Annotated in this window: 106 protein-coding genes, 9 tRNA genes, 1 other RNA gene and 1 pseudogene (2 of these 117 only partly in view); 48 read left to right on the forward strand and 69 right to left on the reverse strand. The window is 35.4% G+C overall.

The features are described from left to right. The 4 genes from AAHI99_RS06375 to AAHI99_RS06390 all read right to left on the reverse strand — a co-directional run. On the reverse strand, positions 1-189 hold the 5' end (the start) of the coding sequence (locus tag AAHI99_RS06375) for an NAD(P)H-dependent glycerol-3-phosphate dehydrogenase (protein ID WP_342227443.1). The gene continues 804 nt to the left of window position 1, outside the view; only the first 189 of its 993 coding nucleotides appear in the window; its start codon is at positions 187-189; its stop codon lies off the left edge, out of view. Positions 190-310: 121 nt separating this feature from the next. Further along, positions 311-1,141: an A24 family peptidase gene (locus AAHI99_RS06380; RefSeq protein ID WP_342227444.1), complete on the reverse strand. Its 831-nt coding sequence runs from the start codon at positions 1,139-1,141 to the stop codon at positions 311-313. Beyond that, positions 1,142-2,344: a type II secretion system F family protein gene (locus tag AAHI99_RS06385; RefSeq protein ID WP_342227445.1), complete on the reverse strand. Its 1,203-nt coding sequence runs from the start codon at positions 2,342-2,344 to the stop codon at positions 1,142-1,144. 7 nt (positions 2,345-2,351) lie between these two features. Next, a complete protein-coding gene (locus AAHI99_RS06390) occupies positions 2,352-4,046 on the reverse strand; it encodes a GspE/PulE family protein (protein WP_342227446.1) in 1,695 nt (564 codons plus the stop codon). A gap of 425 nt (positions 4,047-4,471) precedes the next feature. Between AAHI99_RS06390 and AAHI99_RS06395 the strand changes: the two genes are divergently transcribed. After that, positions 4,472-5,188: a 4'-phosphopantetheinyl transferase family protein gene (locus AAHI99_RS06395; RefSeq protein WP_342227447.1), complete on the forward strand. Its 717-nt coding sequence runs from the start codon at positions 4,472-4,474 to the stop codon at positions 5,186-5,188. 55 nt (positions 5,189-5,243) lie between these two features. Here AAHI99_RS06395 and AAHI99_RS06400 read toward each other — a convergent pair whose 3' ends face one another. Together AAHI99_RS06400 and AAHI99_RS06405 are read right to left on the reverse strand one after the other, a co-directional pair. Beyond that, complete coding sequence (locus tag AAHI99_RS06400; RefSeq protein WP_339050153.1) at positions 5,244-5,906, reverse strand: S24 family peptidase; 663 nt, start codon at positions 5,904-5,906, stop codon at positions 5,244-5,246. Between the two features lie 142 nt (positions 5,907-6,048). Next, on the reverse strand, positions 6,049-7,308 hold the full coding sequence (locus tag AAHI99_RS06405) for a 6-phosphofructokinase (protein ID WP_342227448.1): 1,260 nt from the start codon (positions 7,306-7,308) through the stop codon (positions 6,049-6,051). A 160-nt stretch (positions 7,309-7,468) separates the two neighbouring features. Between AAHI99_RS06405 and mpl the strand changes: the two genes are divergently transcribed. From mpl to ribH, 4 genes are read left to right on the forward strand one after another with little or no spacing between them, the layout of a single operon-like run. Then, complete coding sequence (gene mpl, locus AAHI99_RS06410) at positions 7,469-8,836, forward strand: UDP-N-acetylmuramate:L-alanyl-gamma-D-glutamyl-meso-diaminopimelate ligase (RefSeq protein ID WP_342227449.1); 1,368 nt, start codon at positions 7,469-7,471, stop codon at positions 8,834-8,836. After that, positions 8,829-9,911, forward strand: coding sequence for a bifunctional diaminohydroxyphosphoribosylaminopyrimidine deaminase/5-amino-6-(5-phosphoribosylamino)uracil reductase RibD (gene ribD / locus AAHI99_RS06415; protein WP_342227450.1), 1,083 nt, complete (start codon positions 8,829-8,831; stop codon positions 9,909-9,911). The genes mpl and ribD overlap by 8 nt, the downstream gene beginning before the upstream one ends. A gap of 45 nt (positions 9,912-9,956) precedes the next feature. After that, complete coding sequence (ribB, locus tag AAHI99_RS06420) at positions 9,957-11,177, forward strand: 3,4-dihydroxy-2-butanone-4-phosphate synthase (RefSeq protein WP_342227451.1); 1,221 nt, start codon at positions 9,957-9,959, stop codon at positions 11,175-11,177. A 15-nt stretch (positions 11,178-11,192) separates the two neighbouring features. Further along, positions 11,193-11,690, forward strand: a complete 498-nt coding sequence (gene ribH / locus AAHI99_RS06425) for a 6,7-dimethyl-8-ribityllumazine synthase (RefSeq protein WP_342227452.1) — start codon at positions 11,193-11,195, stop codon at positions 11,688-11,690. Between the two features lie 167 nt (positions 11,691-11,857). On the opposite strand, the gene AAHI99_RS06430 is transcribed toward ribH, so the two are convergent. The 6 genes from AAHI99_RS06430 to AAHI99_RS06455 form a co-directional block, all read right to left on the reverse strand. Beyond that, positions 11,858-12,601, reverse strand: a complete 744-nt coding sequence (locus AAHI99_RS06430) for a ferredoxin--NADP reductase (protein WP_342227453.1) — start codon at positions 12,599-12,601, stop codon at positions 11,858-11,860. 65 nt (positions 12,602-12,666) lie between these two features. Next, on the reverse strand, positions 12,667-14,370 hold the full coding sequence (locus tag AAHI99_RS06435) for an SGNH/GDSL hydrolase family protein (RefSeq protein WP_342227454.1): 1,704 nt from the start codon (positions 14,368-14,370) through the stop codon (positions 12,667-12,669). Positions 14,371-14,538: 168 nt separating this feature from the next. After that, a complete protein-coding gene (ribF, locus tag AAHI99_RS06440) occupies positions 14,539-15,480 on the reverse strand; it encodes a bifunctional riboflavin kinase/FAD synthetase (RefSeq protein ID WP_342227455.1) in 942 nt (313 codons plus the stop codon). Then, positions 15,477-17,009, reverse strand: a complete 1,533-nt coding sequence (gene murJ / locus AAHI99_RS06445; RefSeq protein WP_342227456.1) for a murein biosynthesis integral membrane protein MurJ — start codon at positions 17,007-17,009, stop codon at positions 15,477-15,479. The genes ribF and murJ overlap by 4 nt, the downstream gene beginning before the upstream one ends. Further along, positions 17,006-17,425, reverse strand: a complete 420-nt coding sequence (gene ruvX / locus AAHI99_RS06450) for a Holliday junction resolvase RuvX (protein ID WP_342227457.1) — start codon at positions 17,423-17,425, stop codon at positions 17,006-17,008. The genes murJ and ruvX overlap by 4 nt, the downstream gene beginning before the upstream one ends. After that, positions 17,418-18,041, reverse strand: a complete 624-nt coding sequence (locus tag AAHI99_RS06455) for a YqgE/AlgH family protein (protein WP_342227458.1) — start codon at positions 18,039-18,041, stop codon at positions 17,418-17,420. The genes ruvX and AAHI99_RS06455 overlap by 8 nt, the downstream gene beginning before the upstream one ends. Before the next feature lie 146 nt (positions 18,042-18,187). Between AAHI99_RS06455 and ispF the strand changes: the two genes are divergently transcribed. Then, on the forward strand, positions 18,188-18,673 hold the full coding sequence (ispF, locus tag AAHI99_RS06460; RefSeq protein ID WP_342227459.1) for a 2-C-methyl-D-erythritol 2,4-cyclodiphosphate synthase: 486 nt from the start codon (positions 18,188-18,190) through the stop codon (positions 18,671-18,673). A 13-nt stretch (positions 18,674-18,686) separates the two neighbouring features. Here ispF and AAHI99_RS06465 read toward each other — a convergent pair. Then, positions 18,687-18,773, reverse strand: a tRNA-Leu gene (locus tag AAHI99_RS06465). Between the two features lie 214 nt (positions 18,774-18,987). Here AAHI99_RS06465 and AAHI99_RS06470 point away from each other — a divergent pair. The 5 genes from AAHI99_RS06470 (at position 18,988) to glmM (ending at position 25,807) form a co-directional block, all read left to right on the forward strand. Continuing rightward, positions 18,988-20,325, forward strand: coding sequence for an MFS transporter (locus AAHI99_RS06470; RefSeq protein WP_342227460.1), 1,338 nt, complete (start codon positions 18,988-18,990; stop codon positions 20,323-20,325). A gap of 35 nt (positions 20,326-20,360) precedes the next feature. Next, positions 20,361-21,674, forward strand: a complete 1,314-nt coding sequence (locus AAHI99_RS06475; RefSeq protein ID WP_342227461.1) for an MFS transporter — start codon at positions 20,361-20,363, stop codon at positions 21,672-21,674. Further along, positions 21,667-22,293, forward strand: coding sequence for a 23S rRNA (uridine(2552)-2'-O)-methyltransferase RlmE (gene rlmE / locus AAHI99_RS06480; RefSeq protein ID WP_342227462.1), 627 nt, complete (start codon positions 21,667-21,669; stop codon positions 22,291-22,293). The genes AAHI99_RS06475 and rlmE overlap by 8 nt, the downstream gene beginning before the upstream one ends. A gap of 215 nt (positions 22,294-22,508) precedes the next feature. Further along, a complete protein-coding gene (gene ftsH, locus AAHI99_RS06485; RefSeq protein WP_342227463.1) occupies positions 22,509-24,434 on the forward strand; it encodes an ATP-dependent zinc metalloprotease FtsH in 1,926 nt (641 codons plus the stop codon). Between the two features lie 26 nt (positions 24,435-24,460). Then, the gene (gene glmM, locus AAHI99_RS06490) at positions 24,461-25,807 is read left to right on the forward strand and encodes a phosphoglucosamine mutase (protein WP_342227464.1); all 1,347 of its coding nucleotides are present in this window, start codon (positions 24,461-24,463) and stop codon (positions 25,805-25,807) included. Between the two features lie 12 nt (positions 25,808-25,819). On the opposite strand, the gene glmS is transcribed toward glmM, so the two are convergent. Further along, complete coding sequence (gene glmS / locus AAHI99_RS06495; protein ID WP_342227465.1) at positions 25,820-27,652, reverse strand: glutamine--fructose-6-phosphate transaminase (isomerizing); 1,833 nt, start codon at positions 27,650-27,652, stop codon at positions 25,820-25,822. A gap of 169 nt (positions 27,653-27,821) precedes the next feature. On the opposite strand from glmS, the gene AAHI99_RS06500 reads away from it, so the two are divergent. After that, entirely contained in the window at positions 27,822-28,556 is a 735-nt protein-coding gene (locus AAHI99_RS06500; RefSeq protein ID WP_342227466.1) for a ComF family protein, read from the forward strand. A 34-nt stretch (positions 28,557-28,590) separates the two neighbouring features. Here the strand turns inward: AAHI99_RS06500 and AAHI99_RS06505 are convergent, their stop codons facing one another. From AAHI99_RS06505 to trxB, 4 genes are all read right to left on the reverse strand, one after another. Continuing rightward, complete coding sequence (locus AAHI99_RS06505) at positions 28,591-29,004, reverse strand: RNA-binding protein (RefSeq protein ID WP_339050188.1); 414 nt, start codon at positions 29,002-29,004, stop codon at positions 28,591-28,593. A gap of 156 nt (positions 29,005-29,160) precedes the next feature. Then, a complete protein-coding gene (locus tag AAHI99_RS06510; RefSeq protein WP_339050189.1) occupies positions 29,161-29,640 on the reverse strand; it encodes a Dps family protein in 480 nt (159 codons plus the stop codon). 100 nt (positions 29,641-29,740) lie between these two features. Then, on the reverse strand, positions 29,741-30,475 hold the full coding sequence (locus tag AAHI99_RS06515; protein WP_342227467.1) for a VacJ family lipoprotein: 735 nt from the start codon (positions 30,473-30,475) through the stop codon (positions 29,741-29,743). A 32-nt stretch (positions 30,476-30,507) separates the two neighbouring features. Further along, positions 30,508-31,464, reverse strand: coding sequence for a thioredoxin-disulfide reductase (gene trxB / locus AAHI99_RS06520; protein WP_342228371.1), 957 nt, complete (start codon positions 31,462-31,464; stop codon positions 30,508-30,510). Between the two features lie 156 nt (positions 31,465-31,620). Here trxB and AAHI99_RS06525 point away from each other — a divergent pair, with 156 nt between their 5' ends. Continuing rightward, positions 31,621-33,930 (forward strand): DNA translocase FtsK, encoded by a 2,310-nt coding sequence (locus tag AAHI99_RS06525; protein ID WP_342227468.1) that lies wholly within the window; start codon positions 31,621-31,623, stop codon positions 33,928-33,930. Positions 33,931-34,315: 385 nt separating this feature from the next. On the opposite strand, the gene AAHI99_RS06530 is transcribed toward AAHI99_RS06525, so the two are convergent. Both AAHI99_RS06530 and cysQ read right to left on the reverse strand, forming a co-directional pair. Next, positions 34,316-35,305, reverse strand: a complete 990-nt coding sequence (locus AAHI99_RS06530) for a malate dehydrogenase (RefSeq protein ID WP_342227469.1) — start codon at positions 35,303-35,305, stop codon at positions 34,316-34,318. 37 nt (positions 35,306-35,342) lie between these two features. After that, positions 35,343-36,128, reverse strand: a complete 786-nt coding sequence (gene cysQ / locus AAHI99_RS06535) for a 3'(2'),5'-bisphosphate nucleotidase CysQ (RefSeq protein ID WP_342227470.1) — start codon at positions 36,126-36,128, stop codon at positions 35,343-35,345. A 76-nt stretch (positions 36,129-36,204) separates the two neighbouring features. Here cysQ and ispD point away from each other — a divergent pair, with 76 nt between their 5' ends. Beyond that, positions 36,205-36,912 carry a 2-C-methyl-D-erythritol 4-phosphate cytidylyltransferase gene (ispD, locus tag AAHI99_RS06540; RefSeq protein WP_342227471.1) on the forward strand — a complete coding sequence of 236 codons (708 nt, stop codon included), beginning with the start codon at positions 36,205-36,207 and terminating at the stop codon, positions 36,910-36,912. Positions 36,913-36,934: 22 nt separating this feature from the next. Here the strand turns inward: ispD and AAHI99_RS06545 are convergent, their stop codons facing one another. The 10 genes from AAHI99_RS06545 to hemB form a co-directional block, all read right to left on the reverse strand. After that, positions 36,935-38,392 (reverse strand): peptidylprolyl isomerase, encoded by a 1,458-nt coding sequence (locus tag AAHI99_RS06545; RefSeq protein ID WP_342227472.1) that lies wholly within the window; start codon positions 38,390-38,392, stop codon positions 36,935-36,937. Positions 38,393-38,519: 127 nt separating this feature from the next. Beyond that, positions 38,520-38,596 (reverse strand) — tRNA-Asp (locus AAHI99_RS06550). Between the two features lie 12 nt (positions 38,597-38,608). Further along, positions 38,609-38,684 (reverse strand) — tRNA-Val (locus AAHI99_RS06555). A 42-nt stretch (positions 38,685-38,726) separates the two neighbouring features. Next, positions 38,727-39,005, reverse strand: coding sequence for an HU family DNA-binding protein (locus tag AAHI99_RS06560; RefSeq protein WP_342227473.1), 279 nt, complete (start codon positions 39,003-39,005; stop codon positions 38,727-38,729). A 234-nt stretch (positions 39,006-39,239) separates the two neighbouring features. Next, positions 39,240-41,729 carry an endopeptidase La gene (lon, locus tag AAHI99_RS06565; protein ID WP_425288715.1) on the reverse strand — a complete coding sequence of 830 codons (2,490 nt, stop codon included), beginning with the start codon at positions 41,727-41,729 and terminating at the stop codon, positions 39,240-39,242. 20 nt (positions 41,730-41,749) lie between these two features. After that, positions 41,750-43,069, reverse strand: coding sequence for an ATP-dependent Clp protease ATP-binding subunit ClpX (clpX, locus tag AAHI99_RS06570; RefSeq protein ID WP_342227474.1), 1,320 nt, complete (start codon positions 43,067-43,069; stop codon positions 41,750-41,752). Between the two features lie 78 nt (positions 43,070-43,147). After that, positions 43,148-43,813, reverse strand: a complete 666-nt coding sequence (gene clpP, locus AAHI99_RS06575; RefSeq protein ID WP_342227475.1) for an ATP-dependent Clp endopeptidase proteolytic subunit ClpP — start codon at positions 43,811-43,813, stop codon at positions 43,148-43,150. Between the two features lie 89 nt (positions 43,814-43,902). After that, positions 43,903-45,228 (reverse strand): trigger factor, encoded by a 1,326-nt coding sequence (gene tig / locus AAHI99_RS06580; RefSeq protein ID WP_342227476.1) that lies wholly within the window; start codon positions 45,226-45,228, stop codon positions 43,903-43,905. A gap of 43 nt (positions 45,229-45,271) precedes the next feature. Further along, positions 45,272-45,356, reverse strand: a tRNA-Leu gene (locus AAHI99_RS06585). Positions 45,357-45,396: 40 nt separating this feature from the next. Beyond that, positions 45,397-46,398 (reverse strand): porphobilinogen synthase, encoded by a 1,002-nt coding sequence (gene hemB / locus AAHI99_RS06590; RefSeq protein ID WP_342227477.1) that lies wholly within the window; start codon positions 46,396-46,398, stop codon positions 45,397-45,399. 174 nt (positions 46,399-46,572) lie between these two features. On the opposite strand from hemB, the gene rplM reads away from it, so the two are divergent. The 10 genes from rplM to AAHI99_RS06640 all read left to right on the forward strand — a co-directional run bounded on the left by rplM (position 46,573) and on the right by AAHI99_RS06640 (position 54,073). Further along, positions 46,573-47,010 carry a 50S ribosomal protein L13 gene (gene rplM / locus AAHI99_RS06595; protein ID WP_342227478.1) on the forward strand — a complete coding sequence of 146 codons (438 nt, stop codon included), beginning with the start codon at positions 46,573-46,575 and terminating at the stop codon, positions 47,008-47,010. Between the two features lie 3 nt (positions 47,011-47,013). Then, the gene (gene rpsI, locus AAHI99_RS06600; protein WP_342227479.1) at positions 47,014-47,448 is read left to right on the forward strand and encodes a 30S ribosomal protein S9; all 435 of its coding nucleotides are present in this window, start codon (positions 47,014-47,016) and stop codon (positions 47,446-47,448) included. A gap of 82 nt (positions 47,449-47,530) precedes the next feature. Beyond that, entirely contained in the window at positions 47,531-48,106 is a 576-nt protein-coding gene (gene petA / locus AAHI99_RS06605) for a ubiquinol-cytochrome c reductase iron-sulfur subunit (protein ID WP_342227480.1), read from the forward strand. Between the two features lie 93 nt (positions 48,107-48,199). After that, positions 48,200-49,441 (forward strand): cytochrome bc complex cytochrome b subunit, encoded by a 1,242-nt coding sequence (locus AAHI99_RS06610; protein ID WP_342227481.1) that lies wholly within the window; start codon positions 48,200-48,202, stop codon positions 49,439-49,441. Positions 49,442-49,476: 35 nt separating this feature from the next. Next, entirely contained in the window at positions 49,477-50,223 is a 747-nt protein-coding gene (locus tag AAHI99_RS06615) for a cytochrome c1 (protein ID WP_342227482.1), read from the forward strand. A gap of 37 nt (positions 50,224-50,260) precedes the next feature. After that, entirely contained in the window at positions 50,261-50,911 is a 651-nt protein-coding gene (locus tag AAHI99_RS06620; protein ID WP_342227483.1) for a glutathione S-transferase N-terminal domain-containing protein, read from the forward strand. A 1-nt stretch (position 50,912) separates the two neighbouring features. Then, positions 50,913-51,302: a ClpXP protease specificity-enhancing factor gene (locus AAHI99_RS06625; RefSeq protein ID WP_339050216.1), complete on the forward strand. Its 390-nt coding sequence runs from the start codon at positions 50,913-50,915 to the stop codon at positions 51,300-51,302. A 1-nt stretch (position 51,303) separates the two neighbouring features. Further along, complete coding sequence (locus AAHI99_RS06630; protein WP_342227484.1) at positions 51,304-51,753, forward strand: ATP-dependent zinc protease family protein; 450 nt, start codon at positions 51,304-51,306, stop codon at positions 51,751-51,753. Continuing rightward, entirely contained in the window at positions 51,750-52,631 is an 882-nt protein-coding gene (rimK, locus tag AAHI99_RS06635; protein WP_342227485.1) for a 30S ribosomal protein S6--L-glutamate ligase, read from the forward strand. The genes AAHI99_RS06630 and rimK overlap by 4 nt, the downstream gene beginning before the upstream one ends. A 143-nt stretch (positions 52,632-52,774) precedes the next feature. After that, the gene (locus tag AAHI99_RS06640; protein ID WP_342227486.1) at positions 52,775-54,073 is read left to right on the forward strand and encodes a replication-associated recombination protein A; all 1,299 of its coding nucleotides are present in this window, start codon (positions 52,775-52,777) and stop codon (positions 54,071-54,073) included. A 15-nt stretch (positions 54,074-54,088) separates the two neighbouring features. Here AAHI99_RS06640 and AAHI99_RS06645 read toward each other — a convergent pair whose 3' ends face one another. After that, positions 54,089-57,520, reverse strand: coding sequence for an acyl-[ACP]--phospholipid O-acyltransferase (locus tag AAHI99_RS06645; RefSeq protein WP_342227487.1), 3,432 nt, complete (start codon positions 57,518-57,520; stop codon positions 54,089-54,091). Positions 57,521-57,825: 305 nt separating this feature from the next. Between AAHI99_RS06645 and AAHI99_RS06650 the strand changes: the two genes are divergently transcribed. The 3 genes from AAHI99_RS06650 (at position 57,826) to AAHI99_RS06660 (ending at position 58,297) form a co-directional block, all read left to right on the forward strand. Beyond that, positions 57,826-57,902, forward strand: a tRNA-Pro gene (locus AAHI99_RS06650). Between the two features lie 215 nt (positions 57,903-58,117). Then, positions 58,118-58,194: transfer RNA gene (locus tag AAHI99_RS06655), tRNA-Arg, on the forward strand. A 27-nt stretch (positions 58,195-58,221) separates the two neighbouring features. Further along, a tRNA-His gene (locus AAHI99_RS06660) sits at positions 58,222-58,297 on the forward strand. A gap of 186 nt (positions 58,298-58,483) precedes the next feature. Here AAHI99_RS06660 and AAHI99_RS06665 read toward each other — a convergent pair. From AAHI99_RS06665 to AAHI99_RS06675, 3 genes and pseudogenes are all read right to left on the reverse strand, one after another. Continuing rightward, a pseudogene (locus AAHI99_RS06665) lies at positions 58,484-58,679 on the reverse strand (site-specific integrase); the annotation flags it as partial. A 281-nt stretch (positions 58,680-58,960) separates the two neighbouring features. Continuing rightward, the gene (locus AAHI99_RS06670; protein WP_342227488.1) at positions 58,961-59,638 is read right to left on the reverse strand and encodes a carboxymuconolactone decarboxylase family protein; all 678 of its coding nucleotides are present in this window, start codon (positions 59,636-59,638) and stop codon (positions 58,961-58,963) included. Between the two features lie 73 nt (positions 59,639-59,711). Beyond that, the gene (locus tag AAHI99_RS06675) at positions 59,712-60,683 is read right to left on the reverse strand and encodes a hypothetical protein (RefSeq protein ID WP_342227489.1); all 972 of its coding nucleotides are present in this window, start codon (positions 60,681-60,683) and stop codon (positions 59,712-59,714) included. Positions 60,684-61,255: 572 nt separating this feature from the next. Here AAHI99_RS06675 and AAHI99_RS06680 point away from each other — a divergent pair. Both AAHI99_RS06680 and AAHI99_RS06685 read left to right on the forward strand, forming a co-directional pair. Continuing rightward, positions 61,256-61,331: transfer RNA gene (locus tag AAHI99_RS06680), tRNA-Lys, on the forward strand. 148 nt (positions 61,332-61,479) lie between these two features. Next, complete coding sequence (locus tag AAHI99_RS06685; protein ID WP_342227490.1) at positions 61,480-61,629, forward strand: hypothetical protein; 150 nt, start codon at positions 61,480-61,482, stop codon at positions 61,627-61,629. Between the two features lie 325 nt (positions 61,630-61,954). Here AAHI99_RS06685 and AAHI99_RS06690 read toward each other — a convergent pair whose 3' ends face one another. The 3 genes from AAHI99_RS06690 to AAHI99_RS06700 all read right to left on the reverse strand — a co-directional run bounded on the left by AAHI99_RS06690 (position 61,955) and on the right by AAHI99_RS06700 (position 65,677). Beyond that, positions 61,955-62,344 (reverse strand): GtrA family protein, encoded by a 390-nt coding sequence (locus tag AAHI99_RS06690; protein ID WP_342227491.1) that lies wholly within the window; start codon positions 62,342-62,344, stop codon positions 61,955-61,957. Between the two features lie 252 nt (positions 62,345-62,596). Further along, entirely contained in the window at positions 62,597-63,796 is a 1,200-nt protein-coding gene (locus AAHI99_RS06695) for an MFS transporter (RefSeq protein WP_342227492.1), read from the reverse strand. A gap of 3 nt (positions 63,797-63,799) precedes the next feature. Next, complete coding sequence (locus AAHI99_RS06700) at positions 63,800-65,677, reverse strand: IucA/IucC family protein (protein WP_342227493.1); 1,878 nt, start codon at positions 65,675-65,677, stop codon at positions 63,800-63,802. Between the two features lie 169 nt (positions 65,678-65,846). Between AAHI99_RS06700 and AAHI99_RS06705 the strand changes: the two genes are divergently transcribed. Further along, entirely contained in the window at positions 65,847-66,584 is a 738-nt protein-coding gene (locus AAHI99_RS06705) for a YdcF family protein (RefSeq protein ID WP_342227494.1), read from the forward strand. Between the two features lie 27 nt (positions 66,585-66,611). Here the strand turns inward: AAHI99_RS06705 and AAHI99_RS06710 are convergent, their stop codons facing one another. Further along, the gene (locus AAHI99_RS06710) at positions 66,612-67,394 is read right to left on the reverse strand and encodes a type III pantothenate kinase (RefSeq protein WP_342227495.1); all 783 of its coding nucleotides are present in this window, start codon (positions 67,392-67,394) and stop codon (positions 66,612-66,614) included. Between the two features lie 51 nt (positions 67,395-67,445). Between AAHI99_RS06710 and hisC the strand changes: the two genes are divergently transcribed. From hisC to AAHI99_RS06725, 3 genes are all read left to right on the forward strand, one after another. Continuing rightward, complete coding sequence (hisC, locus tag AAHI99_RS06715; protein ID WP_342227496.1) at positions 67,446-68,507, forward strand: histidinol-phosphate transaminase; 1,062 nt, start codon at positions 67,446-67,448, stop codon at positions 68,505-68,507. Between the two features lie 79 nt (positions 68,508-68,586). Further along, a complete protein-coding gene (locus AAHI99_RS06720) occupies positions 68,587-69,141 on the forward strand; it encodes a class I SAM-dependent methyltransferase (protein WP_342227497.1) in 555 nt (184 codons plus the stop codon). After that, positions 69,138-69,920, forward strand: coding sequence for a class I SAM-dependent methyltransferase (locus tag AAHI99_RS06725; RefSeq protein ID WP_342227498.1), 783 nt, complete (start codon positions 69,138-69,140; stop codon positions 69,918-69,920). The genes AAHI99_RS06720 and AAHI99_RS06725 overlap by 4 nt, the downstream gene beginning before the upstream one ends. Here AAHI99_RS06725 and AAHI99_RS06730 read toward each other — a convergent pair. Then, positions 69,913-72,159 carry a hypothetical protein gene (locus tag AAHI99_RS06730; RefSeq protein ID WP_342227499.1) on the reverse strand — a complete coding sequence of 749 codons (2,247 nt, stop codon included), beginning with the start codon at positions 72,157-72,159 and terminating at the stop codon, positions 69,913-69,915. The two genes, AAHI99_RS06725 and AAHI99_RS06730, sit on opposite strands and share 8 nt — an antisense overlap. A 178-nt stretch (positions 72,160-72,337) precedes the next feature. Here AAHI99_RS06730 and AAHI99_RS06735 point away from each other — a divergent pair, with 178 nt between their 5' ends. Next, on the forward strand, positions 72,338-73,138 hold the full coding sequence (locus AAHI99_RS06735) for a Dam family site-specific DNA-(adenine-N6)-methyltransferase (protein WP_342227500.1): 801 nt from the start codon (positions 72,338-72,340) through the stop codon (positions 73,136-73,138). 50 nt (positions 73,139-73,188) lie between these two features. Here the strand turns inward: AAHI99_RS06735 and der are convergent, their stop codons facing one another. The 8 genes from der to AAHI99_RS06775 form a co-directional block, all read right to left on the reverse strand. After that, positions 73,189-74,556, reverse strand: coding sequence for a ribosome biogenesis GTPase Der (gene der / locus AAHI99_RS06740; RefSeq protein ID WP_342227501.1), 1,368 nt, complete (start codon positions 74,554-74,556; stop codon positions 73,189-73,191). Next, positions 74,529-75,686, reverse strand: coding sequence for an outer membrane protein assembly factor BamB (gene bamB, locus AAHI99_RS06745; RefSeq protein ID WP_342227502.1), 1,158 nt, complete (start codon positions 75,684-75,686; stop codon positions 74,529-74,531). Before bamB ends, der begins: the two co-directional genes overlap by 28 nt. Before the next feature lie 11 nt (positions 75,687-75,697). Beyond that, positions 75,698-76,327, reverse strand: a complete 630-nt coding sequence (locus AAHI99_RS06750) for a YfgM family protein (protein WP_342227503.1) — start codon at positions 76,325-76,327, stop codon at positions 75,698-75,700. Then, on the reverse strand, positions 76,320-77,606 hold the full coding sequence (gene hisS, locus AAHI99_RS06755; protein WP_342227504.1) for a histidine--tRNA ligase: 1,287 nt from the start codon (positions 77,604-77,606) through the stop codon (positions 76,320-76,322). Before hisS ends, AAHI99_RS06750 begins: the two co-directional genes overlap by 8 nt. Positions 77,607-77,608: 2 nt before the next feature. Continuing rightward, on the reverse strand, positions 77,609-78,406 hold the full coding sequence (gene pilW / locus AAHI99_RS06760; RefSeq protein WP_342227505.1) for a type IV pilus biogenesis/stability protein PilW: 798 nt from the start codon (positions 78,404-78,406) through the stop codon (positions 77,609-77,611). Positions 78,407-78,436: 30 nt separating this feature from the next. Next, on the reverse strand, positions 78,437-79,549 hold the full coding sequence (gene rlmN / locus AAHI99_RS06765) for a 23S rRNA (adenine(2503)-C(2))-methyltransferase RlmN (RefSeq protein ID WP_342227506.1): 1,113 nt from the start codon (positions 79,547-79,549) through the stop codon (positions 78,437-78,439). Further along, complete coding sequence (gene ndk / locus AAHI99_RS06770) at positions 79,549-79,983, reverse strand: nucleoside-diphosphate kinase (protein ID WP_342227507.1); 435 nt, start codon at positions 79,981-79,983, stop codon at positions 79,549-79,551. The genes rlmN and ndk overlap by 1 nt, the downstream gene beginning before the upstream one ends. 326 nt (positions 79,984-80,309) lie before the next feature. Beyond that, positions 80,310-81,110 (reverse strand): glycerophosphodiester phosphodiesterase, encoded by an 801-nt coding sequence (locus AAHI99_RS06775; RefSeq protein WP_342227508.1) that lies wholly within the window; start codon positions 81,108-81,110, stop codon positions 80,310-80,312. A 141-nt stretch (positions 81,111-81,251) separates the two neighbouring features. Between AAHI99_RS06775 and AAHI99_RS06780 the strand changes: the two genes are divergently transcribed. Then, positions 81,252-81,749: a hypothetical protein gene (locus AAHI99_RS06780; protein WP_342227509.1), complete on the forward strand. Its 498-nt coding sequence runs from the start codon at positions 81,252-81,254 to the stop codon at positions 81,747-81,749. A 132-nt stretch (positions 81,750-81,881) separates the two neighbouring features. On the opposite strand, the gene AAHI99_RS06785 is transcribed toward AAHI99_RS06780, so the two are convergent. Beyond that, positions 81,882-82,550, reverse strand: coding sequence for a hypothetical protein (locus AAHI99_RS06785; RefSeq protein ID WP_342227510.1), 669 nt, complete (start codon positions 82,548-82,550; stop codon positions 81,882-81,884). Positions 82,551-82,749: 199 nt separating this feature from the next. On the opposite strand from AAHI99_RS06785, the gene guaB reads away from it, so the two are divergent. The 3 genes from guaB to AAHI99_RS06800 all read left to right on the forward strand — a co-directional run bounded on the left by guaB (position 82,750) and on the right by AAHI99_RS06800 (position 87,150). Then, a complete protein-coding gene (guaB, locus tag AAHI99_RS06790) occupies positions 82,750-84,210 on the forward strand; it encodes an IMP dehydrogenase (RefSeq protein WP_425288716.1) in 1,461 nt (486 codons plus the stop codon). 90 nt (positions 84,211-84,300) lie between these two features. Next, positions 84,301-85,872, forward strand: a complete 1,572-nt coding sequence (gene guaA, locus AAHI99_RS06795; RefSeq protein ID WP_342227511.1) for a glutamine-hydrolyzing GMP synthase — start codon at positions 84,301-84,303, stop codon at positions 85,870-85,872. A 201-nt stretch (positions 85,873-86,073) separates the two neighbouring features. After that, positions 86,074-87,150, forward strand: coding sequence for an AI-2E family transporter (locus tag AAHI99_RS06800; protein ID WP_342227512.1), 1,077 nt, complete (start codon positions 86,074-86,076; stop codon positions 87,148-87,150). 41 nt (positions 87,151-87,191) lie between these two features. Here AAHI99_RS06800 and AAHI99_RS06805 read toward each other — a convergent pair whose 3' ends face one another. From AAHI99_RS06805 to smpB, 4 genes are all read right to left on the reverse strand, one after another. Beyond that, positions 87,192-87,656: a peroxiredoxin gene (locus AAHI99_RS06805; protein WP_342227513.1), complete on the reverse strand. Its 465-nt coding sequence runs from the start codon at positions 87,654-87,656 to the stop codon at positions 87,192-87,194. A 33-nt stretch (positions 87,657-87,689) separates the two neighbouring features. Further along, positions 87,690-88,205 carry a glycine cleavage system protein R gene (locus AAHI99_RS06810; protein WP_342227514.1) on the reverse strand — a complete coding sequence of 172 codons (516 nt, stop codon included), beginning with the start codon at positions 88,203-88,205 and terminating at the stop codon, positions 87,690-87,692. 194 nt (positions 88,206-88,399) lie between these two features. Next, positions 88,400-88,810: a transfer-messenger RNA gene (gene ssrA, locus AAHI99_RS06815) on the reverse strand. Positions 88,811-88,894: 84 nt separating this feature from the next. Beyond that, entirely contained in the window at positions 88,895-89,371 is a 477-nt protein-coding gene (smpB, locus tag AAHI99_RS06820; RefSeq protein ID WP_342227515.1) for an SsrA-binding protein SmpB, read from the reverse strand. An 80-nt stretch (positions 89,372-89,451) separates the two neighbouring features. Here smpB and AAHI99_RS06825 point away from each other — a divergent pair, with 80 nt between their 5' ends. Together AAHI99_RS06825 and AAHI99_RS06830 are read left to right on the forward strand one after the other, a co-directional pair. Then, positions 89,452-89,916, forward strand: a complete 465-nt coding sequence (locus tag AAHI99_RS06825; RefSeq protein ID WP_342227516.1) for a type II toxin-antitoxin system RatA family toxin — start codon at positions 89,452-89,454, stop codon at positions 89,914-89,916. Positions 89,917-89,922: 6 nt separating this feature from the next. Then, on the forward strand, positions 89,923-90,210 hold the full coding sequence (locus tag AAHI99_RS06830; RefSeq protein WP_342227517.1) for an RnfH family protein: 288 nt from the start codon (positions 89,923-89,925) through the stop codon (positions 90,208-90,210). Between the two features lie 43 nt (positions 90,211-90,253). Here AAHI99_RS06830 and AAHI99_RS06835 read toward each other — a convergent pair whose 3' ends face one another. Next, entirely contained in the window at positions 90,254-90,562 is a 309-nt protein-coding gene (locus tag AAHI99_RS06835) for an outer membrane protein assembly factor BamE (RefSeq protein ID WP_342227518.1), read from the reverse strand. 120 nt (positions 90,563-90,682) lie between these two features. Here AAHI99_RS06835 and fur point away from each other — a divergent pair, with 120 nt between their 5' ends. Beyond that, a complete protein-coding gene (fur, locus tag AAHI99_RS06840) occupies positions 90,683-91,117 on the forward strand; it encodes a ferric iron uptake transcriptional regulator (protein ID WP_342227519.1) in 435 nt (144 codons plus the stop codon). Between the two features lie 24 nt (positions 91,118-91,141). Here the strand turns inward: fur and pyk are convergent, their stop codons facing one another. The 3 genes from pyk to AAHI99_RS06855 form a co-directional block, all read right to left on the reverse strand. Continuing rightward, positions 91,142-92,572, reverse strand: a complete 1,431-nt coding sequence (gene pyk / locus AAHI99_RS06845) for a pyruvate kinase (RefSeq protein ID WP_342227520.1) — start codon at positions 92,570-92,572, stop codon at positions 91,142-91,144. Beyond that, positions 92,572-93,756, reverse strand: coding sequence for a phosphoglycerate kinase (locus AAHI99_RS06850; protein ID WP_342227521.1), 1,185 nt, complete (start codon positions 93,754-93,756; stop codon positions 92,572-92,574). Before AAHI99_RS06850 ends, pyk begins: the two co-directional genes overlap by 1 nt. Before the next feature lie 123 nt (positions 93,757-93,879). Next, positions 93,880-94,650, reverse strand: a complete 771-nt coding sequence (locus AAHI99_RS06855) for a hypothetical protein (protein WP_342227522.1) — start codon at positions 94,648-94,650, stop codon at positions 93,880-93,882. Positions 94,651-94,790: 140 nt separating this feature from the next. Here AAHI99_RS06855 and AAHI99_RS06860 point away from each other — a divergent pair, with 140 nt between their 5' ends. Genes AAHI99_RS06860 through AAHI99_RS06870 form a run of 3 tightly spaced genes read left to right on the forward strand, consistent with a single transcriptional unit; the run spans position 94,791 to position 97,494 of the window. Then, positions 94,791-95,585 carry a uroporphyrinogen-III synthase gene (locus tag AAHI99_RS06860; protein WP_342227523.1) on the forward strand — a complete coding sequence of 265 codons (795 nt, stop codon included), beginning with the start codon at positions 94,791-94,793 and terminating at the stop codon, positions 95,583-95,585. Continuing rightward, a complete protein-coding gene (locus AAHI99_RS06865) occupies positions 95,558-96,607 on the forward strand; it encodes a uroporphyrinogen-III C-methyltransferase (protein ID WP_342227524.1) in 1,050 nt (349 codons plus the stop codon). The genes AAHI99_RS06860 and AAHI99_RS06865 overlap by 28 nt, the downstream gene beginning before the upstream one ends. Further along, positions 96,607-97,494 (forward strand): heme biosynthesis protein HemY, encoded by an 888-nt coding sequence (locus AAHI99_RS06870; RefSeq protein ID WP_342227525.1) that lies wholly within the window; start codon positions 96,607-96,609, stop codon positions 97,492-97,494. Before AAHI99_RS06865 ends, AAHI99_RS06870 begins: the two co-directional genes overlap by 1 nt. Positions 97,495-97,556: 62 nt before the next feature. Here AAHI99_RS06870 and AAHI99_RS06875 read toward each other — a convergent pair whose 3' ends face one another. The 6 genes from AAHI99_RS06875 to AAHI99_RS06900 form a co-directional block, all read right to left on the reverse strand. Next, positions 97,557-98,714 (reverse strand): dihydroorotase, encoded by a 1,158-nt coding sequence (locus AAHI99_RS06875; protein ID WP_342227526.1) that lies wholly within the window; start codon positions 98,712-98,714, stop codon positions 97,557-97,559. Then, complete coding sequence (gene pyrI, locus AAHI99_RS06880; RefSeq protein ID WP_342227527.1) at positions 98,711-99,169, reverse strand: aspartate carbamoyltransferase regulatory subunit; 459 nt, start codon at positions 99,167-99,169, stop codon at positions 98,711-98,713. Before pyrI ends, AAHI99_RS06875 begins: the two co-directional genes overlap by 4 nt. 22 nt (positions 99,170-99,191) lie before the next feature. Then, positions 99,192-100,115, reverse strand: a complete 924-nt coding sequence (pyrB, locus tag AAHI99_RS06885; RefSeq protein ID WP_342227528.1) for an aspartate carbamoyltransferase — start codon at positions 100,113-100,115, stop codon at positions 99,192-99,194. Between the two features lie 99 nt (positions 100,116-100,214). Beyond that, a complete protein-coding gene (gene carB / locus AAHI99_RS06890) occupies positions 100,215-103,409 on the reverse strand; it encodes a carbamoyl-phosphate synthase (glutamine-hydrolyzing) large subunit (protein WP_342227529.1) in 3,195 nt (1,064 codons plus the stop codon). A gap of 6 nt (positions 103,410-103,415) precedes the next feature. Continuing rightward, positions 103,416-104,468 (reverse strand): glutamine-hydrolyzing carbamoyl-phosphate synthase small subunit, encoded by a 1,053-nt coding sequence (carA, locus tag AAHI99_RS06895; RefSeq protein WP_342227530.1) that lies wholly within the window; start codon positions 104,466-104,468, stop codon positions 103,416-103,418. Continuing rightward, the gene (locus AAHI99_RS06900; protein ID WP_342227531.1) at positions 104,465-105,544 is read right to left on the reverse strand and encodes a hypothetical protein; all 1,080 of its coding nucleotides are present in this window, start codon (positions 105,542-105,544) and stop codon (positions 104,465-104,467) included. Before AAHI99_RS06900 ends, carA begins: the two co-directional genes overlap by 4 nt. Before the next feature lie 129 nt (positions 105,545-105,673). Here AAHI99_RS06900 and AAHI99_RS06905 point away from each other — a divergent pair, with 129 nt between their 5' ends. Further along, positions 105,674-106,195, forward strand: a complete 522-nt coding sequence (locus AAHI99_RS06905; protein ID WP_342227532.1) for a lysozyme inhibitor LprI family protein — start codon at positions 105,674-105,676, stop codon at positions 106,193-106,195. A gap of 1 nt (position 106,196) precedes the next feature. Here the strand turns inward: AAHI99_RS06905 and AAHI99_RS06910 are convergent. The 4 genes from AAHI99_RS06910 to rpsO all read right to left on the reverse strand — a co-directional run bounded on the left by AAHI99_RS06910 (position 106,197) and on the right by rpsO (position 109,168). Beyond that, positions 106,197-106,281, reverse strand: a tRNA-Leu gene (locus AAHI99_RS06910). Between the two features lie 22 nt (positions 106,282-106,303). Beyond that, the gene (locus AAHI99_RS06915) at positions 106,304-106,690 is read right to left on the reverse strand and encodes a rhodanese-like domain-containing protein (RefSeq protein ID WP_342228374.1); all 387 of its coding nucleotides are present in this window, start codon (positions 106,688-106,690) and stop codon (positions 106,304-106,306) included. Further along, the gene (pnp, locus tag AAHI99_RS06920; RefSeq protein ID WP_342228375.1) at positions 106,690-108,807 is read right to left on the reverse strand and encodes a polyribonucleotide nucleotidyltransferase; all 2,118 of its coding nucleotides are present in this window, start codon (positions 108,805-108,807) and stop codon (positions 106,690-106,692) included. The genes AAHI99_RS06915 and pnp overlap by 1 nt, the downstream gene beginning before the upstream one ends. Positions 108,808-108,910: 103 nt before the next feature. Beyond that, positions 108,911-109,168, reverse strand: a complete 258-nt coding sequence (gene rpsO, locus AAHI99_RS06925; protein WP_339050327.1) for a 30S ribosomal protein S15 — start codon at positions 109,166-109,168, stop codon at positions 108,911-108,913. Positions 109,169-109,636: 468 nt separating this feature from the next. Between rpsO and AAHI99_RS06930 the strand changes: the two genes are divergently transcribed. After that, positions 109,637-110,287, forward strand: coding sequence for a S24 family peptidase (locus AAHI99_RS06930; RefSeq protein WP_342227533.1), 651 nt, complete (start codon positions 109,637-109,639; stop codon positions 110,285-110,287). A 166-nt stretch (positions 110,288-110,453) separates the two neighbouring features. Beyond that, positions 110,454-111,092 carry an endonuclease III gene (gene nth, locus AAHI99_RS06935; RefSeq protein ID WP_342227534.1) on the forward strand — a complete coding sequence of 213 codons (639 nt, stop codon included), beginning with the start codon at positions 110,454-110,456 and terminating at the stop codon, positions 111,090-111,092. Positions 111,093-111,139: 47 nt separating this feature from the next. Here the strand turns inward: nth and hemC are convergent, their stop codons facing one another. The 3 genes from hemC to AAHI99_RS06950 all read right to left on the reverse strand — a co-directional run bounded on the left by hemC (position 111,140) and on the right by AAHI99_RS06950 (position 114,310). After that, positions 111,140-112,081, reverse strand: a complete 942-nt coding sequence (gene hemC, locus AAHI99_RS06940) for a hydroxymethylbilane synthase (RefSeq protein WP_342227535.1) — start codon at positions 112,079-112,081, stop codon at positions 111,140-111,142. A 15-nt stretch (positions 112,082-112,096) separates the two neighbouring features. Continuing rightward, a complete protein-coding gene (locus AAHI99_RS06945) occupies positions 112,097-112,990 on the reverse strand; it encodes an acyltransferase (RefSeq protein ID WP_342227536.1) in 894 nt (297 codons plus the stop codon). Between the two features lie 126 nt (positions 112,991-113,116). Continuing rightward, positions 113,117-114,310 carry a D-alanyl-D-alanine carboxypeptidase family protein gene (locus AAHI99_RS06950; RefSeq protein ID WP_342227537.1) on the reverse strand — a complete coding sequence of 398 codons (1,194 nt, stop codon included), beginning with the start codon at positions 114,308-114,310 and terminating at the stop codon, positions 113,117-113,119. Between the two features lie 286 nt (positions 114,311-114,596). Here AAHI99_RS06950 and AAHI99_RS06955 point away from each other — a divergent pair, with 286 nt between their 5' ends. Beyond that, positions 114,597-115,343: the 5' portion of a hypothetical protein gene (locus AAHI99_RS06955; RefSeq protein ID WP_342227538.1), read on the forward strand. Its footprint extends 330 nt past the window's final position; the window shows 747 of its 1,077 coding nt (coding positions 1-747); its start codon is at positions 114,597-114,599; the stop codon falls past the right edge of the window.

Consider the following 115,343-nt stretch of genomic DNA (forward strand, 5'->3'; position numbering starts at 1 on the left):
AAAAACGATACCGGGTAGATAGCGTTCGTTAGTTCTTTTAGTATTTATTTCAGTAACTTGTTGTTTCTCATAAGCCCATAAACGCACCTCTTGATGCTTACGAGCTAAATGAATCGCTAGAGCACTTCCCCAAGCCCCAGCACCTATAATAGAAATAGGCAGATGATTATCAGGTGATTTTTCAGACATTGGATTTTCCATTATTAAGCTTCATATTCATGGAGTTAAGTTTAACATATATGTTTTTAGATAATTATCAAAAATCAGCAAAAAAACTAAAAAAAAGAAGTGTGAGAAATAAAGTTTAAAATCAAAAGATAGAATCGAAAGTAGGCTGAACTATTAAGACTAACCAACCAGATAAAGCCAAATAGGGACCGAAAGCTATCCCTTTGCGAAAGTTATCTTTATTTGTAAAATATAAGACTATACCTACGATGGATCCTGCAACAGCAGCTATAAATAGAATATAAGGTAAAGCTTTTACGCCTAACCAAGCACCTAATACAGCAAAGCATTTAAAATCTCCTTCTCCCATTGCTTCGACCTTTATTATGATTTGATAGCATTTTGCTAAACTATAAAGAAAAAGGTACGCAAAAAATGTTCCTAAAATAGCCTCTTCTGGTGAGACAAATAAATGAAATAGGCTCGAAATTAATCCGCACCATAATAAAGGGAAAATAATGATATCCGGTAATATTCTATATTCAAAATCAATAAACGCTAAAACTAATAAGCCCCAAGTCAAAATTAATGCCGGAAAGGTTTGTAAACTTATTCCAAATCGTTCAATAACTATAAATGAGGTTATCAAAGTTAAACTCTCAATTAGAGGATAACAAAAAGAAATTCTTATCTGACAATATGCACATTTTCTTTTTAGGAAGAAATAACTTAATAAAGGTATTTTTTGTAGAAAGGTTAAATATTCACAACAATTGGGACAATGAGAAAAAGGAAGAAATATATTAAAGGTTTTAACATTTAAGTGTAACGAATTGTCTCGGTTTAAATATTGTTGAGAAGCTTCTCTCCATTGTTTCTGCAGAATTAAAGGTAAACGATAAATCAATACAGTAAGGAAACTACCTAACAAGGCGCAAAAAAGAGAAATAGTAACTATTAAAAAATATTCCATTTAAATAACACTTCCTAATTTAAATATCGGCAAATACATTGCTATAATCAAACAACCCACCATCAAACCTAAAATAATAATTAATACCGGTTCTAATAACACCGATAGGTTATCAGCAAAATAATTCATTTTTTCTTCATAGAGATCGGCAATATTGTTTAACATTTCACTTAAACAATTAGCAATTTCTCCAATTTTAATAAGTTGTAATAAATCTAATGGAAATATTTTTTGTTGTGCAAAAGCTTGATAAAAGCCTTCTCCGTCACGTATGTGCTTACAACTTAATAAAATAGCCGATTTATAAACAAAATTACCAGACATCTCCGCAATAAGCTGTAAAGCATCAATTAAAGGCAACCCCGCAGCAAGAGCGGTAGCTAATGCACGGGTAATTCGAGCTATTATAATTTTTGAGAGAACTTTATTGACAATAGGAATTTTCAAAAAATACCTATCTAGTTTATTCTCGATTACTGGATATTTTTTCTTTAAGCAAATGAAAGAAATACCTAATATCAATAAAGCTAATCCACAATAGGTACTAAGAAATCCTATATGTTTTGATAAATAAATAATTATTCGCGTTATAAGAGGTAATTGTGATCCAGCGTCTAAAAAAAATTGTTCAAACTGAGGTACTACTCCCATTAATAAAGCCATAAAGACTAGGCCCGCCACTATTAAAACTACGATAGGATATACTAATGCATTAATTATTTTTGCTTTTAGTTTCATGTTTTTTTCTTGGTACGCTGCAATGCGATCAAACATTAAACCTAATGTAGCGGTTTTTTCTCCTAATGCAATTAAGCTACAATGAAACTTATTAAAATACGATTGGTTCTCTTTCAATATTTCACTTAAAGAAAAACCATCTTCCAAACCCCGAATTATTTTTTGTAAATATTCTTTTAATACTGTATTGCTAGCTGTGATTTCAAGTAATTTCAAGATGTGAAGTAATGGGATTCCCGCTTGTAATAAACGTGCTATTTGGCGATTTAGCAGAAAAATATCCTGCATTTTAATAGGTTTTACAAATCTAATAATCCAACGAGAATAAATTTTAGTTATAAAAATATTTTGGCGCTGTAAATCTAATCGTAGTTGATCTTTATTTCGGAATAAGTCTTTACCTTTGCATGATTTTCTCTCGCTAGTAATTCCTTTCCAATTATAAACTTTAATAATACTTAACATAATTATTTCAATCTTTTATTACTCGTTTCATTTCTAATAAGCTGATGTCACCTTGTCTAAGCTTCTCTAAGGCTGATAAATACAAAGTTTGCATTCCTTGTTCTTGTGCAAATTGATTTATTTCGAATGCGGAATTCTTTCGTAAAATTATTTTTTTTATTTCCTCTGTAAGTTTTAAAATCTCAAAAATACCCGTTCGACCCTTATAACCCTGCGTGCAAAGTGAACATCCTTTTGCTGTGTATATTTTAATATCTGGAGGGAAATTTAATTTTAACAAATTTTTCTTCGGTAACTTCTCTTCTACTTTACAAGACGCACATAAGCGCCTTACTAAACGCTGAGCGATAATTAACTGTATAGAAGTTGCAATATTGTAAGTAGGAATATTCATATTTTCTAAACGGATTAAACTCTCAACTGCACTGTTTGTATGTAAAGTCGATAAAACTAGATGTCCAGTTTGAGCTGCTTTAATTCCTATTTCAGCTGTTTCTTGATCACGCATTTCTCCTACCATAATAATATCCGGATCTTGGCGTAAAAAAGCTCTTAGTACACAAGCAAAATTTAAACCTATGATAGGATTTACATTAACCTGATTAATTCCTGATAAAATAATTTCTATGGGATTTTCGACAGTAGAAATATTTACTGTAGACTTTTTTAAAAAATTTAATCCTGTATAAAGCGTGATAGTTTTTCCGCTCCCGGTAGGTCCGGTGACTAAAATCATGCCGTGGGGACTTGATAAAGCTTTGATGAATTCTTTTTTTTGTATTTTGTTCATTCCTAGTTTATCTACATCTAATAACATTTTGTTACTGTCCAAAATTCTAATCACTAATTTTTCACCGTGAATAGTTGGACAGGTACTTAATCGGCAATCTACATTTCGACCATTAATATCTTTTAATTGAAAACGACCATCTTGTGGAACCCTTCGCTCGGCAATATCTAGTTGCGATATAATTTTTAATCGAGTGGTAATTCTTGAAATTAAATGTCTAGGTAGAACTACCATTGCATATAATAATCCATCAATCCGAAAACGTATTTGTAAATGATCTTGGTAAGGCTCTATATGAACATCAGAAGCATTACGCGTAATTGCATCATTCAAAAGTTTATGAACATAATTTGTAATAGTTAAATCATCATTGCTGGAATTATGTAACGTTATATCTAGATCATGATCGTCTTTTAATTGCGCTATTTTATGCCGACCTAAATCTATTTTACTGATAATGTCGTATTTTGTTAGGGAAGTGTCTTTTATTTTTTTTAATAACTCTACTATTTGTTTTTCGTCTGCAAGTTTATATTCCAGCATTAAACCCGTCGAAAATCGAATATCGTCTAAAACAAGTTTTTGAGTGGGGTCGACTAACGCTAAAACCAATTTTTTCTTATCTTGCGCTAAAGGTAATATTTGATATTTTTGTAGTAAATTTTTATCAATTAGGCTGTTTGGTATTTGCGTTATATCGATACTATCTAAATCAATGTATGTCAGAAAAAACTCTTCTGCTAAAAGATGAGCTAAGTAGGAAGAATCTATTTTTTGAGTTTGAATTAAATAACTTATAAATGAAATTTGTTCTTGTCTAGCATTATCCATCACTTCATTAACAAATTCATTTTTTAATCCACAGTCGTGTATTAAATGTTGTAGAAAATTATTGATGGCAATGTTTTTCATTTTATTATATCCCTATATTCTGTTTTCATCAGTATAACTCAAATTAAAAATAAAATGTATTGACACATTTTATTTTTAATGTTTATATGAATAGATCCTTTAATGAATACCTTGCTGGCTGAAGTTCTAGGGGTTAAGAATAGAAATATTTAAAAACAATAATAGTTTCTATTTTTAGGAACTTGCTTATTTTCTTGTAGGTAATGTTTAGGAATAAATTAAATGCAAAACTTGTATTACTGCATTGATGTATTTTTAAGTTTTACAATATTGGAAAGTATGAGAATCCAGCAAGGTTTTTAGATTTTGCCAAGTATTCTTGGTAGTTTCTTGTCTAGAATATAGCTTAAATTTCACATTTCGAATCTCCTAAGGTATATTAAATAAATTTCAGTTAATTCTTAAAAATATAGGATTTAATACCTATGTGTGTCTTGAACCAATCTATTATCCATATTTGGCATACTAGATTTGATGACCATACTAAAAAATATAAACTCTTTAAAAGTTGGCTTGCTCCTGAAGAAAAAATACGCGCTGAAAAATTAGCTATTCCTTATCGACAAAACTTTATTATTTCAAGAGCGGTGCTTCGCGATTTGTTAGCCTATTATTCGCAACAACCTCCACAGAAGCTGAAATTAAGCTATTCAGTTTCTGGTAAACCCTTATTAATAAACTCTGAGCAGTCCCTTGAGTTTAATCTTTCGCATTCAAAAAATATCTTGGTTTATGCTTTTACTATCGACACACCCGTAGGTATAGATATTGAATACATAAATCCAAGAACACACCTCGACAAAATCGCTTATCGTTTTCTTCTTGCAGATGAATATGATCGATTACAATTACTGCATGGGATAAAAAAAATAAAGGTATTTTTTAATGCTTGGGTAAGAAATGAAGCGTTAATAAAAGCCAAGGGCAATACTTTGCAGACGCATCCATATTCTCGATATAAACTTTCCTTAGATCCTCAAATAAATACTTTAAAATACAAACAAAAAGACTTAAATTCTTTTTATGCAATTTCAAATGTGTCTCTTTATACTGATTTTGCAGCCGCTATTGCCGTAAAAGGAAATGAAAAACCTATTCTTATTAAAAAATATACTAAAAGAATGTCAGAATTAAATATGTAGAAAATATTTTTTTGACTGTCATAAACGATGCTTAGAAAAAATATTATCTAATTTATTAAAACTCCATCAGCATAAAACGCACTACTCCACATGTCGTATCGTCAGGCTGCATTTCTGTCAAAGGATAATGCTGATTGAGTGCTTTCAGATAACGACGATTACCATCGATGACTAACTGTCTAAAAAGTAAGGTATTGCCAGGATCTTGCTTTATTTTAGCTAAAATAAAGGCAGCATTGTGTGCTACGCAATCAGTATCTAATACAATAATACAATTCTTAGGAAAACTAGGACCTTGTGCGGTTTCCATGCAATCATTTTCTACGCGAAGCGCAAAAGCATCTGAACTAAGCGGAATATTAGTGCTTAAATACTTAGAATAGGTTTTTGGTGAAATCTTTATAAAATGCAGAAAACGTTCCTTCGCCTCTTGGGGGGTCAATAAGGGAACTTGATAGTAAGGCTGGCTATTTTCATACTGATAAGCCCCCTCAGTCTCTTCAGCTGCATGCTCATGATCTAGCCATCCATGCGGTTTATTAAAAACTTTCTCTATATGGTTAGCCAATCTATCGCCAATATTTTTAATTGGACTATTGCCAATTAAATGACTAATTTGACTTTGTGAACGATCCAAATGCTCAGATAGATCGGTGATCCCACCTACTGAGCGAGCTAATTTCCGTAAATTTTTCCGTCTAATATCTTTTATATTCATGCCATAGCTTTATTAAAGTTTTAGTGTTATGACCCATACAGTAAACTTATACTTTGTTTAAAGTCCTATAAATGTCAAAAAAAGTAATATGCATGGTAATACATATTACCTTTTTAGATAAGTGGTAGCATAATTATTTTAATTAAACAATGAAATTCCCTAGCTTTTTCTTAACTTTTACCTTTTTCAACTGTATATAATTTGGTAAACCTTTTTGATACGGAGGATAATCCTCCCCCTGAATTAATGGCAGCAGATAATCACGACAACGCTGAGTAATATGAAAACCATCTTTAGTGATGTAGGATCTGGGTAATTTTTTTTCTTTATTGGCAACAGTAGCTAATGTTGTCTCACCTATGGACCATCGATAGCGCTTTCCGGTTGCTCTAACGATAGTAGGCATGACTGCATTTTTTCCTTTGATAGCAAATTCAACCGCAGCTTTACCTAAAGCATAGGCTTGTTTGACATCCACTTCAGCAGCGATATGTCGTGCAGAACGCTGCAAATAGTCGGGTAATGCCCAGTGATATTTATAGTCTAATTTTGTTTTAATTAATTGTGCGATAACTGGAGCCGCGCCACCTAACTGCTTATGGCCAAAAGCATCGGTGGTACCCGCTTCAGCTAAAAATTTTTGCGTAGAGCCTCTAATACCTTCTGCCAAAACGATAACGCAATAACCCCATTTTTTTACTGTTTTATCCACTTCCTTTAAAAATAAAGCTTCGTTAAAAATTATTTCAGGAAATAAAATAATATGCGGTGCATCTCCTTTTTTTTGCATAGCCAAACCACTTGCTGCTGCTATCCAACCCGTATGTCGACCCATGACTTCCATGATGAATACTTTAGTTGAAGTTGCATGCATCGAAGCAACATCTAAACTGGCTTCTAATGTAGAAATAGCCACATATTTTGCAACTGAACCAAAACCAGGGCAGTTATCGGTGATAGGCAGATCATTATCAACAGTTTTGGGAATACCTATGCAAGTTAAGGGGTAATTTAGTTTTTGGCTAAGCAAATAAATTTTATGGGCTGTATCCTGTGAATCCCCGCCCCCATTATAAAAAAAATAACCAATGTCGTGCGCCTTAAAAACTTCTAATAAACGTTCATATTCCGCACGATTGTCCTCTAGGTTTTTTAATTTATATCGACAAGAGCCAAAGGCTCCTCCGGGCGTATAACGTAACCCGGCAATTGTTTTACTGCTTTCTTTGCTGGTATCAATTAAATCCTCTGTTAAAGCACCTATAATGCCATTACAACCAGCATAAACCTTCCCAATTTTATTTTTATATTGTCTAGCGGTTTCGATTAGACCACAGGCTGTGGCATTAATAACTGCCGTTACGCCGCCTGATTGCGCATAAAACACATTTTTCTTTGACATCCTGCTTATTCTCCAGGTAACTTAAAGTTAAATACACTCACAGTAATTGAATTTTTGGCAAATGTCGTGAAGAGGATTGTTAGTTGTGCGGCACACAGGCAAAAATTCAAATATAAAGGGTATAATATACTTGAAACATTCACACTTTTTCTAGAGTAGCATGCGACTTCATATTTTAGGCATTTGCGGTACATTCATGGCGGGCATTGCTTTAATAGCCAAGCAGAAAAATTTTGCTGTCACAGGCTCTGATGCAAATATCTATCCTCCAATGAGTGATCATTTAACCGAGCATAACATTTCGATTTTTGAAGGCTATGACGAAAAAAATCTGTTACCTCATCCCGACTTAGTCATCATGGGCAATGCCATGACACGTGGAAACCCATGCGTTGAATATGTTTTAAATCAAAATATTCCCTATATTTCTGGTCCGCAGTGGTTAACGGAAAATGTATTACACGAATATCATGTTTTAGCGGTTTCTGGAACACATGGCAAAACCACAGTATCAAGTTTATTAAGTTGGATATTAGAATATGCGGGATTAAATCCTGGATTTTTAATTGGAGGGATTTCCAATAATTTTAAAAGCTCTGCGCGTTTAGGCAAAGATTTTTTTGTCATTGAAGCAGACGAATATGACACAGCATTTTTTGATAAACGCTCGAAATTTATTCATTATCATCCTAAAACTTTAATTATAAACAATCTTGAATTTGACCATGCAGATATTTTTCCGAATTTAGATGCAATTAAAACTCAATTTTCTTATTTACTCCGAACAGTACCTAGCCAAGGATTAATTATCTGCCCTAAAGATGATAAAAATTTACAAAATGTCATTTCATATGGCTGTTGGACACCCATTGAATACACAGGTAACAAAGAAAATAATGATGTAATTTGGCGAATTGCACTTTTAAAAGCAGATGCCAGTCAATTTACTGTCCATCATAAAAACATTAAACAAGGCGATGTAAATTGGCAATTAATTGGTGCTCATAATGCAGCCAATGCTATTAACGCGATTGCGGCAGCAAATCATGTTGGTGTTAATCCAAAAATCGCAATTGCTGCGTTAAACCAATTTCAGGGAGTAAAGCGTCGCTTAGAAATTTATAAAAAAATTAATGATATTACTCTTTATGATGATTTTGCTCATCACCCAACTGCAATTTCTGCGACTCTAACAGGTTTGCGTAAAAAAATTGGATGTAAAAAAAGGATATTAGTTATTTTAGAAGCAGGAACGCATACTATGCGTTCTGGGATACATAGAGAAACCCTTGCCCCCTCCTTACAGAATGCTGATAGTGTATGGTTGTTGCGACCCAAACAAGATTGGGATTTTGAGCAGGCACTACAAAAGACATCCATTCCTATTTTTATTTGTGATTCCATAGCCGATATTATTCAAAAAGTTGTTAAAGAAGCTAGAGCATCTGATCATATTGTTATTATGAGTAACAGAGGTTTTGATAATGTGCATGAAAAATTGGTTCGAGCATTAGAAGCATATGAATAGCTCTGCAACTGACTATCTCAAAACAGCATTAACATTAGCAGAAATACGAAAAGGATTTTGCGCGCCAAACCCTTGTGTTGGAGCTATCTTAGTTAAAAATGATCAGATAATTGCTAAGGGCTACCATCAAGCAAGTGGTTCTCCACATGCTGAAATAAACGCTATCAATAAAGTTGATGTTTCTCTCATCCAAGGAGCAACATTGTATGTCACTTTACAACCTTGTTGTCATATTGCTAAAAAAACTCCTCCTTGCACGGATCTAATTATAAAAAGCGGCATTCTAAAAGTTGTTTATGGCTTTCGAGATCCTAATCCGGCTGTAACCAATTATACTGATAAAATATTACGGGATGCTGGGATTGAATGCATTCACCATCCTCTTGCGCTTATCGATAATTTTTATGTGAGCTATGCCTTTTGGTGGAAACATAAAAGACCGTTTACTACCGCGAAATTAGCCATGAGTTTAGATGGGAAGATTGCGGGAGAAAATGGAAAAAGAATTCAATTAACCGGAAATATCGCTCAACAATTTACTCATCAACAACGTAAACATACAGATGCAATTTTAACTACAGCTAAAACTATTTCATTAGACAACCCATTACTAAATTGCCGCATCGATGGTAATACCTACAAAAAACCCCTTTACATTTTAGATACTCATCTCAGCACATCTATTTCAGCAAACGTTTTTAATTCCGCAGAACCAATAACAATTTTTCATAACATTTCAGTAAGTAAAAAAGAACAAGATCGATTTCGAAAATATGATATTCGTTTCTTTCCAATAAAAAATAATACTAATGATCTTGACTTACTAGAAATACTTAAACAAATCGGCCAAGATGGGATAATGGATCTTTGGATAGAAGCAGGGGGTAAAAGTTTTCAATCTTTTGTCCAAAATAATTTATTACAACATGCTTTTATTTATGTATCGCCCATATGGCTGGGGGAAAACACTCAGTCAGCTTTTACTTCATCCGAACCTTTAAAGGGGGCACTATTGACCGATTCAATTATTTTAGGTAAGGATATTTGTTTTGAGTTTAAATGGAGCGAACATTAGGCGTATAATACTGTCTCAATTAGGAATATAACAAAACAGTTACTGATGATGAAAACCTCTACATTCGCATTCCCCACCATTACACGCGCTTTAGAAGACTTGCGCCAAGGTAAGATGATCGTTCTATTCGATCATGAAAATCGTGAAAATGAGGGTGATTTGGTCTTAGCAGCTGAAATGGTAACCCCAGAAGCCATAAACTTCATGGCTCAATATGCCCGTGGATTAATCTGCTTAGCTTTAGTTGAAGAAGATGTCAAGCGTTTACAAATCCCAATGATGGTAGAGCAGTCTACCAATCCGTTTAATACCGCCTTTACTGTCTCTATTGAAGCTGCAAAAGGCGTTACAACCGGCATTTCCGCCGCAGACCGAGCTCATACCATACAAGTTGCCGTTAACCCACAAAGCGATCCTCATGATATTGTCATGCCCGGCCATATTTTTCCGTTACGTGCCCGAAAAGGCGGTGTTCTAGAGCGTATGGGGCAAACTGAAGGAAGTACTGATTTAACCCGTTTAGCGGGTTTAAAATCCGCGGCAGTTATCTGCGAAATCATGAACCCCGATGGAAGCATGGCTCGATTCTCTGATTTAGAAAAATTCGCCAAACAACATCAACTTACCCTATTATCGATACGAGATTTGATCCAATACCGTTTACAAACTGAATCTTTAGTCCAAGAAATCGCTTCTATTCGCCTACCCACCGAAGAATATGGGGATTTGACTGTCAAGCTGTTTGAAAGTTGTATGGACAAACATCACCATTTAGCAATCATTAAGGAAAAGTCGGATGCATCCTCTAAACCCACTTTAGTACGTATTCATTCAGAATGCTTCACTGGCGATCTATTTGGTTCTATTCGCTGTGATTGTGGTTGGCAGTTACATGAATCCTTAACCCAAATCAGTCAACAAGGAGGTGTATTGCTTTATTTACGCCAAGAAGGTCGAGGTATTGGTTTATTAAATAAACTTAAAGCTTATGCATTACAAGACCAAGGTCTAGACACCGTCGAAGCGAATCAAAAATTAGGTTTTGGCAGTGATGATCGTAATTATTGGATAGGGGCACAAATGCTGCAAAACCTTAAAATATTACAGGTAAAATTACTTACCAATAATCCACAAAAAATTGTTGACTTAGAACAATACGGAATTGAAGTCGTTCAACGCATTCCATTAATTGCAAAGCCTAACTCAACAAACCTTGCCTATCTAAAAACTAAACAAACTAAACTTGGGCATCTACTCAATTTATAAAAAAAGGAGCAAACCATGCAAAAAATAAAAGAAATTATTGCTAAACCCTTACATTTCAATCAACCCACCGATGAATTTAATATTGCTATCGTGGTCAGTCGCTTTAATCAAAGTATTACCGAAGAATTACTAAATGGGGCCTTACAACGATTAAAAGAATTAAATTTTCCTGAACAACACATCACTATCGTCAGAGTTCCTGGAGCGGTAGAAATCGGTCTTACTGCTCAACAAATTGCCATTTCAGATGAAAATTGTTTGGCTATTATTTGTTTGGGAGCTGTTATACGAGGCGAAACCGATCACTACGATTATGTTTGTCGGCAAGTGAGTTATGCTTGCCAAAAAGTTGCTTTGCAAGAATCTATACCTGTCATTTTTGGTGTGTTAACCACTGACAGTGAAGAACAAGCGCTCGCACGCATAGACGGAAAGCGATGTCACAAAGGGCGAGATGCAGTCGATGCGGCAATGGAAATGATTTCGGTGCTTGAACAAATCGAAGCAGAATAAATATACTTTTCGTAATTGAATTTTTCTCTGGGTTATCGTTCAATTTGCAATCCTAATGTATGTTAATATACTCGGGTTGCTTAATTATCACGGCGCCTAGCCGAAAAACCTAATTGCTGTGAGTATTAACCCATTTCTATTTTCAGCAGCTATTTTATAGTTGCTGATCAATTAGAAGAAATATACTTTTCGCGCCGAATAATTTCTGTAGGAAAGGCATAGCTTTTGACTAATAACGTAAAAACCTCATCCACCATATTTGGATTACCGCATAAGTAGACAATATCTTGGTTGGGGTTAGGTTTTATCTTACTAAAAGCATTTAATACATAACCGGTATGTTCAAAATTTAATGCCTCTTGCAATTTAACCCGACTATAATAGGCATGAAATTCAAACCAATGATTTTTTTCTGCAAATTCAATAAATTCATCACGGTACAGCAAATCTTCAGCCCTACGCACACCAAATAACAATATAACCTTAAAACAGGGTCGCAATTTAAATCGCTGTTCTAATTCAGCTAACATCGTCCTGTAAGGGGTAACACCCGTACCCGTTGCTACCAAAATATAACGCTCCGGCATTTCCTCGCGCAGAATAAGCCGACCAAAAGGACCAGTCGCTGTTAATCTATCTCCAGGTTTTAATGTGAATAACAACTCGCTTGCAGTACCTGCGGGAACATAAGATGCTGCAAATTCAATTTTATTAGTCGCTTGGTGTGTTTTGTTGGCGATACTATAACTACGGCGCAGTACTTTTTCAGCCGTAGGTATATGCAAAGTAATAAATTGTCCTGGGATGAACTCAAAACTCTCCCCCTCTTCGTAGCGAAAAGTGAAGTGTTTGACGTCGGGAGCAATCTGCTCACTGGTTTCGAGGATTAAATGAAATTCTTTTCGTGACATAATCCGCGTAGTCTAATCAGCTAGGTCGGTTTCGTCAAAATATTTGTCTACTTAAAGCTAAGTTCTTAACGCAAAGAATATCTTCTTAGACTGAGAAAGTCATCTGAAGATTCTGCTGATTTAACTGAAAGTTCAATTTTAGGACTAACTCTATCAGAAATAGCCATGTCATCTTGCCAAACTCGAGGTTGTTTAATTGCAAAGTTATTTTTAAAAAAAGGATCGAACATTGTCTCTAACATAAAATGTACCATTACCGAAGGATGTAAATCATCCCAGAATATGTCTTGCTGATTCGGGTAATTTTTCTTTATTGCTGATAATACTGATGCATAAATATCGGTAAGTTGAATTTTTTTATTAAATTTTTCTGCATAAGCTTTTACAGCCTCTTGAACTATGTGAGTAGTCCAATAATCATGTTTATCTTCACAGCCAGCTAATTTACTAATGCTATCTTTTAGAGGATGCTCCTCAAGTTTTTTATATAATAGGTTTTTGTTTTTTTCAGATAACTTAAGTCTAACAGTTTCGGGAAGCCTGTATGAATCCATTGCACGAATCAACTCTCCATCTTTAACAAAATAAAGCATTAATTCAGTATTTTGATTAATTTCTTGAATGATAACAGCATTTCCAGATTTGATTTTATTTGTTATAACTTCTTCACCTTGAGGTGCTGATAAATAATAAACTGCGCAACCACTAGTAAATCCGTAAGCTTCAGGATTTTCATCTATCTTTTCAAATACTGCAGCAGCATCAAATATTTTTACTTCGGCAGTAAGTTTCGCTTTACTACTTATTTTATGAACTAAATTCTCTATTTCTTGCAATTTTTTGTTATTCCACGCAATTTTCCCTTGTCTCTTTCCAAGTAATTGTTTTTCAGACTTTGATAATTTGATATCAATTGATACTTCTTTGTCATTTCTTAAAATAAAATTTTTGTTATCAACATAATAAACTTTCCTATTATTACCTACACCCGTTATGACGATTCCTTTTTGGTTAATGTTGGTTAGATCCACATCCTCTTTTTTAGCTACCTGATAGATATCACACAAACTAAAATCAAAATATTGATAGTTTTTAGCTAAATCTCTTAGTCCCTCATTAAAAGAGTCACACGCTTCTTTGGCTTGTTTTCTTTCCTTTTCTGTTTTCTTGGAAAATCTAGGAGTTTTACTAAAATCAGGCAACGTAAAAACTAAAATATTTTTTGTATAATTTGAATCATTTTTTTGTTGAGAACTCGTTAAAATGTCTATAGTTTTAGCAATTCCTTGTATAGCTCGCTCAGCTCCTCCTCTATCACAATAACCTGCTGTGACTAGATCGTTAGCTCCGGCAAAAATGATACATAAATCCTCGCGATTAAGCTTAATATCTTTTTGTAGTTTTTTTGCTTCATTTTGTATATTAGTCAATACCAAACTTAGAAGAAAACCTCTAAAAAACTTAATTATATTAAAAATTTTTTCTATGTAATTATAAGCCATCGCGCCTCCTTGCGCCCTATTTTCATATTTGAAAAACCCATGAATAGGAGGTAAATGTGGATTCTCTAAGGGATTATTAGACTCTCTAACAAATTCTAGAACTTTTTCAAAAGCATAATCCCAGCTATAACCATTAGTAAATTGTTCATGCGGAGATTTATATAAAAATAAGCTTAATGGGATACGGCCCAGCATTTTTTTTTCATACATTCCATTTTCACCGCCTGGATCACTTAGGCTATCACCCAAAATATTTACTCCAGCCACTTCAATCTTCGATGTTATATCTCTTGGACAGACTGTTTTAGATAGATCACTATAATGATGCAAAGGTATTATGTGAGAATTCATTATTAATTTTATTATTATTTTTTGAATAAATTATTAGAAATAATAACAGCTAAAAATTAAGACTATATTAAAACAACACAAAAATTACTGTTTTTGTTTGTCTACAAAATAATTTTTAGCCACGATTACATCTTTGTTAATTTGTTGCTTAAGAGAATCTAAGCTATCAAATTTTTTTTCTTCGCGTATTATGTTTAAGAATTCTATTTCAATAAATCGACCGTAGATATCCTGATTAAAATCCAATAAATGAACTTCTAATAAATTTTTCAACCCGTTTACAGTGGGTCGTTTACCACAATTGGCAACCCCCGGTAACGGTGTTGCTGCTAATCCAACTACATGTACAACGAATACCCCTTGTAAAGGTATTACCTTGCGATGCAAGCCAATATTCGCTGTGGGGAAACCAAGTAAACGACCGCGTTGATCACCATAAATCACATGGCCACTGAGTCTAAAGGGACGTCCTAGTAATAATGCTGCTAATTTAAAATCACCTTGTTTGACAGCATTTCTTACGCGGGAGCTACCTACGCGCTCATTATCAAATGATAAGGTTAGCGTAGAAAAAACTTTAAAACCATATTCCTGACCTAATTTTTGCAATAAAGAGAAATCTCCTTGACGTCCCTTACCAAAACGAAAATCATCTCCAACTATTAGGCCTTTTATAGCTAACTTATCTACTAAAATTTTTTTAACAAATTCTTCTGCGGTGCATTCTGCTAAACGTTTATTAAAACGTAAGCAAAGAACTCGATCAATCGCTAAAAATTGTAACGATTTAATTTTTTCTCCGAGTCGCATTAAACGAGCTGGGGCTTTATCTGCATAGAAAAATTCTTGGGGATGAGGCTCAAAAAGAATCACGCAAGTGGGTAAATTAAGTTGCTTCCCGAGTTTGATTAGCGATTGAATAACACTTTGATGTCCTTGATGTAAACCATCAAAATTACCAATGGTAACAACACAAGTTTTATGCTTCGCTTTTATATTATGAATGTTGCATATTAGTTCTGTCATGACTTAGCTTTTAAATCATGGTAACGCAAACCACTTACCCATAGCATAGCAATATAAATAATAATTGCAGCAATGCCCAGAATAAAAATATGTGAGAAACGTTGCTGCCAACCCCAATTTATCCAAATCGGAGTAGCTGCTGCTGCCCAATACAAAAATAAACACAATGCGCTATTTGCTAATAGTAGCCGTAATATAAACTTTAACCAACCGGATTGCCATTGAAAAACCTGACGACTTTGCAAACCCCATAATAATAATCCTGCATTCAACCAAGCAGATAACGAGCTTGCCAAAGCTAAACCGGCATGTTTTAGAGGAAAGATTAATAAAGCATTAAAAATCATATTCGCAATTAGGGCAATAATGCCTATTCTTACAGGCGTTCTTATATTTTGCTGTGCATAAAAAGCGGCTGCTAATACCTTTATCAACATAAAAGCTTGTAAACCCACAGAATATGCAATCACACTGCGTTGAGTCATAAAAACATCATGGATAGTAAATTTTCCATAATGAAAAAGCGTAACAATTAGCGGTCCGGATAATATCAACATTGTTAATGAAGCAGGAATACCGATCAATAAATTACAACGCAACCCCCAATTTAAGGTACTGGCAAACAATTCAGGCGATTTCGCTGCATGTTGTCGAGAAAGATGCGGTAAAATTACCGTCATTAAAGCCACACCAAACACACCTAATGGAAAATAAGCCAGCCTATCTGAGTAATAAAGCCAAGTCACACTGCCAGCAACTAAAAAAGAAGCAAAAACTGTATTCAGCAATAAACTGATTTGTCCTATAGATGAACCGAATAAAGCCGGCAACATAAGTTTTAATACTTTTTGTACGCCAGGATCACGCCATTTAAATTTTGGTTTTTGTAATAATTTTAATCGATTCAAAAAAGGTAATTGAAAGCCTAATTGTAGAAATCCGGCTAGTAATACACCCCAAGCCTGGGCTTCAACAGGAACTTTAAAAAACCGCGTCACGCCAAAGGCAGTAAAGATTAATGAGATATTTAGTAATGCAGGTGTAAAAGCAGGAACCCAAAATTGTCCATAGCAATTTAAAGTCGCGCCGACTAAAGCGGTTAGAGAGATCAACATTAAATAAGGAAAGGTTATCCTTAACATCTCTATTGCTAATTGGAAACGATACGGATCTAAGCCTGGAGCAAATAAACTAACTAAACCCTTACTTCCCAGAACACCTAGAATACAAATGCCTAATAAAATCAATCCTAGTGTACCGGCTATATATGCTACAAATTGTTGCACTTCTTCTTGTGAACGAGTTTGCTTAAATTCAGACAACGTGGGAATAAAAGCCGTAGAGAAAGATCCTTCTGCAAATAATCCGCGCATGAAATTAGGAATTTTAAACGCAATATAAAAAGCATCAACCGCTGCAGTCGCACCAAAAATCCTAGCTGCCACCATATCGCGAACAAATCCTAAAATCCGCGAAATCAACGTCATAGACGCAACGACTGAAGTTGACTTAAAAAGTGCCTTACTCATCGGTTTTCTAACCATATTTCAATAATTAATTGAGCTGCAATACTATCGATAGATTTCTTTTTTAAAGCCTTATATCCTCCAACAGCAAAAAGACGTGATCGCGCTTCTACGGTAGTCAATCTTTCATCAACCGGAAAAACTGGTAACTGAAAACGATTTTTTAATTCTATTAAAAAATCTCGCGCTAAATGTGTTATCGGTTGTTCTGAGCCATCCATATTTAGTGGAATACCTACTACTAATACCTCCGGTGACCAAATCTGTAATAATTGTTCAATTTCTTTCCATGGAAGCTCACCTTTTTTCACGGTTAAACTAGTCAAAGGTTGGGCTAAGGAAGGTGATGTTTGTCCTACTGCCACACCAATATACTTAGAACCAAAATCAAATCCTATTACAGTCTTAAATTCAAGCATGACCACCCATATAAGCTAGTTTAGTCACATCAACACCTAAATAATTCATAGCCTTTAACCATCGTTGCTCAAAAGGAATATCAAATAATATATTAGGACTGGCAGGCAAAGTTAACCAAAAATTATTAATAATTTCTTGTTCCATTTGACCGGCTATCCAATTTGCATAACCTAATGAGAAAATAAACTTATCAGGTCCTTGTTGTTTAGCGATCGCTAATAAAATATCTTTAGAAGTCGTTACGCAAATTTCACTGCTCATCTTAAGGCTTGATTGCCATTCCCCCATAGGTGCATGTATCACAAAACCACGTTCAGGATGAACAGGTCCTCCACATAGGATTGGAAAATCTGCCCCTGCAGTACTTTTAGTTGCTTCTATCTTGCTACTTGTGATGTCTTGTAATATTTCTGAAAGATTAACCCGCAAGGATTGTAAGGGTTGGTTAATTATAATACCTACTGCTCCCTTTTCAGTATGCTCGCATATATATACAACGGAACGATTAAAATAAGCATCCCTTAAAATGGGCATAGCCACTAAAAAGTAATTTGTAAAATAATTTGTCATCTCTATCATTAAACCTTTCCCGGCTAAAATCTGCTCGTTAATCATAGCATCTGCTTTAATATCCAACCTAGTCTTTAACTTAAAACGATAATTCCTCATGTCCTCAAGCTTAGGCAGAAAAACATTTGCTCAACATGATACGATACTAATCGTTATCTCGTTAAAAAAATGCCATAAAAAAAGAGGAAGCTATGAACACTAATTTTCGTGTAGGCTATGGGTACGATGTGCATGCTTTTGAAATAGGAGACCACATAATCTTAGGAGGTGTCAAAATTCCATATCGAATGAGTCTTAAAGCACATTCAGATGGGGATGTCGTTATTCACGCTCTTGTTGATGCGCTCTTAGGAGCGTGTGCTTTAGGTGATATAGGTCTACATTTTCCTGACACTGATGAGCGTTGGAAAAATAAGGATAGTCGGCAATTCCTACAAACAACCGTCCAAATGTTGGATGAAAAAAATTACTCCATCAATAATGCAGATATTACTATCATCGCAGAAGCACCGAAGCTTAAAGACTATTTTGCAGCAATGCGTTTTAATTTAGCGCAAGATATGAAAATTGATCTGAACCAGATCAATGTAAAAGCAACTACCACAGAAAAACTAGGTTTTATTGGGCGCCAAGAGGGAGTTGCGGCAACTGCGATCGTTCTTCTTCAAACTAAATAATTTTTATTTTTACTGGTACCGAGAGTGGGACTCGAACCCACACGATGTCACCATCACCGGATTTTGAGTCCGGCGCGTCTACCAATTCCGCCATCCCGGCAATAGCTGCTCAAGTATAACAAAGTATTTTTTAGGATCAATCTTTATCATTAGTCTGAAAAATTATGCGCTTGCAATCAAAATCTCAATCACTTATTGTTTTCTATCAAATCTTTATTATATGGCTTAGAGCACTGCGTAATAACGTTAACTTGATCTTTTAAAAAAAGCTATCAACAATAAGGTCATGAGGAACATGATCTAAGAGGTAAATAATGTACAATAATGAAGCGATAATGTCACAAGATGTGTCACACTCATTAACTACTAAAAAACAATTACTTCTCGCTTCTGTTATTTGTATACTTGCTGCCATGTTCTATATGTATGAGTATACTTTGCAAGTATCTCCTGCAGTTATGACTAACGAATTGATGCGCGATTTAGGTCTTAATGCAGCAAGCTTAGGCACTATGGCTGCTTTTTACTATTATTCTTACACACCCATGCAATTACCCGCTGGGCTACTTTTTGATCGCTTTGGTCCACGGCGTTTAATAACCTTAGCTATTTTAGTTTGTGCTCTAGGAGCATTTCTGTTTGGTATAACGCCAAATGCGGTTATGGCTTCGTTTGGTAGATTTTTAATGGGAATAGGATCTTCTTTTTCATTTATCGGCGCTTTACTCCTTGTTTCACGTTGGTTCCCCCCTCAATATTTTGCTTTACTTACCGGCCTCGTTCAGTTGATGAGCTCAGTTGGAGCAATCGCTGGTCAAGTTCCTTTAGTAACCGCTATTAATCATTGGGGTTGGCGAGCAACTGTTGTCTCCTTAGCTATCGTTGGTTGCTTATTGGCACTGTTAGTATGGACGGTAGTAAGAGATAGTCCAGAAGCTGTTTCAAAAGGGCATAAATTTCAATCCCCACCTAAAAAAGGTGAATTAAAACGGCTACAACAAGTATGTAGCAATATACAAACTTGGCTAATTGCCTTGTATTCTTTTTCTATATGGGCTCCTGTTACTGCATTTGCAGCTTTGTGGGGCATACCTTTTCTTGTAGCCAGTTATGGACTTACTACAGAAGCTGCTTCCGAAGCGAGCGCAATGATTTGGCTAGGTATCGGCTTAGGTAGTCCCTTAGCGGGTTGGTTCTCAGACAAAATCAATTCGCGATCAAAACCACTTAGCTTTTCTGCTTTATTAGGAATAATAAGTCTTACAATAATTATATATTGTCCGGTACTCCCATTATTTTGGCTATACTTTATTTTATTTATCTTTGGTGTAGCTGCATCAGGACAATCATTAGCCTTTGGGGTTGTCAAAGATAATAATACTTCTTGCGTAGTCGGCACAGCTATTGGTTTCAATAATATGGCCGTTGTCGCGGGAGGAGCTTTGTTTCAACCCTTAATAGGAGTTTTGCTTTATGTTAATTGGAGGGGCATTATGCATAATGGCACCCCTTTTTATGGTATAGTAGATTATCAGAAAGCGCTTTTTGTATTACCTTTATGTTATATCATTGCATTTTTTGTAAGTCATTTTTTGCTTCGAGAAACTTATTGCAGACCACAATATTCCAATGAAACAGCTAGTGCAATTTAAGTTTTTTATTAGCATTGCTACTTTAATCAAATCTTATGTCTGAAAATAAAAATAACGGTTTACCCTCGCTCTCTTTAGCAAAGCAAAAACCTACTTTACTCGCTGCCATTATCTGTATTCTTGCCTCATGTTTTTACATGTATGAATTTATATTGCAAGTTTCACCTGCAGTAATGACTAATCAATTAATTAATGACTTAGGGCTCAATGCTATTACCTTAGGAACAATGGCGGCTTTTTATTATTATTCTTATACCCCGATGCAACTGCCAGCAGGATTTTTATTTGATCGGTTTGGTCCTCGACGCTTATTAACTATTGCAGTTCTAACCTGTGCTGTAGGTGCTTTTTTATTTGGGTCAACCAACAATATAACCACCGCTTCCATGGGCCGATTTATGATGGGAATGGGTTCTGCTTTTTCGTTCATCGGCACTTTAGTCCTTATATCGCGCTGGTTTCCTTCTCGTTATTTTGCTTTTTTAACAGGTTTAGTCGAATTAATGAGCTGTATAGGGGCAATTGTTGGCGAAACCCCATTAACTATTGCCGTAGGCCATTGGGGATGGCGGCCAACCATCATGATTTTGGGTGTCATAGGAGTTATTTTAGCCCTATTAATCTGGTTGATAGTTAGAGACAGCCCAGAAGTTGTTTCGAAAGGTCACAAATTTCAGTCAACTGCAAAAAAAAGCATACTAAAAAGTTTTCATCAGGTAGCATCTAATAGTCAAACTTGGTTCATAGCATTATATTCTTTTATGGTATGGGCACCTATTACTGCTTTTGCTGCGTTATGGGGCGTACCTTTTCTAGTTGTAGCATACGGTATCAGCACTAAAGCAGCTTCTACCGCTTGCACTATGATTTGGCTGGCTATCGGAATAGGCTGCCCATTGTTAGGTTGGTGGTCAGATAAGGTAAACTTACGTGGGATGCCTTTAAAGTTTGCCGCAAGCTTAGGTATAGTTGGATTAATACCCGTTATTTATATTCCACACCTTCCCTTATTTTGGCTTTATATTTGTTTATTCTTATTTGGTCTTGCAGCTTCGGGACAATCACTCGCATTCGGAGTTGTTAAAGATAATAATCACTCTAGTGTAGCAGGAACAGCAATGGGGATTAATAACATGGCCACAGTTGCAGGAGGAGCTTTATTTCAACCAGTGATTGGTATACTTTTACATTTAAACTGGAATGGAACCTATTATAATGGTAGTCCTTTTTATAGCGTCGAAAATTACCGAAAAGCCTTAATCATATTGCCTTTCTGTTATCTGGTAGCCTTATTAGTTGGAAAGTTCCTAATACGAGAAACCCATTGCCAACAACAACCCGATGTCTAGGAGTAAAAGCAGCCCGCGCTGGTTAAAACAGCATTTTAAGGACCCCTATGTAAAACGCGCACAAAAAGAGGGTTTGCGCTCGCGTTCAGCTTATAAATTGTTAGAGATTCAAGAGAAAACCAAGCTAATTAAGCCAGGTATGACTATCGTTGACCTTGGAGCGGCGCCTGGAGGATGGTCTCAAATTGTCTCTGGAATAGTTGGAAGCACAGGAAAAGTTTATGCCTTGGATATTTTGCCAATGGATGCTTTGAGCCATGTGGAATTCCTCCAAGGGGATTTTCGAGAAGAATCTGTTATGCAACATTTCTTACAACGTGTACAATTAAAGCCTATAGATCTTGTAATTTCTGATATGGCCCCCAATTTTAGTGGAATGCGTAGTGTTGACCAACCCAGATCCATTTATTTAGCGGAATTAGCCTTAGATTTTGCTCAGAAAGTAATAAAACCAAAAGGGTGCTTTATAGTAAAAACATTTCAAGGAGAAGGATTTGAAGGGTTTTTAAAAAACTTAAGAAGCTTATTTACAAAAGTTACTATTCGGAAACCTTCCGCTTCCAGAGGAAGCTCTGCTGAGGTTTATTTGGTTGCTATGGGGTATCATAAGGAAAAATAAACATTGGATTTATACTCACCTAATGGGATTTTTGACCAATACCACCAGGAGCGATTACAAGGCCAGCGGTTACACAGAAAATTCCAGTACGATAGTACGAAGAGTATATTTATTTAGTCCTCTTTTGGTAACGCACTGAAAAAGAGCTAAAAATAATCGAAACACAAAATTTAGTATATAATGCCCTCTTTGTGAGAAATGCGAGGTAGTCTAGCTTGAACGACATGCTGAAAAATCTATTTTTATGGCTCATTATTGCTGTCATACTTATCTCGGTATTTAACAATCTCGAACCTCGCAATAACGGTGGCGAACGCTTAACGTATTCTGAGTTTTTGAAAGACGTTCAACAAGGGAATGTGCAGTCTGTAACAATACAAAGCAACCAAGTTATAAAAGGCCAGTTACAGGGTGAAAAATCTTTCACGAGCTATATGCCTATTCCTGATCAATATTTACTTCCTGAGTTATTGAAAAATAAAGTTAATGTAAAAGGAGAACCACCGCAACAGGAAAGCTTCTTGATGCGTATTTTTATTAATTGGTTCCCTATGCTATTGCTCATCGGGGTATGGATATTTTTTATGCGCCAAATGGGGGGTGCGGGTGGAAAGGGTGCGTTATCTTTTGGTCGTAGCCGAGCTCGTTTATTAGGTGAAGACCAAGTTAAAGTTACTTTTGCCGATGTAGCTGGCGCTGAAGAAGCGAAAGAAGAAGTCAGTGAATTAGTTGAATTTTTAAAAGACCCCGCTAAATTTCAAAAATTAGGGGGGAAAATCCCACGCGGCGTTTTATTAATGGGTCCTCCTGGGACTGGTAAAACACTTTTAGCTCGAGCTGTTGCTGGCGAAGCAAAAGTCCCTTTTTTCACGATCTCTGGTTCTGACTTTGTTGAAATGTTTGTAGGTGTAGGTGCATCTCGCGTAAGAGATATGTTTGAGCAAGCTAAAAAACAAGCTCCCTGTATTATTTTTATTGACGAAATCGACGCTGTCGGTCGTCATCGTGGTGCCGGTCTAGGTGGCGGACATGACGAACGCGAACAAACATTGAATCAACTATTGGTTGAAATGGACGGATTTGAAGGGAATGAAGGTGTTATTGTTATGGCTGCCACTAATCGTCCCGACGTTTTAGATCCAGCCTTATTGAGACCGGGCCGATTTGATCGACAAGTTATTGTTGGCCTACCTGATATACGTGGTCGTGAACAAATTCTAAAAGTTCATCTTAGAAAAGTTCCTTACGGAAAAGATGTGAAACCAGTGATTATAGCCAGAGGCACGCCTGGATTCTCAGGTGCAGATCTAGCTAATTTAGTCAATGAAGCTGCTTTATTTGCCGCACGTGAAAATAAATCTACTGTGGATATGGTTGACTTAGAAAAAGCCAAAGATAAAGTCATGATGGGCAGTGAAAGACGTTCCATGGTGATGAATGAGAAAGAAAAAAAACTAACTGCTTACCATGAAGCGGGGCATGCTATTGTAGGGCGCTTAGTCCCAGACCATGATCCTGTGTATAAAGTTACTATTATTCCACGTGGTAAAGCGTTAGGTGTTACTATGTTCTTGCCAGAAGAAGATCGTTATAGCTATACCAAACAACGCTTAGAAAGCCAGATTGCTAGTTTATTTGGAGGACGCATTGCTGAGTATCTCATTTTTGGGCCAGAACAAATCACCACTGGAGCATCAAACGATATACAACGTGCGACTGAAATTTCCAGGAATATGATAACTAAATGGGGCTTATCCGAACGTCTTGGTCCTCTAACTTATAATCAAGAAAATGAAGAAGTATTTTTAGGACACCAAATTACTAAAAACAATAAATTCTCTGACGATACTGCACAATTAATTGATGAAGAAAGTCGTAGTATTATTGAGCGTAATTACAAGCTTGCTGAAACCTTATTACAAGATAACATTGAAAAATTGCATCTCATGGCAGAAGCTCTGATAAAATATGAAACTATTGATTCCAGTCAAATAAATGACATTATGGAAGGTAAACCTCCTAGGGAACCCAAAGGTTGGAGTAATGGGGGTAAAAAAGATACTCCCTCTTCTTCTGAGGAAAAATCTCCTTCACAAAAAGACTCGACAATTACAGACGATCCAGCAGTAGATAGTCTGTAATTGATCGATTTATTCTTGGATTCATCATGATTAAAACCCGCAAATATTTTGGGACAGATGGTATTCGCGGAAAGGTAGGTGAAAATCCTATTACACCAGAATTTGTACTAAAACTGGGTTGGGCTGTAGGAAAGGTTTTAGCAAATGGTCGAAATAAAGTTTTAATTGGCAAGGATACACGTATTTCTGGTTACATGCTTGAGTCTGCTCTGGAAGCGGGTTTATCTGCAGCAGGAGTCGATGTGCATCTCCTGGGCCCTATCCCGACTCCTGCTATTGCTTTTTTGACTACTGATTTAGATGCACAAGCAGGTATAGTAATCAGCGCTTCTCACAATCCTTATTATGATAATGGAATTAAATTCTTTTCTCATGATGGAAGTAAATTAGCTGATAACATTGAGCTACAAATCGAAAATCACCTTAATCAAACTATTCATACGGTTGATTCTGCTAAATTAGGCAAAGCAATTCGAGTAGAAGATGCTAAAGCACGCTATGTTAATTTTTGCAAATCAACAGTTCCAAAATCATTTCAATTAAACGGTTTAAAAATCATTCTCGATTGTGCTAATGGAGCCACTTATCATATTGCACCAGCATTATTTTCTGAATTAGGTGCCGATTTAACATTACTAGGTACGAAGCCAAATGGTTTAAACATTAATAAAGACTGTGGCTCTACCCATTTAGATATTTTACAAAAAAAAGTTTTATCCGAAAAAGCAGATTTGGGCATCGCATTTGACGGGGATGGTGATCGGGTATTAATGGTAGATAATTTGGGTGAAATTGTTGATGGGGATGAATTACTATTTCTATTAACCCAACATGGCGTTAAAAAAGGTCACATTAAAGGTGGTATTGTAGGTACCGCTATGAGTAATCTCGGTTTAGAATTAGCTATAAAAGAATTAGGCCTCGATTTTATTCGTACCTCAGTAGGCGATAGATATGTTAATGAAGCATTACAAAGCAAAAATTGGCAATTAGGTGGAGAATCGTCTGGACATATTATTTCTCGTCGCTTAACTAAAACTGGAGATGGAATCATTATCGCACTGCAAGTGTTAGAGGCTATTCAATCATCGGGTCTATCATTGCATACCGCCAAAAAAGCAATGAAAAAATTTCCTCAAATATTAATTAACATCCCAGCAGAAAATCCTTTAGCGATGATGAACAACGCAAATATAAAAAAAGCGGTGCAAGAAGCAGAGCTTTTTTTAAAAAATCGCGGTCGTATATTATTACGACCTTCAGGAACAGAATCTGTAATTCGTGTCATGGTCGAAGGAAGCGAATTGTCCGAAGTACAAACTATTGCGAATAAATTAGCTGAAATTGTTAAAGTATCTACAAATAATCTCTGAGGATTAACTTTCTTATTCAACAGTCACCGATTTTGCTAAATTGCGTGGCTGATCAACATCAGTGCCTTTTAAAATCCCTACATGGTAAGCTAAAAGTTGCAAGGGAATTGCAAAAATTAACGGGCTAATCATATCACTTGCCTTGGGTAATAAAATACTTACACTTTCAGTGTCATTTGTATCAAATTCTTCTTGAACAAACAAAATAAGCTGACCATTACGTGCACGCACTTCCTGGATATTTGACTTTAGTTTTTCTAGCAAGGAATTGGATGGTACTAGAACGACAACTGGCATATTACTATCAACCAAAGCAAGCGGTCCATGCTTTAGCTCTCCCGCTGGATAAGCTTCAGCTTGGATATAAGAAATCTCCTTAAGCTTGAGAGCCCCTTCTAATGCTACAGGAAAATGAATTCCTCGAGCAATAAATAAAGCATGTTCTTTATCCATAAATATTTTAGCTAATTTCTTAATAGCTGGATCTAATTTTAACGTTTGTTCTAAAAGTTTAGGTAAACTTCTTAATTCAGAGAGGCAAGCCGCCTCTTGTTCTTTATCCCACCCATGGGCTAAACCTAAAAATGAGGTTAATAATAATAAAACTGTTAATTGAGTTGTAAACGCTTTAGTCGATGCCACGCCAATTTCAGGACCTGCTCGTGTTAATAATACAAAATCAGACTCCCGCACCATAGTACTTCCAGGAACATTACAAATTGTTAATGTAGCTGCATAATTTTCAGTTTTAGCTTGTCTTAATGCTTCTAGTGTATCTGCCGTTTCTCCCGATTGAGATATAGTAATAAACAATGTATCTGGATAAATAATATGTGGTCGATATCGAAACTCACTGGCAATATCTACTTGACAAGGAATACCCACCCATCTCTCTACCCAGTGAGCTGCAATCAAACCTGCATGATAGCTAGTACCACAAGCGACTATTTGCACATGTTTAATTTTAGAAAAACGCTGTATGGAATTAAGACCACAAATTTCATCCCAAACTTGTAATTGGTTTACCAGACGACCTTCAAGAGCCGCATTAACCGCAATCGGTTGTTCAAAAATCTCCTTTTCCATAAAATGACGATACTTTCCTTTACTCACCACATCTTTTGGCAAATCGATTGAATGCTTAGGACGATGAACTTCCTTACCATTACTATCGTAGAAACTAAGCTTTTCGGTAGTGATTTCAACAATATCACCTTCATGTAAATAAATAAATTGTTGCGTTACCGGAAGTAAAGCCAAATGATCTGAAGCAATGAAATTTTCACCATGACCTAGTCCAACCATTAAAGGACTGCCTTTACGCACGGCTATTAACGATTGAGGTTCGTTCTGATAGAGAAAAACGACGGCAAAAGCACCTTCTAAACGAGCTACTGTCTTCTGAACCGCGGTTAAAAAATTATGGTTTTTTTTAAGCTCTTGATTCAATAAATGGGCCATAATTTCGGTATCTGTCTCAGATTCAAAGGAATAGCCCGCTTTTATCAGTTCTTGCCTTAAAGGTAAATAATTTTCAATAATGCCATTATGAACTAATGCGATATGAGAACCTGAAATATGAGGATGAGCATTAGATTCACTTGGTTTACCATGCGTCGCCCAGCGAGTGTGTGCAATACCAATGTTACCTGATAAAAATTCGGGTATTATTGCTTTCTCTAAAGCTTCAACTTTACCTACAGTTCGACGACGTATTAACTGTTGCTTAGAATCCAATATGGCGATTCCAGCCGAATCATAACCACGATATTCTAGCCTTTTTAAACCTTCAATAAGAATAGGAACAATATTACGTTGCGCTATTCCCGCTACAATTCCACACATATTTATACCTTCACAACTTATCTTAAACCTTCGCTTGTTAATCAAAAAGGAAATTTATATCGTATTCAATCATTATAATAAGGTTTATTATGGATTAACTAAATATTTCTACTAATTCATAACTTAAAATAGCTTACATGTTTTTCTAGATTAACAAGAATTTTAAATAATGGATATCAGCAAATTACTAAAACAAATAAATAAAGGGTTCACTCATTGTTTATTCCCTTATCATTGCATTTTATGCCACGATAAAGCCAATAGAGACTTTGATTTATGTATTGAGTGTGAAGAACTTTTACCTTGGTTAAAAAATATCTGTATTTATTGCGCTGCGCCTTTAATTTTTTCAACACAATCCGTTTGTGGTACTTGTTTAAAAAAGCCATCGCCTTTCCATAAATTATGTGTTTTTTTTTCTTATTCAGAAACAATAAAAAAGTTGATTACTGGTCTTAAGTTTCAGCAACGATTAATTTATGCCCATATTTTGGGAACTTTAATAGCTGAAAAAATCCGCTCACATTACCAGAGCGAAGAGTTGCCAGATAGAATTATTCCAGTGCCTTTGCATAAAAAAAGACTTTATGAGCGTGGCTTTAATCAAGCGATAGAGTTAGCGCGTCCCATTTCGAAAAAATTAAACATAAGTATTGACTATAAACGATGTAAGAGAGTAATAGACACCGCGGCTCAAAGTATGCTGCCAGCAAACCAGCGCTCAAGTAATGTGAAAAATGCGTTTGTCGCACACCAGAGTCTTGCTAACCAGCATATAGCGCTACTCGATGACGTAATGACCACTGGCCATACGCTCATCGAGATGAGTCACGCTTTATACGATGTGGGTGTAAAAAGAATAGATGTATGGTGTTGTGCCCGCACTTACTTAAGCGGGAATTAAGACCCTACTTCTATTATACTAAAGTACTAAATCCTTAATACTGCTCTTCACGTTGCTCACGGCCACGATGATAACCACCACCATTGCCGCCGCCAGAACCGCCCATTCCACCGCGTCCGCCGCCGCCACCGGTACGTCGTCCGCCGCCGCTAGCACCACCACCAGTACGTCGTCCGCCGCCAGTACCACCTGAGCTAGAATCCGGTGGATTAGCTTCGGACACAGTAATGGTGCGTCTTTCATGGATACTACCATGTAAAGCTTCTATAGCTTCTTTCGCTTCTTCAGGTGTAGACATTTCAACAAAACCAAAGCCCTTACTACGGCCACTATGGAAGTCTCGGATAACTTTAACAAAATTTACTGTCCCAAAAGGGGTAAAAAGCTCTCTTAGTCCATCGTCATCGACGCTATAGCTTAAACCACCCACATACAATCTTTTATTCACGCAAAACCTCCAAAAGGCTAAAAAAGGCCATTTCCAAGATATTAATCGTTTCCACGCTTATTAATCTGGCTATGGCAGAGATAAACTAAACGCAATCATAGTAACACAGGACAATCCTCTAGGGTATATAGGAGGGTAAACTTGATGTTAAAAATACTATTCTAAAAAGCTGCGTAACATCCAGGCATTTTTCTCGTGAACTTCCATCCGGTCAGAAAGTAAGTCCACTGATACTTGATCATCGGCTTCTTCAGTCTCTGGCAACAATTCACGGGCTAAACGAACCATGACTTCCTGATCATGCACTAGCTGACTAATCATGTCTTTGGCTTTAATTGTGCGTGTTCCAACAACTTCTTTAATTTTGCTTAATTTTGCAAAATCAGCATAACTAGCTGGTACAGGAAACCCCAAAGCTCGCACACGTTCAGCGATAGTATCACCTGCATTCCAGAGATCAATATATTGTGCTTCAAATACACTATGCAGAGGTTGAAACATAGGCCCTACAACATTCCAATGAAAATTATGTGTTTTCAAATACAACACATAATTATTTGCTAATAATTTAATCAATCCTTCAGCCACTTTTTTCCGTTTAGCTTCAGTCAATCCGCCATTCAATACTTCTTTCATGAAACCTCCAAAATTAAAGTTTATATTTTTAGATTGTTATTTCTAAATCAAGTTATCCATGTAATTTTATGAATGATGTATAGAAAAAAGCTTACAGAAGCTATTCCGCCTCGTCAACATTATCTTCTTCATCCTCATCCGTTATTAAATTATTGTTCTCACGAATTAAATAATTTCTATGTTGTAAATAAGCATTACGTTGGAATATATAGGGGTCAAAAGAAGCTTGCTTTATCGCTTGATCGAAATCCAATAATTGTGCCCGAGCATTAATGAAACTACCCCATGTTAAACCATTTCGCCAGGCTACATCATTAATATAAGGATAAACAGAAAAAACCCCATAGTTTATAGGCCAAGAAACAGCATCCCGCACGGTACGTGGGCCTAAAATAGGAACGATTAGATAAGCCGATGAAGTATAGCCCCACTTTGCTAAAGTTAAACCAAAGTCTTGATTGTGAGCAGGTAAACCAATTCGACTCGCAACATCGATAAACCCCGCAATTCCCACCGTACTATTAATTAAAAAACGCCATGTATTCGATGTGGCATCATAAAAGTCCCCCTGTAGTAAGTTATTAATAACAGTAGGGATCTGTTCTAAATTACTGAAAAAATTACCAATACCTTTGGTAACAGGCCATGGTAAAATAGTTTTATAGATGGTAGCAACAGGTTTAAAAAAGACTTTATCTAAGGTCTGATTAAGCTTAAATGCATGTCGATTATAATTTTCATAAGGATCATTATTTAAATCACTACCTGAATCAACAGCTAAAACAGGTGATACCGCCAATAATAATAGGCAAAATCCTAATAATCTGTTATGCATTCATAATGCCTCATTTTAATTTATATTTCTAATTAGAAACTCTCACTTAAATATTTCTCAGCATCTAGTGCTGCCATGCAACCAGTCCCCGCGGAGGTAATGGCTTGACGGTAAACAGAATCAATAACATCACCAGAAGCAAAGACGCCCTTCACACTAGTCGCTGTTGCAAAGCCCTTATTTCCTCCTCGCACCAAAATATAGTTATTCTCCATATCTAATTGATTTTTGAATATCTCTGTGTTAGGTGTATGACCTATAGCTATAAAAACCCCATGCACTTTTAATTGACTGGTTGTATTTGTTTTAGTGTTTTTAAGTTTTAGTCCATTGACCCCTTTTTCATCCCCTAAAATACTATCCACTTCAGTTTCTAATATTAAAGAAATTTTTCCCATTTTCACTTTTGTCATTAATTTATCCACCAAAATTTTTTCTGGACGAAAAAATGCACTTCCTCTGTAAATGAGAAAAATATGATCGGCAATATTAGCCAAGTATAAAGCTTCTTCAACAGCAGTATTACCACCCCCAACAACTGCAACTTTTTGATCCTTATAAAAAAGTCCGTCACAAGTAGCACAAGCTGAAACACCTTTTCCCATAAACTCTTTTTCTGAAGGCAAACCCAAATACTTGGCTGATGCACCGGTTGCAACTATTAAAGCTTCACATTGATAAATTTTGTCGTCCCCTTTTAAAGTAAAAGGTCTTTGGGATAGATCAATTTTATTTATATGGTCAAAAATAACTTTGCTATTAAATCTCTCGACATGCCTGTTCATACGTTCCATTAAAACAGGTCCTTGTAAACCCTCTACATCACCTGGCCAATTATCAACGTCTGTAGTGGTCATCAATTGACCGCCTTTTTGCAAGCCCGTAATAATAACTGGATCAAGATTAGCTCTCGCTGCATAAAGCGCTGCTGTATACCCTGCTGGTCCGGAACCTAAAATAATTAGTCGATGATTTTGAACCTGACTCATAAAAACCACTTTAAGGTAAAAACCCAGATAATAAAAAAATTGTTATAATTAAAATTGCTAACAAAGTATAACAAAGAACGCTATAAATAGTACCTATACCCATAAGTAATCCAAAAAGACTGTATGCTTATGCTACGCCTTAAATAAGGAGCCCCCTTGAAAAAAGCCAGAACCGAAGATTTTTTACAATTAAGTCTTAAGCAGCGTCTACTAGAAGGCCTGCTCATCGTTAGTGGTGCCCTTGCTCTTTTTTTGTTTTTAGCCTTGTGGACTCACCATCCTGCACTACATACCCAAGTCTCAATGAACATAGCAGGCCGCTGGGGAGATCAACTTGCCCATTTCTTTTTTTATAGTTTTGGTTCTTTAGCCTATTTGTTCCCGGCATTACTTGTGTATGGAGGATGGCAATGTTTTAAAGGTCGTTTTTCAAGCTTGTCTTTTAGTTATCCTTTTTTGGCTTTGCGTATATTAGGTTTCCTCACTATCTTTATTGCAGCTTGTGGACTTGCTGCTTTACACAGTGCGCATACAAAACATGGTTATACCCCAGGAGGACAATTAGGAAATATTGTTACAAAAAGTTTTATTGTTCAATTTAATGTAGTCGGCAGCACATTATTTCTATTGGCTCTTTTATTAGCCAGCACAACGCTTGCAACTGGTTTTTCTTGGTTAAATATTATCGATAAAATAAGCAGCTATATCGCGGTAATGCCAGGAAAAATTGCCGAAAAAATAAAAAAACTTATAATGTATGCTATAAAAAAAAGAGCATCTGAAAAAATTAAGCCCCTGCATGCAAGCACTTTAAATAAGATTGACACAATAAATATGTCTCGCAGTAAACCTTCACCTCAATTTAATTCTATAATAAATTCACCCCTAACTAACACAGAAATAACTAATCATAATTCTCTATCTATAAAGCCTTATTCACCCCCTACCACTATAGTTTCAATTAAAAAAAATATTACTGAATCTTCTCTTCCTTCATTAACTCTATTAGATCCAGCTGAAAAATTAAGTAAAGAAGGATACACACGCGATGAACTAGAGCAACTATCACGTGATGTTGAACTGCGGTTAAAAGACTTTGGGATTCAAGTACAAGTTGTAGCTGTACATCCAGGACCTGTAGTTACACGTTTCGAAATGCAACCGGCTGCAGGAATTAAAGTAAGCCGTATCACAGGACTCGCCAAAGATTTAGCTCGGTCATTATCAGTCGTTAGCGTACGAATTGTGGAAGTTATTCCTGGGAAGTCAGTTATTGGACTCGAAGTTCCGAACAAACATCGCGAAATTGTTCGGCTCAGCGAAATATTAAGCTCAACCGCGTATCAACATGCGAGATCGCCACTTTCTCTTGCCTTAGGTAAAGATATAGCGGGCCATCCAGTCATCGTTGATCTAGGGAAAATGCCACATCTACTTGTTGCAGGAACTACAGGTTCTGGAAAATCAGTTGGTCTCAATGCCATGCTTCTTAGTATTTTATATAAAGCAACGCCTCAGCAAGTTAGATTGATTATGATAGACCCAAAAATGTTGGAATTAGCTATCTATGAAGGTATTCCTCATCTTTTAGCGCCCGTTGTCACCGATATGAAAGAAGCAGCGAATGCATTACGTTGGTGCGTCGCGGAAATGGAGCGTCGTTATAAATTAATGGCGCATTTGGGAGTAAGAAATTTAGCAGGACATAACCAAAAAATACAAGAAGCTAATGATAAAGGGCAGCCACTTAATGATCCTTTTTGGAAACCTGAGCAAGGTGGTAAAGCAGAAACTTTAGAACATCTCCCCTATATTATTGTATTAATCGATGAATTTGCTGACATGATGATGGTAGTTGGCAAAAAAGTTGAAGAGTTAATTGCAAGAATTGCCCAAAAAGCTAGAGCAGCAGGCATACATCTTATTCTAGCTACGCAAAGACCTTCTGTTGATGTTATTACAGGCTTAATCAAAGCAAATATTCCCACACGTATCTCTTTTCAGGTCTCATCGAAAATTGATTCTCGTACTATTCTTGACCAGCAAGGCGCTGATCAACTATTAGGACATGGAGATATGTTGTATTTAGCTCCTGGAACAGGTGTTCCTATTCGAGTCCATGGAGCATTCGTCGCTGACCAGGAGGTTCACCATGTAGTCAACGCCTTAAAAAAATCAGCTGTGCCTGAATATATGCTTGATCTCACTCAAGCTAATCTTAATGAAGGTGGAGATTTAGATTTTTTAGACAATAACTCCAGTGAAAAAGATGTGTTGTATGATCAAGCTGTACAAATTGTAATAGATACACGCCGTGCTTCTATTTCGAGCATTCAGCGACGGCTTAAAATTGGCTATAACCGCGCGGCGAGACTAATGGAAGATATGGAAAAAGCCGGTTTGGTCAGTGCTATGGAAAGTAATGGTAACCGTGACATTCTTATACCCGATAGATTAAATGAATAAATTTATTTTCAAAATCTGTTTAAAACTCTGGCATGATAAATATTATTTTTAGCATTTCAAAAAATTCGATTTCCTCTCTCAATCTTCTTTAATTTTTTAAAGAATGTAATTATATAATCTTTCGTTACAAAATATTTAATAAATTTTTTTTATTTAGACAATTAAAAAATAATTCGGTATTATTTTTTAATTGTCTAAATTAATTTATAAATATTTTTTATTAAAATGGTTCAAAATAAAGTTATAAATAAAAATAAAAAAGCTGTTAATCAAAAATAATAATTTTCGGCTTATTGGAAAATAAAAATAATTTTTTATATTGTACGGAGGAAAGAAACTTTAATTAAAAAAATCCACCGTACAATTTTTTGTTTTCGGGCATTAATCAAATCAAACCCATTTCTTTTATTTCATCTTTTTCTGCTCGCAACTCATTCAAGCTCAGTTTAATTTTTTCTTGTCCAAATAAATTATGCTGAATATCAGTGACTATGCTAAATTGATCATTTTCAATCCGGCTCGGAAAAGAAAATATTAATCCTTTATCAACTCCATATTGACCTGTGGAACATGAAGCAACCGAAAAAAAATCATCTTTTTTTGTATCATGTGTTAAATGATAAATACTACCCACTACTGCATTAGCTGCAGAAGCAGCAGAGGATGCTCCTCTAGCCTTAATGACAGCTGCTCCTCGTTTCTGCACTATTGGGATAAAGTCATTTTCTAACCAATTTTTATCAGTAATCAGTTCAATTACAGGTTTATTTGCAATTTTAGCGTTATAAAAATCAGGATATTGTGTTGATGAATGATTTCCCCAAATTGCCATTTGAGTCACTTCATCGACTGAAACTACCGCTTTTTTAGCCAATTGAGCTCGAGCTCGATTTTCATCTAATAAAGTCATAGCAAAAAAACGATCCTTGGGGATATCTGGGGCATGGTGCATGGCGATCAAACAATTGGTATTACAGGGATTTCCTACCACAAAGATTTTTACATTCGCAGCAGCATGAGCATTGATGGCTTTTCCTTGCGGAGCAAATATACTACCATTTATTTTTAACAGATCCGCACGCTCCATCCCTTCTTTACGCGGCATGGACCCAACTAAAATAGCCCAATTAATATCCTTCATCGATTCGTTTAATTGAGTGGTACAGATAATATTTTTTAATAATGGAAAAGCACAATCATCAAGTTCCATTGCTATTCCATGTAACATGGGAAGGCTTTTTTCCAATTCTAATAAATGAAGTATCACCGGTTGATCAGAACCAAACATTTGACCTGATGCGATACGAAATAACAAAGCATAGCCTATTTGACCAGCGGCTCCGGTAATGGCAATTTTAATCGGTTTTTTGTTCATATTTAGATTCCTATAAAACTAATATGTAGTAATTTTTTTACGACTTAAGATAATGTAACCAATGACATTGTTTATCCGCTACAGCCAAAAAATTAGCAATCTGTAGAGAAGATGACATATTATACTGCAATTCCTGGCCTGTATTATCGATAACTAGACCTCCTGCCTCTTTAAGTATGCACTGCCCTGCGGCTGTGTCCCATTCAAAGGTAGGAGAAAAACGCGGATAAATATCAGCTAAACCTTCAGCCAACCAACAAAATTTTAATGCGCTTCCACAATATAATAAATTTAAACTGGAAAATTGAGCTAAAAATTTCTTTAATTCCTCCTTACCGTGTCGACGGCTTATCACCGCGGTGATTGGCTGTTCTTCTTCCCAAGCTCGGCTAAGTATTATTTTGGGCTGAGCCCGACCTAATTGCTTATAAGCTCCTAGTCCCTTACTAGCAAAATAACAAATATTCTTGGATGGAACAAATATAACTCCTAAACTTGGCTTATGCTGCTCGATTAAAGCAATATTAATAGTAAATTCGCCATTTTTATCTAAAAATTCTTTTGTTCCATCCAAAGGATCAATTAACCAATATTTCTCCCAGAATCGACGTTTTTGAAAAGATATAGGTATAGATTCTTCAGAAATAATAGGCAAATCAGGGGTTAAATAGCGCAATCCTTGACAAATACAATCATGAGAGGCTAAATCTGCGACAGTAATAGGGGATTTATCTGCTTTATATTCAATAGTTAGATCGCGTTGGTAAATATTAAGAATTTGATTCCCAGCTTGTTTAGCAAGAGAAACTATATCGTTAAGCAAAGAATTCATAAGTTGGCAGTATACAGCTCATTAAGAAAATACAAAAATTTAAACTGTTTAGGACTTAAACCTAAAAATGAAAGACTCAACTAATTATTTTGCAATAGTACCAGCTGCAGGCGTGGGTAATCGTATGCAAATGGATTTACCTAAACAATATATATCTGTAAATGGAAAAAAAATACTCGAATACACATTAGCTACTTTATTGAACTATCAAAAATTTAAAAAATGTGTTGTGGTTATCAATAAAGAAGACAAGCATTGGCCAACTCTCCAATTAATCTCACCCCATTTAGTCACAGTTTGGGGAGGAAAAGAACGTTGTCATTCGGTATTTAATGGTTTATTAGCTTTAAAAAAATTTGCAAAAAAAAATGATTGGGTGTTAGTACATGATGCTGCACGGCCACTTTTGCATCACAACGATATGGATAAGCTAATTATGTATCTGGATAACCATCCTGTAGGAGGGCTTTTAGGGTACCCAATAAAGAATACTGTTAAACTCCTTAATAATCAATATCTTGAAACTTTGGATCGAAAAAAATTATGGGTGGCAGTAACGCCTCAAATGTTTCGCTACCATTGGCTAGTCAACGCACTTGATTCAACTATCAAAAAAAATCAATTCCCTACTGATGAAGCCAATGCAATTGAGTTATTTGGTCAGCAACCTAAAATGATAGAAGGACGTAGAGATAATATTAAAATGACTGATAAAGAAGATTTGAATTTACTTAATTATTATCTTTCTATTCGACCTGATCTTTGTCAATCTTAATCTTTTAAATGCACAGTGGTTATTAATTAACTAATTTAGCTTTTTTCAATAAGTTATGTCTATATAGAGCATATTCCAACTGGCCAAAACTTTTGGCTATTTCTTCACGATAAAGATTTGACGTAGAGTTGGTTGTAAGCTGGTATTTTTCATCGTGAACTGCAATTAACCTAACCAACGCATAATCTCCTGTTTCCAAGCTAATGCCTTTCATCGGTAATATGCTTGAAATATTCTTATTCGGGGGAGTTAACATAAATGCAGTTTTTACTATATCCTTATTTAATTTATTATTATACCGATTAACTTGCTGAATAAACTGCCATTTTAAATTTTTACCCGTGAAACTTATAGGAGTAATGGCAGTTTTTTCTAACTTTTTGAGTAAATTCTCTCCAAACTGTTGCGCTTCAGAAATAGCAGTTTGTTGATTCAAAATTACTTTGATTTTTTCTCGCACCTCGTTAAAAGGCTGTATACCTGCGGGTTGATATTTTTTGATTCGCAAAACAATGGCGATATTCGGATTAATGTTAATAACCGAACTATTATTTCCTTGCAAAACATCTTGGCTAAACGTAGCAGCAATGATTTTTGGAACTTTACTCAATTTTTCTTTTCCCCCATCCCTATCGAAAAAACCTGTGGAATGTATCGTTAAATTCAATTTCTTTGCTGCGATTGCTAAAGAATCAGGATGGATATAAGTTAAATTGGCTAAGCTAGCTCTATTTTCCAGGAAGGTCTTTTCATCCTTAGAAGAAAGTTGGACATATTCAATACTAGCTTGTTCTGGTTGGCTAAAGATTTGTTTATTTTTCAGATAATAAGCGAAAATTTTGGAATCCTGCGGCATGAATTGTTGGTGTAAAAATCTTGAATGAGGAATAATAAGATATGCAAAATCCCTTTTTTGATGCGTATATTTTACGTAATTGTTGATATCGAGAGGTAAAGCAAATGCGCTTTGTGTAATCCCTTGCTGCACCTGGTTAATGAGCAGTGTCTTTTTTATGTCCATTAAAAACTGAAGTTTGGTATAATTTACAGCATGTAACACATCATAAAATTGTTCAACAGAAAAACGACCTGCTAATTGAAATGCTGGAATTTGTAATAAAACAGAATCTATTGAAGCCTGACTAATGCGATATTTGGATTGTAACGCTGCTTGAAATAAAACTTGTTTGGTTTCCCACTCCTGTAAAGTTTGTTGTCTTAATTGTTCAATCATTTCTTCATTATTAGAAAAATTTTTCCCCAGGCGATCCCGAGCTTCTTGATAAGCACGTTGATATGCCTTATCAAAATCTCTCTGCAGTAACATTTGACCCGCAATCTTAGCAACTACTTTATTATTTCTTCCTGCATTAAGTTCTAAATAGCCGTGGATTCCCCATAGAGCAAAAACAATAATTAATAATCCGATTACTGTGCTGGTTATCCAGCCTTGCGTTCTATCACGAATGGATTGCAACATATTAAGGAAACTTTAGTTTAAATCAATATAAAAAGCTTTTTAACGAAAAAAATAAACTCTAGTGAGAACATTTTATTATTCTAACTTTAATTTACATTTACAATTAATATTTAAAATTTTAGAGGACTGGCGGAGTGGACGGGACTCGAACCCGCGACCCCCGGCGTGACAGGCCGGTATTCTAACCAACTGAACTACCACTCCCGCAATATATTATGGTGGGTGCTGTAGGGATCGAACCTACGACCCTCGCCTTGTAAGGGCGATGCTCTACCAACTGAGCTAAGCACCCTGTTGAAAGGGACGTCATTCTAAACTTATTTGCAAGATATTGCTACCCTTTTTGCACAGCGTCTTTTAATGCCTTCCCTGCTTTAAACGCTACAACATTGCTTGCCTTAATATGTAAAGATTCTCCTGTCTTAGGATTACGTCCAGTACGTGCTTTACGATGACGAACACAAAGTGTAGCAAATCCAACTAAGCTAACATCTTCTCCCTTACATAAAGCTGTAGTGATAGAGTCTAAAATTTTTTCTAAAGTCTTTCCTGCAACATTTTTTGGAACTTGGGCAGCTTCCACAATAACGTCAACTAAATCTGATTTGTTCATATACCCTCACAACGGTAAAAATTAAGGCACATACCTTTAAATTGAATTTTAAGCGTCTTGCTATAGATTATAAGTGAACTGTTTATATCAATAGCGTGAATCCTCTGTCAAGGGAATAAGAGATATAGCTTCACTTAAATTTTTTTCAGTATTGCTGCTCAATTTGCAATCTACGACAGGCAACGCACTTGGGTGCTTCAGCGACCTTGACAGAAACTTCATTGCTGTAAGTATCTAACGAGTATTTGTAGTAGGATTAATTTTTGCTTGATTTTTTTTATCAATTAGCTTGATAGGTACAATCATTTTTTTTTCTCGCTTCTTTTTAGCATTAGACTTAACTGAAGCTTTTTCTGGATGTTGTAAAGCAATATCCAGCACTTGATCTATCCAACGAACGGGATGAATAATTAAACCTTCTTTGATATTTTTTGGAATTTCTTTGAGATCCCGTTTGTTCTCTTCAGGGATAATAACTTCACGTATCCCCCCACGATGAGCTGCAAGTAATTTTTCTTTTAAACCACCAATTGGCAAAACTTCACCACGTAAAGTTATTTCTCCTGTCATCGCGACATCAGCTCGTACAGGTACTTTAGTAATTGCAGAAACCAATGCTGTACACATACCTATCCCAGCACTAGGGCCGTCTTTGGGCGTTGCACCTTCAGGAACATGAACATGGATATCCTTTTTTTCATAAAAGTGAATAGGAATACCTAAGATTTCAGCACGACTTCGCACCACTGTTAAAGCAGCTTGGATAGACTCCTGCATCACTTCGCCCAGATGGCCTGTATAACTTGTTTTTCCTTTTCCAGGCACTACTGCCGCTTCAATAGTTAATAAATCACCGCCAACTTCTGTCCAAGCCAAACCACTTACTTGACCTACTTGATCATGCTGCTCAACTAATCCGTAACGATACCGCCTTACGCCAAGATATTTTTCTAAGTTATGACTAGTCACAGTAATTGATTTTACACTAGGCTTACGCGCAATTTCTGTAACAACTTTCCGACAAGTTTTAGCAATTTCACGTTCAAGACTACGAACACCTGCTTCACGAGTATAATAACGAATAATGTCCTGCAATGCGCTTTCAGCCAAAATTAATTCTTTATTTTTTGCTGTAATTTTTAAACCATTCTGAATAAGTTGTTTAGGTAATAAGTGTTGTTTAGCAATGTTAATTTTTTCATCTTCGGTGTAACCAGGTATACGAATAACTTCCATGCGATCTAACAAAGCTGGAGGAATATTCAAAGTATTTGCCGTGGCTATAAATAAAACTTCAGATAAGTCATAACTTACTTCAAGATAATGATCATCGAAAGCGTGGTTTTGTTCAGGATCTAATACTTCAAGTAATGCTGCTGCTGGGTCCCCCCTAAAATCCATTGCCATTTTATCGATTTCATCAAGCATAAATAGAGGATTCTTGACCCCTACCTTAGCCATTTTTTGCATAATTCGACCAGGCATAGAACCAATATAGGTACGACGATGGCCTCTAATTTCTGCTTCATCGCGTACACCACCCAAGGACATACGTACAAATTCACGTCCTATGGCCTCAGCAATAGATTGTCCTAAGGATGTTTTTCCAACACCAGGTGGACCTACTAAGCATAAAATTGGACCCTTTAATTTTTTAACCCGTTGATGAACTGCCAAAAACTCAATAATCCGCTCTTTGACTTTTTCCAAACCATAATGCGCTTCTTGTAGTACTTTTTGCGCTTTGTCTAAATCGTAACGTACCTTGCTGCGTTTATTCCAAGGAAGAGATAAAATCCAATCTAAATAATTTCGACTTACTGTCGCTTCAGCCGCCATAGGAGACATTGATTTTAATTTATTTAGTTCAGCGATTGATTTATCCTTCACCTCTTTAGGCATTTTTGCTTTTTCGATACGTTTTGCAAGATCATCTAGCTCATTCGTAACGCCTTGAGACTCGCCCAGTTCCTTTTGAATCGCTTTAACCTGTTCATTTAAATAATATTCTCGTTGACTTCTTTCCATTTGCTTTTTAACACGTCCGCGAATACGCTTTTGTATTTGCAATAGATCAATTTCACTTTCAAGGAAAGCTAATAATCGTTCTAAACGTTTTTTTAATGGAAAAATTTCGAGTATTTCTTGTTTTTCTTGAATTCTAAGTGCCAAGTGTGCCGCAATCATATCGGCCAACCGGCCAGGGTTATCAATGCTCGATAAGGTACTTAAAATTTCTAGAGGGATTTTCTTATTTAACTTAACGTATTGTTCGAATTGACTTAAAATTGTTCGTGTTAGAACCTCAATCTCTTGATCAGGCTCAACTGAAGGTATACCTACGATTTCAATATCTGCGGCAATATAATCTTTCTCTTGGAAAAATTGCTTAACTTTACCTCGTTGAGAACCTTCAACCAATACTTTAACAGTGCCATCTTTCAACTCTAGCAATTGTAAAATGGTAGCTATCGTTCCAACTTGATAAAAATCTTCAATAGTAGGGCTATCTTCAGCTGGGTTTTTTTGTGCAATAAGCAGAACTTTTTTCTCCGCACTGGATTCAGCCATCGCGGCTTCTAAAGCTTTAATTGACTGCTTTCTACCTACAAATAGCGGTATTACCATATGAGGATAAACTACAACATCTCTTAAAGGGAGCAGCGGAAGCTTCTCTGAAAGTTTAGAAGTTGCTGTCCCGCCGCCCATTAGTTGCTTTGCCATAAATTCAACCTTTGAAAGATTTACTCGCTACCCGCCGCTATTTCTTTATTATCTAATTCAATTTCTTTTTCTTGTTTGTAAATCACCAAGGGTTTTGCTCCCTTGCTAACGGTGCTTGCTTCAATAACAATTTTATTTACATTCTGCATAGAAGGCAATTCATACATTGTATCTAATAAAACACTTTCTAAGATTGCACGTAAACCTCTTGCGCCTGTTTTACGTTCTAGAGCTCTTCTAGCCACCATTTGTAAAGCGTCTTCACGAAATTCTAAATCAACGTTGTCCATTTTAAATAATTTGAAATATTGTTTGATCAATGCGTTCTTAGGTTCCTTTAAGATTTGAATTAGCATTTTTTCATCAAGTTCTTCTAAAGTTGCAATAACAGGTAAACGTCCGATTAGCTCGGGTATAATTCCATATTTAATTAAATCTTCTGATTCAAGCCGATTTAACAACGTTGTTAAACTCCTTTTATCCCCTTTGCTGCGTACATCAGCAGAAAATCCAATTCCAGTTTTCTCGGTACGTTCACGAATAATTTTTTCTAGACCGGAGAAAGTACCACCACAAATAAATAAAATATTAGTAGTATCTATCTGTACTGTCTCTTGATTAGGATGCTTACGTCCCCCTTGCAGAGGCACAGAAGCAACAGTACCTTCAAGTAATTTAAGTAATCCTTGTTGAACACCTTCACCTGAAACATCTCGAGTAATAGAGGGGTTTTCGGCGCGACGACTAATTTTATCAATTTCATCGATATATATAATTCCTAGCTGAGCCTTTTCAATGTTTCCATTAGCAGCTTGTAATAACTTTTGTAAGATATTTTCTACATCATCACCTACATAACCCGCTTCGGTTAAGGTTGTTGCATCCGCAATAGCAAAAGGTAAATTGAAAAATCGCGCTAAAGTTTTTGCTAATAATGTTTTACCGCTCCCAGTAGGACCTATAAGCAACACATTACTCTTACTAAGTTCGGTATCATCTTTGACGTTCAGCGGATGAAGGCGCGCCTTTTTAATTAATTCTAGCCGCTTATAATGGTTGTAAGCAGCTACAGATAATATTTTCTTAGCAAATTCTTGGCCTATAACAAATTCGTTAAATACATCATGAATCTCTGTAGGCTTAGGAATGGACATACCGCCTTCTTGGCGCGGAACTTCCTGTTGAAACTCTTCTTGCAAAATATCACTACATAGCTGCACGCATTCATTACAAATAAAAATAGAAGGGCCTGCAATTAACTTTGGCACTTCATCCTGACTTTTACCGCAAAATGAACAGTGAAGAGGCCCCGAGGTTTTATCGTTTATGGAACTACTCATATTTTATTACCTCAACAAACTATTATTCATATATTGATATTTAAACAAAATTTTAAAAACTTTCGAATAACTAACTACTTAATCAACTGATGAAACAGCTAAAGATTCTTTGGTTTTCCCAGTTTCCGCACGCATTGTTAAAACTGCGTCGATTAAGCCATAATCTATGGCTTGCTGCGCTCCCATGAAATTATCCCGATCGGTATCACGTAAAATCTGCTCCGTATTTTTTCCTGTATGTTTGGCCATAATATTGTTAATTCTTTCTCTAACTAACAACATTTCACGGGTATGGATTTCAATATCCGTTGCTTGCCCCTGATAGCCGCCTAAAGGTTGATGAATCATCATCCGCGCATGTGGTAAACAATGGCGTTTTCCTTTTGTCCCACCGCAAAGCAACAAAGCTGCTGCGCTGGCCGCTTGGCCAATACACATCGTACTCACATCGGGTTTGATAAATTGCATGGTATCGTAAATAGCTAATCCAGATGTCACCACGCCTCCTGGTGAATTAATATAAAGCGAAATATCTTTGTCAGGATTTTCAGACTCTAAAAAAAGCATTTGCGCAATAATTAAATTGGCCATGTGATCTTCAATAGGGCCCACAACAAAGATAATGCGATCTTTTAATAAACGAGAATAAATATCATAAGCCCTTTCTCCTCGGCCGGTTTGCTCAACGACCATAGGGACTAACAATGAATTCGTTACTTCCTTTGATAAACTGCGTAAATACATAATTACTCTCTAAATATAAAAATAAATTTTTTGATTATTGCTAAGATATAACATATTCGTTATTTAAAAAACTAAAACTAATTAGCCAATTAAACTGCTACTCCATCAGTATTGTCCACACCACCACTTTTCTTTGTGAGATTCATAATTTCCGAATACTCAGCTAGTTTTTCGGTGTATTCTACTTCTTCTAATAATTTATCAATTACTTGCTCTTCCAAAACCGAAGAACGAATGTTCATCATCATGTTTTTGTCTTTATACAACTTATCCCGCACCATTTGATCAAATTGAAAAGCTCCTACTAGTTTATCAATATGTTGTTGAACTCGAGATTCGTCAACATGCAGATGATGCTTTTCAATAAGTGCATTGAATAACAATCCAAGCGTAACTCGTCGATAGGCCATTTTCATTAAATCTGCTTTTTCAATTTCTGATAAGCTAATTCTTTCATTATTTTGTTGTTTTTGCTGCCTAAACACATCTTGCTCTAAACGATTAAACTCTTGGTTAAGCGCTCCCTGTGGCAACTCATTAATAGCATGCATAGTAACTAACTTATCTATGACTTGAGTTTTTAATTTTTCACGTAAAATTCTATTTAACTCTATCTGCATGTGTTCTCTAACTTGACCTTTTAAAGCTTCGATAGTGCCCTCTTTAATATCAAGCCGTTTTGCAAAAGCATTATCTAATTCAGGTAATTTTGCTTTTGCAACTTTTTTTACTTTTATTGTTGCTGAGTTACCTTGTTCAGATCCTTGTTCTTTAGGGAGAGAAACTGATAAAGTGTCTCCAGCCACGCTAGAAAGCAATGCTGAAAAACCTTCGGGAATTTTATCTTCCTCAAGAACCCATTGTAAATCTCTACGCGTTTTCTCTTCTGCATCGGCAAAAACTATGTCAAAGCTCACCCGATCGCCATAACAAGCTTTATCAGGTACTTCAATCCACTCAGCATATTGCTTACGCATTTGCTCTAACACCTTAACTATATCTTCCTCGGTTATATTTACTTTAAGTCTTTCTAAGCTAGCACCTTTTAATGTAGGCACCTCTACTTGCGGATAAATTTCAAAGCTTGCTGTATAAGTAAGATCTGCCCCCGGCTCTGCTTTTATGGACTCAATATGGGGATGTCCTACTGGATTTAAAGTCTCTTGCTCTAAAGCAGTAGACAAACTAATCTGTAAAGATTTTTCGATGACCTCTTGCCAAATACTACTTCCATAAAGCTTCTCAATATGGCTTGGCGGCACTTTTCCAGCCCGAAACCCATCCAAACGGGTCTTTTTAGCCAATTCAAGAATATGTAGCTTCTTTCTCTCTTCTAACTGGCTGATAGGCACTGTGACACTTAGACGTCGAGTAAAGTTGTCAACGCTTTCTACCGAAACTTGCATTTCATTCATAAATTTTAAGGCTCTTATCGTTGTAAATCCTAGGGGGCCATGCTGGTGCGAAAGGAGAGACTCGAACTCTCAAGGGTTACCCCACTGGAACCTAAATCCAGCGCGTCTACCAATTTCGCCACTTTCGCAAAGGTCGTTAATTATACAGGTATCTTATCATGAAAAAAATCAATCTAGTGAATTTGTCAGCCAACTAGCTGCTTGCTTGGCAAAATAGGTCAAAATACCATCAGCTCCAGCGCGTTTCATAGCGACAAGACCCTCCAAAATACTCTCACGCTCATTTAAATAGCCTTGCATAATAGCAGCTTTTTGCATGGCATATTCACCACTAACCTGGTAAATAAAAGTAGGTACCCCAAAATGCTGCTTGATGCGATAAAGAATATCCAAATAGGGCATGCCTGGCTTTACCATGACTATATCTGCTCCTTCAGCAAGGTCTAATGCTACCTCTTGTAGAGCCTCATTGCTATTTGCAGGGTCCATTTGGTAGGTTTTTTTGTCAGCGGTCTTTAATTGCCCAACAGTTCCTATCGCATCACGAAAGGGCCCATAAAAATGAGAAGCGTATTTAGCAGAATAGGCTATGATTTGAGTATTTTGATAGCCCTTTTCCTCTAGCGCCTTACGAATCCAGCCAATTCTACCATCCATCATATCAGAAGGGGCAATAGCATCCACACCCGCTTGAGCATAGCAAAGCGCTTGTTTAACCAATATCTCTATTGATTCATCATTTAAAATAACACCCCGTTCAGATAAAATACCATCATGACCATGTGATGTGTAAGGATCAAGAGCAATATCTGCGATGATCCCCATTTCTGGAAAATTTTTCTTTAATTCTCTTATCGCATGAGGGATTAAGCCTTCTGGATTATAAGCCTCACAAGCATCCCGGGTTTTATCTTTTGCAGGAATAACTGGAAATAATGCAATAGCGGGGAGTTTCAACTGTTGTAAAACACTGACTTCATCCAATAAATAATCTAAGGTAAGCCGCTCTATCCCAGGCATCGTTACTATATTCTGCTTTTGACTTTCCCCAGGCAGCAGAAATACTGGGTAAATTAAATCATCACAGCTAAGTCTAGTTTCGCGTATTAGGCGCCGGCTAAATTGATTCTCTCTTAGGCGACGTAAGCGCGTATGAGGAAACTGACGCATAAAGTACCTACCTATTAAATTGTTCTATATTTTGCAGCACTTTAACTGATTAAATTACATATTTAAACAATACTCAACACCGTACTTGTATTGTTTGATTTATTTTTGTTAGAATCATCCGCCCTACTCATGAGAGTAGTCATTGCATTTTGAGAGCTTCGGAGCTTCCCAGTTATGAAAACATTGATGGCCAAACCCGGCCTTATTGAACAAAAATGGCTTTTGATTGACGCCTCAGGTAAAACCTTGGGTAACCTGGCTACTAAAATAGCTCATATTTTGCGCGGAAAACATAAGCCAGAATTCACACCTCATGTTGATACTGGGGATTATATTGTTGTTATTAATGCTGAAAAAGTGACTGTAACCGGCACGAAGGCTAAAAATAAATTATATGAGCGCTATACTGGCTATCCTGGTGGACTAAAATCTATTTCTTTTGAAAAGTTGCAAAAAAGCTTTCCTGCTCGAATTATTGAAAAAGCTGTTAAAGGCATGCTCCCTAAAAATCCTTTAGGTTATGCCATGATAAGTAAACTTAAAGTCTATGCTGGTTCTGCACATCCTCATAGCGCTCAAAACCCAAAACCAACTAGCATTGATAGGTTATAAATTATGGCATTAGAACAGAATTATGGTACAGGTCGCCGCAAAACAGCGACCGCTAGAGTATTCCTTAGAAAGGGAACTGGTATTATCCGAGTAAATGGTCGTACTTTAGAAAATTATTTTGGACGTGAAACAGCCCAAATGGTTGTGAACCAGCCACTAGAAGTTGTTGATCAAATGGGTAAATTTGATATAACAGTAACAGTTTCTGGTGGAGGGAGCAGCGGTCAAGCAGGTGCTGTCCGACATGGGATAAGTCGAGCCTTAATAGGTTATGACGAATCAACCACTATAAACACCGATGATGATGCTGGTAACGATGTTTCATTTCGTCGGTTATTACGCCGTGCCGGTTTGGTTACTCGAGATGCAAGAAAAGTTGAACGGAAAAAAGTCGGTCGACATAAAGCGCGTAAGGGAACTCAATATTCTAAACGATAATCATCGTGTATTATTTATTGTGGTGTTTTTAGAAACCATGCATATCAATAATTAGTTATATACTTTTTAACGACGAAAAAAAATGGAAGAAGATCGTCGCCATTTATTGGCTATTATAATAACTATCATGGCTGGATTTGGTATAGCCGCAAGCACTATACCTTTTTTAGCATCATTACAGCCAACTATAGAAACACTCGCACAAGCGACTGGTTCCGTGGAAGTTGATCTAACTCATCTGGCACCAGGTGAATCCATGGTGGTTGCTTGGCAAAATAAGCCTATTTGGATTATCCGACGAACCCAAGCAATGTTAGATAATCTTTCTAATATTCATTCTTTATTGCGCGATCCAGATTCTTCAACAGAACAACAACCCATTTATGCGCGTAATGAATATCGCTCTCTTAATCCTGAATATTTGATACTTATTGGCTTATGCACCCATTTAGGTTGCTCTCCGCAATTTAAACCCTCACCAGGAGAGTTAAATAGCAAATGGCCCGGTGGTTTATATTGTCCGTGTCATGGTTCTAAATTTGATCTTGCAGGACGGGTTATGAAAGGAGTTCCTGCACCCATTAACCTCAAAATTCCTCCCTATCGATTCATAAACGTGCATACTGTCGTGATAGGCGAAAATCCAAATTTAGTGTAATAAAAAAATTCATTTGCTCACAGCAACTGAAAATTTAGCGAGATTTTGCAAATAAACATCTTAGGCATCTAAAACAATCTTGGGGATTGATAATTGCGCAGCGCAGACAAAAATTTAACTCCTAAAAATATAATCAATTGGGTGTCAGAACGTTTTCCAATCAATGAATACATACACCAGCATTTAACGCATTACTATTTACCGAAAAATCTTAATTTTTGGTATTTTTTTGGTTCTTTAAGCCTGTTTACTTTTTTTTTGCAAATTTTGACCGGCATATGGTTAACCCTCTTTTACACCCCAACGCCTGAAGGAGCATTTGCTTCAATCGAAATGATGATGCGAGATATACCTTATGGATGGTTATTCCGCTATCTACATTCTACTGGGGCTTCTGCTTTTTTTCTAATAATTTACGCACACATCTTTCGCAGCCTTTTATATGGATCCTATAAAAAACCTAGGGAACTAGTTTGGTTGTTAGGTGTATGTCTTTATATTATTTTATTACTAGAGGCGTTCCTTGGCTATTTACTACCCTGGGGACAAACCTCCTATTGGGCAAGCCAAATTGGCACTTCATTGCTAGATTCAATTCCCAAAATTGGCCCAACGCTTACGCTTTGGATACGAGGTAATAACACTGTATCAGGGGAAACTTTACATCGTTTTTTCGCCTTCCATGTGATCGCTATCCCTTTAATTTTGGTTTTTTTAATTCGGCTACATCTTACTGCTTTACATAAAGTTGGCTGTAATAATCCTGAAGGAATTTCTGTATTGGCAAAACCAAACTTACATAATAAATCGCTTCATAAACTCCCTTTTCACCCATATTACTCAGTCAAAGAATTGCATGCTTTGCTAATTTTTCTGCTTATTTTTTCCATTATCGTATTTTTTGTTCCCGAAATGCATGGGTATTTCCTTGAAGCAAATAATTTCATACCTGCAAACCCTTTATTGACTCCTAGTCATATCGAACCAATATGGTATTTGGCGCCTTTTTATGGTGTATTATGCATTATCCCTAATAAGTCATTAGGCATTTTAATTATGCTAGGAGTTATTTGCGTACCATTTGTGTTGCCTTGGCTTGACCGCAGCCCGGTTCGATCGATGCGCTATAGAGGTTATTATTCTCGTTGTGCTTTAGCAATTTTTATACTAAGTTTTAGCTTGCTCAGTTATATGAGTACAACCATACTTAATCCTAATAAGATACTTCTCTTACAAGTTTTATTGATAAACTATTTTCTTTTTTTTCTCTTCATGCCCTTTTATACAAAATATGAAAAAAATAAACCGCTACCCAAATCTATATGTGGAAAATAAGTATATTTTTTCTATTTATCATTCTATTTTTTTTCATGGTTACAAGTCCTTTTGAAAATGAACTATTAATATCCTCAATTCGACCATCTGAATTGGCTTCCTTGCAACGTGGGGCAAAATATTTTATGAATTATTGCTCAGGGTGTCATTCACTACAATATATGCGTTATAATCGACTTGGAATTGATCTGAAAATTGACGATAAGTTTAACTCAGCCACCCAACCACGATTAAAAGAAAATCTTATTTTTACTCAGGCTAAAACTAGCGATACAATAAAATCAAACTTACATGAAAAAGAAAGTTTATTATGGTTTGGAAAGCTCCCTCCAGACCTTTCGTTGAGTATTCGGGCAAGAAGTGCTGATTGGGTGTATAATTACTTACTTAGCTTTTATTTGGATGATACAAGGCCTTTTGGAGTTAACAATAGTTTCATTAAAAACACCGCAATGCCGGATCCATTAGCGACAATACGTATGGATACCAATACTTATCATAACGTAAATAATAATACTAACGATCGGTTATCCCTAAAAATTAGTAATCATGCAATATATTCACATTCTAATAAAAACAGATCAAAAGTCCCTACATTAGAAGAAGTAGTTACTGATTTAGTTAATTTTTTAGCTTATATAGCTGAGCCTACAAAAAATAATCGTCAATCATTAGGTAAAAAAGTATGCGGATTCTTGGTGTTATTAACCTTTTTTGTTTCTATTTTAAAAAAACAAATCTGGCGAAGTATAGAAAAAATAAACACTTTTCACAAACCATGAAAAATGTTTTAAATTATTAATATGGAGAACCTTTTATATGGCACAACCTGCCGGTAAACGTTCAACTATGAGTTTATATGCAAATATCAATGATCCTTATAGCCATAGGGTACGTATTGTTTTGGCTGAAAAAGGAATTAGTGCAGAAATTATAGAAGTATCACCTACAGACTTACCTGAGGGTTTGTTACAACACAATCCCTATGGCACTGTACCTACTATTATTGATCGAGATCTCGTCCTTTATGAAACAAATATTATCACCGAATACTTGGATGAGCGCTTTCCACATCCTCCTTTGTTACCGGTTTATCCGGTAGCTCGCGCCAAAAGTCGACAAATGATCTATCGAATTGAACGAGATTGGTACCCTTTATTACAACAAATTGAAAACGCATTAAATAATGCTAAAGTAACCAAACCTACAGAATCTATGCATGCCGCTCAAAAGAAATTAGAAAGTAGTTTAGCTAGTCTAGCCCCTATATTTGCTGGTAAATCATTTTTCTTGAGTGATGAATTTACTTTAATAGATTGTTGCATGGCGCCGTTATTATGGCGTTTACACCGTTTAGATATTAAACTAGCGCCTATGCCAAGTGCTATCAAAGAATATGAAGAGCGCTTATTTAAACGCCCCTCATTTAAAGCTACTTTAAATGAGGTCGAATTTGGAGTAAAAATTTAAAATGATGACCTCAAATCGTTCCTATTTATTGCGTGCATTTTATGATTGGATTATCGATAATCAATTAACACCGTATATTCTTTTAGATACTGAATTGCCGCATGTAGAAGTCCCAAAACAATGTATTAAAGATGGAAAAATTACTTTAAATATATCTACTGATGCCATATTAAATTTAAAAATAGATACGCAAGCTATACAATTTGAAGCTAGTTTTAATGGTCAATCGATGCTTATTTACGCACCTATTCAAGCGGTATTAGCCATCTATACACGAGAAAATGGTCAAGGAATGGTATTTACACAAGAAGAAAGCGGTGATGAGGGTGGAAGCCCTACCCCACCTAGAGTTCGACCAGGAACAAAACCCAAGCTTTCTATTGTTAAATAGCATGCCCTCATCAATCATAATTGGATGGAGAGAATGGGTATCTTTACCTGAATTAGGAATTCCTCGTTTGAAAACCAAGGTAGATACTGGCGCACGAACCTCAGCTTTACATGCTTGTTGTGTAGAAGTTATTGAAAAAACTCACCTACAAAAGCAAGTATGTTTTATCATACATCCTCAACCAAAACGTTTTCCAGAAAAATCTATTAAATGTATTGCTGATTTAATCGATATACGTGAAATTACCGATTCTGGTGGCCATAAGGAAAATCGATGTGTTATTCAAACCTCTGTAGTTCTCGGCACAATAAGCTGGCCTATCGAAATTACTTTGACAAGTAGAGACAATATGCGTTTTAGGATGCTGCTAGGTCGAACGGCTTTAGAACAACGTTTTATCGTTGATCCCACACATTCTTATTTATACAGTAAAAAAACTATAATCCCATGAAAATTGCAATTTTATCTCGCCGTCCAAAACTATATTCTACGCGTCGTTTGGAGGAAGAAGCTAAGAAAAGAGGGCACCAGGTTAAAATTATTGATACGCTGCGATGTTACATGAACATCACCACACAAAATCCATATATACATTATAAAGGAAAGATCCTTGATAAATTCGATGCAATAATTCCAAGAATTGGAGCTTCAATCACCTTTTATGGCGCTGCATTGGTCAGACAATTTGAAATGATGGGTGTATTTGTTGCGAATAATTCAATTTCTATTACTAGAGCTCAAGATAAACTCCGTTCCTTACAAATTTTATCTCGAAAAGGAGTAGGTTTACCTATTACTGGTTTCGCTTATTCTCCTGATGACATTCAGGATCTAATCAGCATGGTAGGTGGTCCGCCTTTAGTCATTAAAATTTTAGAAGGGACACAAGGGATTGGAGTGGTACTCGCTGAAACTCAGCAAGCGGCTATTAGTGTTATTGAAGCTTTCTTAGATTTACAAGCCCATATTATGGTTCAAGAATATATCAAAGAGGCTAAAGCGGCAGATATTCGTTGTTTTGTAGTTAATGGCAAAGTCATTGCAGCTATGGAGCGGCAAGCAAAATTAGGTGAATTTCGTTCCAATATCCATCGTGGAGGAACTGTGCGACTCGCTAAATTAACAGCTGAAGAACGAGCAACGGCGGTTCGAGCCGCTAAAGTTATTGGTCTCAATATTGCTGGAGTTGATCTGTTACGATCAAACAGAGGCCCTTTGGTAATGGAAGTAAATTCTTCACCTGGCTTAGAGGGAATAGAAAAGGCCACGCAAAAAAATGTAGCTGAAATCATTATTAAATCTATCGAAAAAAGATCCAATAAACATTAATCTTTAATAACATAATATAGTCACAGCAATTGTATTATTGGCCAATACCACAAAGAAAATTATGAATTAACAGCAACACGGACAAAAATTCCGATACAAGAGCATAGTTGACTCTGAAATGTTGTCATCGTATAAATCTAGGTATGATTAGCACCGAAAACCCATACTCTCCCCTCGCTGACCGCTTACGTCCTCGTCATTTAGATGATTTTTTCGGCCAAACTCATTTACTAGGCCCACAAAAAGCTTTACGCCAAGCTATTCTACAAGGCCAATTGCACTCTATGATTTTATGGGGGCCACCAGGAACAGGAAAAACCACTTTAGCCAAGCTAATCGCAAATCACATACTCGCTCGATTTGAGTCATTATCTGCATTACAAGCGGGGGTTAAGGAAATCCGTCAAATTGCAGAGCGTACTCAAGCTGCGCTTCATCTTCAGTCACCACAAAAAACTTTGTTATTTATTGATGAGATCCATCGTTTTAACAAAGCACAACAAGATGCATTATTACCTTTTGTAGAATCCGGTCTATTTATATTAATTGGTGCTACTACAGAAAACCCCTCATTTGAACTTAATAATGCTTTACTCTCACGAACACGTGTGTATGTGTTAAAAAAATTGACTCTAGAGGAAATTACACAAGTCATCGATCGTGCACTAATCAACGATATCGATGGATTAGGTAAAAAGAATTTAACGATAGCCTCAGCAGTTAAAAAACAATTAGCGGCTATCGCTGATGGTGATGCGCGCCAAGTTTTAAATCTTTTAGAAATTGCCAGTGATTTAGCAGAAAATAATATCATTGATATGAGCACATTACAGACAGTCACACAAACTAATTTACGTCGTTTCGATAAAGGTGGCGAGATTTTTCATGATCAGATTTCTGCTTTACATAAGTCAGTACGGGGATCGGATCCAGATGCTGCACTTTATTGGCTTGCTCGTATGCTCGATGGAGGCTGTGATCCTTTATATATTGCACGGCGTATACTCCGCATGGCAAGTGAAGATATTGGCAATGCTGATCCACGAGGTTTACAATTAGCCTTAGGGGCATGGGAAGTTCAAGAACGATTAGGTAGTCCAGAAGGAGAACTTGCTTTAGCGCAAGCCATTGTTTATCTGGCCTGCACAGCAAAAAGTAATGCCGTTTATACTGCTTTTAATGCCGCTATGAAAGATGCTCAAGAAAAAGGTACTCTTGAAGTGCCTTTACATTTGCGCAATGCCCCCACTCAATTAATGCGTAAATTACAATATGGAAAAAAATATCGTTATGCCCATGACGAACCCAATGCTTATGCCGATGGAGAAAACTACTTTCCTGAAGAATTAAAGGATCGACAATATTATTTTCCTGTTCCTCGAGGTTTGGAACTTAAAATTGCAGAAAAACTTGCACTATTAAAAAAATCAGAAAAAATATAACAAGTGCTTTTAATTTTAAGTTTGTTTTTCTAACCAAGCTTTAACAACAATATAATTTATCTTACCACTACCTAATAAGGGCATACTATCCATAAAATATAATCTTCTCGGTAAACTTAATTCAGATAATCCCTTTTCTCTAAATGTTTTAATAAGCAAAGGCCGAGTGGCAAGTTTATAATCTGTGATTAAAACAAGTTGTTCTCCTTTTTTAGCATCTGGAACACTGAGTATTGCATGGTGTTTATCAGGCCATATTTCATAAATTACATTTTCTATGGCTGTTAAAGAAACCATTTCTCCGCTAATTTTTGCAAAGCGTTTGGCTCTATCTTTTATAGTCAGATACCCTTCTGCATCGACTTCAACAATATCTCCCGTATCATACCATCCATGGCTGGGGGGAATAATTTCACCTATCTGCTCCTTACTTAAGTAACCTAACATCACATTAGGACCGGATATTAATAAACGTCCTCCTTGTTTAATTTCAGGAACCGGTTCAATTTCATAACGAATACCTGGTAAAAAATTTCCTACTGTACCTGGTTTGTTTTGCATCGGCGTATTAACACAAATAACTGGTGACGCTTCAGTTACACCATAACCTTCAAAAATACGAATTCCAAATTTTTCCATCCATAATTTACGTGTTTTTTCTTTTAATTTTTCTGCACCAGCAAAAACATAACGTATGCTATAAAAATCATAAGGATGCGCATACCGACCATAGCCTGCTAAAAAAGTATCTGCTCCAAACATAATAGTCGCATTACATTCATAAATCATATTAGGAACTTTACGATAATGTAGGGGAGAAGGATAAATAAAAGCTTTTATTCCATGGTAGATAGGTAAAATGATGCATGCGGTTAATCCAAAAGCATGAAATAATGGTAATGAACTAAAGAAAATATCTCGCTGATTAAAATCCACTTGTGTCGTCATTTGCGCAAGATTAGCTTGTATATTTTTATGACTAAGAACTACTCCTTTAGGTTCACCTTCTGATCCAGAAGTAAATAAAATAACTGCTGGATCTTGTGGATTAGTTCCTTTTTTTAATTTTTTAAAATAATAATATTGCGGAAATCGACTAAAAAAACTTGCGCGTAATTTGTCTTTCCAATTAATTTCTTCTTTTAAATCTTCTAAATAAATAATTTGGATAGATTTTTCGTTTAAGCGGTTAATAACTTGGAACAGATTAGCAACTTCAATAAATTTTCTGGAAGTAAGTATACATTTTACTTGTGCAACTTTACAGGCAGAATCTATTTGCAGAGGACCTGCAGTATAATTTAGCAAAGCAGGGATTCTACCAAACGCTTGCAACGCAAAAAAACTAACCACTGCACTCGTCATATTAGGCAACAAAAGCCCCACCGTCTCCTGATAGTTGGTGTAACGGCAAATATAAGGACCTAAAATAAAACATCGTGTTATTAATTGATTATAATTAATAGCTACTCGTGTAATATCTTCTAATATTTTTGTAGGCCCTTTATGAATTTCTTTCGCTTCTAATAAAGATTGAAAAAGAGTTTTATTATAATCTGTGCTTCGAAATAACATCTCTACCATCATGTCATAAAGTTGATTACTAATAACTTGTCTTCTTTTTCGACTACTCATATTAGGATCAACAATAAACTTTCTGGGGGGCAAAATTGAAATATAAATTTTTGGAAACCAACGTATTTGGACTTTACCTCGTAAACGGGAGAAAGGAGTATATTGCGCCCCTTGTAAACGGATAGGCAGTAAATTAACTTTGGCATGATCAGCAATCAATCCCGGACCTTCATAAAGTTTCATTAGCGCACCGGTTGTGGTAATTCTTCCTTCCGGAAAAATCACACATTTTTGTCCTTTTTTTACCTCTTTGATTAAAGTCTTGATTGCTAATGGATTTAATGGGTCTAATTCAAATACTTTAGAAAAATATAAAAAAGGTCGTATCCACCAAATTCGTGATGTAAAACTATTAATCGCGAACAGAAGCTCATCAGGTAAAAATGCATAAAGTAAAACAACATCTAAAAAAGAAGTGTGATTTGCAACAATAACGACACTTTCACCTGCTTGTTTATAATTCTCAAAGCCACTTAACTTAACATCATAAAGACATCTTAATATCTTTCGTAAAAGAGGTTTAATCAATCCTTGGGGTATAAGTCTTGTTGCATAAATAGCCAATCCGGTATTAATGATCCCTAATAATAAAAAAATCTGTATGACACTCAAATCAATTTTAAGTAAAAAAACAATAATGATGCTGGAGATAACAATAAATATTGAATTAATTATATTATTAGCGGCAATTGTTCTTGCGCGATGTTCAGTAGCAGTATCTGTTTGAATTAAGGTATATAAAGGCACAGCATAAACGCCACCACTCACAGAAAGTCCAAACAAATCTATGCATATTCTCCAATGAGTTAATGAATTAAAAAAACCTGAAAAATTAGTCAGTTTTTCAGAGTTATGGAGTAAATGGTTGGAAGCAAAATAAAGATCAATAATAAAAATACTCATCAGCCAGAGACTCATGGGTATCCATTTCATACTTATTCTATCTTTCAATAAACGATTACAAACTAATGAACCACAAGCAACACCCACGGTAAAAATAATTAAAAAAAGTGTCACTACACTAGCATCAGCTTGCAGAATATTCTTAGTAAAACTAGGAAACTGAGTTAGAAACGTAGCGCCAATTAACCAAAACCAAGAAATTGCGAGTATTCCTAAGAAAACCTTTTTTTCAGTTTTTACTTGCTTAATTATCTGTAATGAGGCTTTAATAAAATGCAAGTTTAACTTTAAATTCGGGTTGGCTTTATCAGTAACCGGAATGTAAAAACTGGCAAACAAACCCAGCCCCGCAATAGAGATTATGACTATTGAAATCTCTCTTAGATCAGTATGATTAGCAATTAACAATCCACCTAAGATAGTTCCAATCAAGATCGCAATAAACGTGCTAGCCTCTACTAATGCATTGCCGGCGATTAACTGATTTTTTTCTAAAAGATCAGGTAAAATAGCATATTTTATAGGTCCAAAAAAAGTTGAATGCATGCCCATAATAAATAATACTAACATCAATAAACTTACTGAATGAAGATAAAACCCTAAGCTTGCCAATAACATAAATAAGCATTCGAAGCCTTTAATTATTATTGTTAAGTATCTTTTGCTTAGTTTATCGGCCAATTGCCCTGCAAATGCTGAAAAAAGGAAAAAAGGTAAAATAAATAATCCAGCCGCTAAGGTTACTGAAAGCTGTTGCAACAATAGAGATTGCGTGATGAGTTGGTAAGTAATTAAAATAATTAGCGCGTTTTTAAAGACATTATCATTAAATGCGCCCAAAAATTGAACTAATAACAAAGGTAAAAATCGTCGATTTTTTAGTAAAGAAAACTGAGTGAATACGGGCATAAACCCTCTCATGAGGCCTATTAACGCCTCTTCTAAAAAAAATTTTACTAGTATAACATACGAAACATGCTTATTTTTAAATCTATTTTTCTAAAGCTGAAGAGATTTTAATTCAAGTTAACAAAATTAACTCCCCACCAAAAACTAAATAAAATAACTTATGTTTATTGAATGCAAGCTTTAGCTGTAATGAATAGACCAGTTGATATTAATCGATTGCGCAGGTATTATCCTTACCCGCAGTTGGTGCAAGTTTTTGCTTTATAGAGTGACTTAAGCCAACTCTAACGTAAGTTGATGGGTTACGGGGTATAGCGCAGTCTGGTAGCGCGCCTGCTTTGGGAGCAGGATGTCGGGGGTTCGAATCCCTCTACCCCGACCAAATTTTTTGTAGTTATACTTAATTTTAATCATTAAAACCAATGATTTATTATATCAATTAAGTAAGATGGATATCTTGATATTATTTTTAGCCTTACTAAAACACTCAAGGATACAACAACTTACATAAGCATATTATAGAAATTTAGTTTTAGATTTTTAAGAAACAGGCCTTGTTATTTAAACTTTTATTATAAGATAATAATTTTCAGGAAAGCGCCTGTAGCTCATCTGGATAGAGCATCGGCCTTCTAAGCCGAGGGTAGCAGGTTCGAGTCCTGCCAGGCGCACCAATTCCTAATGAATTCTTATGTTTAATGGTGGACGTAGCTCAGTTGGTAGAGCCCCGGATTGTGATTCCGGTTGTCGTGGGTTCGATCCCCATCGTTCACCCCATTTTTCAAGGGTTGTCCTGCCGAGTGTACCAATTTTGTACCAGTCACATGACCCGCGGTTTCTTTTAGACGATCAAATTCGAGTGAGTCGCTATGCTCACGAAAAATTTCGGCCATCGTGTCACCGAAATTTGTTCGCATTACGCGACTATCATTAGGTCGCGACCGTCCGGCGTCCGACGCGCACTCATCCCCTAGCGGGATTCCTGCCCGCGTCTCCCATTAAGTGCGCATAGCGTTGTACCGTTTCGTAAGAAGACCAACCGCTCCTGTCTCTGTAGCTAGTATAAGGGTTACATTACATGCCAAGATGCCCAGGTATGACGTAAATCATACCAACGAAAGTTGCTTAGTCCTGCACGCTTTAAAGCCTTACGCCACGCAGCGGTAGCTCAGGCTGTTATGCTTTGAGGAATGACTTTATTGATTATAATTCTCATATTATCCATTATTATCTATGTGTTTTAAGTGATAGTTAAAAATTAACACAGGTATATTTGAAGGATTACAAGATGATTTTTGGAATTAAAAAAATTTATCATTCTATAAATTATTTAAATAATATTTAATTCTCTAATAAAAAATTAAGCTCAAAAAATCCTTAAACTTTTTTAGGTAGCTCTAATTACTTCTTTGTAAATGATAGATTAGCTTTGTTCTACTGCTATTTATTCATTTTTTGGATATTATCATTTGATACTTGTAATTTCTCTACTATCTCTTTTAGGGCGGAAAATCCATTCATGGATGCTGGAAATCCACAATAGGGAATTAAGTGCATCAGAAGGTTTTTTATATCTTTTTCATTACATACTTTTTCATCCAATATTGATCTTAATATTATTTTTACTTTCTCTTGACAACCCAAACTTACCTGCATCGATAAAGAAATAAATTTTTCATTTCTTGATGTTAAAAATATTTTTTTATCTTTTTTTAAATCAATAATATTCTTAATGTTCTTAATCATCTCTTCATTATAGTTTAACATTGCTAAAACTGAACATAAAGCGTTGGTTCCTTTTTCTTTAGGTATTGCACCACATAATTCTCCTGTCTTTCTTAAAAGAAATATAGTTGTGTCTATATCTCCTCCTGTATGAAAAAAACCCTTAAGATGTATTTCAGCCTGCTCTTCTTTTTTAAGCGCCATTAAGGATGAAATTGTTATCAAACTTTTTTCATTCAAAGTTAATCCAGGCATATTCCAAAAATAACCATACCCGATTTCTAAGACTGTTCTGGAAAAATTATTATCTAATTTTCCCAGCCGATTGAAAAGTTGAGCACTAGTTTTTCTTCCATAAAGATGCTTAACTATATTTTTTCCAGATCTTAGCATATATGTTAATGTTAATTTTTTATTCGAAATGAAATTCAACATTAAATTAATTAATGTTAGATTGTAGTAAAATTTATTTCCTATTACATAGAGAAAAAGAAGATAAAGCAGAATTATTAAGATCCTTAGGCAGATCACCATGTCGCTTTACTGATTCCTTTAAACGCTCAGTACAAGCTAGTTTTCTTAGATTATTTATAATTTCTAATTCTTCCTTTGGGGCTTCTTTCAATAAAGGAAATTTATGATATAAGCTAATTTGGCGTTGCAATGCCTTACATAACTCTTGCAGATTCCCTGTTCTATTATTTACTATGTGATATTCTGTATCGTATTCAACAGCAATTCCTTGACTAATCATTTCGAGTTGATGAATTGACTTTTCTACTTCTAAAGCCATTTCATCACCTTCCGTAAGAGATTCAGCGCTCTTTCTTTCTTCTAAAATTCTTTTAACAGATACCGCTCGGTTAACGATCATTAAACGAGTAAGCATACAAGGCCCCAAAAAATCTAATAATGTAAAAAGACCGGACGTATGATATGGTACTCCAATTCTTAAATGCGGAAGGAAAATAGTTGTCGTATCCGGATATTGCCACACAACTTGTTTGCATTTAAGTGCCAATTCAACCCCAGCCCCGATAAGGGATCGGTCAATAATAGCTTTTGTCGGCACTAAATCCAAATTACCAAGTGTTTGTGATAAAAGTACAAAAGGGCTGTTATCATGCAAAGGATCAAGATCATCTGGTAACATAAGCTCTGGTAAGTAAGAGCCCGCGCATGCTATATCTTTACTTGCTATATCAAATTCTATAATAAGCTCTTTTATATTAGAACTGTTATAAACACCTTTTTTGAAATCTTCCAAAAACTTCGTTGCTTCCTTTACGATCTTTAAAGTTAAAGTGTTCTTTTTATAGGGATTGCTAAAAATTAATTTTGCTGCTCCTCCTATGAATTTTATATCAACTTTTCCTGCCCCATACCCTATAATATTTTTTGTAGTTGTTGAAAAAAATCTCGATATACCTATATACATTTGTAATTATCCTTAATAATAAATAATATTTTTTTAAAAAAAAATTAAATAATTTTTATACTTAAAATTATAAAACAATATAGTACATTTTCAAATACAAATTATAGTATTTTCTTTATAAAATCATCTACATTTAGAAATAAAAACTACGGGGTATCTAAAATGTTTCAACACCAAAAAGCTTTATTAATTTTACGATTAGCGCCCCCGCCCTTTTAACAATGAGGGGGCTCCTCTGCTATAATTCGATTATCGAGTAAAAATATCAGCGATGCTCACTACTGGTAAGCCCCTAATACTTTCTTAAAGCAATAAAAAATTTGGTACTGCTAGCAGTTTGAGGCAACAAACATCTGCGCCTTTTGATGCTAAGTGAGAAATGGTATCTTTGTCCTAAGTTAAATTCCAAGTACCAAAACTTTACCAGGACGTGATAGAATGCGCCTAAATTAAGGTGGCTTTGTGTAAGATTTTAGCTAAGCAAAGTATCGTAGGACATTGATTTATAACATTTTTTTACATTCGATGCCGAATTGTCGTGGGTTCGATCCCCATCGTTCACCCCATTTTTTGGGCCGTTAGCTCAGCTGGTAGAGCAGTAGACTCTTAATCTATTGGTCGATGGTTCGATCCCATCACGGCCCACCATCAGAAAAAATCTTTTAAATATTTTTAGCGCCTAATCTTTTACCTATAAATACGAATTATCCCCATTAATTCGATAAATTCTTCTAACTTGTTTATCTATTTTTTTTCACTAAAATAAAAATATATTATTTTATCCAAGGAGATTTTTATGCCTCTTATTAAAGGGAAAGCCGCCAAGACTTCTAAAGGATTTTCAACTAATGTGAAAAAAGAGATTAAAGCTGGAAAGCCTCAAAAACAAGCCGTGGCAATTGCTTATAGCATGGCCCGAAAAAAAATGGGTAAAACTAAAAAATAATAGTGCGTTTTCAAACAGCAAAATCATTTAGAAAATAATTCTTATGAAATAAACAGGTCTGTTTTTTATCACGCTAAAAGCTCCTCCAGATATTCGCCAATAATACCTAAGCTGCACGATTGCATAAACTAAAAATAAAATAACCTCTCAGGACCTTCAAATAAAATGGTTTTGCTAATCATAGTCTCATAAAGAAATGCAATAAAAGCTATAATTAATCTCAAATAACTAGCCAGTTTAATTAGAATAATTGTAAAGAAGTTAATCCTTTTTTCCAAAATTTTAAATAACTTTATTTAGCTTTTTCAACAAAACACATATCTTTTTATGGAACTTCCCTTTTGGGGCCGAAAGTCCAATATCGATGAATTAAGAAATTCCAAAATAAAATAACTCCAGATACTAAAATTTGACTTATAATATAAGCATAATAAGTTAACAAAATTTTCATTAAAGAAAAATTAAGAAGAAGTCCGAACAAGGAATTTAATGTAAATCTAACTAAAGATTTCTTATGAGATAGACTACTTTTAAAAGTAAAATAATGATTCAAAGTATAATTAATTAACGCCCCGGCAATATAACCTAAAGTAGAAGCTAAAATTGGTTTTATAAAGAGAAACTCAACAAAACTTATTAAAATTGAAAATTGAATTAATGCTGATAGTGCGCCTACAATAAAAAAAAATGAAAATTGTTTAGTAATAGCTTTCATAAATTCGTAATAAATAGGCAAATAACACGTATTTGACATAGTAAATAAAGATGAGTTCCCTGTTTTTCTATCTTAATATCTTTAATATAACCTTCCTAATTTAAGGTGCATTTAATCATTAATTACAAAAATAATTTCTTTCCTTAAGAAATTGAATATCTCGTAAAGGAGGATTTGGGTAATTAACTTATTGGTTTCAGCAGTCAGACTTAATCCTGTAACAATTTTTACTGATGATCTTAAAAATTCATTTTATTTATAATACCCTGCTATAATTGCCAAAACAAAATAAAAAAAGCCTATCACCACAAAACTTACTATGAAGTGACCACCTACTTGCATTGATTCTGCTTGTATGAAAGTACCTGCTATAATTCCGAGCAAATTTCCTAATTTTAATGCCGTGTTTCCGAGACCTACTGCTTTTACTCTATTACTATCACTAATATCATTTAATAAAAAACTAAATAGAATTATTGCTATAACGCCTAAACTTAATCCCCAAAGTATACTTAGGCCAAAAGCAGGATACAACTTAGTAATAAAGGCAAACCCCCATTGTGATAATCCGCTTAAGAGTAAAGCTATAATAAGTAATATTTTTGCCCAGCCATGCCAACTGAATTGTTTGTCGATAGTTTTTCCTAAAGTTAATGTCATCAAAGACATCGACAAAGCCATGCTCGCATAGATCAATCCTAATGTTAAATTATTAGCATGTAATTGTTGTGCTACATATAAAGCAAAAAAAGGTGTTGACATCCAGCGAGCAATTTGCGTACTACATATTAATAGAAGTAATAGGTTTTTACTGGGCTCAGGAAGAAAAAAATTTTTTTGTGTTTTTTTTACTAAAGAAGGTATCGATTGAGCAGAATTTTCTTGAAGATAATTAGCTAAAATAAGCGTAAGTAATAAACACACGCAACCTGCCGTAATAAAAATCGATAAATACCCATAATAATGGGAAATAAGTCCACCACATACCGGACCCACAATACTTCCCATGGCTGTGGCTGCTTGTAGACGCCCAACTATTTGACTATGTGTATTAGTTGGTGCTATTGAGAGTGACCATGCTTGAGCAGCTGTAGAAAATCCGGCTAAACCACCTTGTAATAATCTGATAGCAAGAATAGCCCAAGGATTAGAAAAAAAAAACAAACTCCATTGAGTAGCAGCCAAAACCAACCCTGCTCGTAATATCATTTTTTTATAACCAACTCGTTCTCCTATTTTTATCCATAATAACGTGGTGAAAATCATTGTTAATAATGGCGCCATATAAATAGCTCCACTCCAATACTGCAGTGCACGAGGATTGAGAATATGCACAGAAGATATTATAAGCGGCCAATAAGGATCGCTCATATCAAGTGCTAAAATAATAATAAATTGAGCAAAAATAACCAGACGTGCCTGTGCGTGCCAAGCACCAACTCTCTCTTGCATCAGTTAAGCAGCTAAAGGATTCGATATATAAGAAAATATACCTTCACGAACATATTGTTTTTCCAAACGCATACGAAACAATGCTTTCACAGGCCAATCAGCTTTTAATATAGCATGATATTCTTCTTCCCATCGAACTAAATCGACGCGTTTTTTTAAAATGTCGAATCTTTCTTCTGTTTTATTTCGAATTATTGTCCAAAAATTTTTTTCTTCGCATTGAAAGTGCGCAGATAATAGTAACACCAATTCTCCTAAATGCAGCTGATATACTGTATGTAATAATTGATTTCTCACCGTTATTTTATTATCTGTTACAAAAGGAGGAGATAAACGATCAGTTAAAGTAAGGTCATGCGAGTTTAAGCTATCTGCAAATATTTCTATTCCATCAAAATCTCTGGCAATAAAACGTTTAATATTTCCATTTTGAAAAATGGCTAAAGTATTTTGCTGATGACCTTCCAAAGCTATGCCATATACTAAATAAAGATCTAAATAGCTTCCAAGTACTAGATCGACGTATTGATTAAAATAGTTTAATGCCCCTTCGTAGTCCAAACACCCAGCTAATTTTATGAGCTCTATAAATAAGCTACTATTACTCTCCAATGACTTTTCAAATAAAGCAGAAACAACAACTGCAATTTCTTCATTAGAAAGATAATTAATAACATTTTCTCGAAAAATTACCGTGAAATGTCGTGCCTTGTCGTTGTCGACAGCGTTTAAATAGAGTCCGCAAACCTCGGGTAAAATTGCAAGTCTTTCCGATATATGAGGTTCTTTAATTAAAATATTTTTCATAATGTGCGTAATTTTAGGGGTATTTTTAATAGAATTAACTGATAGTGCCCTAAAAACCCCACTCGCGTAAATTCCAATTGGTAATTTGATATAGGGCGCATACCAATTTTCAATGGGAGCCAACGTACGAAAAGAAGAAGTTGGACTCGCACTTATTCCTACGTTATCGAACAAAATAATATCATTACTTATAATATGATCAGCAAATAAATTTCTTACAATATTTGCAGCTTGCCAAGGATGAACTGGAAAAGGGATGTAATCTTCTTGGTTTAAATTATTTTTCTTTAGTTCATTAATCCAGGAATTCCATGCATTAGGATAGTACTCAGAAAACCATTCGGTAAAAACAAATTTTGAGTGCGTTGTTTCCATGCACATTGATTTTTTACGTACCGCGGCTAATAAAATAAATACTTTTGGTCTGAATTCAGTTGTATATCTAAGAATATCATCAGTAGAAAACCCTACCTTTGTTTTAGCAAAAGGGTGATAAGGATGACCGTTAAAAGATAATTGTTCAAATTTGAAAGAATGATCTAATAAATTCTTATTTTTTTCTGAAAGTTCAGTAAAGTAATTTTTGTGAGTCTCTGAATAAAACGGAAATAACTCCGTTCTTAACTTATCTTTTTGTCGAGTAATTAAAATTGTATTTTGAATATGATTATTAACTTCTTTAGTAACTTTTTCCCATTGTTCTAAATCAAATAGTGTATCTAACTCTGTTTTAACTATTTCAAGTAAGTGAATAGGATCGGTAATTAGTTCCGTTATGTTTTTTTTTCTGTCAATCAAATAAACTTTCTCAAATTCAGTAAAACGAAACAAAGAATTTAACTTTACTTGACTAACACAGATAGATGCATTTAAGCGAGGAAGCTTAAAAATTAGATTTCCAGCCTGATAAAAATTTTCTAAAACACGTTCACGCAAAAAGGCAATCAAAAGTTGGCGTAAAGATTGTCTGTTAACTTCTGAAAGATAACAACTTAAAGAAAAATTATTTTTACTTAGATAATTCTTATTTTTTTCAACAAAGTTCCTTTTAAAACTTTCTTCTACTAGCTTCATATTTTACATCCCTACCAATTTTGAATTAAACAAGATTAAGATATAGTCTGTTTGCTATAGTCGCTATTATTCATAATTTTAGAATTGAGTCAAGAATTCCAGTTGAACTATTTTTTTTATTACCTTTAATATATGCTTTAGATTATTTCATGATAAGTAGAAATTAATTATGTCAACGTTTTTTCTATTTCTGCTATTGCTATTATGCATTTTATTCATTCTATTTAATTTTAGAAAAACTAGTTTAGTAACTGGATCAGTTTTAATTACAAGTTATATTCTTATAGGTAATGGCTTTTTCCCTGCTTATTTATTACACAACTTACAATTACCTTATAGTCAAACTTCACCCATCAACTGGAAAAAAACGAATATTATTATTTTATTAGGTGCAGGAACCAGTAAGGATCCAAGATCAAATGAAATAAAACCCAGCATATTATCATTTTCAAGAATTTTGCAAACTGCAATCATTTATCGTGAATGTAAAAATACAAATGCAAGCTGTCATATTCTAATAAGTGGTGGCGACCCGTTGAATAATGGAAAATCAGAAGCAAAAACCTATCAAGAAAATTTATTATCTTTAGGAATCAAGTCAAAAGATATTCTATTGGAGACTCAAAGTAAAAATACTTTTCAAAATGCTAGATTTTCAAGCTATCTTTTAAAAAAACATTATAATGCACGGATTTTACTAGTTAGCTCTGGATTAGTTTTGAAACGCGCACTCTTATATTTTTCTTTTTTTAACATTTATCCTAAACCCGTCGCTTCAGATTTTATTACTATCCCTGTGGCTAAATATCCATTAGGATATAATTTTGCAATGAATGATTTTGCAATTCATGAATATATAGGAATACTTCGTTTTTATATTTACAATTTTTTAGGCTGGAATAAATAACAATTTCAACAGAAATTAACAACTCAATTATTTTTCTATGTGCCTAGATTCATATGCTTTTCGTAAACCTTGTAAAACTAAATCCGAAATAAGTGTATCGAATAAACCGGTATCTTCATAAAGCTGTGCAAAACCACCTGTGCCAATTACCTTAACAACTTCACCACAAAAAACTTCTTTTTTAAATCCTAAAATAATTTCTTTAAGTGCTCCTAAATGCCCATAATAAAGACCACTTTGTATACTTTCGCGCGTTGTTCTGCCCATATACCTTGTTGGAGCCTCTATATCCACAGCCATCAATTTAGCAGTATTATTTTTTAAGGCTTCCATGCAAAGTCTTAAACCAGGTAAAATAGCGCCGCCCAAATAATTTCGATCCTTGGTAATAGCACATAAAGTCGTAGCTGTACCCATATCTACAACAATCAATGCCTTTTCAGGAAAAATAGCAATCGCTCCTATGGCATTGGCTATCCTATCAGCCCCAACCTCATTTGGATTTTTACAACGGATATTTAAACCCGTTTTAACGCCGGGCTGTAAGATAAAATAATCAGCATCTTTAAAATATTGGAAAAAACTATGTCGCACCGTATAATCGTAATTTGGAACCACAGAAGAGATCGCAACCGCTTTGATTTTCAAAGGGTCTAGCTTATTGTATTTAAGTATATTTATTAAAAAAATTCCGAATTGGTCGGCTGTCCCCAATAAAGGAGTAGCATAGCGAAAACGCAAAATAAGCTTATCTTTGGAGAAGACTCCACATAACATATGTGTATTACCTACATCCAAACATAACAACATAATTGACCTAATATTTATAAATAGACACACTATACTTAAAAAGCCTGGCCAATGACAATGTCTTCAAACAAAAACTCTACTTTTGATACAGAAAAAATTGTTAAAATTATAAAGCTCGATCTAAATGAAAACCCTCTTGGCGCTAGCCCTTTTGCAATCGTTGCGGGGCAACAGGCTATGCTTAAATGCCATCGCTATCCAGATAGTCATGGACTTTATTTAAAGAAATCTTTGTCTACCCATTTAGGTATTCTCGCTGAAAATATTACACTAGGTAATGGCTCAGAAAACTTATTGGAACTTATTGTCAAAAAGATCTTAGGACCTTTAGATTCAGCTGTTATCCCAAATTTTTGCTTTACAGGGATTTCAAAAATCTTAAAATCCGCAAGTATTACTTTTAAAATAGCTAAAAATTCGCATTCATATCTCTCCGCTGTAAGCTTGCTAGAAGCCATTGAACCCATGACCAAAATAGTTTTCATCGTTAACCCTAACAACCCCACTGGCAACTATATAAATAGATTAGAGCTGCAATATCTGCTGAAACATCTTCCTGAAAATATATTCGTAGTTATAGATGAGGCCTATGCTGAATACGTTGAAACCGAAGACTATCCTAATAGCATTCAATTCTTAGCACAGTATCCTAATTTAATCATCCTTAGGACCTTTTCCAAGTTCTATGGCTTAGCAGGTTTGAGGCTAGGATATGCTATAAGTGAACTAAAGATAGCCAGTATGCTGAATCATAGTTCTTTACCTTTTAGAATTAACGCGATTGTACTAGCCGCAGCAGAAGCTAGTCTCAAAGATCAAGCTCATATTAATTTAACCCATTTGTTGAATAGAAAAGGGTACTTCCAACTTCTCCAAGGCTTACAAAATTTAGGCTTAGAAGTTTTACCTTCTTTTGCAAACTTTCTATGTGTAAATTTGAAATCACCGAGTTTACCTATCAGTCAACTGCTTTTGTCGCAAGGAGTATCCGTAAGACCGTTACATGACTATGGTTTACCGAGTTTTCTACGCGTTTCTATCGGTACATATACGCAAAATAAATCCTTTTTGAGCATATTGGAAAAAATACTAGTTAAATCTAGCATAGAATAAGGCAATGCTATCTAGATAAGCATTTTTCATTTAAAATACATTTAGGACAATTAAAAAAATAAACTTTAGGATAACAATAATGAGGGCACTTACCCTATTTCTTTATGAGGCTGTCATGCATCCTAGTATGGTAGGCGCATTATTTCCTAGCTCAAAAAAACTTGCTAATCGTTTAACTCAACAAATATCAAATAATTCTGGATTAGTAGTCGAACTGGGAGCTGGGACAGGGGCTATAACAGCTGCTTTAATAAACCAAAAAGGGCTCTTTCGTCAGCTTATCGTAATTGAACGATCTGCAAAACTTTCTAATCTTTTAATGCAACGCTTTCCGGAATTAAGAATTATCCAAGGAGATGCATGTCAGTTACGTAAGTTAATTAATCAATCTACCTCTGCACCTATACAAACTATCGTTTCGAGTTTGCCCTTACGCACTTTATCACCTTCTATTGTAGAAAAAATTGGTATTCAAATTAATCATGTTTTAATAAAAGGCGGATTATATATTCAATATACCTACAGTTTATGGGGAAAACCTTTATGCCCTGCTCCGCAATTAAAATTGGTCCATCAACAATGGGTATGGCAAAATTTGCCTCCGGCACGTATTGACGTATTTAGACACGAATGAACACTAACTTCTCTATTGCAATAACTTGTAGTGAAATTTGTTTATTATCTGCAGCAAAAGAGTTAGCAAAAAATAACTCCTTACCCTATATAGATTATCTTGAAAGTAAAAAATTTGATTATCTATTAACTTTGAGTCCAACTGGCCTATGTTTAGAGGATGTCAAAAAAAAACTCGGCTTTTTAAAAATTGATTTTCTTCAAGGAAAACTAGCTTATCGGCTAAACCATCTTCAAAATCAAAAGCAATTGTTGGCTAGAGCAATTGGATTAAAACCTAATTTTAAACCGGTAGTTTTAGACGCGACAGCAGGACTTGGATGCGATAGTTTTGTTTTAGCGCAGTTAGGTTGTCCCATCACTTTGTTAGAACGTTCACCGATAATTTTTCTTTTATTGGAGGATGCTCTAAAACGCGCTTCAATTCACCCAAAATTTCTATCCTTATCGGTGCAACTAATAAAAATCGAGGCACTTATTTACTTAAAGCAAATAACTTCCAATATTCATTTATCTCCTGAAATTATTTACCTAGACCCAATGTTTCCTCATTCTACTAAATCTGCTTTAGTAAAAAAGGAAATGCGCTTTCTTCGACACCTTGTAGGGGAAGATAATGATGCCCCTAATTTACTGAAATTAGCACTCACCTGTGCAAAGCGACGTGTTATAGTAAAAAGACCTCGATTATCTAGTTATTTAGCACAAATAAAACCCCATCATAGTATATTCGGTAAACAACACCGTTTTGATGTATATTTAACTCACTTTTCTAACTAACCATTGCCGGTCTTAAACAACGATTTAGATTTACGGTATTCTCTAATAGATTAACTTTAAATAACCCACGCGAACATGAATCACTATAGCTTCTTTGCCTAGCAGTTTGGGTTGTCACTTCATCAATATTTTCTAAGTTACTATTTTCATTAGCAGACGAAATATTCTCTAGTGAAATTCCAGATCTTATAAATGGCGTATCATTTTCAGATACAACTAAATTTCCCGATGATGGTATTAATACTTCGAGACTTGCCTCTTGTGTTTCTAAACTTTCAACCAATGATATTGACAACTCTTTATTAATCTCAATAAGTTGTTCGCTTTGGACAAAATATTCCATTACCCTTTCAACTTGTGTAGTTTTACTTTCAAGATTGTAGGCAAATAAATACCACGATGCGATAGCTAATGCACCTAATGCCGTGCCTACAATTAATAAGATTGGGAAAAAAGCGGGTACTGCACTTGAAGCAACAACTGCAGCATATATAGCAGTTATAGGTCCCCACATAACCAGCCGAAAAACTAAACTACCAGTGCCTAAGCGTTTAATAATAGTCATGAATCGATTTAAACCTTTTTTAATATTAGTCCAAAGGGGTTGTTCATCACTAAAACGACGTAACATCCGATCATAATCTTCTTGTAATATTTGTTTGTTTCCTCTTTCATCTACTAATACTTTTATCTTATTTTCCAAGTCATCAAACCTTTTTTCATGGGCTTTCTTTGCCTTAACTGCCAAATAAATTCCATAACTAACACCTATTAATAAAGTTACTGCTGTAATAATTGCAGTTACTACTAAGTCTATGGGTGTAAAACTGGTCAAAGCGACTGTCGATGGACACAACGCATAGGTAAGAATGACTTTTGTTGCATCGAAGAATACCCACCCCAAAAATAAAGGTAAAAAACAACCCTCAAGAAAACCCAAACAAATGGCATGGTATTTGCTATAACGCCGATTTTTAATCACCGCTTGTAATTTTTGCATTAAAAATGAATTTTTTAATTCTACAGGTGAACTGGCAGCTTTTCTTTCTTGAAATTTTAAAAATACAATTTGTTTAGTTAAAAGAACTAATTTCTTTTCAAGCATATCTTTATGTTGTGTTTCTATTGTCTCCTTTTTCATATTTTGGTTGAGGTTGAATGTTTGATTGGTCTTGATAAGATTAATAATTAGCAACAAAGGTAAAGCAATACACAAGCTTATGCCCAAGGGAATAACTGAAATCAGCGCAACCGTAACAACTGGAGCCATTGGAATAAAATAAAAAATAAACAGCAAAATCCAGTAAATAAAGCTAGCCTGAGCTAAGGCAGAAAAAATACTGGAGATAATTCTTTTATATCTTTTATCGCGCTTTATTTCGTTTAAAGTGGTTTCAGAGTTTGCTGCTATTAAAGGGGATACATGATTAAAAAAAATTTTTGCATAATTTTCGGACAAGCCAATAGTCCGATTATTATTCTCATCTTTAATTTTAACAATATTTAATCCTATTTCATGATTTAATAATTGACAAAGTTGTTCTGGAATTATTTTAAGTATCTCCTGTTTAGAATATTTTTTAAACAATTCAATTAAATCATTAATTTGCTTTTTTTCCTCTTTAGAGGCAAATAAACGACGTTTAATGCATGCAGTTTGTGGAATATCATCAGGAATAAAATGAGCTGCCGTTATTAAATTTTGATCAGTGATTGGATGGCCAGGATTTTTCTTATATTGATCAATTTTACTCATTTCCTTTTTAATTTCTTCATTAAATAACTTAGATATTTGATAAAAATAATAATAATTACTGTTTCGTTCTGCTTCACGCAATTTACAATATTCAATTACATAAATGTTTATAAAGCTGCCTAATACACCAAAACCTACCAATCCGCCATCGATGAATCCTACAAATTTACTGTTATTAATGGCATCAAAAAACTTAAAATCTTTATCACATGCACTTTCAATCAAACTTACATTTATAGAAGGTGTAGCTACCAGTTCATCTAAAGAGCAGAGACAACTATTAAAAACAGGAATTTTTGTTTTAGGGCTCACTAACCAACTTGGATCTTTTTTTAATAACGATTTTTCCCCTTCTGAGTTCGGACCCGATAAACTTCTTTGTCTTTCTAACCTTCTAGGAATACTAGAACCATTTCCACCAAGTTCGGATGTTGTTTTTACTCCCTGATTATGTTTTCTTTCAATGGGAAATTGATCGACCATAAGAGCTCCTTTTGGAATTTAGTGGATTACAATAGCCAATTTTTAAATATTTTTTTTAGTTTAGTATATATTATTTTTTAAATTTAATTATCATAATTTGAAAAATTAAAATTTTTTATCCGATTAAATACAGCCCAATCTTTTTTTAATAGTCAATTTCGATTAGACTTTGCTTAATATGAAATCTTTTTTGAAATGGGCAGGAAACAAACATCGAATTCTCGATAAACTTAAATTCTATTTACCTAAAACGGATCGTTTAGTCGAACCTTTTTTAGGTTCTGCTACCGTCTTTCTTAACACTTCATATCCTACTTATGTATTAGGTGACAGCAATCTTGATTTAATTCAGTTATATAAATATTTGCAACAAGAAGGTCAGTTTTTTATCGATTATTGTCGATTTTTTTTTCATGATAATTTTAATACTGCCGAGGAATTCTATCGTTTACGTCGTCTATTTAATGATTGTAAAGAACATCGTAAAAGAGCTGCTTTATTATTATATTTAAATAAACATTGCTTCAATGGATTGGCTCGATTTAATCGAAAAGGGGAATTTAATACTCCTTTTAGTTATTATAAAACTCCCTATTTTCCTGAGAAGGAAATGCAATATTTTTATGTGCATGCAAAAAGAGCGGAATTTATTCATGGAGATTTTTTGTCTACACTAGCACATGTAAAGCAAGGAGATGTAATATATTGCGATCCTCCTTATGTTGGATTATCTAAAACTGCAAATTTTACACAATATACGTCTGAAGGATTTAGTCATACCCAACATATTTGCCTAGCAAGCGCTGCAAGAAATTTGGCCGCAAATGGGATTCGAGTGATAATTTCCAATCATGATACAGAATTTACTCGTGAAATTTATACAGGCGCAACAATTATTTCATTAATAGTGCAACGCAACATTAGCAGTAAAGGATCAGAACGAAAAAAAGCTAAAGAACTATTGGCTATTTTTTCCTAACTTTTTTTTCTAGCGTTTAAATAAAATATTTTTTTCTTCAATAGAATAATTTATTTATCTCTAAATTCAATCCGAATTGGACTACCGATAATTTTCAACGTCTTGCGATAAAAATTTTCAAGATAACGCCGATAAGATTCCGGTAAAAAACTAGCATGTTGTCCATGGATGAGGATTACTGGGGGATTATACCCTCTTGGATGAGCATAGCGTAATTTAACACTTCGTCCGCGACTCAAAGGAGGCTGATGTGCGCTTACCGCTTGCTCTAATAAACGGGTTAAGCGTGACGTAGATAGAGTTTGCGTTGCAGACCGATAGGCTTGTTGGATTAATGCGAATAAATTACCAACACCCGTTCCATGAAGAGCTGAAATAAAAATAAGTTTTGCGAATGGTACAAATTGTAAACGCCGATCCAAATCTTTTTTGACTTGCGCTCTTTGTTCGTTAGACAAGCCATCCCATTTATTTACAGCAATGATAAGCGCTCTTCCACTTTCCAGAATGTATCCTAAAAGATGCAAATCTTGTTCACTTATGCCTTTCTGTGCATCAATCACCAATAAAACTACATTACTTGCCTCAATGGCCTGCAAACTTTTAATTACAGAAAATTTTTCTATCTCTTGTACTGTTTTTGATTTTCGACGAATGCCTGCGGTATCAATGAAAGTATATAATTTACCCCGATATTCTACATCGTTTGCAATACTATCACGAGTGGTCCCCGGCTGATCAAAAACAATAGCTCGATCTTCTCCTAAAATCCTATTTAATAAGGTTGATTTACCTACATTAGGTTTTCCTATGATAGATACCTTTATTCTTGGAACAACATCTTCTTCTAAAAGCGCATGTTCCATGGTTAAAGTTTCAATATTAAGGAAATGACTTAATACTTTTTCCATTAATTCTTGAATCCCTTGACCATGAATTGCAGAAATATTTGCAAGTGATCTCGTATGAAAACCTAATGGTGAAAACTCACTTTGTAATAAAGCAGGATCTAAGTCTTCACTTTTATTAATCACTAGTGTAATTTTCTTATTTAGCCGACGTAAAAGTTGTGCTAATTGCTGATCCAATACTGATAGACCTTCCCTTCCATTAACTAAAAATAGAACATGATCGGCCTCAGTAATGGCACGTTGAGTTTGCTGTTCCATAAGAAAAGCAATATCTTTTTCTTTACTTCCAGTTAAACCTCCCGTATCCACTATGATATAGGGTTGATTTCCTACAACCCCTTTGCCATAAAGTCGATCTCGAGTTAAACCAGGAGTATCTGCAACTAAAGCATGTCGAGTTTTAGTCAAGCAATTAAATAAACTCGACTTTCCTACATTGGGTCGCCCTACAAGAACAATACTAGGCAAAGCAGAAGTGGTCATACAGGCAAGCTTGTATGCGTCCAAGCAGATAAACCACCTTCCCTAGTTAAGATACATACCATCGGATAATCTACGACTGGATCTGCTATAATACTGGCATTTTCATGAACAAGATCCCTTGCTAAGAGATGGCCATCTGATTGAGCAAGCCAATGAATATAGCCTTCTTGGTCACCTATAATTAAACTATTGCCATATAAAGCCGGAGCGGTTAAACCTCGATGTTTTAATACCTTTTGCTGCCAAAGCAATTCACCCGTGGAACGATTGAAGGCCCATACAACGCCATCAGTATCTGTTATATACAAGCTATTTCCTATTGTAAGACCCGAATAACTTGAAAAACTTCTTTGCCATAAAATTCGTCCAGACCGTAAAGAAACTGCTGCTAGTTGGCCTTGATAAGTCACTACGTAAACTACATCGCAAGATAATATTGGATCCACAGCTATATCAATTAATTGATCGGCGGCAGTCACCCCTTGTGGAAACGCAATATTTCGCTCCCATAGTAAACTACCGTTCCTTAGATTCAGCGCGGCTAATTTACCATCTGAAAAACCAACTATAACCCTATTATCTATAATTTGTGGTGCGCTACTTGGTCTTAGGATTAACATAGGTGAACCATGCTCATAAGACCATAATAATTCACCGTTTTGTAAGTCTAATGCCAATACTTGCCCATCTACCGTTTTAACAATAACTTGACCTTGTCCGGTAGTGGGAGGAGCTAATATTTGATTAGGCAAGATTGCTTGCCATAAGACATCTCCTGTATCCGCTGCTAAAGCTATCACTTTAGGTTGCTTAGTAACGATAACAACCATTCCATCATTAACAGCTGGGCCACTCGTAATAACTTGCTTAATATTTTTTTGCCATATTTTACGACCATGCGCTAAATCTAAAGCGGTTACTAGACCGGATTTACTCGCAACAAAAATTTGATTTTGTTGAATAACAGGCCTTAAATGTAAATAGTCATCGTCCATACCTCTGCCGGTTGCTATAGACCATATTAATACTGGTTGAAGTTGGAAAGGATATGCAGTCAAAGCTGCTGGCATAGGTGTATTATCATCCCCTAAACCCGCACAAGCTGTTAAAAAGAATACGCAAATAAAAAGACCGCAAATATAAATTTTATTCATTAAATTTCTCATCAAGCGTAAGCCAAATTATTAATTTTCATTTCTAACAGAGGTTGCTCAATAATATTTCCAAAAGCTTGTTCAGAAGCTAAATAACTTTGCAGTGCTTCTTTGCGATGGCCTAAATTATTAAGAATGTCTCCCCTTTCCTCCAAAAAAATCGGAATATAAGCCTTATCTTCATTTTTAGATAGTAAATTCAACGCTTCTTTTGCTTGATTTTGATTTAATAAAATTCGCGCTAAACGTAACCGTGCGATAGATTGTAAAGCTTGATCATGACCATGATCAATAATCGAAACTAATCTATTCGCAGCCTCAATTAAATTATTTTCATTAACTGCTAATTTAGCTAATTGTAAAGCCGCTAAAGATGCATAAGGAGTATATGGATAATTCTTTAACAATCCATCTGCTAAACTATTGAGAATAGAAATTTTTTCACCCGTTGCTATTGATGCCACTAAACGTTCATACTGCATTGATGCTAGAAGTAAATTATTTTCTTTTTCTTGACGCCAATAATTCCAGCCCCAACTAATAAAAACAGCAAAAATAATACCAATTAAAATTCCGACACCATATTCACGGCACCATTTTTTTAAATTTTCAGCTTGTTCTATTGCGATTAATTCATTCATGTATTAAACATTCCTGCAGTTTTTTTAACGTCTGATCTTGGGAGACGATTTCTTGTGGACTTTTTTCTCTTAAGTTTTTAATAATGAAAGTGTTAGACTTTACTTCATCATCCCCTAAAATTAAAGCAAAACGCGCCCCACTTTTATCTGCACGTTTAAATTGAGATTTAATCCCATCTCCGCTCACATCAAGCATCAAAGTAACAGCAGGCAACTTTGCTCGTAAATGTTCTGCAAAAATTAAAGCTTTTTGAATAGCAATATCATTTATTGCAATAAAATAAATATCCGGAACAGAGATGGATGTTGCAGAATTTAATTTAGGTAATAAATTAATCAAACGTTCTAAGCCTATGGCAAAACCTACTGCCGGTGTGGCATGTCCACCTAGATGTTCTACTAGTTTATCGTATCGACCTCCTGCACAAACTGTATTTTGAGCAGCTTGCTGTTCATTTGTCAAAATCCATTCAAAAACTGTTTTATTGTAATAATCTAAGCCTCTGACCAAACGAGGATTAATGGTAAAATTAATATGTGTATTCGTAAGTATTTCTTGTAAAGTACAAAAATCTTGTCGAGAATCAGAATCAAGGTAATCAAGTAACTTAGGTGCTTTTTCAATGAGTTCCTGCATCTTAGGGTTTTTACTATCCAAAATACGTAATGGATTGGTTTGTAATCGCCGCTGAGAGTCCTCATCTAAATATTTTAGATGTTGAGTAAAATAATTAACTAAGCTTTCTTTATGTGACTTACGTGAAATTGAAGACCCCAATGAATTAATTTGCAAACTTAATTGATGTTTTAAACCTAATTCATCCCAAAGACGTGCTGTCATCAAAATTAATTCGGCATCAATATAAGGACGACCTATACCAAACACTTCCATGCCAAATTGATGGAACTGTCTATAGCGGCCTTTCTGAGGTCGTTCATGCCGAAACATGGGGCCTAAATACCACCAACGTTGAATTTGATTGTAAAGTAAACCTTGTTCTATACCAGCTCGAACACAACCCGCAGTTCCTTCAGGTCTTAGAGATAAACTTTCGCCATTACGATCAATGAAAGTGTACATCTCCTTTTCAACAATATCAGTTACATCGCCAATACAACGTTTGAACAACTCAGTTTTTTCTAGAATGGGAAAACGAACTTCTTGGTATCCATATTGCTTAGCAAGTTTACGCAAACTATTTTCAACTTTCTGCCATGTAAAGATTTCCAACGGCAGAATATCATTCATGCCACGAATCGCTTGTATTTTTTCTATCATAATTAATAATATAGTTGTTTACTTTTATGTTTGGTTTTTAATTTAGGTGTATGAATTAATGCTTTATAGGCGTCAGAGTTTGGGAATCTTGTTTGTAACATTAAGGTATAACTACCTGCAGCTGTTTGATTTCCTAAATTTCTGGCTAAAACAGCGCCCAACCATAAAGCATTAGCTGTAGGCTCTTTAACAAGCTGCATATAATGATCTAAATATTGCTGAGCTTGTGGATAGTTTTTGGCTTGATAATTTATTCTTCCTAATTCCAACCAAGAGATCGCCCGTTTTGGGTCCTGAGTAATTGATTGTGTAAAATACCCTAAGGCTTTTTCAGTATCAGGTATCTGCATAGCGCATAAACCTGCATTTTCATAGACTTGAGCCGTATTAAGATAATTAGGGTCTTGTAATGCCAATAAAAAGTGTTGATCCGCTTCCGCGTAACGACCACGACGACACAAAAAAGTACCATAATTATTTTGTGCAGCACCGGATTTTGGATTAAGTGTTATCGCTCGACGATAATAGGCATCTGCAGAAGACAAACTTCCTGTACTTTCTAGGAAATAACCCATAGCCCCTTTTGCCTGCAAGGATCCAGGTGATTGTTGTTCAGCGAGCAATAATTTTTGATGTGCACGTTGTACATCACCATTTTCTAAATAAGCTAAACCTAGCTGAACATTTACATCGGATGCTTGCAAACCGGATACTTGTGTTTTAGATTTGGAAAAAACACTACAAGCTGTAAGCGTTACTATTAAAATAATGATAATGAATTGCTTTAATATCGAAATCATTTACTCTCCCATTTTTAAATTCCATCAAATTCATGCAGATGATTCAATTAAAATAGGAATTACTTTTTGACGTTCTCTGCTACGGTAACTTTTATCTTGAACGCGTCCTACTAATTGACCACAAGCTGCATCAATATCTTCACCTCTGGTTTTTCGCGTTATTGCATTAAATCCAGCTCTCATTAAAATATTTTTAAAATTTTCAATTGTTGCAAGAGAAGAACGACGATAAACCGTATCAGGAAAAGGATTGAAGGGAATTAAATTTACTTTAACAGGAATGCCTTCTAAAATTTTTATTAATTGCCGCGCATGTTCAGGTTGATCATTAATTCCTTCTAGCATGACATATTCCATAGTAATACGTCTTCTATTATCCCCTTTAAAATAATTTCGACATACTTCTAATAATTCAGCAAGAGGATATTTTTTATTGATAGGAACTAAAAGGTCCCTTAGTTCGTCATTAGGTGCATGTAAAGATACCGCAAGAGCTACTTCACTTATTTCAGATAATCGTCGCAATGCAGGAACTATACCTGAAGTACTTAAAGTAACACGGCGTTTAGAAAAACCATAGGCAAAGTCATCCATCATTAAATTCATTGCTTTAACAACATTATCAAAATTTAATAAAGGTTCTCCCATGCCCATCATCACAATATTACTGACAGTATGGTCATGCCGTAAAGATCCGTCTGACAAACTCCGCACTGCTAACCATACTTGTCCAATAATTTCTGCTACGGTTAAATTACGACTAAATCCCTGTTGCGCGGTTGAACAAAAACTACAATTCAATGCACAGCCTACTTGTGATGAAACGCACAAAGTGCCTCTACTTACTTCAGGGATAAAAACAGTTTCAATACAATTACCATCACTCAGTCGCAACAACCATTTTCGAGTGCCATCATCAGACTGTTTTTCAAAAACTATTTCTGGTAAATTGATTTGTGCTAATGATCTAAGTTTTGAACGCAATGATTTACTTAAATCACTCATCATATCGATATCCTTACCCTTTTGATGAATCCATTTTAAAACCTGCTGCGCTCGATAAGGTTTTTCTCCTAATTCTTGAAAAAATAGCTCCATCCCATCACGATCAAAATCGAGTAAATTCTTTAGGGGTACGTTCATTATTTAGAACCTTCACCAAAACATTGATCTGGCATGAAAAAAAAAGCAATTTCTTGTTTAGCTGTCTCAATACTATCAGATCCATGAACTGCATTTTGACCAACAGTTTCTGCAAAATCTGCACGAATTGTACCTGGGAGTGCTTGTTGTGGGTCAGTAGCTCCCATCAGTTCACGATTTTTTAGAATCGCATTAACTCCCTCTAAAACCTGTATCATCACTGGCCCTGAACACATAAACTCAACCAATTCATTAAAAAAAGACCTATCTTTATGGATTTCATAAAATTTTTCAGCTTGATCTTGCTTCAGCCTCTCCATTCTGGCTGCAATAACTTTTAATCCTGAATTTTCAAATCTTTTAGTAATCTCGCCAATACGATTTTTTCTTACCGCATCAGGCTTAATAATAGAAAGGGTCTTTTGAATTGTCATAAATACCTCTTACTTTTGTTCTAACTAATTATTTATTTTTAAGAAAAAATAAGTTTACTCGCAGCAATTGGGTTTTTGGGTTGACCACGCTATGAAGCAATCTGCCTGTATAATATACATAAGAATTGCGAGTTGAGCGGGCAGCACAGACAAAAATTCAACTGCGAAGAGTGTATTATACAGACTTAATAGCCCGGTACTATAGGTTTAATAGACTATATCCTCTGCGGGATGTTTCTGAGATCTTAAGGGGTTTTATAAGAATTAGTTTTCTTAAAAGCCCCTGTTGTTAATGCATTGAAAAATGTCTACAAAATTTTAGAATTTCATCTATTAACTGACCCCTGCTCAGCCTTTTGAAGCAAGTTCAGCATTCTATCCGGGAAATCCGTTAATATACCATCTACCTCTAAAGCCAGTAGTCTTTCCATTTCTTCTACTTCATTAACCGTCCAAACATCCACCCGTATATTTTTTTTATGCGCCGCTTTTACAAAATGTGCAGTTATCATCTCATAAGGGACTTCTAAGGCAGTAGCAGATAATAAAAAAGGCCGCGTTAAAAATAGTTTGCTCAATTTAGAAAAGCGATCCAACTCAGCTTGTGTACCTGCGGTAGCAATGTTATGACAAAGCCTGCGCACTACTTTCATAGTCCGTGAGTTAAAAGCAGATACTAATACCTGTTTAGTTTTTTTATGCTGATTTATAAGCTCCCTTAATGCTGCTACAATAGGTGGATCATTTTGTTTTATCTCTATATTGATAACTTGCTTTGGAAAAGCAGCAAAAATTTCATTTAAACTTGGAATTTTTATTCCTTGATCCCGAAAAGGAAATGTATGACCTTCATCACTAGTCCAACGATACCCTGCGTCTAATTTTTTCAATTCAGCTAATGTGAGATCTTGTACTAATCCTTTAGCGTTCGTTGTACGATCGACTGATTCATCATGGATAGCAACTAAAACCCCATCCCGAGTCATATGAATATCAATCTCACTTAAATCTGCTCCTAGTTTTGCAGCCTCCTGCAATGCAAATAAAGTATTTTCAGGCCATAACCCCGCTCCTCCACGATGAGCAATAACAAGCGGTTTTGCATTAACCTGATAATGTGGAAACATACAAATCCCATAATACTTAGTATAAATATATCTTTGTTTGATAAAAAAATATGATAAAATATTCCTCATTTATAGCATGTAAAGCCTTAAAATACTAACTCAAAGCTTACTTGTATCCTTGTCCAATGAGGTCTTTTTTCCATGAAGGAATGCCATTATACTCCTATATCCACGGAGTCTACACGATCTACCTTTTTCGACTATATTACTAATATTAACATCCCTCCGATAGATTATTTTGCTGTAGGTATAGAGAATCATGCCCAAAAAAAACTCACTTCTCTTATTTCCAGATTAGAATGGCAAATTTATTTCGATAAAAACCAAATAACCAATAACGATCCTTTAATTCAAGCTAAAAAATTATCTCAAAGAAATATTATCCCTTTTTCAGAAATAGACTATATTGATTCGCTAGGAAAAGAAGTCATGAGACAACGTTCATTACATGGTATGAAAAATGGTTTAATGCTTACACATAAACAACATCATCTAAACTATATGATTGTATTAGCTACCGGACTTTCGAAATTTAATCATTTTAGCTTTCTCACTAAATACTATACACAAATTACTAGACTTAAAAATGACCTAACTAAGATCATTGAGAGAGAAAGTAACTATGCCCTTCGCACTTGATTTTATCTGTGTTTGCTTAGCTTGCAATATATATATAATACAAGAATCCTGTCGATCTTTTTTATGGCATTTTGTCAAAATTCGCTGTATGAATAGATTTTGAGCTGAAAAATGTTATTTTCATCCATTCAACTATTCGTCTTTTCTTCGGATCCAGATAACCGCTGCAGCGGATTCTATATCCGCATCAAAAATAATAGGCTCTGCCGTTCTTCCAAGCGGATTCAAACATGCAAGATTAAACCGCCCTAACGAATCTTTAAAAAGTCTCCGGAAATATTGCCCACCATCCTTCAAATAAATGATACAGTCCTTATTGATGATGGAATCAAATTCCTTGCAGGGTCTAAGCCTCCCACCCACATAATCTCCAGCTCGATAATGGGGGCTCATTTCATCATTAGAAACTATCATGACTACTGCATTAGCGTATCGATCTCGAAATTCCTGAGCATCTCGCATCATAGCAATCTCATCATCTGCATCGATAGGTAAGTTAATAATTTCGTTAGGCATTGCAAAATAATGACCTAATGAAAGCCTAACCGTAGGATCTAACCCTTTGCCATCTGCTATCCAAGCTTCATCAACTATTAAACCTTCATTTTTATAGACAGCTAAGCAGCGTTTAATACCATTTTTAGAAATTTTGACCATGCTATTTTCCCAAGATTTCAAAGTAATTTCTGGCAATTTATATTTCTTTTCTATGTACGCCCGAGTCAACCGCAAAATTGAGCGTAAATATTTAAGTCTTGTGCCGGGAGTATCTAAATTACGTTGAAGTAATGCCTTGGACATAATAGTCAGTCTCCTTGTAAGAGATATTTATTAAACTTAAAAAAATTATTTTAACTCAAGTAGTTAACTAAAAATAGATAATAAATGCTAGCCTACCCAGGACCAAATATGGTTTTTTATTTTTCGGCCACTAGACTTCAGGGGGGGCTATAAGGTACCTTCTACGCAATTTTATTTAGTTTTATTATTTATTTGTATTATGAAAACGATTCAAGAAGGGTTAACGTTTGACGATATACTATTGCTCCCAAATCATTCAGTGGTTTTACCTAAAGATGTATCACTTGAAACACAATTAACTTCTAAAATTAATTTAAAAATCCCTTTGATTTCAGCTGCCATGGATACCGTCACGGAAGCAAAGCTTGCAATAGCACTTGCTCAAGAAGGTGGCTTAGGCATTATTCACAAAAATATGACTATAGAAGCCCAAACCCAACAAATTAGAAAAGTAAAAAACTTTGAAAATGGAATGGTAAGAAATCCTATCACTGTTGCCCCAGAAACAACTTTAAGAGAATTACTTAAACTAATGGCAACTTACTCAATTTCAGGGATACCCGTTATCGAAAAGGATCGGTTAGTCGGTATAGTCACACATAGAGATATACGGTTCGAAGCAAGCTTAGATCAACCCGCATCTCAGGTAATGACACCTAAAGAAAGACTCATCACGGCTAAAGAACAAGCTACCTCAGAAGAAATAATAGATTTACTGCATCGCCATCGTTTAGAAAAAATCTTAATTGTCGACAATCAATTTCGATGCCGTGGCTTAATGACAGCAAAAGATTTGCAAAAAACTAAAGAAAAACCTTTCGCAACTAAGGATCAACGCGGACAATTATGCGTAGGTGCGGCGGTAGGTATAGGTGCTAGTGCTAAGAAACGCGCAATATCTTTGATTGAAACTGGTGTGGATATACTCTGTGTTGATACCGCACATGGTCATGCGCAAAGCGTTATCGATATGATCAAGTGGTTAAAAGATGAATACCCAGATGTTTCTCTCATAGCAGGAAATATCGCTACTGCTGAAGCAGCACAGGCCTTAGCTACAGCAGGCGCAGATGCTATAAAAGTGGGGGTGGGGCCTGGGTCAATTTGTACAACTCGAATTGTGACGGGTGTCGGCGTTCCTCAAATTACAGCTATCATGAATGTTTCTGCTGCTCTAAAGGGCAAACCTGTAACTATTATCGCTGATGGTGGAATTCGTTATTCAGGAGATCTTTGTAAAGCATTGGCAGCTGGTGCACATGCAGTCATGATTGGCAGCTTGTTTGCAGGCACTGAAGAGGCGCCTGGAGAAATAGAACTTTATCAAAGTCAACCTTACAAAGCGTATCGTGGCATGGGCTCCTTAGGGGCCATGCAGCAAGGATCATCCGATCGTTATTTTCAAGATACTTTGGAGTCAAACAAACTCGTTCCTGAAGGTATAGAAGGAAGAATACCCTATAAAGGCCCTTTGCAAACAGTCATTCACCATTTGTTAGGTGGAGTTAGAGCGGGTATGGGCTATACAGGAAGTGTTGATCTTGCTGATCTCCATAAAAAAGCACAATTTATAAAACTAACAGCTGCTGGCATAAGAGAAAGTCATGTTCATAATGTGGCAATTACCAAAGAAGCTCCTAATTATTACCGAGAAGATTAAATATTTCTTTAAACCAATTCTCAAAATAATTCTTAGCATTTTTTATGAAAACTAAAATTAAATCTCGAATAAAAACGGAGTGTACTTAAGATGACTATTCCTAAAGAACGCATACTAATTCTCGATTTTGGCTCACAATATACCCCCCTAATTGCTCGACGCATCCGTGAATTACACATTTATTGCGAAATTTACCCTTATGATATCCCCGAGTCAGAAATTTTAGCCTTTGCTCCTAAAGGGATTATCCTATCCGGCGGTCCTGAAACAGTTACTTTAGATACAACCCCGCGCGCACCAAAAATAGTATTTACCTTAGGCTGTCCAGTTTTAGGTATTTGTTATGGTATGCAAACCATGGCTGAGCAACTTGGTGGGAAAGTCGTTTCCTGTGCAAACCGAGAATTCGGATATGCTCCTGCTTTAGTAGCGACAGAAACTGAACTATTAACCCATATTCAAGATAACCCAAAAAAAGAAAAAGATGCATTGTTGGATGTTTGGATGAGTCATGGTGATCATGTTGAACGACTTCCCCAAGGTTTTGTTGTTATATTAAATACTCCGAACACCCCTATTGCTGGAATGGCTGACACGGCGCGTAATTTTTATGGTTTGCAGTTTCACCCAGAAGTGACTCATACCCGTCAAGGAAAAAAAATATTGGCTCGCTTTGTAGAAAAAATTTGCCAGTGTCAACCGAGTTGGACAGCACCTAAAATTTTAGAACATGAGATTGCTGAAATAAAAGAGAGAGTAGGGAAGGAAAAAGTTTTACTAGCACTTTCAGGTGGTGTTGATTCTACTGTATTAGCTGCATTATTACATAAAGCTATTGGTAAACAATTATTATGTGTCTTTGTTAATACCGGTTTACTACGTATTACTGATAAAGACTCTGCGATACAAGCTTTAGCTGACGACATGGGTATCTCTGTTGTAAAAATAGATGCCTCTGAACGTTTTATAAATGTCTTAAAAGGAATTACCGACCCCGAAGAAAAGCGTAAAACCATAGGTAATTTATTTGTTGAAATATTCGAAACTGAAGCCAGCAAATATCCAGATATTGCTTGGTTAGCGCAAGGAACTATCTATTCTGATGTCATTGAATCTGCTGGCACCAGCACTCAAAAGGCTCATGCTATTAAATCTCATCACAATGTAGGTGGACTTCCAGATACGCTTAAACTTAAGTTATTGGAGCCCTTACGTGAATTATTTAAGGATGAAGTATGTGAACTGGGCTTAGAATTAGGTTTGCCATCAGAGCTCATTTATAAACATCCTTTTCCGGGCCCTGGATTAGCTATACGCGTTTTAGGGGAAGTTAATCAAAAAAATATTAACCTTGTCCGTAAAGCCGATCTTATTTTACAAGAAGAGTTACGTGAGCAAAATTATTATAACAAAATAAGCCAAGCATTCTGTGTTTTTTTACCGATAAACTCTGTGGGAGTTATTGGAGACGCTCGTCAATATGCTCCAATTATTGCGATCCGCGCTATAGAAACCATAGATTTTATGACAGCTCGCTGGGCACATCTGCCTTATCATTTACTTGAGACTGTATCAAATCGAATTATTAATGAAGTGCCTGGTATTTCTCGAGTAGTTTATGATATTTCGGGTAAACCTCCTGCGACAATAGAATGGGAATGAAGCAATCTTTTCTTGAAATTCAAAAGCTGGTAAAAAGCAACGGTATACTGATCGCTCCAATTTTTTGGGAATACCACAAAAAGAATTGAATATTGGACAGCAATATAGTCAAAATTTAAGCGCGAAAAGTATATTTTTGACTTTAACTCATCTGTTCAATAGACTTCATACTCATACTTCATAGAAGTAACGATTTAACCTATGCTGCAACTTGTTAAAAATTGGTTTTCCCGATATTTTCTCGATCCAGAATTGGCTATTTTATGGCTATTTCTATTATTCATTATCATTGTTTTTGCTTCTTTAGGTAAAATTTTAGCTCCAGTGTTTGTCAGTGTCGTCATGGCCTATTTACTACAATGGCCAATTAGCTCCTTAGAAAAGTTGCATTTGCCTCGAATTGCTGCAGTTTTAGGAGTGTATATTAGTTTTGTAGGTTTAGTTATCTTGGCGATTGTGGGTTTGTTACCATTATTATTTCGCCAATTAAGTAACTTAATTAGTGAACTACCTGTCATGGCTGCAAAAGGTCAAGCACTACTATTGTACCTCCCTACTCGTTACCCAGGCTATACATCTGCTAGTCAAATTCAAGAGTGGATCACTCAGTTTAAGAGTGGATTAACTCATACTGGACAAGGAATATTATCTGCATCATTAGGTTACATTCCTAATGTTATCGCCTTTGCCATTTATTTTGTATTGGTCCCTTTGTTAGTGTATTTTTTCTTACTCGATGAAAAAAAAATAATCAACTGGCTAACTCAATATTTACCTGAAAAGCGTCGATTAATTTCTCAAGTCTGGACAGAAGTACTTACCCAAACAGGTAATTATGTAAGAGGGAAAGCTTTAGAAATGCTGATAGTATGGATAGTTACTTATCTTTCATTTGCCATACTTGGTCTTCAATACGCTATATTACTCAGCGTATTAGTTGGAATTTCAGTGATTATCCCTTATATAGGCGCAGTTATGGTAACTATTCCTGTCCTTATTATCGGATTTCTAGAATGGGGATGGACAGCACATTTTGCATATCTGGTTGCAGTTTACACGTTAATTATCACATTGGATGCTAATGTCTTAGTTCCCTTTTTATTTTCTGAAGCTGTTGATCTACATCCAATAACTATCATTATCGCTGTGCTCGTATTTGGTGGTTTGCTAGGATTTTGGGGAGTATTTTTTGCTATACCTCTTGCTAGCGTAGTAAAAGCTATTTTAAATGCTATTTCTTACAAAAAAGTTCCTGCACATAAAAATAAATTATGTTAAATCAATATACTCGTCGAAAATTCAAATGCGAAGAATATACTTTAACTTAATTCACCGACTGCTTGTAAAACTTCTTCTACATGACCAGGCACTTTGACCCTCCTCCATTCATGACGCAAAACACCTAATTTATCAATCAAAAAAGTACTTCGTTCTACTCCGAACGTTTTCTTACCGTACACAGTTTTTTCTTTTAGCACATGATACAACTGACATACTTTTCCATCAACATCAGATAATAACTCAAAAGGAAATTGCTGATCTGACTTAAATTTTTCATGAAGTTTCAAGCTATCGCGCGAGATTCCTAAAATCGTTGCGTTTAGAGAAGCAAATTTTTTAAAATTTTCTGCAAAATCTTTTCCTTCCTGCGTACATCCCGGCGTACAATCTTTAGGATAGAAATACAAAATAATATTTTTACCTATTGAATCCTTTAAACTTATTATTTTACCGTTAGTGGCGGGTAAACTAAAATCAGGTGCAGATTTGTTTATAGCTAACATATCGACTAATACTATTTAAATTAAAAAATATATCTAATTTTTTTGAGGCTCCATGGCTACATCAAAATTGTTTTCATCACAAAAAACAATAAAGTGTTCACGGAAGTCCGCTACTAAATGATGTGCAGGAAAACCAAACGACAAAGATATACCGAGCATTGCTGCTTCTGTTATCGGGGCTTTATATGATTCTATATGAAGGTTGTAAAGTGTTACTTCCTGTTCAGATAAAAATTGGGTTATTTTCGCTAAAACATCTGGTATATCAGGAGCCACAATGTAAGAAGAATAAGGAAAACTATCAGGTTGTGCACCTCGAAACTGGGTACGTGCAACTAAAACCTGACCCTCATATTTTTTTATGAGTGTCTCAAATTTAGCGATGGTATTCCAGGCTCCCCCAATCAACAAGGTCATTGTGACATGGGTTGCAGTGGTATTTACACGCGCATCAACAATATGGCAACCACTATGAGCAACCAACCTAAATACTTGATCAGTAAGCTGATTTTCATTAAGGCCTAGGACAACAACAACCAGGTTTTCCATAAAAATTAATCATGTTTTTCTAACGAGCGGGTAGTCTATTCTTTTTTAAGGAGGTTGTCACTAGGGACGAGATAGACCAATAGCTGTAGCTGTGCTTTAAACCATGTAAGAATTTGGGAAGGACTTTGATCCAAATCATTATACCTTTTAGTTTATACCCAATGGTTCAAATTATTAAGAACCATTTTTTAATTTGGTGGAGGCGGTGGGAATCGAACCCACGTCCGCAAGTCCGCTGCCTTTGGTACTACATGTTTAGTACAATCTTTAAATTTAATCGATCCATCTCCGATTGACAGGGGGTTGACCGACGATTCTGTTTGGTTTTAGTAGCTTTCGCCTCAGAAGGGGCTAGACTACGAGCTTGTCAGTTATGACCACTACCTCCACATACAAGCCTATGAAGTTCATGGCGCCGGCTGCTGTTTAGGCAGACCCAACGTTACAAAATTAACTACCTATTAGGCAGCAATAGCAACGTCTTTTTTAGCGTTATAGTTAGCATCGTTTGCAACTATAGATTTACAACATGATTAACGAGGCAAAGTTGCATCCTCGACATGCACCTCAGGGTTTGTAACCGGCGTCGAAGCCAGGTCGCCCCCAAGCATTGATTATACCTCATTTATACAAAGCTTTCTGTTAAGCCTTAAAAAATAAGGCAAAAAACTTAAATGTAAGTAATATCCTTACCTCGACAAACGTCCTAAACGCATTTTTTCGCGTTGCCAATCTTTTTCCTTGATGCTAGCCCGCTTATCATGCTCCTGCTTACCTTTTGCTAAACCCACTTCTAGCTTAACCCGATTTTTTTTCCAATAAAGCTTTAATGCGATAAGCGTATAACCTTTACGCATAATGCTTCCGGCAAATTTACTTAGCTCTCGTTCATTAAGCAGAAGCTTACGCGTACGAGTCGGATCAGGATGACTATGATGCATAGATATTGTAGCAAGAGGAGTAATATGACAACCTAAAAGCCATGCCTCACCATTTTTTAGTACTACGTAGCTTTCCGTCAGTTGAGCTCGACCACTACGAAGACTTTTGACCTCCCATCCCTGCAAAACTAAGCCAGCTTCGATAGATTGTTCAATAAAATAATCATGGCGAGCGCGTCTATTTAGTGCAATTGTTGTGTCTGGCAATGCTTTCTTAGAATTCATGGGATATACTCAAACATATTAGCAATCATAGGCTCCAAGCATAGCAAACATAGTAACGATAGTCGCCCTGAACCTTAATTATGCCATTTATTCAACATTCTTTAGAAGTGCCTTACAATGTGTCTGAGATGTATAAGCTCGTCAACCACATCGAAAAATATAGTGAATTTCTTCCTTGGTGTACCGAAAGCCAAATCATTAGTCAGGATGAAGATAGTATACAAGCCCGTCTTACATTGACTGGCGGAGGGCTTTCGAAAAACTTCACCACATCAAACAGGTTACAAAAAAACAAATTGATTGAAATTAGTCTAATCGATGGCCCTTTTAAACATCTAGAAGGGTATTGGTCTTTTGAAACAAGCCCCCGAGGTTCTAGGATCAATTTAAACTTGGAATTTGAATTTTCTACCCGTTTGTTAGCACTGGCTTTTTCTCCTATTTTTGAAAAAGTAGCTAATACATTAGTACAAGCTTTTTCTGAGCGTGCTAAGCAGGTTTATGGGAATCGTAAATTTGAAAACAACATTTATCAAGATAATTAAATAGTCATGTCATTTTTTCAAGTTGAAGTGGTATTTGCCGATAGTCGGAAACAAAAACTTATAAAAATTTCTGTCTCTGATGATACTTGTATCTCTGCAATCATAGAACTTTCTGGTATTTTGTTAGATTTTCCCAACATCGATCTAAGTAAAAATAAGGTTGGGATTTTCGGAAAATTATGCAATCTGCAGACTAAAGTCAAAGCAGGAGATAGAATAGAAATATATCAACCACTTATAATAGATCCTAAAAAAATTAGGATAAATCGTGCCAAAAAACAAAAAACGACTTAACAGTTTTTTAAACTTTTTTATTATAGCGAAATAAAATCCGCTATTAATTAAGTGCTGATTTTTCAATATTTTGTAAACGTCCGTTGGAAAAAATAAGCGTAACGCGTCTTTGAATAGGCTCTCCATGACCTGGTTGAAGAAAATAAATATAATCTTGACGATCCGATTGAAAAGGAGACTGTAATACGCAACTACCCAATAGATAACGAACTTGCTCCTTAGTCATACCGAGTTCTAACTGGTCTATGGTAGACTGCTGCAGTATATTGCCTTGCTGGATATCCGGTCGATAGACAATATTACAACCAGAAATCAGTAATGTTAAAAATAAACTTATAAGCAACTTTTTCATAAATAAAAATAAACTCGTAATCTTAATTTCTACAAATGCTTAAAAACAACAAGAAAAAATTTAATTAATCTAAAATCATCCCATACGAATTCATTAACCGAGGAGTTTAGAGATAATCTAATGGATAATCAACAACTACGCCAAGCAGGTTTAAAAGTAACAGCCCCTAGATTAAAAATACTTGAGTTACTTGAACAAGCTAAAACACGTCATTTAAGTGCCGAAGATATCTATAAAACCTTATTAGAGTCCGGTGAAGATATAGGTTTAGCCACAGTCTATCGAGTATTAACTCAATTTGAAAGTGCAGGTTTAGTTAAGCGTCAAAACTTTGAAGATTCTTATTCGGTGTTTGAATTGAACCAGGGGCCCCATCATGATCATTTAGTCTGTATCAAATGCGGAAAAGTTGACGAATTTGTTGATAAAATCATCGAACAACGCCAAAAGATTGTTGCAAAACAGGCTAATTATCAAATGACCGACCATAGTCTAATTATTTATGGGGTTTGTAATAAATGTTTTAAAAAGCAAAAGCTTAAATTAAATAAATAATTTGGATAAAATAAAAGAACCGAGCTAGTCTACTTCTAAAATCTTGAGCGTATTGGTACCACCAGTTGTCTTTAACAAATCTCCATAGGTAATTAAAACTTTTTCCCCTTTTTGTAAAAACCCATGTTTCTTTAATTCTTTAATTGCTAACTGACCAATATTTTCTTTATGCATTTTATCAATATTAAAATATAAGGGATAAACGCCACGATACAATGCTAATCGGCGTGATGTTTTTAAACTATGTGCTAAACCGTAGATAGGAATTCCGGAACGAATCCGAGACATCCACAAAGGTGTCGCTCCTGATTCAGTTAAGGCGATAATAGCCTTAATATCATAATGATTGGCAGTGTACATAGCCGCCATCGCTATGGCTTCATCAGCGCGATAAAATTGGCATTCGACGCGATGCCGAGATACACGTGTCATAGCTTGCTTTTCCGCTCCTAAACAAATACGTGCCATAGCCATCACCACTAAAGCAGGATGATCTCCTGTAGCAGTTTCTGCAGATAACATAACGGCATCCGTACCATCTAGTACAGCATTGGCGACATCAAAAACTTCTGCTCGGGTAGGAATAGCATTATGAATCATTGATTCCATCATCTGCGTTGCCGTTATCACTGCTTTATCTAAAGACCGCGCCCGTTGTATGATATGTTTTTGCACAGCAGGTAATTCAGCATCACCAATTTCAACTCCTAAATCACCACGAGCCACCATCACTGCATCGGAAGCACGAATAATTTCATCAATAACAGGAATAGCATCACTACGTTCTATTTTTGCAATCAATCCTGCATGACCCTTTGCTTTCTTTAATAAATTTCGAGCTAGATTCATATCGGCTGCGCTGCGCGGGAAAGAAATTGCAATATAATCAGCATTTAATTTTACTGCTATTTTTAAATCTTTTTTATCCTTATCTGTCAATGCTACAGCAGAAAGCCCTCCGCCTTTTCGATTAATACCCTTATTATTAGATAGTTCTCCACCTACTTCTACAAGACAAAATATTTTATTTTTCTGTATTTTTTTGACTTTCAATACTAAACGTCCATCATCAAGCAACAACAGATCGCCACGATTAACATCTTGTGGTAACTGTTTATAATCAATACCTACTGACGATTCATCGCCAGCTTCCTTGTCTAAATCAGCATCTAAAATAAACAAATCATCTTTTTTTAAAAAGATAGAACCCGTTTTAAAACGCGCAATACGAATTTTTGGTCCCTGTAAATCCGCCATAATGGCGATTTCTCGACCCGCAGCTTTTGCACATTCGCGAACATAATTAGCTCGTTTAATATGATCTTCTGCTTTACCGTGTGAAAAATTTAAGCGCACTACATCTAAGCCTGCTGCTATCATTGCTTGTAAAACACCTGCTTTATCGGTTGATGGACCTAACGTAGCCACAATCTTGGTTCGTTTAAATCGTTTCATTACTGTCTTTCCCCTGTGCGTTCTTGTAATATCGCTAAAATAGGTAAAGTGTTTCCTTGTATAAACTCAAGAAAAGCCCCTCCACCCGTTGATATATAAGTAATTTTATCAGCAATAGCATATTTTTCGATGGCAGCCAAAGTATCCCCACCTCCTGCGATGGAAAAAGCTGGACTATTGGCAATAGCATAACTCAAAGCACGCGTCCCTTGTTCAAATGGGGCCAATTCAAAAACACCAAGGGGGCCATTCCATAAAATACTCGCTGCTCGACGTACAACCTCGGTATAATTTATAATTGATTCAGGTCCAACATCTAAAATCATTTCATTCTTTTTTATTTCAGTTACCTTTTTAACAGTGGTTTTAGCGTTAGCAGAAATTTCTGTTGCTACAATAACATCTGTTGGTAGCACAATCTCTACTTGTAGCTGCTTTGATACTTCTAAAAGTTTTTTTGCTTTATTTACCAGATCAATCTCAAATAAAGATCGACCTACAGAATATCCTTGTGCCACTAAAAAGGTATTGGCTATTCCTCCACCAAGCATTAATGAATTCACTTTATTAAGTAAAGACGACAATAATGTTAATTTCGTAGAAACCTTTGCACCGCCGACAATAGCTAATAAGGGTCTAGCTGGGGTTTCCAATGCTTTACTTAGTGCTTTTAATTCTGACATTAATAATAAACCTGCACAAACCTGCGGCGAAAATTGTGCAACTCCCACGGTAGATGCTTCGCTGCGATGGGCTGTAGCAAATGCATCCATGACAAAAATATCAGCCAATTTTGCAATTTTTTTAGCTAAAATAGGATCGTTTTTCTTCTCGCCTGTTTGAAATCTAACATTTTCACACAACACGACTTCGCCGGGTGAAATTTTAAATCGATTCAACCAATCAGTGATGAATCTTACTGGATGACCTAATAACTCTTGTAATCGTGCCGCGATCGGAGCTAAAGAAAGCTCGTGAGTAACAAATCCTTCCTTGGGTCTATCTAAATGGGAAAGCAAAATAACTGCAGCGCCTTTCTTTAAAGCATATTGAATGGTTGGTAACGCGGCTTTAATCCGCGCATCACTGGTAATCTTACCTTTATCTAAAGGCACATTAAAATCTTCTCGAATGAGAACACGTTGATTCTGTAAGTCTATGTCTTCTAAACTAGTTAAAACCATAAAAATTGCTTTTATAAAAACATTAGTCTAACTGAAAAATTTAAACGGAATAATTTTTTAAAGCCATATTAAGATATAACACTAATGATTGTTAATTTTTTTGACTATATGTAAGATTTTATCTCACAATCCGCGCGAAGATGGTGAAAAGTTGCTTTTCATAGATCTTTCTATTTCATCTTCTTCATCTCTATTACAAAAACGCGCCGGGATATTTGGAAGAGGAGTAGCATGGTTTCGTAAATATTTATACGCATCATCTATATCAGCTAGAATATCATTAGTCTTAACTGAATCAACATCAGCAATGGTTTTAGCGTTAATACGCGCATCTATCCTTGAATCTGTAAGCCGACTTTGAAAGTCTTTTTTGGATTCACCATCCGCCCATGGTTGCATTTTCAACAACACATAACTCTTCTGTAGCATGGCTTCATGTTCTATAGGATTTTTTGCAGTCATTTCATGGAGCACAGCCTGAAGTTCTGCAACTTGTTCACCCCTGCTCTCTATCTCTTTTGAATTATTTTTATTTATTTTTAACTTTCTATCCAGATTATCTTGTTCAGTTTTCCGTCGATTTAAATACTCTAAAGTAATTGATTTAATCTCATTTATTTTAGATAGATTGAGCAAGTTACTTTCTTTGGCAAAATCAAGAGTCTTAAAAGATGAAATTAATTTGTTTTTAACAGCAATTTCTTCTTTATCATCGGTTTTTTTCTGAACAATTAGCAAAGCAAGATAGATAAACAGTTTTTTTACTTGATTAAAAACACTAGGAGGTTCAAACCTTATCTTTTCCAACTCATTTTTGAGGTATCTAAAATAACCATCCGGCTGATAGTCTCTAGTCAAACTAGGTTCTAATACAGGTTTTAATATTTTAGCCATACGACTTCTCTTTTTTATATACCTAGTCTTCATGTTAACACTATCAATAATTGTTTCCAAGCTAGCCAACTAAGCGCCATAACAGAAAATGTCTTAAAACCCATATTGCGTCAGATTAGAATTAAGGCTATTTTGTGGTCATGACAGCTTTACAAGGTTTACGCGTCCTCATTACTCGCCCTGCTTTTCAAGCAAAAGATCTAGCAGCTCAAACTCAATATAATGGCGGGGTAGTGGTATATTTTCCAACGCTGGAAATTATCGCTACCAAGAATATAAAAAAAGTCTTATTAGGCATAAAAAAGCTTAAAGAATATGATTTTGTTATCTTTATTAGCCCTAACTCGGTTTTCAATACTGCGGAATCTATTCATAGTATTTGTCTTTTTTGGCCTGGAAATACTAAAACCATCGCCACAGGACCTGGGACCGCATCAGCTTTAAAACAATGTGGCCTGCCGAGTGATCACTGTCCAGAAAAGGATTTTAACGGCACTGGTCTATTAAACCTTGCAGCGCTACAAGACATAAAACAAAAAAAAATTTTAATCATCAAAGGCGAAGGGGGTCGCTCCTATTTAGCCAAGGGTTTAAAAGCTCGAGGTGCTCTGATAGATAGCCTAAACGTTTATAAGCGACAACTGCCAAAAATTGATAAAATTGATATTCCGAATCAAGAATCAATTGACGTCATTATTTGTACTAGTCACAGCGGACTAAAAAATCTAGTTAGCTTATTGCATCCTTACTGGCAAGATATTTTATTAAAAAAACAATTGCTCGTTATTAGTTCTCGACTTGCTGATAGTGCAAAGAAACTAGGTTTTGTCAAACCTCCCTTAATATCGGATAATGCAACAAATACAGCTATCTTACAAACTCTGTTTTCCTGGCGGGAGCAATCACTATGGAATCACAGCCCACACCCAATTTAGAAGAAACCGAAATAAAGATCAAAAAAAACAAGCCTTTACGTTCTAAAAGCTGTTTTATAGCTTGGTGTGCAATTGGATTCTTACTCATCACTTGGATAAGTTTATTTTTAAGCTTAAGTTTTTTTTGGTTAAAAAACAGAGAGCGAGAGAACGGATATCATAATGTACTATCTGCTCTACAAAATCAGATCGCGCAAAGTCAAACTGACGACAAAAATCGTCAACAACAAATCTCACAATTACAAAATTTTATAGAACAAAAATTTTCCGCTAGCGATAATGCTATTTTGCTCGCAAACGTTAATCAACTGATTCAACTAGCCCAGTATAATCTTATTTATTTTCATGATACTGACAATGCTTTGTCTGCATTGATGTTAGCCAATAAACAATTAGGAACAATAATAAGCCCAGATATTCGATTAGAAAATCTTCAGCACTTATTAACTCAATATTTAACTAACTTAAAAGCCTTACCTCATATTGAACTAGCGACTAGTTTAGCGCAGATACAGACTCTAAAAATGCAAATTACGCAATTGCCTTTATTGCCAACATCTGATTCTTCTACCTCAAATCCTGATGTTTCTGCGAATAATCTCTCAGGAAATAAATGGATACGTATGCTTCAAAATAATCTAAACAGCTTTCGACAGCTAATTATTATTCGACATTTAAATAAACCTATAGAGCCCTTATTACCAGAAACAGAACAGCAATATTTGCAACATAACCTGCTTTTATTATTGCAACAAACTCAGTGGGCATTAATACATCATGAACCAACTGTTTATCAATCTAGTTTGCAACAAATTCAAGAAAATATTAAGAATCATTTTGCATCTAGCTCGCCCAACACACAAGCAGTTCTGCAAAGTATTAATCAATTAAAACAAATCGATTTACAAAATCCTACTCTCGATTTAAATCCATTACTCGAGGCAATTTCAGTTATAAAAAAAACACCTAGCTACCCCAACGCTACTCCTGTTATTTCCTCTAGTCAAAAGGAATCCTCTTGATGTATCGGTTTTTTATATTTTTATTAGTTCTTGCCGTTTCAGTTTGGATTGGCGTTAAAATAACCGCCGACCCAGGTTATATACTAATTACTTGGCATCAACTTGCTTTAGAAATGCCATTATGGTTAGGTATCTTAATTTTAATCATTAGCTTTATTTTAATTTACAATTTAATTCGGTTCTTTAATTATTTATTCATGCTTCCAAAACAATGGCGTCAGAATTTAGACAAAAAACGTTTACAAAAAAATACTGCGCTAAATGATCAACGTCTGTTTTCTTCTATCTATCAAAAGCCACAAAACTGGCATAATATTTTAGAAATTTTACCTCAATTAGAAAGTAAAACCTGGATATCTAAAGCGCAAATTCAACAAATACAGCAAGAAAGTTGTGAAAATTTGTTAAGTAAAGAAAAATATACATATAATTTATCAACGCTTGAGGACATATGGAACAATTTACCATCTAAATTAAAAAAAGATCCTTTACTGCTAAATTATTACGTTGAAGGCCTTATCAGACACCACGAAGACCCAAAAGCTGAATTATTAATAGTAAAACAGTTAAAAAAACAATGGTTTGGCCCACTTGTTGCAACCTATAGCCTTATTAAAAGTTCAAACTCTGCGCGTCAGTTAACAATAGCAGAGCAATGGCTAAAAAAACATCCTGATGACCCCTACCTTTTATTAAGTTTAGGTCGGCTTTGTAAACAGAGAAAATTATGGGGTAAGGCACGAGATTATTTAGAAAAGAGTTTAATCTACGATTCTTCTAACTTAGAAACATATCTAGAATTAGGTGAGTTATCTGAAAATCTTGAAGAACCATTGCAGGCTTTAGTTTGGTTTAAAAAGGGATTAATTAAAAAATTTACTTCTTAAAAAAGAAGCCTGTAAGAATTAAAAAGAACAAACACCAAGCAAAAACTATTGTGAAGTTTTAATTATAGTTTGTATAAATCATAGACATGTCCTTTTAACACTGTAGTAACAGGCCAGCCCCTCAAAAAACGTCCCGCAAAGGGTGACCATTGGCATTTAGTACAGAGATGCATGTCTTCAACTTTCTTTGCTAAAGATAAATCCACTAACACATAATCGTCTGGACAATCGGCTAAATTAAATATTTTTTTTGCACGTCGAGATGTTAAATCCATTATATTATCCAAAGAAAGCAGATTTTGATGATAGGCTTCAAATAATAATGGCAATGTAGTTTCTATACCTGGAACACCTGATGGACAATCCCCATAAGCTTTAGCTTTTTCTTCTAAGGTATGTGGAGCATGATCAGAACCTATCGTATCAATAATACCGGATTTTATTGCAGAAAATAATGCCATTTGATGCTCAGGAGATCGCAAAGGGGGATTCATTACCGCCTTTCCTTTTAAGTTTTGATAATCTGAACTATTCAAAAATAAATGATGCGGAGTCGTTTCTGCAAAAACTGGAAGTCCTTCCTCTTTTGCTTGAGCAATTAAATCAATTTCTTGACGGGTACTAACATGCAAAATATATAATCGCGTTCCATACAAACGAACGAGATGAATTGCTTTTTTAACGGCTAGTATTGCTGCTGATTCATCACGAATTTTAGAATGTATTGAATATGGCTGAGGTCCTTCAAATTTTTTTGCATTTTCTTTTAATCGGTGTTCATCTTCTGCATGAACTGCAACTAACATATTTTCTTCGGCTGCTATCTTAAAAATAGCATGCAAGCTTTCATCGTCATCAATAACTAACCCCCCTGTACTACATCCCATAAACACTTTAATACCAATAACTTGGTCTTTTATTTTTTTTATTTCATTCAAATGATGTTTATCAGCACCAAAATATAAATAATAACGAAGAGGAATTCCTACTTCTCTTAACTGTTTATCAATAAGTGCTTTTTTTTCTACTAAAGCAATTTCTGTAACGGTGGGAGGAATAGTATTAGGCATATCAAAAACGGTAGTATAGCCCCCTTTGATGCTAGCCTTAGCTGCTGTTTTCCAATCTTCTTTGTATTCCAACCCTGGCGTTCGAAAATGAACATGGGGATCAATTAATCCAGGCAGCTTTAATAATTGTTTGTTTATAAGTTCCATCATAAACAAATTTCTTCTAATTGGTCGCGTTCAAATTGTTTTTCACAATAAAAACAACGTAATTTCACCTGCTGTGGTGACCCTTCGAGTTTAAAATAGCCTTTAGATTCGATATGATTGATACAATTTAAATTTGGACACACTAATACATTGCGTATAGTCTTAGGTAGTTCGCAATTAATTTTTTCACTAACCTTAAAATTTACAATTTTGCTAATCGTAGCACCAGGAGCAAAGATTGCAACATGATCAATTTCCTGTGGAGTAAGCAATCGATTTTCAATTTTAATTAAATCTTTTAGTTTCAAAGATGTACTACGCAAATTTAAACCTAAAGTAACACGTTGTTTACTATTAACCACATGCAATAAACGCATAATTTTAAGTGATTGGCCTGCGGGAATATGATCGATGACGATTCCATTATCAATCGCAGAAACGGAACGGGTTTTAATCATGGGTTTTATCCAAAAAAATCGTCTAAAGCGATATTTTATCAAGTAGTAACGTTAAAACAGCTTGTCTGATATAAATTGCGTTGACAACTTGTTTAAAATATAAAGCATAAGAAGTTTCATCAATGGTTTTATCAATTTCACGACCTCGAGGCAAAGGGTGTAAGATATTCAAATTAGTTTTAACCTTTTTTAATTTATCACGCGTCAGAATATATTGATTTTCAAATAGTTGATGTTCGGATTGGTTAAATCTTTCCTGTTGTAGTCTAGTCATATATAAAATATCTACTTTCGAGATCACTTCGTCTAAATTTGCATGAAAAGAAAATCGAATACCTTTATGTTTTAATTCATCACATATTATTTCTGGCAGCGCTAACAATGAAGGTGAAACCAAAAAAAGCCTCATGTTAAATAAAGCGCAAAGTTGCACTAAAGAATGCACCGCACGCCCATATTTTAAATCACCTACAAGCGCTATAGATAATTCTTCCAAGTTTTCTTGTGCTTCTTGGATAGTAAATAAATCAGACAGAGCTTGAGTAGGATGTTGATTTGCTCCATCTCCAGCATTAATAATAGGCTTATCGGAAAATTCTGCAGCTAAACGTGCTGACCCTTCGAGTGGATGACGAATTATAATAAGATCAGCATAACAAGAAATCGTCTTGATTGTGTCTTGTAAATCTTCCCCTTTTTTAATAGATATATTTTCACTACCAGAAAAACCTATGACTTGCCCTCCCAAACGTAAAGTGGCTGTTTCAAAGGATAAACGGGTACGTGTTGAAGGTTCAAAAAAACAGTGCGCAACAATTTTATCAAGCAAATATTTTTTAGCTAAATTTTTCTTAAATTTTTTAGCAAGATTTAATATAGTATTTACTTGAATTAAAGAAAGATCACGAACTGATATAATATCTTTTTGACCCAAAACTTTTGACATAATTCACTCAAATTTAGTTAACTATAAATATTTTCATACTCTAGCAAATAAGGACTACGAGTTACACGGCAAACAGACAAAATTCAAGTGCGAAGAATATCATTTATCACTTTTTTTTATTACCAAACTTTGCCAAGATTCTATAGGCAATTCTTTGCCCCATAAACTTACTAAACATTGTAAAATTATCAGTGCGTTCTGAGCATTAGTAATTAAAGGAATATGATGATCAATAGCTAAACGCCGAATTAAAAACCCATCAGTTTGCTGCAAACCTGTCATTGAGCTTGGAATATTAATAATTGCTGCTATCTTACGTTGTGTTATTAAATCTCTTATATTTGGTTTTTTAGCTTCACTAGTTTTGTTAACAAAGTAGGACGCTATACCCTGCTGAGATAAAAACTGGTGAGTTCCTTCAGTGCTATAAATAAGCCAACCTTGATCATCAAGTTGTTTGACCCAAGGTAAAAGCTTAGCTTTATAGTTATCTGCAATACTTAATAACAATTTTTTTTCTGCAATATTTTGATCCGTTGCTAACCATGCTTTATAAAAAGCCTGCACCAAATCCTCTGCAATACATGCCACTTCACCCGTAGATGCCATTTCAACTTGAGCTACAGGATTAGAACCTTTTAAACGACTGTAAGAAAATTGTGCTGCTTTGACACCAACATAATCAAGCTCTAAAGTTTCATAATGTTTTGTTTGGTGCTTATTCAGCATCACTTCGGTTGCTATCTGAATGAAATTATGACCTGTTACTTTAGAAACAAACGGAAAAGAACGTGATGCTCGCAAATTACATTCAATAACCTGAATATCATTATTTTTAGCAATAAATTGAATATTGAACGGTCCAGTGATGTGTAAAGCCTTTACAATTTTACGCGCTATGCTTTTAGTACGACGTATGGTTTCTAAATATAATTTCTGTGGTGGTAACACAACTGTCGCATCTCCAGAGTGAACACCTGCATTCTCGATATGTTCTGAAATAGCCTCAATGACAATATCACCCTGTTTAGCAACTCCGTCTATTTCTAATTCTTTTGCTTCTTGGACAAATTTAGATATCACCACGGGATGTTCTTGCGAAACACGAGCAGCCGCTTGTAAATGCTGATCTAAAGACTCAGGATCAAAAACCACATTCATCGCAGAACCAGACAAAATATAAGAAGGCCTAATTAATACTGGATACCCTACTTTAGCTGCAAAAGTTTTTGCTTTACTCAAACTAGTAATTCTTTCCCAAGCAGGTTGATCTATATTAAGCGTATTTAGTAAGGCAGAAAATTTTTCTCGATTTTCAGCATAATCTATAAAAGTCGGATCCGTACCCAGTAAATGATAACCTTCTGTAGCTAAAGGGACAGCTAAATTATTAGCAATCTGTCCTCCGACCGAAACAATAATGCCCTTTGCTGATTCAAAATCCACAATATCTTGTACACGCTCAAAAGTAAGCTGTTCGAAATACAATCGATCAGATTCATCATAATCTGTAGAAACTGTTTCAGGATTCGAGTTAATAATAATGGCCGTTTCTTTTAATCGACGCAAAGTCTGCGCAGTAGTAACCGCACACCAATCAAACTCGACAGATGATCCTATCGAGTAGGGCCCTGAACCCAACACAATGATAGGTGGACGCATAGCAGGAGAAATATCATGTTCAACAGCATGGTAGCTTAGATAAAGATAATTTGTCTGCGCAGCAAACTCCCCAGCCAAAGTATCTATTTGTTTCACAAAAGGTATGATGCCATATTTTAGACGTAAAGTTCGTATTTGTTTTATTGATTTATTTTTTGTCTTAGCAATAAAGCTATCAGAAAAACCCGCTTGTTTTAATTGACGTAATAGATTTTTATTAAATTTATGAAGATTTAACTGTTTTTCTAATTCTGTTAATTGATGAATTTGTGCCAAAAACCAAAAATTAATCTGAGATAAGCGCTCAGCTTGCTTAACTGAACCACCATTTTTAAAAAATTGATATAAGGCAAATAAACGTCTATCGGTAGCAAATTGTATTTCTTTGCGTGGATTATCAATTTCTTCTGGATAATCCATTAAGCAAGTTGCCCCCTTGTTTAACATCCCCACTGCTTTTTGCAATGCCTCTGGGAAAGAACGGCCTATTGCCATCACTTCCCCCACGCTTTTCATTTCAGTACCAATCGTTCTTTCAGCCGCTTTTAATTTATGTGTATCCCACCGTGGAATTTTTACTACGATATAATCCAGTGCGGGTTCAAAATAAGCGCTCGTCACCTGAGTGACACTATTTTTTATTTCATAGAGCTGGTAACCCAATGCTAATTTTGCAGCAATAAACGCTAATGGATAACCCGTTGCCTTAGATGCTAATGCACTGGAACGGGATAATCGCGCATTCATTTCTATAACTCGGTAGTCGCCATTTTTAGGGTTAATAGCAAATTGAATATTACATTCGCCAATAATGTTAAAATGCTCAGCAACTTGCAAAGCCATATTCCGTAATAACTGATGTTGCTCATTATTTAAGGTCTGTGCTGGTGCTACAACAATGCTTTCTCCAGTATGGATGCCCATGGCATCCATATTTTCCATATTACAAATTGTTAATCCATTTCCCATTTGATCACGGACAATTTCATACTCAAATTCCTTCCACCCAAATAAATATTCTTCTATTAAAATTTGTGGTGCTGTGGCTAAGCTCTCCTGGGCTCGCTGCTCAAGAATTTCTCGATGCGCAATTTTCCCAGAACCTAAACCTCCTAAGGAGAAACCTGAACGTAACATAATGGGATAACCGATCTTTTCTGCTGCTTTCAACGCTTCAGCAACTGTTTTGACTGCAAAACTAAGTGGTGTTTTAATTTTTATCTTTGCTAAAGCCGCTTTAAAAAGATCTCTGTCTTCTGTTTGGCGTATCGATTCAACGGATGTTCCTAATACTTCTACTTTATATTTTTTTAATATCCCTTTTTTTTCTAAATCTAAACCTAAATTAAGAGCAGTTTGACCGCCAAAACCTAGTAAAATTCCATCTGGCTTTTCTTTAATAATAATCCGCTTCACTGTATCAAAATTTAATGGTTGTAGATAAGTTTCATTGGCTAAATTTGCATCCGTTTGTATGGTAGCTATGTTCGGGTTTATTAATACCGAAGTAATTTTTTCTTCTTTTAGTGCTTTAATGGCCTGTGAACCGGAATAATCAAACTCGCCTGCTTGGCCTATTCGTAAACCACCCGAACCTAAAATCATAATTTTCTTATATCGTTGTATTTTCATAATCTTTTATAACATGCGATAAAAACGTTCAAATAACCATTGTGTATCCATAGGTCCAGGTGCAGCCTCAGGATGGAATTGTACCGAAAAAAAAGGATCTTTCTTATGCTCAATTCCTGCAACTGTTCCATCATTTAAATTTCGAAATAATACTTGCCAATCTTTAGGAAGTGATTTTTCATTTACCGCATAACCATGATTTTGCGAAGTCAAATAACATCGTTTTGTCGGCAAATAAATACAGGGTTGATTTTGAGAGCGATGGCCAAAAATTAACTTATAGGTTTTAGCCCCAACCGCTAAAGCCATTAATTGCGTCCCTAAACAAATGCCGAAACAAGGCTTCTTTTTAGTTAAAGCCTTTCTTAAAATGGCTATCGTTTTTTTACATAATTGCGGATCACCTGGACCATTGGAAATAAAAACTCCATCATAGTCTTCCTGACTATAATCATAGTCATAAGGGACTCGTTTAATTTTTAGTGGGAATTTTAATAAACAACGTAAAATGTTTTCTTTTAAACCACAGTCTACAACTATTATTTTTTTTCTACCTTCACCATAATACAGCGGCTCAGTAATTGTTACTTGTTTTACCCAATCGATAGTTTCAAATTCAATAAAATCGCCATGCGGCTTATTTAATGAAGTAATTATACCTGGTGTTACTCCATTAACTCTTAAACAATGTGTTAAAGCCCGCGTGTCCAAACCCGTTATAAAAGGTATATTTTCAATTTCAAGCCAATTTACTAATGACTGTTGGGCAGCATGATTTGAGTAAAATGACGCTATTTCAGAAATAATCACGCTTTTTACTTGAATTTTGTTAGATTCCCAAGTATTTGGTGCAGAAACACCATAATTTCCTATCAAGGGATAGGTAAAACATAATATCTGCCCTGCATAAGAAGGATCTGTTAAAGATTCCACATAACCTAACATACCTGTATTAAATATAACTTCACCGGAAACTTCAGTTGTTTGGTTTACTGGCATATATCCAACAAAGCTCTCACCTGTTTTTAATATTAATTTTGCTGATACCAATTTTTTCATGATCTCGTCTGTTGGTGAAATTGAGCAGCAAGATAAGGGTTCCACATCATGCCTGTTGCAGAAAGGGCAATATCTGCGCCACTATTTAAAAATTCATTAAAATGTTCCGGAATAGTAATACCACCCATACCCAAAATAACTAAATTTAATTTTTCAGTTTGATTAATTTGAACTAATTTATTAAGACATTGTAATGCTAATCGACGGATTGGATAACCTGAAACCCCACTATAAATTCTTTTTCCAAATGCAGGCTGATGATCTTTATTCAATACGCGCATACTGATGGAGTTGATAGCACTAATACCGCTTGCTCCAGCCTGTGCTGCAGAGATTAATAAATTTAAAGGGGACTCATGCTCATGAATTAAGCCTATCTTTAATACGATGGGAGTATCGCCTACACATTTCACAACCAAGCTTGTTATTTCCGATACATGTTTAATACTCCAATAAAGCGGTTCACCTGATTTCATTAAATTAGGACATGAAAAATTTAGCTCTATAATATCAGCACCGGCTTCTTTAGCTATTAATGCGGCAGCCGCAAAATCTTGTGACATCGATTTAAGCGAATCACCTTCACCATAAACCGACACAATCAGCACTTGACCTTCTACTAAAGAATTTTTTGCAAAAGCTATATCTTCCATAATCACTATCGGTTCCAAACAACCGTTACCAAAGGAATTACTAATTGCAATTTTGTCACTTATTTTTTCAGGTTCATTCTTGGTAAAAAGAACTTCTTTTAAATCAGCATAATTAAATAATTTTTCACATTCGATATGAACAATATTTGGCAAAGGATGGGTTGGGTAAGCTTGGCGCCGTATTGTTTTGTAGGTCAATACGTCGAAACCTAGTTGTGCTAATAATGCCACACCTTTACCAGTTGTTGCAGCGCATGCAGCCGCACCAATTTTGGAGGCTAGAGAATAGCCTAATAAAGAACTCCACTGTGTTCTGTCTGGCCAAACTCGAGTCGGTGGTTTTATTGATGGGAAAGAGGGATTGCTGAAGTTTTCTTCGAAAGTTTTACTAATGTCATAGAGAGGCGATGAAACGCTCAACATGCGATATGGCTATAAATAATTTCGACTATTTAAACCGATTTTCCAAAAAATACCAAGTTTTTTATTGTCTTAATTAATATTTTTCTATACGCTTACCTTCCCCGCGTTTTATATAAATAAAAGCGCAACATGAAAAAACATTCTGCCTTAAGTCTCCTTATCAGTATCAGTTTAATGCTTTTTTCTTTACCATCACCATCAGTAACTTTAGAATCTGAGGTAATAGCGGATATATCAAAACGAAGTCATACTCCTGTGGGCGAATTAAAAACACTCTTTGCTGATTGTGACAAAGCTATGAGCCAACTAGACATGCATCTTTGTGCGGATAAAGATGCTACTACAGCTAGTTTCAAATTAAAGCAAATATTATTTAATAAAAAATCACAATTGTTGATTTGTAAGTCTCAGCTCAAGGAAAAGATTGCCCAATGGGAAAAACTCCGAGACAATGCTTGTGATAAAGCTACTGAAGACTCTAAGGATGGTTCAATATGGACAACTTTATTACTAAATTGTGTGACAGATGAAACAACTAAGATGGTAAAGAAGCTCGATAAAATAAATAATTGCAACGAACTAAATAAGATTGTAGAGCCAATACAGATCGAACCAGGCCTTTATTCTCCTTGTGGAAAAGCATCTTGTTAATTGGTGCCGAGAAGAGGACTCGAACCTCCAAGGGTTGCCCCACAAGTACCTGAAACTTGCGTGTCTACCAATTTCACCACCTCGGCAAATCTCTCTTTCAAGACAACATTATTTGGTCATTTTGATAAGTGGATAACCTGCTTCTAGCCAAGTGCGGAGACCGCCTTGCAGAGAAGCAACTTGGCTATAACCCATTTTTTGAAGATTATCTGCCGCCAAGCAAGATCGAAAACCGCCGCTACAATAAACAACAATCTCTGCTTCAAAATCTGGAATGTATTTCTCAATATCACGTTCAATAATACCCTTACTAAGAGGGATAGCATGAACAATAGACCCTTGTTGAAATTCATCGTGCTCACGTACATCAATTAAATAAAACCGGTGCTGACTGTTAATTTTTTTATTTAAATCAGCAACCGTCAACTCTTTTATTTGAGGTTTTATTTTATCAACTAATTTTATAAAAGCTGATGTATGTTGCTTTTGATTGATCACGAATGTATTTCGTTCTCCATTTCTACTTCAATATCTTTCATGGTTAAACGAATGCGACCTTGTCTATCTATTTCTAGTACTTTGACTTTGACAATTTGGCCTTCGCTTAATACATCACTCACTTGTTCAACACGTTCTTTAGAAATTTGTGAAATATGTACTAAACCATCACGACCGGGTAATACGTTAACAAAAGCACCAAAATCAGTCAGTTTAACTATTGCACCTTCATAAGTACGGCCCACTTCCACTTCCGCTGTTACTTTTTTAATACGTTCTATTGCATTTTGGCAAGCATGTAAATCAGATGTCGAAATTCGAACGACACCATCATCGCTAATGTCGATTAAGGTTCCTGTTTCTTCAGTAATCGCGCGAATTGTCGCTCCACCTTTTCCGATTAAATCACGTATTTTTTCAGGGTTTATCTTTAAAGTAGTTATACGCGGTGCATAAGGGGAAACTTCTATGCGTGGTTCAGCTAAAGTTTCTTGCATAATATTTAATATATGAAGACGACCCTCTTTTGCTTGATTTAATGCCACCTGCAAAATTTCTTCTGTAATACCATCAATTTTAATATCCATTTGTAATGCCGTGACACCATCTAGTGTACCTGCAACTTTAAAATCCATATCTCCTAAATGATCTTCATCACCTAAAATGTCGGTTAATACAGCAAACTGATCGCCTTCTTTTATTAGGCCCATTGCTATACCCGCTACATGTTTCTTTAAAGGTACACCAGCATCCATTAGCGCTATACTTGCACCACAGACTGTTGCCATAGAGCTAGATCCATTTGATTCAGTAATTTCAGAAACAACACGTAATACATAAGGAAAATCGGATTCACTAGGTAATACAGCACGCAAAGCACGTTTCGCTAAATTACCATGCCCAATTTCACGCCGTTTAGGGCTTCCCATTTGGCCGGTTTCACCCACGCTATAAGGAGGAAAGTTATAGTGAAGCATAAATGTTTCACGCCCTTCTCCATCTAAGGCTTCTATGGTTTGCGCATCTCTATCCGTACCTAAGGTAGTAACAACTAATGCTTGCGTCTCGCCTCTAGTAAATACAGCCGAACCATGTGTACGTGGTAAAAATCCTGGCTGAATAGTAATAGGGCGAACTGTTATCTTATCACGTCCATCAATGCGATTTTCGCCTGATAGAATACGACTACGTACTATTTTCTCTTCTAAATTTGCTAGGAATAACTGAATAGCTTTAGCGGAAATTCCTTTTTCTTCATCTAACCATTTCTCGACAATACTATTTCGTAAATTTTCTAATTTAGCTTTACGAATTAATTTCTCCGGAATTGCATAGGCCTCAGTATATAAAGCCTGTATAGCTTGCGTTATTTCTTGTTCCACAACTGCATCTAATTGAGAAGTTGTAGTTTTTTGCGCATCCCAAGCGGGCTCACCTGCCTCTTTAGCAAGCTCTTTAATAGCTTGAATAACCCCTTGCATTTGTTGATGTCCAAACAAAATAGCATTCAACATAATTTCTTCAGTAAGCTCAGCTGCTTGAGATTCCACCATTAAAACGGCTTTGTCTGTTCCTGCAACTACTAAATCTAAATCTGATGTTTCTAGTTGCTTAAAGCTTGGGTTTAATAGGTATTGTCCTTCCGAGTAACCGACTCTTACTGCCGCTATCGGACCCTTAAAAGGTAAGCCGGATAAGCTTAAAGCCGCAGAAGCCCCAATTAATGCAGGAATATCTGCGTTAATATCCGGATTTGAAGATAAAACAGTCGCAACAATTTGCACTTCATTATAAAAACCTTCAGGAAACAGAGGCCTTATTGGTCTATCAATTAAACGCGATGTTAAAATTTCTTTTTCAGTAGGTCGTCCTTCCCGTTTAAAATAACCTCCTGGAATACGTCCAGCCGCATAGGAGCGTTCTTGATATTGAACAGTCAATGGAAAAAAATCTCTTTCTTCACCTGCTTGCTGCTTGTTACCTACAACGGTTACTAAAACGGTAGTACCATCTAAGCTCACAACAACTGATGCTGTAGCTTGACGTGCGATTGCCCCAGTTTCTAGAATTATTTCCTGCGAACCAAACTGCACGACTTTCTTTATAGAATTAATTAACACGTTTACATTCCCTCAAAAAAAACAAATGGGCGAAAATTACCGCCCATTGGTACGAATAAAATGTCTTCAACGATTGGCTGAAGAATATGAACAGGACTTAACCACGCAAGCCAAGTTGCTTAATGAGCGTTAAATACCCCTGTAAATTAACACTTTTGAAATATTTTAATAATTTACGACGCAAAGCTACTTTCTTTAATAGACCTTGTCGTGAATGATTATCCTTCTTATGCACTTGAAAATGGCCATTTAGTTGTTCGATAGCCCCAGATAATAAAGCAATCTGAACCTCTGGGGATCCTGTATCGCCCGGAGAACGTTGAAATTTAGCCAATATTTCATTTTTAGCCAGCATAAAACCTTTAACCTCTTATAAATGAACCCGCTATTCTATGCATAATCCCTGCAACTGACAAGGATTATCTTCTTAAATTATGCTTCTAATAGTTAAGTATCGATAAACCTTTGTATCTTTAGGGATTACTTATAAATCGTAGGTAAAATGCTTACTTTTACTCTTTATTGCGTTCGTCCCTCCCTAAGACTCAAACAGTTTTTAACTATCTGATCTTCATAACTTAAGGTTTTTTAGAATCTAAATTTCCAGCTGAAAATAAAAAAATCTGCCATTGGTAATTATTTCCTATCGCAAAAAATCACAGCTTGTTTATTGAACCTTAAATTACATCATTATTTAGTATAAGTGCCGTGTCATGTTAGAATATCCACCCGCCGCTGACAGCTATTTTTACCTAATTTGTCGGCGTTGGAAATTATCAGCATGGACAGGTAAAATTACCGCTAATTAATAAGTGAAAATGATATGAAAACTACTAGTAGCATGAGCAAAATTCTTAAAGGATTAATGGCTGAGTTAGGGATTAATGAATCGGAACTAGCACGACGCACCGGTGTAGGCCAACCTGTAGTACATCGAATTTGCTCAGGAGAAACTGATAATCCCAAAGTCGCCACTTTGAGTCCGATTGCCAATTTCTTTGCTATCTCTATCAGCCAACTCATCGGTGATGAGCCCATATCAGCTGATCGCATTCCAGGCACTTTTAACCCAGATGCTCAAGGATGGCGTCAAATTCCATTACTTACTTGGCCTCAAGTGTTACATTGGCCCAATCTTCCTGAAAAATTTGCCCCATTACCAACAATTTCTACTGATATCGACATTAGTCAGCATGCTTATGCTGTTGCTGCTAGAGATACCACCATGGAACCTCGCTTTCCAGAAGGAACTGTACTTCTTATAGATCCCGATCTAAAACCTAATAGTCTTGATTTTGCGATTATTCATATTGAAGGGCATGATTTACCCAATTTTAAACAAATTTTAATCGACGGTGGACATACCATCCTTAAACCTCTTAATACTGATTTCAAAACCTTACTATTAGATAAGCCTCATCGTTTTTTAGGTGTGATGGTCCAATCAAGAATGGATTTTAAAAAGAAAAAATAAATCCTTTACTATAATAAAGAAACACAATGAACTATGGTTATTCTGGTAAGTATATTACAGAATTGTGTTATGGCTTAAAAATATAACTTGCCGTCAAACTGTTTAACCCTTTAAAATCTTTTTTTATACTAAAATTTTATTAATATTAATTTTAAAGCAATAAGTCATGAACCAGAAAAAACGTACCGCTATTTTTCAGCGTTTTCATGCTTACAATCCTCATCCAACGACAGAATTAATTTACTCCTCACCTTTTGAGCTTTTAATTGCCGTTATTCTTTCTGCTCAAGCAACAGATAAATCCGTTAATAAGGCAACACAAATTTTATTTGTTAAGGCCAACACACCAAAAAAAATAGCTTCGCTGGGATTAACCGGTTTAAAAAAATATATAAAAACAATTGGCTTATACAATACTAAAGCAAAAAATATCATAAAAACCTGTAAAATTTTATTGGAGCAATATCAAGGAAATGTCCCTAATAATCGTGAAGCGCTGGAGAGTCTACCGGGTGTTGGGCGTAAAACTGCTAATGTCATATTAAATACTGTTTTTCATCAGGCAACCATTGCTGTTGATACGCATATTTTTAGAGTATGCAATAGAACCGGTCTAGCGCGTGGAAAAACACCTTTAGCTGTTGAAAAAATGCTACTAAAAGTCGTTCCTAAAAAATATTTAAAAAACGCTCATCATTGGTTGGTGTTACATGGGCGTTATATTTGTTTAGCTCGTAAACCTAAATGTCCTGAATGTATTATTCAAGATCTTTGTGAGTATCCTAACAAAACTGAACGTAAATGATTAAAGTCTTATAGACTCTAAAGATGGTATGCAATTTTTGCTCAGCTCTAAAAATTTATATTTAAAACTTCTTTTAGAATTTCTTCGGCACCAAGTTTACGTAAACTTTGTGCCGCTAAAAGTCCGATTTTTTCCGCATCATCAATAGCTCCTTTCTTTTCGACTTTAATTAGTTTAGTACCATCTAGATTTCCAACTAAAGCTTGTAAACTCAATTGCCCATAATCCAAAGAAGTCGCATAAGCGGCTATAGGCACTTGACAACTGCCTCCTAACTCTCGACTTAAAGCTCGCTCAGCTAATACACAATAATAAGTATCAAGATGTGTCAATTTAGAAATATATCGCTTGCTTTCCTCATCATCTGATCGGCATTCGATCCCTAAAGCGCCTTGGCCTGGCGCAGGTAAAAAACAACTGGTCTCTAAATATTCACTGATTCGATCTGTTTTTTTCAAACGAATGAGCCCTGCGGCAGCTAAAATTATTGCGTCAAATTCACCTGCAGTCAGTTTGTCTAAGCGAGTTCCTACATTTCCTCTTAATACTTTCACTTGTAAATCAGGACGCAAAGCCAATAATTGCGATTGGCGACGTAAACTTGAAGTACCTATACAAGATCCAGATGATATTTGAGCTAAAGGTTGGCCAAATCTTGAAATTAACACATCGCGAGGATCTTCACGCTTGCAAATGGCTCCTAATACTAAACCCGATTCTAAATCCATAGGCAGATCTTTCATAGAGTGAACGGCTATATCTGCCTGATGATTAATTAAAGCCGCTTCTAATTCTTTAACAAATAGTCCTTTACCTCCCAATTTACTTAAAGAACTGTTTTGCAGTCTATCTCCTTCTGTAAGCAAAGGAAGTAAGCTAATCGTTAAATATGGAAAAAGTTTTTGTAATTGTTCTTTAATTATATTGGCTTGCCAATAAGCCAAAGGACTTTTTCGAGTAGCAATACATAAAAAATTTTTATTATTCAAAACTCACCTCAAATATTAAAAATTTTGCAGTTGAGTTTTGATAAGTCGATCTTTTTTTTCCCATAGTTCGTTGAGTTTTTTTTGAAAAGTTATTCGAAATTGACGATCGTTTTCATAATCCCCTAACAAGGCTTTAGTAATTGGGATTGTTTCAACATCAACAATTATTTTTTTAATACTTCCTGATAAGAAATCTAATAAGCTAGTTTGATGAGGAGGATAAATAATTGTGACATTAAGAATTTTATGGAAAAAATCACCCAATACGGCAAGACTAAAAGCCATACCCGCTGCTTTAGGGCGCAATAAATACTGATAAGGGGAAGCTTGCAACTCATGTTTTTCTTTTGAAAATCGAGTACCTTCAACAAAATTAGCCACTGTAGTTGGTGTAGTCTTAAACTTTGCGCTAGCTTTTTTTGTTTCTTCAATATCCTTATTTTTAAGCTCTGGATGCTTGGTTAATTTGGCTTTGCTATATCGATGCATAAATGGAAAATCTAATAGCCAACATGCCCAACTTGCTATTGGCAGAGTCCAAAGTAATTCCTTTTTAAGAAAAAATTTTAAAGGTGGAATTTTTCCGCTAAAAATATACTGTAAAATAAGTATATCTGCCCAAGATTGATGATTAGAAATGAGTAAATACCATTCTTTATAATGTAATTGTTCTAGTCCTCTTATTTCCCATTTAATTGGAGTTATCAATTTTAAAAGAAAATAATTACTGCGTAACCAAACCGCATGTAAAGATTCCATTAAATTTTTAGTCAGTCGGCGCCATTTTTTTAATGGAATAATAAATCGCAGAAAACCTACGCTCGCTAAAGGGATAAACCAAATTGTAAGAACAATAAAATATAAAATCGTTGCGAGTCCTGCTCTTAAGAACTTATATAAATTGTTCATAAATAGTTCGCATTCCGATAGGCTATCAGCGCGTGTAAAAGACAAAAGGCTACAAATAAAGAGAAGGTATCCTTATTAAACATAAAGTAATACCTTTTAAATTAATTTACCTTCTCTAAGAAAAGCTTAAATCTTATTAAATAATAAACTGGTATGATCGACTAAATTACGCCATAAACCAGCTTTTGATAAATCCTCTAAGGCAATGAGCGGCGCTGATGCGATAGGCTTATCATTCAACACTATATTGATTTGACCAATAACTTCTCCTTTTTTAATCGGTGCCTTTAAATTAGGAGTAAAAATCATAGTCGTGGTAGGTTTTTTATTTGATCCGAGAGGTAGAGTTGCATAAAGATCTTGCGCTAAACCGACTTTAATTTGAGGCCGCTGAGCAAACCAAACTCTAGTTGTAGTCAAATTTACCTCAGCATTATACAACTTATGTGATTCAAAAAAACGAAACCCATAAGTAAGTAATTTTTGGCTATCTTGCGCTCGCATTTCATCGGAAGGGGCACCCATAACAATTGTAATTAAGCGCATGCCATTTTTTTGGCCTGAAGCGGCTAAACAAAACCCTGCTTCATTAGTATGCCCAGTTTTAATTCCATCAATATCAGGATCGCGCCATAATAAGCGGTTGCGATTAGGTTGTTTAATTCCATTGTAAGAAAACCATTTTTGAGAATACCATTTATAATCTTCGGGGAAATCAAGGATTAAAGCGCGTGCTAAAATTGACATATCACGTGCAGTGGAATAATGGTTAGGATCAGGTAATCCATCTACATCGACAAAATGAGTATTTTTCATACCTAGTCTTGCTGCTTGTTGATTCATTAGGTTAACAAAAGATTCCTGACTTCCTGCGACATACTCCGCCATCGCCACACAGGCATCATTTCCCGAATCAACTATCATACCTTGCATCAAGTCTCCTACACTGACCTTGTCTCCAACTTTCACAAACATTTTAGAACCACCCGTTTTCCAAGCGGCTTCACTAATAGTTACTAAATCAGTTGGATGTATATGCCCTTGTTGCAAAGCCATAGACACAACATAAGAAGTCATCATTTTGGTCAAACTAGCAGGTGCTACGCGTTCATCAATATTTTCGCTTGCTAAAAGTTTACCGCTATAAGCATCCATCAATAGATAAGCTTTAGCATTTACGCTAGGCGCAATCGGTGTCAATGTGGGTTGTGCAGAAACAGGGGCTGTTATAGGAATCACAGGGTCAGCTTTGCATACTGAACCCAATAAAGCCATTATTAAAAATATTAATGTAAAACAAAATGGATATCGCTTAAACATGGTGTAAACGCCTTATAACAGTTTAGAAGTAATGCAGTTTCGTTGTATATACTAATTTCGGCTTCGAATATAAGTCCAGGTATAGAAAGATCCTGCCAATCCTTTTAGTAAAGCAATAATACTGCAAATATCTGATTATTTATAGAGTAATACCATTTATTACCAAAAAACCCACTCGCTTATTTATTTCAGCTTAAACTTTATTTTCATTATGGTTTAGGATAGAGTACTTTTTTAAGCATATACCTTAAATTTATTCTAAACTCTTTAAAGGAAGTATAAGATAATGAGTAAACCCTATTTAAAAATAATAGAATCTACTAATTCTTTTTTTCAAAATGTCATACTTAGTGCTATCTTTGTTTTTAAGTCAAACATCTACCAAATAGGGTCATACTTTGAAAAATACCTTGCTCCCATTTTGTTTCCTCTCGTTGTTATACCTGATGCTGTAGCTAGTTTGTTTGCGCTTTATCAGTTCGCCCGCGCTAAAAATAAGAATTTAGGTAAGATCTTTGACTTAATTCATGCCCCAATTAAAGCCGCCTTGGTTTTCACTGCGGTTTTTGCTGGGCTTAGTTTAATTTTTGTACAAGGATTATTTCTGACTGCAGTAGGTTCCAGTGTCGTTTATCATCTTGGTTTATCAATTTTTCATGTATACCATTGGCTTAAATCAGAAAAAAATTCTCCAGCTAGAGCACTTCATAAAAATCACACCCTAAATAATCTTATTGCCACTATGTTAGGCGGAATTGTTATTGCAGGTATTATTTTAACAATGGTAGTTGCTCCCTATTTAGCCACTACTGTTTTAGCAGTAGCAGGAATAACAACTGCAAGTTTACTTATGCTAGCTACTATTTGCGCAATTTATAGAAATTTTAAAAATCCTTCTCTCTCTCCAACTATTAACCTTTTAAATGAAGGTACATCTGAAATCAATCAACCTTCTTCATTTGATCATTCAGCTTCATCAACTTTTTCGCATTCAAGTGAAATAATACCTACACCAAAAAATAAAAATTCAAAT

This window comes from Rickettsiella endosymbiont of Rhagonycha lignosa (assembly GCF_964031165.1).
Classification (GTDB): domain Bacteria; phylum Pseudomonadota; class Gammaproteobacteria; order Diplorickettsiales; family Diplorickettsiaceae; genus Aquirickettsiella.

What these genes read in the sequence shown, in the direction of transcription:
- hisS (WP_342227504.1), bottom strand. Translation starts at nt 77,606, where the DNA reads ATGATAGAAAAAATACAAGCGATTCGTGGCATGAATGATATTCTGCCG.
- AAHI99_RS06670 (WP_342227488.1), bottom strand. Translation starts at nt 59,638, where the DNA reads ATGCTAAGATCTGGAAAAAATATAGTTAAGCATCTTTATGGAAGAAAA.
- carA (WP_342227530.1), bottom strand. Translation starts at nt 104,468, where the DNA reads ATGAAAAAATTGGTATCAGCAAAATTAATATTAAAAACAGGTGAGAGC.
- ribB (WP_342227451.1), top strand. Translation starts at nt 9,957, where the DNA reads ATGATGAAAACCTCTACATTCGCATTCCCCACCATTACACGCGCTTTA.
- AAHI99_RS06615 (WP_342227482.1), top strand. Translation starts at nt 49,477, where the DNA reads ATGGTTACAAGTCCTTTTGAAAATGAACTATTAATATCCTCAATTCGA.
- AAHI99_RS06630 (WP_342227484.1), top strand. Translation starts at nt 51,304, where the DNA reads ATGCCCTCATCAATCATAATTGGATGGAGAGAATGGGTATCTTTACCT.
- AAHI99_RS06835 (WP_342227518.1), bottom strand. Translation starts at nt 90,562, where the DNA reads ATGAAAAAGTTGCTTATAAGTTTATTTTTAACATTACTGATTTCTGGT.
- AAHI99_RS06695 (WP_342227492.1), bottom strand. Translation starts at nt 63,796, where the DNA reads ATGCAAGAGAGAGTTGGTGCTTGGCACGCACAGGCACGTCTGGTTATT.
- AAHI99_RS06780 (WP_342227509.1), top strand. Translation starts at nt 81,252, where the DNA reads ATGAAGGAATGCCATTATACTCCTATATCCACGGAGTCTACACGATCT.
- murJ (WP_342227456.1), bottom strand. Translation starts at nt 17,009, where the DNA reads ATGAGTAAGGCACTTTTTAAGTCAACTTCAGTCGTTGCGTCTATGACG.
- AAHI99_RS06400 (WP_339050153.1), bottom strand. Translation starts at nt 5,906, where the DNA reads ATGAATATAAAAGATATTAGACGGAAAAATTTACGGAAATTAGCTCGC.
- AAHI99_RS06900 (WP_342227531.1), bottom strand. Translation starts at nt 105,544, where the DNA reads ATGTTGAGCGTTTCATCGCCTCTCTATGACATTAGTAAAACTTTCGAA.
- AAHI99_RS06390 (WP_342227446.1), bottom strand. Translation starts at nt 4,046, where the DNA reads ATGAAAAACATTGCCATCAATAATTTTCTACAACATTTAATACACGAC.
- smpB (WP_342227515.1), bottom strand. Translation starts at nt 89,371, where the DNA reads ATGAATTCTAAGAAAGCATTGCCAGACACAACAATTGCACTAAATAGA.
- AAHI99_RS06675 (WP_342227489.1), bottom strand. Translation starts at nt 60,683, where the DNA reads ATGTATATAGGTATATCGAGATTTTTTTCAACAACTACAAAAAATATT.
- AAHI99_RS06560 (WP_342227473.1), bottom strand. Translation starts at nt 39,005, where the DNA reads ATGAACAAATCAGATTTAGTTGACGTTATTGTGGAAGCTGCCCAAGTT.
- clpP (WP_342227475.1), bottom strand. Translation starts at nt 43,813, where the DNA reads ATGTATTTACGCAGTTTATCAAAGGAAGTAACGAATTCATTGTTAGTC.
- AAHI99_RS06830 (WP_342227517.1), top strand. Translation starts at nt 89,923, where the DNA reads ATGTCATTTTTTCAAGTTGAAGTGGTATTTGCCGATAGTCGGAAACAA.
- AAHI99_RS06735 (WP_342227500.1), top strand. Translation starts at nt 72,338, where the DNA reads ATGAAATCTTTTTTGAAATGGGCAGGAAACAAACATCGAATTCTCGAT.
- AAHI99_RS06470 (WP_342227460.1), top strand. Translation starts at nt 18,988, where the DNA reads ATGTACAATAATGAAGCGATAATGTCACAAGATGTGTCACACTCATTA.
- petA (WP_342227480.1), top strand. Translation starts at nt 47,531, where the DNA reads ATGGAAGAAGATCGTCGCCATTTATTGGCTATTATAATAACTATCATG.
- ndk (WP_342227507.1), bottom strand. Translation starts at nt 79,983, where the DNA reads ATGACAATTCAAAAGACCCTTTCTATTATTAAGCCTGATGCGGTAAGA.
- AAHI99_RS06530 (WP_342227469.1), bottom strand. Translation starts at nt 35,305, where the DNA reads ATGAACAAAAAACCGATTAAAATTGCCATTACCGGAGCCGCTGGTCAA.
- AAHI99_RS06950 (WP_342227537.1), bottom strand. Translation starts at nt 114,310, where the DNA reads ATGTTTAAGCGATATCCATTTTGTTTTACATTAATATTTTTAATAATG.
- ribF (WP_342227455.1), bottom strand. Translation starts at nt 15,480, where the DNA reads ATGACAGAACTAATATGCAACATTCATAATATAAAAGCGAAGCATAAA.
- pyrI (WP_342227527.1), bottom strand. Translation starts at nt 99,169, where the DNA reads ATGATTAAAACCCGTTCCGTTTCTGCGATTGATAATGGAATCGTCATC.
- AAHI99_RS06775 (WP_342227508.1), bottom strand. Translation starts at nt 81,110, where the DNA reads ATGTTTCCACATTATCAGGTTAATGCAAAACCGCTTGTTATTGCTCAT.
- AAHI99_RS06385 (WP_342227445.1), bottom strand. Translation starts at nt 2,344, where the DNA reads ATGTTAAGTATTATTAAAGTTTATAATTGGAAAGGAATTACTAGCGAG.
- pilW (WP_342227505.1), bottom strand. Translation starts at nt 78,406, where the DNA reads ATGATTTCGATATTAAAGCAATTCATTATCATTATTTTAATAGTAACG.
- pyrB (WP_342227528.1), bottom strand. Translation starts at nt 100,115, where the DNA reads ATGTCAAAAGTTTTGGGTCAAAAAGATATTATATCAGTTCGTGATCTT.
- AAHI99_RS06855 (WP_342227522.1), bottom strand. Translation starts at nt 94,650, where the DNA reads ATGGCTAAAATATTAAAACCTGTATTAGAACCTAGTTTGACTAGAGAC.
- AAHI99_RS06620 (WP_342227483.1), top strand. Translation starts at nt 50,261, where the DNA reads ATGGCACAACCTGCCGGTAAACGTTCAACTATGAGTTTATATGCAAAT.
- carB (WP_342227529.1), bottom strand. Translation starts at nt 103,409, where the DNA reads ATGAAAATACAACGATATAAGAAAATTATGATTTTAGGTTCGGGTGGT.
- ruvX (WP_342227457.1), bottom strand. Translation starts at nt 17,425, where the DNA reads ATGCTTGAATTTAAGACTGTAATAGGATTTGATTTTGGTTCTAAGTAT.
- glmS (WP_342227465.1), bottom strand. Translation starts at nt 27,652, where the DNA reads ATGTGTGGAATTGTAGCGGGAATAGCGCAACGTAATATTGTTCCTATT.
- glmM (WP_342227464.1), top strand. Translation starts at nt 24,461, where the DNA reads ATGATTAAAACCCGCAAATATTTTGGGACAGATGGTATTCGCGGAAAG.
- AAHI99_RS06930 (WP_342227533.1), top strand. Translation starts at nt 109,637, where the DNA reads ATGAAAACTACTAGTAGCATGAGCAAAATTCTTAAAGGATTAATGGCT.
- guaB (WP_425288716.1), top strand. Translation starts at nt 82,750, where the DNA reads ATGAAAACGATTCAAGAAGGGTTAACGTTTGACGATATACTATTGCTC.
- nth (WP_342227534.1), top strand. Translation starts at nt 110,454, where the DNA reads ATGAACCAGAAAAAACGTACCGCTATTTTTCAGCGTTTTCATGCTTAC.
- trxB (WP_342228371.1), bottom strand. Translation starts at nt 31,464, where the DNA reads ATGAGTCAGGTTCAAAATCATCGACTAATTATTTTAGGTTCCGGACCA.
- AAHI99_RS06810 (WP_342227514.1), bottom strand. Translation starts at nt 88,205, where the DNA reads ATGGAAAACCTGGTTGTTGTTGTCCTAGGCCTTAATGAAAATCAGCTT.
- AAHI99_RS06430 (WP_342227453.1), bottom strand. Translation starts at nt 12,601, where the DNA reads ATGTCACGAAAAGAATTTCATTTAATCCTCGAAACCAGTGAGCAGATT.
- ispD (WP_342227471.1), top strand. Translation starts at nt 36,205, where the DNA reads ATGAAAGACTCAACTAATTATTTTGCAATAGTACCAGCTGCAGGCGTG.
- AAHI99_RS06800 (WP_342227512.1), top strand. Translation starts at nt 86,074, where the DNA reads ATGCTGCAACTTGTTAAAAATTGGTTTTCCCGATATTTTCTCGATCCA.
- tig (WP_342227476.1), bottom strand. Translation starts at nt 45,228, where the DNA reads ATGAATGAAATGCAAGTTTCGGTAGAAAGCGTTGACAACTTTACTCGA.
- AAHI99_RS06750 (WP_342227503.1), bottom strand. Translation starts at nt 76,327, where the DNA reads ATGAATGAATTAATCGCAATAGAACAAGCTGAAAATTTAAAAAAATGG.
- AAHI99_RS06730 (WP_342227499.1), bottom strand. Translation starts at nt 72,159, where the DNA reads ATGGTCGATCAATTTCCCATTGAAAGAAAACATAATCAGGGAGTAAAA.
- AAHI99_RS06625 (WP_339050216.1), top strand. Translation starts at nt 50,913, where the DNA reads ATGATGACCTCAAATCGTTCCTATTTATTGCGTGCATTTTATGATTGG.
- AAHI99_RS06640 (WP_342227486.1), top strand. Translation starts at nt 52,775, where the DNA reads ATGATTAGCACCGAAAACCCATACTCTCCCCTCGCTGACCGCTTACGT.
- rpsO (WP_339050327.1), bottom strand. Translation starts at nt 109,168, where the DNA reads ATGCTGGCTAAAAATGAAATATTGGCTAAATTTCAACGTTCTCCGGGC.
- ispF (WP_342227459.1), top strand. Translation starts at nt 18,188, where the DNA reads ATGAACACTAATTTTCGTGTAGGCTATGGGTACGATGTGCATGCTTTT.
- AAHI99_RS06905 (WP_342227532.1), top strand. Translation starts at nt 105,674, where the DNA reads ATGAAAAAACATTCTGCCTTAAGTCTCCTTATCAGTATCAGTTTAATG.
- AAHI99_RS06685 (WP_342227490.1), top strand. Translation starts at nt 61,480, where the DNA reads ATGCCTCTTATTAAAGGGAAAGCCGCCAAGACTTCTAAAGGATTTTCA.
- AAHI99_RS06700 (WP_342227493.1), bottom strand. Translation starts at nt 65,677, where the DNA reads ATGAAGCTAGTAGAAGAAAGTTTTAAAAGGAACTTTGTTGAAAAAAAT.
- hisC (WP_342227496.1), top strand. Translation starts at nt 67,446, where the DNA reads ATGACAATGTCTTCAAACAAAAACTCTACTTTTGATACAGAAAAAATT.
- bamB (WP_342227502.1), bottom strand. Translation starts at nt 75,686, where the DNA reads ATGAATAAAATTTATATTTGCGGTCTTTTTATTTGCGTATTCTTTTTA.
- rpsI (WP_342227479.1), top strand. Translation starts at nt 47,014, where the DNA reads ATGGCATTAGAACAGAATTATGGTACAGGTCGCCGCAAAACAGCGACC.
- AAHI99_RS06850 (WP_342227521.1), bottom strand. Translation starts at nt 93,756, where the DNA reads ATGGTTTTAACTAGTTTAGAAGACATAGACTTACAGAATCAACGTGTT.
- AAHI99_RS06405 (WP_342227448.1), bottom strand. Translation starts at nt 7,308, where the DNA reads ATGTCAAAGAAAAATGTGTTTTATGCGCAATCAGGCGGCGTAACGGCA.
- AAHI99_RS06545 (WP_342227472.1), bottom strand. Translation starts at nt 38,392, where the DNA reads ATGTTGCAATCCATTCGTGATAGAACGCAAGGCTGGATAACCAGCACA.
- rplM (WP_342227478.1), top strand. Translation starts at nt 46,573, where the DNA reads ATGAAAACATTGATGGCCAAACCCGGCCTTATTGAACAAAAATGGCTT.
- ribH (WP_342227452.1), top strand. Translation starts at nt 11,193, where the DNA reads ATGCAAAAAATAAAAGAAATTATTGCTAAACCCTTACATTTCAATCAA.
- rlmN (WP_342227506.1), bottom strand. Translation starts at nt 79,549, where the DNA reads ATGAACGTACCCCTAAAGAATTTACTCGATTTTGATCGTGATGGGATG.
- clpX (WP_342227474.1), bottom strand. Translation starts at nt 43,069, where the DNA reads ATGAGTAGTTCCATAAACGATAAAACCTCGGGGCCTCTTCACTGTTCA.
- AAHI99_RS06500 (WP_342227466.1), top strand. Translation starts at nt 27,822, where the DNA reads ATGGATATCAGCAAATTACTAAAACAAATAAATAAAGGGTTCACTCAT.
- AAHI99_RS06825 (WP_342227516.1), top strand. Translation starts at nt 89,452, where the DNA reads ATGCCATTTATTCAACATTCTTTAGAAGTGCCTTACAATGTGTCTGAG.
- guaA (WP_342227511.1), top strand. Translation starts at nt 84,301, where the DNA reads ATGACTATTCCTAAAGAACGCATACTAATTCTCGATTTTGGCTCACAA.
- AAHI99_RS06690 (WP_342227491.1), bottom strand. Translation starts at nt 62,344, where the DNA reads ATGAAAGCTATTACTAAACAATTTTCATTTTTTTTTATTGTAGGCGCA.
- AAHI99_RS06805 (WP_342227513.1), bottom strand. Translation starts at nt 87,656, where the DNA reads ATGTTAGCTATAAACAAATCTGCACCTGATTTTAGTTTACCCGCCACT.
- rlmE (WP_342227462.1), top strand. Translation starts at nt 21,667, where the DNA reads ATGTCTAGGAGTAAAAGCAGCCCGCGCTGGTTAAAACAGCATTTTAAG.
- hemB (WP_342227477.1), bottom strand. Translation starts at nt 46,398, where the DNA reads ATGCGTCAGTTTCCTCATACGCGCTTACGTCGCCTAAGAGAGAATCAA.
- ribD (WP_342227450.1), top strand. Translation starts at nt 8,829, where the DNA reads ATGAATAGCTCTGCAACTGACTATCTCAAAACAGCATTAACATTAGCA.
- mpl (WP_342227449.1), top strand. Translation starts at nt 7,469, where the DNA reads ATGCGACTTCATATTTTAGGCATTTGCGGTACATTCATGGCGGGCATT.
- rimK (WP_342227485.1), top strand. Translation starts at nt 51,750, where the DNA reads ATGAAAATTGCAATTTTATCTCGCCGTCCAAAACTATATTCTACGCGT.
- AAHI99_RS06645 (WP_342227487.1), bottom strand. Translation starts at nt 57,520, where the DNA reads ATGCCCGTATTCACTCAGTTTTCTTTACTAAAAAATCGACGATTTTTA.
- AAHI99_RS06510 (WP_339050189.1), bottom strand. Translation starts at nt 29,640, where the DNA reads ATGAAAGAAGTATTGAATGGCGGATTGACTGAAGCTAAACGGAAAAAA.
- AAHI99_RS06475 (WP_342227461.1), top strand. Translation starts at nt 20,361, where the DNA reads ATGTCTGAAAATAAAAATAACGGTTTACCCTCGCTCTCTTTAGCAAAG.
- AAHI99_RS06945 (WP_342227536.1), bottom strand. Translation starts at nt 112,990, where the DNA reads ATGAACAATTTATATAAGTTCTTAAGAGCAGGACTCGCAACGATTTTA.
- AAHI99_RS06710 (WP_342227495.1), bottom strand. Translation starts at nt 67,394, where the DNA reads ATGTTGTTATGTTTGGATGTAGGTAATACACATATGTTATGTGGAGTC.
- AAHI99_RS06380 (WP_342227444.1), bottom strand. Translation starts at nt 1,141, where the DNA reads ATGGAATATTTTTTAATAGTTACTATTTCTCTTTTTTGCGCCTTGTTA.
- AAHI99_RS06860 (WP_342227523.1), top strand. Translation starts at nt 94,791, where the DNA reads ATGACAGCTTTACAAGGTTTACGCGTCCTCATTACTCGCCCTGCTTTT.
- AAHI99_RS06875 (WP_342227526.1), bottom strand. Translation starts at nt 98,714, where the DNA reads ATGATGGAACTTATAAACAAACAATTATTAAAGCTGCCTGGATTAATT.
- AAHI99_RS06455 (WP_342227458.1), bottom strand. Translation starts at nt 18,041, where the DNA reads ATGATTAACGAGCAGATTTTAGCCGGGAAAGGTTTAATGATAGAGATG.
- AAHI99_RS06705 (WP_342227494.1), top strand. Translation starts at nt 65,847, where the DNA reads ATGTCAACGTTTTTTCTATTTCTGCTATTGCTATTATGCATTTTATTC.
- AAHI99_RS06395 (WP_342227447.1), top strand. Translation starts at nt 4,472, where the DNA reads ATGTGTGTCTTGAACCAATCTATTATCCATATTTGGCATACTAGATTT.
- AAHI99_RS06785 (WP_342227510.1), bottom strand. Translation starts at nt 82,550, where the DNA reads ATGTCCAAGGCATTACTTCAACGTAATTTAGATACTCCCGGCACAAGA.
- AAHI99_RS06870 (WP_342227525.1), top strand. Translation starts at nt 96,607, where the DNA reads ATGTATCGGTTTTTTATATTTTTATTAGTTCTTGCCGTTTCAGTTTGG.
- AAHI99_RS06720 (WP_342227497.1), top strand. Translation starts at nt 68,587, where the DNA reads ATGAGGGCACTTACCCTATTTCTTTATGAGGCTGTCATGCATCCTAGT.
- AAHI99_RS06865 (WP_342227524.1), top strand. Translation starts at nt 95,558, where the DNA reads ATGGAATCACAGCCCACACCCAATTTAGAAGAAACCGAAATAAAGATC.
- fur (WP_342227519.1), top strand. Translation starts at nt 90,683, where the DNA reads ATGGATAATCAACAACTACGCCAAGCAGGTTTAAAAGTAACAGCCCCT.
- lon (WP_425288715.1), bottom strand. Translation starts at nt 41,729, where the DNA reads ATGGCAAAGCAACTAATGGGCGGCGGGACAGCAACTTCTAAACTTTCA.
- pyk (WP_342227520.1), bottom strand. Translation starts at nt 92,572, where the DNA reads ATGAAACGATTTAAACGAACCAAGATTGTGGCTACGTTAGGTCCATCA.
- AAHI99_RS06725 (WP_342227498.1), top strand. Translation starts at nt 69,138, where the DNA reads ATGAACACTAACTTCTCTATTGCAATAACTTGTAGTGAAATTTGTTTA.
- AAHI99_RS06515 (WP_342227467.1), bottom strand. Translation starts at nt 30,475, where the DNA reads ATGCATAACAGATTATTAGGATTTTGCCTATTATTATTGGCGGTATCA.